Source organism: Azoarcus indigens (genome assembly GCF_004361735.1).
Taxonomy (GTDB): Bacteria; Pseudomonadota; Gammaproteobacteria; order Burkholderiales; family Rhodocyclaceae; genus Azoarcus; species Azoarcus indigens.
Map to the genome: position 1 here is coordinate 1 of NZ_SNVV01000017.1, position 105,273 is coordinate 105,273.

Annotated in this window: 80 protein-coding genes; 43 read left to right on the forward strand and 37 right to left on the reverse strand. The window is 68.8% G+C overall.

Features of this window, described 5'->3' with window-relative positions; translation table 11 throughout:
• Positions 1-354: 354 nt before the first annotated feature.
• The 14 genes from C7389_RS17350 to def form a co-directional block, all read right to left on the reverse strand.
• Complete coding sequence (locus tag C7389_RS17350) at positions 355-1,527, reverse strand: ferritin-like domain-containing protein (RefSeq protein WP_133593815.1); 1,173 nt, start codon at positions 1,525-1,527, stop codon at positions 355-357.
• On the reverse strand, positions 1,511-2,371 hold the full coding sequence (locus C7389_RS17355) for a phosphate/phosphite/phosphonate ABC transporter substrate-binding protein (protein ID WP_211168316.1): 861 nt from the start codon (positions 2,369-2,371) through the stop codon (positions 1,511-1,513). The genes C7389_RS17350 and C7389_RS17355 overlap by 17 nt, the downstream gene beginning before the upstream one ends.
• A gap of 118 nt (positions 2,372-2,489) precedes the next feature.
• Positions 2,490-3,602, reverse strand: a complete 1,113-nt coding sequence (locus tag C7389_RS17360; RefSeq protein WP_133593817.1) for an acyl-CoA dehydrogenase family protein — start codon at positions 3,600-3,602, stop codon at positions 2,490-2,492.
• A gap of 19 nt (positions 3,603-3,621) precedes the next feature.
• Positions 3,622-4,734: a transglutaminase-like domain-containing protein gene (locus C7389_RS17365; protein WP_133593819.1), complete on the reverse strand. Its 1,113-nt coding sequence runs from the start codon at positions 4,732-4,734 to the stop codon at positions 3,622-3,624.
• An 11-nt stretch (positions 4,735-4,745) separates the two neighbouring features.
• Positions 4,746-5,267, reverse strand: a complete 522-nt coding sequence (locus tag C7389_RS17370) for a TlpA family protein disulfide reductase (protein WP_246034856.1) — start codon at positions 5,265-5,267, stop codon at positions 4,746-4,748.
• Positions 5,264-6,628, reverse strand: a complete 1,365-nt coding sequence (locus tag C7389_RS17375) for an NAD(P)/FAD-dependent oxidoreductase (protein ID WP_133593822.1) — start codon at positions 6,626-6,628, stop codon at positions 5,264-5,266. Before C7389_RS17375 ends, C7389_RS17370 begins: the two co-directional genes overlap by 4 nt.
• Positions 6,629-6,830: 202 nt before the next feature.
• Positions 6,831-8,285: an L-seryl-tRNA(Sec) selenium transferase gene (gene selA / locus C7389_RS17380; RefSeq protein ID WP_133593824.1), complete on the reverse strand. Its 1,455-nt coding sequence runs from the start codon at positions 8,283-8,285 to the stop codon at positions 6,831-6,833.
• Positions 8,286-8,411: 126 nt separating this feature from the next.
• Positions 8,412-9,344: a formate dehydrogenase accessory protein FdhE gene (fdhE, locus tag C7389_RS17385; protein ID WP_133593826.1), complete on the reverse strand. Its 933-nt coding sequence runs from the start codon at positions 9,342-9,344 to the stop codon at positions 8,412-8,414.
• Positions 9,345-9,490: 146 nt separating this feature from the next.
• On the reverse strand, positions 9,491-10,117 hold the full coding sequence (locus tag C7389_RS17390; protein ID WP_133593828.1) for a formate dehydrogenase subunit gamma: 627 nt from the start codon (positions 10,115-10,117) through the stop codon (positions 9,491-9,493).
• Complete coding sequence (gene fdxH, locus C7389_RS17395) at positions 10,114-11,034, reverse strand: formate dehydrogenase subunit beta (protein WP_133593830.1); 921 nt, start codon at positions 11,032-11,034, stop codon at positions 10,114-10,116. Before fdxH ends, C7389_RS17390 begins: the two co-directional genes overlap by 4 nt.
• Positions 11,035-11,044: 10 nt before the next feature.
• Complete coding sequence (fdnG, locus tag C7389_RS17400; protein ID WP_162851773.1) at positions 11,045-14,107, reverse strand: formate dehydrogenase-N subunit alpha; 3,063 nt, start codon at positions 14,105-14,107, stop codon at positions 11,045-11,047.
• A gap of 182 nt (positions 14,108-14,289) precedes the next feature.
• Entirely contained in the window at positions 14,290-15,132 is an 843-nt protein-coding gene (gene htpX, locus C7389_RS17410) for a zinc metalloprotease HtpX (protein ID WP_133593837.1), read from the reverse strand.
• Positions 15,133-15,211: 79 nt separating this feature from the next.
• Positions 15,212-16,180, reverse strand: a complete 969-nt coding sequence (gene fmt / locus C7389_RS17415) for a methionyl-tRNA formyltransferase (RefSeq protein ID WP_133593839.1) — start codon at positions 16,178-16,180, stop codon at positions 15,212-15,214.
• 58 nt (positions 16,181-16,238) lie between these two features.
• Positions 16,239-16,742 carry a peptide deformylase gene (def, locus tag C7389_RS17420; RefSeq protein WP_133593841.1) on the reverse strand — a complete coding sequence of 168 codons (504 nt, stop codon included), beginning with the start codon at positions 16,740-16,742 and terminating at the stop codon, positions 16,239-16,241.
• 174 nt (positions 16,743-16,916) lie between these two features.
• Here def and C7389_RS17425 point away from each other — a divergent pair, with 174 nt between their 5' ends.
• The 4 genes from C7389_RS17425 to C7389_RS17440 all read left to right on the forward strand — a co-directional run bounded on the left by C7389_RS17425 (position 16,917) and on the right by C7389_RS17440 (position 22,309).
• Positions 16,917-17,948, forward strand: coding sequence for a LysM peptidoglycan-binding domain-containing protein (locus C7389_RS17425; protein WP_133593843.1), 1,032 nt, complete (start codon positions 16,917-16,919; stop codon positions 17,946-17,948).
• 4 nt (positions 17,949-17,952) lie between these two features.
• Complete coding sequence (gene dprA, locus C7389_RS17430) at positions 17,953-19,074, forward strand: DNA-processing protein DprA (protein ID WP_246034857.1); 1,122 nt, start codon at positions 17,953-17,955, stop codon at positions 19,072-19,074.
• An 87-nt stretch (positions 19,075-19,161) separates the two neighbouring features.
• Positions 19,162-19,629, forward strand: a complete 468-nt coding sequence (locus tag C7389_RS17435; RefSeq protein ID WP_133593847.1) for a Smg family protein — start codon at positions 19,162-19,164, stop codon at positions 19,627-19,629.
• Positions 19,630-19,744: 115 nt separating this feature from the next.
• Positions 19,745-22,309, forward strand: coding sequence for a DNA topoisomerase III (locus tag C7389_RS17440; protein ID WP_133593849.1), 2,565 nt, complete (start codon positions 19,745-19,747; stop codon positions 22,307-22,309).
• Between the two features lie 85 nt (positions 22,310-22,394).
• Here C7389_RS17440 and C7389_RS17445 read toward each other — a convergent pair whose 3' ends face one another.
• A complete protein-coding gene (locus C7389_RS17445) occupies positions 22,395-22,865 on the reverse strand; it encodes a Dps family protein (RefSeq protein ID WP_133593851.1) in 471 nt (156 codons plus the stop codon).
• A gap of 134 nt (positions 22,866-22,999) precedes the next feature.
• Positions 23,000-23,938 carry a hydrogen peroxide-inducible genes activator gene (locus C7389_RS17450; RefSeq protein WP_133593854.1) on the reverse strand — a complete coding sequence of 313 codons (939 nt, stop codon included), beginning with the start codon at positions 23,936-23,938 and terminating at the stop codon, positions 23,000-23,002.
• 189 nt (positions 23,939-24,127) lie between these two features.
• On the opposite strand from C7389_RS17450, the gene C7389_RS17455 reads away from it, so the two are divergent.
• Complete coding sequence (locus tag C7389_RS17455; protein WP_133593856.1) at positions 24,128-25,588, forward strand: DegQ family serine endoprotease; 1,461 nt, start codon at positions 24,128-24,130, stop codon at positions 25,586-25,588.
• A 48-nt stretch (positions 25,589-25,636) separates the two neighbouring features.
• On the opposite strand, the gene C7389_RS17460 is transcribed toward C7389_RS17455, so the two are convergent.
• Positions 25,637-27,247, reverse strand: a complete 1,611-nt coding sequence (locus tag C7389_RS17460; protein WP_133593968.1) for a methyl-accepting chemotaxis protein — start codon at positions 27,245-27,247, stop codon at positions 25,637-25,639.
• 285 nt (positions 27,248-27,532) lie between these two features.
• On the opposite strand from C7389_RS17460, the gene C7389_RS17465 reads away from it, so the two are divergent.
• Positions 27,533-27,994, forward strand: a complete 462-nt coding sequence (locus C7389_RS17465; RefSeq protein WP_133593858.1) for a c-type cytochrome — start codon at positions 27,533-27,535, stop codon at positions 27,992-27,994.
• A 154-nt stretch (positions 27,995-28,148) separates the two neighbouring features.
• On the opposite strand, the gene C7389_RS17470 is transcribed toward C7389_RS17465, so the two are convergent.
• The 6 genes from C7389_RS17470 to C7389_RS17495 all read right to left on the reverse strand — a co-directional run bounded on the left by C7389_RS17470 (position 28,149) and on the right by C7389_RS17495 (position 38,375).
• Positions 28,149-28,847, reverse strand: coding sequence for a cytochrome b/b6 domain-containing protein (locus C7389_RS17470; protein WP_133593860.1), 699 nt, complete (start codon positions 28,845-28,847; stop codon positions 28,149-28,151).
• A gap of 406 nt (positions 28,848-29,253) precedes the next feature.
• On the reverse strand, positions 29,254-34,863 hold the full coding sequence (uvrA, locus tag C7389_RS17475; RefSeq protein ID WP_133593862.1) for an excinuclease ABC subunit UvrA: 5,610 nt from the start codon (positions 34,861-34,863) through the stop codon (positions 29,254-29,256).
• Between the two features lie 123 nt (positions 34,864-34,986).
• Positions 34,987-35,397: a hypothetical protein gene (locus C7389_RS17480; protein ID WP_211168315.1), complete on the reverse strand. Its 411-nt coding sequence runs from the start codon at positions 35,395-35,397 to the stop codon at positions 34,987-34,989.
• 155 nt (positions 35,398-35,552) lie between these two features.
• Positions 35,553-36,110 carry an elongation factor P gene (gene efp / locus C7389_RS17485; RefSeq protein WP_133593864.1) on the reverse strand — a complete coding sequence of 186 codons (558 nt, stop codon included), beginning with the start codon at positions 36,108-36,110 and terminating at the stop codon, positions 35,553-35,555.
• A 52-nt stretch (positions 36,111-36,162) separates the two neighbouring features.
• Positions 36,163-37,329 (reverse strand): elongation factor P maturation arginine rhamnosyltransferase EarP, encoded by a 1,167-nt coding sequence (earP, locus tag C7389_RS17490; protein ID WP_133593867.1) that lies wholly within the window; start codon positions 37,327-37,329, stop codon positions 36,163-36,165.
• A gap of 308 nt (positions 37,330-37,637) precedes the next feature.
• Complete coding sequence (locus C7389_RS17495; RefSeq protein ID WP_133593869.1) at positions 37,638-38,375, reverse strand: pseudouridine synthase; 738 nt, start codon at positions 38,373-38,375, stop codon at positions 37,638-37,640.
• Between the two features lie 127 nt (positions 38,376-38,502).
• Between C7389_RS17495 and C7389_RS17500 the strand changes: the two genes are divergently transcribed.
• The 4 genes from C7389_RS17500 to C7389_RS17515 all read left to right on the forward strand — a co-directional run bounded on the left by C7389_RS17500 (position 38,503) and on the right by C7389_RS17515 (position 42,241).
• Positions 38,503-38,973, forward strand: a complete 471-nt coding sequence (locus C7389_RS17500; RefSeq protein WP_133593871.1) for an SRPBCC family protein — start codon at positions 38,503-38,505, stop codon at positions 38,971-38,973.
• A gap of 69 nt (positions 38,974-39,042) precedes the next feature.
• A complete protein-coding gene (locus C7389_RS17505; protein ID WP_133593873.1) occupies positions 39,043-39,996 on the forward strand; it encodes a recombination-associated protein RdgC in 954 nt (317 codons plus the stop codon).
• A 288-nt stretch (positions 39,997-40,284) separates the two neighbouring features.
• Positions 40,285-40,791 (forward strand): metallophosphoesterase family protein, encoded by a 507-nt coding sequence (locus tag C7389_RS17510; protein WP_133593875.1) that lies wholly within the window; start codon positions 40,285-40,287, stop codon positions 40,789-40,791.
• Positions 40,792-41,083: 292 nt separating this feature from the next.
• Positions 41,084-42,241 carry a 50S ribosomal protein L11 methyltransferase gene (locus C7389_RS17515; RefSeq protein ID WP_133593877.1) on the forward strand — a complete coding sequence of 386 codons (1,158 nt, stop codon included), beginning with the start codon at positions 41,084-41,086 and terminating at the stop codon, positions 42,239-42,241.
• A 124-nt stretch (positions 42,242-42,365) separates the two neighbouring features.
• Here the strand turns inward: C7389_RS17515 and C7389_RS17520 are convergent, their stop codons facing one another.
• From C7389_RS17520 to C7389_RS17530, 3 genes are all read right to left on the reverse strand, one after another.
• Positions 42,366-42,887 carry a retropepsin-like aspartic protease family protein gene (locus tag C7389_RS17520; RefSeq protein WP_133593879.1) on the reverse strand — a complete coding sequence of 174 codons (522 nt, stop codon included), beginning with the start codon at positions 42,885-42,887 and terminating at the stop codon, positions 42,366-42,368.
• Between the two features lie 119 nt (positions 42,888-43,006).
• Positions 43,007-44,629: a peptide chain release factor 3 gene (locus C7389_RS17525; RefSeq protein ID WP_133593881.1), complete on the reverse strand. Its 1,623-nt coding sequence runs from the start codon at positions 44,627-44,629 to the stop codon at positions 43,007-43,009.
• Between the two features lie 220 nt (positions 44,630-44,849).
• Positions 44,850-46,502 carry a vWA domain-containing protein gene (locus tag C7389_RS17530; RefSeq protein ID WP_133593883.1) on the reverse strand — a complete coding sequence of 551 codons (1,653 nt, stop codon included), beginning with the start codon at positions 46,500-46,502 and terminating at the stop codon, positions 44,850-44,852.
• A 290-nt stretch (positions 46,503-46,792) separates the two neighbouring features.
• Here C7389_RS17530 and C7389_RS17535 point away from each other — a divergent pair, with 290 nt between their 5' ends.
• The 8 genes from C7389_RS17535 (at position 46,793) to C7389_RS17570 (ending at position 59,352) form a co-directional block, all read left to right on the forward strand.
• Positions 46,793-48,457, forward strand: a complete 1,665-nt coding sequence (locus C7389_RS17535) for a DUF2138 family protein (RefSeq protein WP_133593885.1) — start codon at positions 46,793-46,795, stop codon at positions 48,455-48,457.
• A gap of 14 nt (positions 48,458-48,471) precedes the next feature.
• Positions 48,472-49,149, forward strand: a complete 678-nt coding sequence (locus C7389_RS17540; RefSeq protein WP_246034858.1) for a DUF1175 family protein — start codon at positions 48,472-48,474, stop codon at positions 49,147-49,149.
• A 22-nt stretch (positions 49,150-49,171) separates the two neighbouring features.
• On the forward strand, positions 49,172-53,824 hold the full coding sequence (locus tag C7389_RS17545) for an MG2 domain-containing protein (protein ID WP_246034860.1): 4,653 nt from the start codon (positions 49,172-49,174) through the stop codon (positions 53,822-53,824).
• Positions 53,825-54,262: 438 nt separating this feature from the next.
• On the forward strand, positions 54,263-55,048 hold the full coding sequence (locus C7389_RS17550) for a sterol desaturase family protein (RefSeq protein ID WP_211168312.1): 786 nt from the start codon (positions 54,263-54,265) through the stop codon (positions 55,046-55,048).
• The gene (locus C7389_RS17555; protein ID WP_133593887.1) at positions 55,038-55,895 is read left to right on the forward strand and encodes a fatty acid desaturase; all 858 of its coding nucleotides are present in this window, start codon (positions 55,038-55,040) and stop codon (positions 55,893-55,895) included. The genes C7389_RS17550 and C7389_RS17555 overlap by 11 nt, the downstream gene beginning before the upstream one ends.
• Positions 55,895-57,790: an iron-containing redox enzyme family protein gene (locus C7389_RS17560; RefSeq protein WP_133593889.1), complete on the forward strand. Its 1,896-nt coding sequence runs from the start codon at positions 55,895-55,897 to the stop codon at positions 57,788-57,790. The genes C7389_RS17555 and C7389_RS17560 overlap by 1 nt, the downstream gene beginning before the upstream one ends.
• Positions 57,787-58,701 carry a DUF6999 family protein gene (locus C7389_RS17565; RefSeq protein WP_133593891.1) on the forward strand — a complete coding sequence of 305 codons (915 nt, stop codon included), beginning with the start codon at positions 57,787-57,789 and terminating at the stop codon, positions 58,699-58,701. The genes C7389_RS17560 and C7389_RS17565 overlap by 4 nt, the downstream gene beginning before the upstream one ends.
• 93 nt (positions 58,702-58,794) lie before the next feature.
• Positions 58,795-59,352 (forward strand): mechanosensitive ion channel family protein, encoded by a 558-nt coding sequence (locus C7389_RS17570; protein ID WP_133593893.1) that lies wholly within the window; start codon positions 58,795-58,797, stop codon positions 59,350-59,352.
• Between the two features lie 40 nt (positions 59,353-59,392).
• Here C7389_RS17570 and C7389_RS17575 read toward each other — a convergent pair whose 3' ends face one another.
• Complete coding sequence (locus tag C7389_RS17575) at positions 59,393-60,817, reverse strand: nicotinate phosphoribosyltransferase (RefSeq protein WP_133593895.1); 1,425 nt, start codon at positions 60,815-60,817, stop codon at positions 59,393-59,395.
• A gap of 198 nt (positions 60,818-61,015) precedes the next feature.
• Here C7389_RS17575 and C7389_RS17580 point away from each other — a divergent pair, with 198 nt between their 5' ends.
• From C7389_RS17580 to C7389_RS17605, 6 genes are all read left to right on the forward strand, one after another.
• Positions 61,016-62,725 carry a DUF2300 domain-containing protein gene (locus C7389_RS17580; protein WP_133593897.1) on the forward strand — a complete coding sequence of 570 codons (1,710 nt, stop codon included), beginning with the start codon at positions 61,016-61,018 and terminating at the stop codon, positions 62,723-62,725.
• Positions 62,726-63,016: 291 nt separating this feature from the next.
• On the forward strand, positions 63,017-63,934 hold the full coding sequence (locus tag C7389_RS17585; RefSeq protein ID WP_133593899.1) for a transporter: 918 nt from the start codon (positions 63,017-63,019) through the stop codon (positions 63,932-63,934).
• A gap of 140 nt (positions 63,935-64,074) precedes the next feature.
• Positions 64,075-64,701 carry a gluconate 2-dehydrogenase subunit 3 family protein gene (locus C7389_RS17590; protein ID WP_133593901.1) on the forward strand — a complete coding sequence of 209 codons (627 nt, stop codon included), beginning with the start codon at positions 64,075-64,077 and terminating at the stop codon, positions 64,699-64,701.
• 16 nt (positions 64,702-64,717) lie between these two features.
• Complete coding sequence (locus C7389_RS17595; protein WP_133593903.1) at positions 64,718-66,295, forward strand: FAD-dependent oxidoreductase; 1,578 nt, start codon at positions 64,718-64,720, stop codon at positions 66,293-66,295.
• Between the two features lie 26 nt (positions 66,296-66,321).
• The gene (locus C7389_RS17600) at positions 66,322-67,782 is read left to right on the forward strand and encodes a benzaldehyde dehydrogenase (RefSeq protein WP_133593906.1); all 1,461 of its coding nucleotides are present in this window, start codon (positions 66,322-66,324) and stop codon (positions 67,780-67,782) included.
• Positions 67,783-67,991: 209 nt separating this feature from the next.
• Positions 67,992-69,881 (forward strand): sigma-54-dependent Fis family transcriptional regulator, encoded by a 1,890-nt coding sequence (locus C7389_RS17605; protein WP_133593908.1) that lies wholly within the window; start codon positions 67,992-67,994, stop codon positions 69,879-69,881.
• A gap of 13 nt (positions 69,882-69,894) precedes the next feature.
• On the opposite strand, the gene bkdR is transcribed toward C7389_RS17605, so the two are convergent.
• The gene (gene bkdR, locus C7389_RS17610; protein WP_133593910.1) at positions 69,895-70,392 is read right to left on the reverse strand and encodes a Bkd operon transcriptional regulator BkdR; all 498 of its coding nucleotides are present in this window, start codon (positions 70,390-70,392) and stop codon (positions 69,895-69,897) included.
• A gap of 158 nt (positions 70,393-70,550) precedes the next feature.
• On the opposite strand from bkdR, the gene C7389_RS17615 reads away from it, so the two are divergent.
• Positions 70,551-71,513, forward strand: a complete 963-nt coding sequence (locus C7389_RS17615; RefSeq protein ID WP_211168311.1) for a DMT family transporter — start codon at positions 70,551-70,553, stop codon at positions 71,511-71,513.
• 42 nt (positions 71,514-71,555) lie between these two features.
• Here C7389_RS17615 and C7389_RS17620 read toward each other — a convergent pair whose 3' ends face one another.
• From C7389_RS17620 to C7389_RS17630, 3 genes are all read right to left on the reverse strand, one after another.
• Entirely contained in the window at positions 71,556-73,217 is a 1,662-nt protein-coding gene (locus C7389_RS17620; protein WP_133593912.1) for an MFS transporter, read from the reverse strand.
• 5 nt (positions 73,218-73,222) lie between these two features.
• The gene (locus C7389_RS17625) at positions 73,223-75,112 is read right to left on the reverse strand and encodes an amidohydrolase (protein WP_133593914.1); all 1,890 of its coding nucleotides are present in this window, start codon (positions 75,110-75,112) and stop codon (positions 73,223-73,225) included.
• 100 nt (positions 75,113-75,212) lie between these two features.
• Entirely contained in the window at positions 75,213-75,899 is a 687-nt protein-coding gene (locus C7389_RS17630; protein WP_133593916.1) for a hydrolase, read from the reverse strand.
• Positions 75,900-76,247: 348 nt separating this feature from the next.
• Between C7389_RS17630 and C7389_RS17635 the strand changes: the two genes are divergently transcribed.
• The 3 genes from C7389_RS17635 to C7389_RS25740 all read left to right on the forward strand — a co-directional run bounded on the left by C7389_RS17635 (position 76,248) and on the right by C7389_RS25740 (position 78,842).
• A complete protein-coding gene (locus tag C7389_RS17635) occupies positions 76,248-77,075 on the forward strand; it encodes a YfaP family protein (RefSeq protein WP_133593918.1) in 828 nt (275 codons plus the stop codon).
• Positions 77,053-77,811: a YfaP family protein gene (locus C7389_RS17640; RefSeq protein ID WP_133593920.1), complete on the forward strand. Its 759-nt coding sequence runs from the start codon at positions 77,053-77,055 to the stop codon at positions 77,809-77,811. Before C7389_RS17635 ends, C7389_RS17640 begins: the two co-directional genes overlap by 23 nt.
• A 95-nt stretch (positions 77,812-77,906) precedes the next feature.
• Positions 77,907-78,842 carry an alpha/beta fold hydrolase gene (locus C7389_RS25740; RefSeq protein ID WP_133593922.1) on the forward strand — a complete coding sequence of 312 codons (936 nt, stop codon included), beginning with the start codon at positions 77,907-77,909 and terminating at the stop codon, positions 78,840-78,842.
• Here C7389_RS25740 and C7389_RS17650 read toward each other — a convergent pair.
• On the reverse strand, positions 78,839-79,378 hold the full coding sequence (locus C7389_RS17650; protein WP_133593924.1) for a hypothetical protein: 540 nt from the start codon (positions 79,376-79,378) through the stop codon (positions 78,839-78,841). The two genes, C7389_RS25740 and C7389_RS17650, sit on opposite strands and share 4 nt — an antisense overlap.
• Before the next feature lie 146 nt (positions 79,379-79,524).
• Here C7389_RS17650 and C7389_RS17655 point away from each other — a divergent pair, with 146 nt between their 5' ends.
• The 12 genes from C7389_RS17655 to C7389_RS17710 all read left to right on the forward strand — a co-directional run bounded on the left by C7389_RS17655 (position 79,525) and on the right by C7389_RS17710 (position 90,619).
• Entirely contained in the window at positions 79,525-80,076 is a 552-nt protein-coding gene (locus C7389_RS17655; protein ID WP_133593926.1) for a winged helix DNA-binding protein, read from the forward strand.
• Complete coding sequence (pxpB, locus tag C7389_RS17660) at positions 80,073-80,834, forward strand: 5-oxoprolinase subunit PxpB (protein WP_133593928.1); 762 nt, start codon at positions 80,073-80,075, stop codon at positions 80,832-80,834. The genes C7389_RS17655 and pxpB overlap by 4 nt, the downstream gene beginning before the upstream one ends.
• Positions 80,831-81,931, forward strand: coding sequence for a 5-oxoprolinase subunit C family protein (locus C7389_RS17665; protein WP_133593930.1), 1,101 nt, complete (start codon positions 80,831-80,833; stop codon positions 81,929-81,931). The genes pxpB and C7389_RS17665 overlap by 4 nt, the downstream gene beginning before the upstream one ends.
• Complete coding sequence (locus C7389_RS17670; RefSeq protein WP_133593932.1) at positions 81,928-82,707, forward strand: LamB/YcsF family protein; 780 nt, start codon at positions 81,928-81,930, stop codon at positions 82,705-82,707. Before C7389_RS17665 ends, C7389_RS17670 begins: the two co-directional genes overlap by 4 nt.
• A 165-nt stretch (positions 82,708-82,872) precedes the next feature.
• Positions 82,873-83,796, forward strand: a complete 924-nt coding sequence (locus C7389_RS17675; protein ID WP_133593934.1) for a LysR family transcriptional regulator — start codon at positions 82,873-82,875, stop codon at positions 83,794-83,796.
• An 83-nt stretch (positions 83,797-83,879) separates the two neighbouring features.
• Positions 83,880-84,674 (forward strand): putative hydro-lyase, encoded by a 795-nt coding sequence (locus C7389_RS17680; RefSeq protein WP_133593936.1) that lies wholly within the window; start codon positions 83,880-83,882, stop codon positions 84,672-84,674.
• Positions 84,675-84,760: 86 nt separating this feature from the next.
• Entirely contained in the window at positions 84,761-85,798 is a 1,038-nt protein-coding gene (locus tag C7389_RS17685) for a TRAP transporter substrate-binding protein (RefSeq protein WP_133593938.1), read from the forward strand.
• An 88-nt stretch (positions 85,799-85,886) separates the two neighbouring features.
• Entirely contained in the window at positions 85,887-86,504 is a 618-nt protein-coding gene (locus tag C7389_RS17690; protein WP_133593940.1) for a TRAP transporter small permease subunit, read from the forward strand.
• A complete protein-coding gene (locus tag C7389_RS17695) occupies positions 86,501-87,784 on the forward strand; it encodes a TRAP transporter large permease (RefSeq protein ID WP_133593942.1) in 1,284 nt (427 codons plus the stop codon). The genes C7389_RS17690 and C7389_RS17695 overlap by 4 nt, the downstream gene beginning before the upstream one ends.
• Positions 87,785-87,823: 39 nt before the next feature.
• On the forward strand, positions 87,824-88,507 hold the full coding sequence (locus tag C7389_RS17700; RefSeq protein WP_133593944.1) for a DUF2848 domain-containing protein: 684 nt from the start codon (positions 87,824-87,826) through the stop codon (positions 88,505-88,507).
• A gap of 217 nt (positions 88,508-88,724) precedes the next feature.
• Positions 88,725-90,071, forward strand: a complete 1,347-nt coding sequence (locus C7389_RS17705) for an amidase (protein WP_133593946.1) — start codon at positions 88,725-88,727, stop codon at positions 90,069-90,071.
• Complete coding sequence (locus tag C7389_RS17710; protein WP_133593948.1) at positions 90,071-90,619, forward strand: ureidoglycolate lyase; 549 nt, start codon at positions 90,071-90,073, stop codon at positions 90,617-90,619. Before C7389_RS17705 ends, C7389_RS17710 begins: the two co-directional genes overlap by 1 nt.
• Before the next feature lie 494 nt (positions 90,620-91,113).
• On the opposite strand, the gene C7389_RS17715 is transcribed toward C7389_RS17710, so the two are convergent.
• On the reverse strand, positions 91,114-91,620 hold the full coding sequence (locus C7389_RS17715) for a winged helix-turn-helix transcriptional regulator (protein WP_211168310.1): 507 nt from the start codon (positions 91,618-91,620) through the stop codon (positions 91,114-91,116).
• A 37-nt stretch (positions 91,621-91,657) separates the two neighbouring features.
• Between C7389_RS17715 and C7389_RS17720 the strand changes: the two genes are divergently transcribed.
• From C7389_RS17720 to C7389_RS17730, 3 genes are all read left to right on the forward strand, one after another.
• A complete protein-coding gene (locus tag C7389_RS17720; RefSeq protein WP_133593950.1) occupies positions 91,658-92,275 on the forward strand; it encodes an FMN-dependent NADH-azoreductase in 618 nt (205 codons plus the stop codon).
• Between the two features lie 94 nt (positions 92,276-92,369).
• Complete coding sequence (locus C7389_RS17725) at positions 92,370-93,149, forward strand: NAD-dependent protein deacylase (protein WP_133593952.1); 780 nt, start codon at positions 92,370-92,372, stop codon at positions 93,147-93,149.
• A gap of 70 nt (positions 93,150-93,219) precedes the next feature.
• Positions 93,220-93,447: a DUF2798 domain-containing protein gene (locus C7389_RS17730; RefSeq protein ID WP_133593954.1), complete on the forward strand. Its 228-nt coding sequence runs from the start codon at positions 93,220-93,222 to the stop codon at positions 93,445-93,447.
• Positions 93,448-93,632: 185 nt separating this feature from the next.
• Here C7389_RS17730 and C7389_RS17735 read toward each other — a convergent pair whose 3' ends face one another.
• The 4 genes from C7389_RS17735 to C7389_RS17750 form a co-directional block, all read right to left on the reverse strand.
• Positions 93,633-100,448, reverse strand: a complete 6,816-nt coding sequence (locus tag C7389_RS17735) for a hemagglutinin repeat-containing protein (protein ID WP_133593956.1) — start codon at positions 100,446-100,448, stop codon at positions 93,633-93,635.
• Between the two features lie 16 nt (positions 100,449-100,464).
• A complete protein-coding gene (locus C7389_RS17740; RefSeq protein ID WP_133593958.1) occupies positions 100,465-102,189 on the reverse strand; it encodes a ShlB/FhaC/HecB family hemolysin secretion/activation protein in 1,725 nt (574 codons plus the stop codon).
• A 181-nt stretch (positions 102,190-102,370) separates the two neighbouring features.
• Complete coding sequence (locus C7389_RS17745) at positions 102,371-103,069, reverse strand: response regulator transcription factor (protein ID WP_133593960.1); 699 nt, start codon at positions 103,067-103,069, stop codon at positions 102,371-102,373.
• Positions 103,066-104,985: a sensor histidine kinase gene (locus C7389_RS17750; RefSeq protein WP_162851774.1), complete on the reverse strand. Its 1,920-nt coding sequence runs from the start codon at positions 104,983-104,985 to the stop codon at positions 103,066-103,068. The genes C7389_RS17745 and C7389_RS17750 overlap by 4 nt, the downstream gene beginning before the upstream one ends.
• Positions 104,986-105,273: the final 288 nt, after the last annotated feature.

Genomic DNA, 105,273 nt, shown 5'->3' on the forward strand with positions numbered 1-105,273 from the left:
GAGAACCGGCAAGGGGTGAGCGCCCAGGGCGCCGGGACAAGACAACGCGGCGGCGAGGCTCTCACCACCGCGTCAGCGGTTTAGTTCAACGTGTTGTAGACGTCAAAACTGACGTGTATTCCAGACTGTGGCGAATAACCCTGTGCATACGCCACCCGAAAACCCAGAGGCCATCAAGGATCGGCTGCGGGCGTGAACTTATGCATAGTGATATGTAACGGAGAAACACTTCAAACGTGTCAGAGCACATGCGGGTATGCGCATGCCCTCATGCCTCCTCCAGGTTGAGTCCGCGCTAAACAACCGCAGCCACCGCCCGGCATTCATCCCTATGCCAAACGCTGCCCGCCTGGATTACATGAAATTCCGCGTATGCCGTTCCGCCATCGCCTGCGCTTCCGGCAGGCTGAAGCCCAGCTTCATCAGGCGGGCGCGGCGGCCGTCGCTCATTTCGCGGACGAGGTCTTGCACGCGCTGGTAGCCGGTGGCGATGGCTGCCGGTTCGAAGGCGCCGGCGGCGAGGAGGATGAGGGCGTCGAAGACTTCTTCGTTGAGGCCGTCGGTGTCGGCGAGGGCGTCGTAGCGGGCTTCGACGGCGGTTTCCAGGCGGTGGCGCAGGCTGGGGTCTTCGGCCATGTGCCAGGCGAGGTGGGACATGCCGAAGGCGACGTGGCGGGCTTCGTCGCGGGCGGCGAGGCGGCAGATCTGGCGGGTGACGGGGTCGGGGGCGTAGAGGTTGAGGAAGTTGAGCAGGTTGACGAAGCTGCCTTCGCCGAGCACCGCCAGCAGCAGGGAGGAGACGGAGAAGTCGGCGGTGTCGAACAGGGTCTTGAGCGAGGCCTGACCGCCGACGCTGGAGAGGCCGGGCTTGCGGCCGCGCAGGGCGATGCGGCGGCTGAAGACTTCCACATGGCGGGCTTCGTCCGCCACGGTGATGGCGAGGCACTGCATGACTTCGCGGAAGTGCGGATGCAACTGGCCGAGGAAGCGCGCCGGCACGAGCAGGGCGGCGTTCTCGTTCTCGACCAGGTAGGTCATGACCTGCACCACCGCGTCTTCCACGTCATCCGGCAACTCGAAGGGGGCGTTCCAGTCGATGGCGCTGTCCGGGTCCCATTGGCCAGCGACGGCCTGGGCGTAGAGGCGGCCAGCTTCCTCCGCCCAGACTTCGGCCTTGGTGGCGAGGGGGAAGTGGTAGGCGGGCGCGCCCAGTTCCACGTCCGCGCCGCGGGCGGCCATGCCCCAGGTGGCGGGCGCGGATTCGGCCGGCCTGGCCGGGGTGCCGCTCTGCTCGGTGCGCGCCAGCGCGGCGCAGGGGCCGAGCAGCAGCGCGCCTTCGGTGGCTTCCAGCGCGACGCCGCGGCCGCGGCACCAGCCGGCGAGGTGCAGCGCCAGCTCGCGGTGGCTGCCGCGCACCTGCAGGCGCTGGCCGGGAGCGAGCCGGGCCAGCGCGCGGCGGATGAGCAAGTGGGCGCCGCGGTCGAAGCCGAGGTCGCCCAGGTCCAGCGTTTCAGTAGCGATAGCCATCTGCCTTCACCGCGCCTGCTGCGTCGTAGAAGCCGCTGGCGGTCACCGCGCGGTCGAGCAGCGGATAGCCGCTGACGCGGCCCGGACGCCAGGCGCGCAGGCCTTCGAGGTCCAGCAGCGGGCGGACCTGGGGATCGTCGTAGGACATGCCGAGCAGCAGGGTGACGAAGCGGTCGATCAGCGCGGCCGGCGCGCCGGGACTGGTGGTGAAGTTGCAGTGGTCGTAGGGCGCGGTGCGCGCCAGCACTTCGACGCGGCCCGGCGGCAGGGTGCCTTCCTTGGTGAACAGCAGGTGGTTGCCGTCGATGATGCAAGCGGCATCGACTTCGCCGGCGGCGAGCGCGCGGGCGGCGTCGCGCTCGCCGCCGATGTGGTCGCCATGTTTGCCGGCGAGCACTTCGTTGCGCACGATCTGCAGGCTGGCGGTATCCACGCCCTGTTCGCGCAGCCACTGCAGCGGGATCAGCGTGGCCTGGGGCGAGTCGATGGCGCCAACGCCGATGCGCTTGCCGGCGAGGTCGGCGACGCTGCGGATGCCGCTGTCGGCGCGCACCAGGATCACCGAGCTGAGGTTCTGGTCGGTATCGCGCATGGCGACCGCCTTCACCTGGTCGGACACGCCGCGGGCGGCGGCCATGCGCTCGGCGCGCAGCCAGGCCAGCGGGGAGTTCCAGGCGATCTGCACTTCGCCCGAAAACTGGGCTTCCACCTGGCGTTCGTAGTTGGAGTACAGGACGTAGTCGAAATCCAGGCCGTTCGCGGCGAAGTAGCCCTTGAAGCCTTCCCAGATGGTGACCACCTTGGAGGCGTAGGCGACCGCGCCCATCGTCAGTTTTTCGCTCATTTCAATTCCTCAAAGTCTTTCGTGCCAGGCCGGTATTTGAACCGGAGATGCGGTTCGCCCCGAGCCTGCGGAAGGCGGCCCGGGGCGAGCGGTGATATGTATCGAGCAGCCGGATCGCTCAGAAGATCGGCAGACCGAGCATGATCTTGCCGATGAAATCGTAAAGCACGTCCGAAGTCGGCCCCATGACGGAGGCGGCGCGGGCATCGCGGAACAGGCGCTCCACGCCGGCTTCCTTGCGGAAGGCGGCGCCGCCGCAGACGCGCATGGCGGTGTCGGTGACGTAGAGCGCGGCTTCGGCGCTGGCGGCCTTGGTCTGGAACACGCGCAGCACCGCATCCTCACGGCCGGCGGCGAGGGCGGCGATGGTGTCGTCCAGCAGCGTGGCGGCCTGGTCGGTGCGGATGCGGGCCTTAGCCAGGTAGGCGCGGATGGTGGGCAGATCGGCCAGGCTGCTGCCGAGGTGGGCGTAGCGGGTGGCGCCGACGTGGGCGCAGGCGCGGGCCAGCGCGCCATTCATGAGGCCGACCGAACTGGAGGCGTTGAGGCTGGCGAACCAGGGCAGCACCGCGTTCATCAGGTCGGAGCCGCGGCCGTCCTCACCCAGCAGCGCGCTGCGCGGAATGCGGGCGCCGTTGGCGCGCACCGGCAGCGAGGCGTTGCCGCGCAGGCCGAGGCCATCGAAGCCGCCGGAGAATTCCAGCCCGGCGGTGGCGGCCGGCACCAGCCACAGCGAGCACGGCCGCTCGCCGGTGGTCGGCCGGCTGGACCAGACATAGGAGTCGGCCTCGCCGGCGGAGGTGATCCAGCTCTTGGCGGCGTCCAGCACCACTTCGTCGCCGTCGGCGGTGGCGCTGCTCATCGGCGCCCAGAAGTGGCTGCGCGAGCCGGCCTCGGAGAAGGCCAGGGTGCTGAGGTGGCGGCCGGCGGCGATGTCGCGGCGCACCGCTTCGCTGCCGTGCTTCTCGATCAGCGAGGTGGCGCAGTAGTGCATGCACACCACCATGGCGGTGGAGGGGCAGTCCTGCGCGATGCGGCGGATCACCGCGCTGGCTTCGGCCAGGCCGCCGCCCAGCCCGCCGACCTCCTTGGCGCTGATGAGGCCGAGCAGGCCGCTCTCGCCCAGGGCCTTGATGGCGGCGCGCGGGAAGCGGGATTCGCGGTCGGTGTCCAGCGCCGACGGAGCAACGATGTCGGTGACGATCTTTTCCAGGGTTTCCATCGGATTCATCTGCGGTGTCCTCGGTGGATCAGGCAGCGGTGATTTCGCGGGAAGTCAGGGTGTAGCGGAAGGCGGCCGGGTCCAGGCTGTCGAAGCGGCCGGCGGCGCTTTCCCCCTGCGGGTACATCAGGAAGGGCACCGTGGGGCCGGCGCTGCCGTAGAGCTTGAGGTCGTGGGCGTCGTTGTAGGCCAGCCAGTTGGTTTCCCAAGCGCCGAACAGCTGCTTGCGCACCGGGACGACCTTGGGATCGTTCAGCGCCAGATTGGCCGGCGGTTCTTCCAGCACCACCTTGCGCACGTCGGCCGGGTCCACCGGCACCCAGCCGAAGCGGCTGAGGAAGACTTCGGCGCGGCAGTGCTGGGCCTTGGAGATGTCGCCGCTCTTGCCCAGGCTCTTGTAGCCGAAGCGGGAGTCGGCCACGCGCACGCCGTAGATGTCGCGCGCCGGCAGGCCGGCGGCACGGGCGAGGCCGACGTAGAGGGCGTTCAGATCGGCGCATTTGCCGGAGAGGGTGTCCGTCTCTAGCATGGTCTTGATGTCGCCCAGGCCGCAGCCGCGGGTGCCGGGATTGCGGCTGGTGTTGTCCACCACCCATTCGTAGATGGCGCGGGCCTTCGCTTCGTCGCCCTGGGTGCCCTTGGTGATCTGCAGCGCGGTCTCGCGCACGATGCCGTCGGTGGGCAGCAGCTCGGTGGCGCGGGTGAACAGGGCGTGTTCAGCGGCCGGCAGCGCCAGCGGGGTGGCGGAGGGGCGGGAGAAGTCAATGGCGCGGTCGCGGGTGGCGAAGCGGCTCAGCACTTCCAGCGCCGGGCTGGCGGTGCCGGGCGCCCATTCGGCGTAGAGCATGCGGGCGCCGTACACCGGGTCGCGCACTTCGCGCATCAGGCTGGCGTTGCCGCTCCACAGATTGCCCATGGGCTTGAACCACTCGGCTTCTTCCATGGAGGGCAGCGGCACCCAGGCGCGCACCAGGCCGCCGCTCTGCTGCGGTTCGACACGGCTGGTGACTTCGAACAGGCGCCAGCCGGCGCCCGGGCTGGGGGCGAAGGTGGAGGCAGGCGCGGCTGCGCGGGCGGCCCAGGCGGGCACGGCAAGGCTGGCGGCGAGGGCGGAGGTCTTGAGGAAGTGGCGGCGGTCCATGGTGGATATCCTTATTTGCGGTTCTGTGTGGGGGCGGCCGGAGCAAAAGCGCGGACACGCTCGCGCAGCGCGGCGTCGTGCCAGTCGGCCTCGCCACGGATGCGCAGGCGGGGCCGGTGGGCGGCGTCGAGCACGACCGAGGTGGGAATCATCTTGACGCCCCAGTTGCGGGCGATGGACTGGTCGGGATCGGCGATGAGCACCACCTGCTCCAGCAGGTAGTCGTCGAGGAAGCGGCGGCTGTCGGCGGCGCGGTCGGCCACGGCGACGGTGATCAGGGCGATGCCCGGCTCGGATTCGTCGAACTGCACCAGCCCGGGCATTTCCTCGCGGCAGGGCTCGCACCAGCTGGCCCAGAAGTTCACCACCACCGCCTTGCCGCGGGCGGCTTCCAGCGCGGCGGCCAGGGCGGGCGACGGCGGCGGCAGCTGCTCCAGCGCTTCGATCTGCAGGGCGGCGGCCGGCGCCGTCAGGGCCAGGCCCAGCAGCCCGGCGGCGAGGCCGCGCAACATGGTTTGCAGCGGCCGGATCATGTGAACATGTCCTCGTAGATCAGCCGTGCCCAGTTGAAGTCTTCCGGGATGGTGGCCGGCGAGCGCTCGTTGAAGTCCATCTGCCGCTGCTCGATGACGCCCTGGTCGTTCACGTGGTAGTCGAACTGCACCGAGATGCCTTCCTGCGGCGCGGTGTTCACCATCATGAAGCAGAGGTTGTCCGGCAGCGCGTAGTTGGGCTCGCGGCCGGCCTCGCGCGCGGCGATGTACCTGGCGACGATGCGGGCGTGGCGGTTGGCGACGTGGCCGGCCTTGGGGTAGTAGGCGAAGTGCGAGGAGACGAAGCCCACCGCGTCGCCGATCACGTAGACGTCCTTGTCGTCGCGCGCATGCAGGAACAGGGGATCGACGTCGGCCCAGCCGCCCGGCTTGCCCTGCCCGGGTGCCGGCACCAGCCCGGCCTTCCAGGCAAGGTCGCCGGCCTGGTGGGGCGCCATCAGGATGGCGTGGTCGAAGTCGAAATCGCCGGCGGCGGTCTTGATGTGCTTCTTGAAGGGATCCACCTCTTCCACATGGGCGTTGGGGACGTAGGTGATGATGTCCTTGTACAGCTCCTCGAAGGCGGCCTTGAAGCCGGGGCCGATGGGGCGCAGGCCGTCCTTGTGGTCGAGGATGAGGATGCGGCCGGGAATCTTCTTCTGCTTGAACAGGGAGGCGATGAGGCAGGCGCGCTCGTAGGGGCTGGGCGGGCAGCGCTGGGGCGGCGGCGGCAGCGTCATCACCAGGGTGCCGCCCTTGAAGTCGCGCAGGGAATCCTTGAGGCGGAAGTGCTCGGCGCTGGGGATGTAGGCCGCCGGGAAACGCGCCCGGGTGGCCTCGGCCATGCGTCTGTCGTTGGCGAACCAGGCTTCGTAGTTGTAGCGGATGCCGGGGGCGACGATGAGGTAGTCGTAATCCACCGCGCCCAGCGCGGTGACGACGCGCTTGGTGTCGCGCTCTATCTCCAGGATCTCGGTCTGGATGAAGCGGTAGCCGTATTTCTCCGACACGCTGAGGTAGTCATGGGTGAGGAACTGGGTGTCCACCACGTCCACCAGCCACTTGTTGCTCATCGGGCAGGAGAAGAACACCGGGTTGCGCTCCAGCAGCACCACTTCCATGTGCGGCGCGAGCTGGCGCAGGTACTTGGCGGCGGTGACACCGCCCCAGCCGCCACCGCAGATCACCACGCGGCGGGCCTTGCCGCGCGGCAGCAGGTTCTGGGTGGCGCGCCCCACCAAGGGCGGCAGGCCGGCGGGCGCCGCGGCCTGGGCGAGCACCGGTGCCGCGGCGGCGGAAGCGGCAAGCCCCCCGGTCGCGGCAAGGAAGCGCCTGCGCGAGGCGCTGTGACTGTCGGACATTCATGTCTCCCGTTTTTTTCAGCCACCCCGCCGCGGAAGTCGACAGGGTTTAATCCGGCCCCGCGCTAACGGGGCCGTGCGTGCAATGGCGGTACGCAGACCGCCGACCGGGCAGCCGATGCACAGATCGGCCGGAATGTGCCCGGCGCCCCGGTAGCCACGAGGGCGACCGGAAGCGTTGGTGTTGGCGGCGTGCCGGACTTCAGCCCGGGCGCGCCAGCCGGCCGCACTGGGCGGCGAATTCGTTGTCGTCGGCCGGGCGCAGGCAGCGCAGGTCCAGCCACAGCGCATTGTCGGCGATGCGGCCGACCACCGGCACCGGTAGTTCCCGCAGCGCTTTTTCCAGGCGGTTGAGCACGCCGCCCTTGCGTTGTGGCCGGCATACCAGGCCGGCGGAAGGCAGGCGATCCACCGGCAGGCTGCCGGAGCCGATCTGGGAGCGCATGGATTCGACGGTGACATCCACCGGCCAGCCGGCCAGCGCGGCGGCAAGGGCCGGCCGCAGGTGCTCGGCCTGGGCGTGGATCTCGGCCTCGCTGCGGCTGAGCAGGCGCAGGCTTTCCAGACGCTCGGGCAGGCGCTCCGGGTCACGGTACAGGCGCAGCACGGCTTCCAGCGCGGCGAGGGTGATCTTGCCGACGCGCAGCGCCCGCTTCAGCGGGTTCTTCTTGATCCTGGCGATCAACGCCTTGCGACCGACCAGGATGCCCGCCTGCGGGCCGCCGAGCAACTTGTCGCCGGAAAAGGTGACGAGGTCGGCACCGGCGGCGATGGCCTCGGCCGGCGTGGGCTCGTGCGGCAGGCCCCAGGCCTCCAGCGCGGTGAGCGTGCCGGAGCCGAGATCCTCGACGAAGGGCAGGCCGCGGGCGTGGGCGATGGCGGCGATCTCCGCCTGCGGCACCGCCTTGGTGAAGCCTTCGACCGCATAGTTGCTGGTGTGCACCTTCATCAGCAGCGCGGTGCGCGGACCGATGGCTTCCTCGAAGTCGCGGGCGTGGGTGCGGTTGGTGCAGCCGACCTCGACCAGCTTGGCGCCGGCGCGCTTCATGATGTCCGGCACGCGGAAGGCGCCGCCGATCTCGACCAGTTCGCCGCGGGAAACGATCACTTCCTTGCGCTGTGCCAGGGTGTTCAGCAGCAGGAAGACGGCGGCGGCGTTGTTGTTCACCACGGTGGCGGCCTCGGCGCCGGTGAGCTCGCACAACAGCTCGTTCACCAGGTCGTCGCGGTCGCCACGGCCGCCGGAGGCGAGGTCGTACTCCAGCGCGCAGGGGTGGCGGGCGGCATCCACCATGGCGGCGATGGCCTCTTCCGGCAGCGTGGCGCGGCCCAGGTTGGTGTGCAGCACGGTGCCGGTGAGGTTGAAGACGCGGCGCAGATTGGGCCGGGCGGCGATCTCCAGCGCGGCGAGGGTGTCGGCGATCAGCGTATCCCCGGCGGCGACTCCACTGCCGGCCAGGATGGCGCTGCGGGCGGCGGCAAGCGTGGCGCGCAGGGCTTGCACGACCTGGCTGCGGCCATGCACGGCGATAGCCTGTTGCAGCGCTGCCTCGCCCAGCAGGCGATCCACCGCGGGCAGGGAAGCCAGCAGGGCGGGCGGCTTGGTTTCGGCGGCCGCAGCGTTTGCGGCAGGAAGTGCGGAGGATTGCGCTTTCATTGGCCTTCGCCCGTACCGGGCAGAGAGGTCGAAAAGGAAGATGGGCCGGAGACGACTTACCAGTCTAGCCGCGACGCGGCCCACATCAAGCACCGCCGCGCGCGAGGCGCGGCGGTCTGCTGCACGTCACTCGGCGTTGCCGGGAATGAACAAGGGATTGGGGCCGGCGCGTTCGAAGCCGGCTTCGTCCACCAGAATGTCCAGCGCCAGGGTGGCGAGATCGTCCGCCACCGGGTCCACCAGCGGGTCCTTGTCCTGCTGGGCGATCTTCAGATAGCTGTGGCAGGACTCGCAGCACTCGGCGCGGACCGCCTCAGAACCGCCTTCGATGTGGCGGTAGGAGACCTTTTCCAGGCCGCCGCAGCTCACGCACTTGGCGCGCACCATGTTCCATTCGGTGTTGCACACCGAGCAATGCAGGTAGCGCAGGTTGGCGACTTCGCCGCCAATACGCAGCACGCTGGCCACCGCCAGGCTGCCGCAGCAGGGGCAGACGTTGGGCACGTCCAGCCGCTTGAGGCCGCTCAGCGCCGGGGCGGCGGCCATGTGGGTCCAGTAGACCTGCAGCGCGGCGGCCACCAGCGGCAGGCCACCGGCGTTGTCGACCGTATAGTCGTTGGCCAGCACCGCGTCGGCGAGCTTTTCCAGCTCGTCATCAGCGGCCTTGGCCAGGGCGTCCAGCACCGCGATCACTTCCGGGCTGGCGCCTTCGCGCAGGCCGGTAAGGATGCGCCGCAGGTGCGCACGCCAAGCGGGATCGCGCGGCCAGTCGCCAACCGGCAGCGGCGGCATGCCGTAGCCGGCGGCGCGGGCAAGCGCGTCCGCATCCGGCAGCGGCACTTCGGGATGGTCCTGCAGGCATTCGTGCTGCAGGCGGGTGACGCGGCCGAGGAAACGCAGGTACTCGCCGAGGCTGTGATCGGCGGCCAGCGTGTCGAAGCGGCGGGCGCGGTCGGCGAAGACAGCGGCCTTCTGCGGCTGGCACACCTCGATCGGATCGCTGCTCGGCGGAATCACGCCGTCGGTGGCGGAGATGTTCTGGTTGGGATTGAGACTCATGGTGTATCCATAGGACAGCCCGCCCTCACGGGCGGGCTGTCATTCGGCTCAGGAGGCGGCAATGGCACCCGGGCGAAAGGCCTTGCGGCGACTTGCGATGCCGCCCGCCCCCCGCCCGCGGCGCTATCCGCGCCCTGGAGCCACGGTCAGCGCTTGTCGCCGGTGACCTGGCGATACCAGGCGCGGTGGTGCTGCTTGGCCCAGGCGCGGGTCACCGTGCCGTAGAGCATGGCGCGGATGGTGCCCTTGGTCCAGATGGCGGCGTACACATGCATGATGATGAGGCCGATCATGAACACCGCGGCGGCGGCATGCACCACCGAGGCAACACGGATCACCCCCACCGGCACGGTGACCCAGCTGCGCCACATCAGCACGCCGGTGATGGTGATCAGGCTCATGCCGAGCACCAGTCCCCAGAACAGCATCTTCTGGCCGCCGTTGTACTTCCCCTGCTCCGGCATGTTGTGGTCGTCGCCGTTGACCATCTCGCCGACACGCTTGAGCCACTCGATGTCGCGCTGGGCGATGTAGTTCAGGCGGGCGAAGCGCAAGGTCATGATGAGGAAGAACACCGCCATCACCACACCGATGTACGGGTGCAGGATGCGCGTCCACGTCGGACTGCCGAACAGCTGCGTCAGCGGGAAGAAGGCCGGGTGGAAGAAGGCCAGCCCGGACAGCGCCAGCAGGATGAAGCAGATGCCCACCACCCAGTGGTTGGCACGCTCCGACGCGTTGTAACGCTGAATGTCGCGAGGATTGCGGATCATTTTGCGTTCTCCTTCTCCAACGCCCGCAGACGTTCGTCTTCACGTTCCATTTCGTCCTCGAGCTCCTTCGATACTTCGTTGGGGCCCTTCATGACGTAGTGGAACAGGCTGCCCAGCGCCGCCGCACCCAGCGCCGCCATCGCCAACGGCTTGGTGATGCCCTTCCACAGGCTCACCGTCGGGCTGATGGTCGGATCCTTCGGCAGGTTGTGATACAGCGCCGGCTTGTCGGCGTGATGCAGCACGTACATGACGTGGGTGCCGCCGACACCCGCCGGATCATAGAGACCGGCGTTGTCGTAGCCGCGTTCCTTGAGGTCGGTGATGCGCGTCTCGGCGTACTCCTTCATCTTCTCTTTCGAGCCGAACTGGATGGCGCCGGTCGGACAGACCTTGGCGCACGCCGGCGCCTGGCCAACCGCGACGCGGTCGGAGCACAGGGTGCACTTGTAGGCCTTGCCATCCTGCTTGGAGATGCGCGGCACGTTGAACGGGCAGCCGGTGATGCAGTAGCCGCAGCCGATGCAGTTCTCCTCGTGGAAATCCACGATGCCGTTGCTGTACTGGATGATGGCGCCGGGCGAGGGACAGGCCTTGAGGCAGCCCGGATCCTCGCAGTGCATGCAGCCATCCTTGCGGATGAGCCACTCCAGGCCGCCGTCGTCGGTCTCCACCTCGTCGAAGCGCATGACCGTCCACTGGTGGGCGGTGAGGTCGTTGGGGTTGTCATACACCCCGACGTTGGTTCCCACCTCCTCGCGGATGTCGTTCCACTCCATGCACGCCGCCTGGCAGGCCTTGCAGCCTATGCAGGCGGAGACGTCGATGAGCTTGGCGACCTCCAGGGTTTCACGGGCCTGCGGAGAAGGCGTGGTGGTCGCCGAGCGCCGCTTGATATCTAGCGATTGCAATGCCATGGCGATCTCCTCAAATCTTCTCGACGTTCACGAGGAAGGATTTGGATTCCGGGGTCTGGGTGTTGGCGTCGCCAACGAAGGGCACCAGCGTGTTGGCGATGTAGCCTGCCTTGGCCTGGCCCAGGAAACCCCAGTGGATCGGAATGCCGACCTGGTGCACGGTCTTGCCGTTGACCTTGAGCGCACGGATGCGCTTGGTCACCACGGCCACGGCACGGATGTAGCCGCGCTTGCTGCTGACCTGCACCTGATCGCCGTTGGCGATGCCCTTCTCATGCGCCAGCCCCTCGCCGATCTCCACGAACTGCTGCGGCTGCAGCACGGCGTTGATATGCACGTGCTTGGTCCAGTAGTGGAAATGCTCGGTGAGCCGGTAGGTGGTTGCCGCGTACGGGAACTCCTTCGACGTGCCGAAGTTCGGCAGATCGCCCTTGAAGATCCGCGCGGCCGGGTTGTAGATGGCCTGCGGATTGTTGTTCATCGGGTTCACGTCGATCGGCGTCTCGGTCGGCTCGTAGTGCTCGGGGAACGGCCCTTCGACCATCATGTCCCGGGCGAAGAAGCGCGACACGCCCTCCGGGTTCATGATGAACGGCCCCATGCCGACTTCCGGCGCGGACGCCGGGGCGAAGTCGGGCACGTCGTCGCCGGCCCACTTCTTGCCATCCCACCACACCAGCCTGCGCTTGCTGTCCCACGGCTTGCCCGACGGGTCGGCCGAGGCACGGTTGTACAGGATGCGGCGGTTGGCCGGCCACGACCATGCCCAGTTCTGGGTCTGACCATCACCGTAGGGGTCGGCGTTGTCCCGGCGCGCCATCTGGTTGCCGGCCTGCGTCCAGCTGCCGGCGAAGATCCAGCAGCCGCAGGCAGTGGAACCGTCGGCACGCAGCTGGGCGAAGCCGTCGAGCTGCTCGCCAGCCTTGCGAATGATCTTGGTCGGGTCTGCCGGATCCGCCAGGTCTTCCAGCGCCTTGCCGTTGAATTCCTTCGCCAATTCTTCGGACGAAGGCTCGTGCGGTATTTTGTACGGCCAGTCGAGATTCAGGATGGGGTCGGGGAACGCACCGCCTTCCTTCTTGTACAGCTCCCGCAGATGCAGGTGCAGGCCAGCCATGATCTCAGTATCCGGCTTGGCTTCGCCCGGGGGCTCGGCGCCCTTCCAGTGCCACTGCAGCCAGCGCGCGGAGTTCACCAGCGAGCCGCTTTCCTCGGCGAAGCAGGTGGTGGGCAGGCGGAACACCGTGGTCTGGATGCTGGCGGTATCGACGTCATTGAGATCGCCGTAGTTCTTCCAGAACTCGGAGGTCTCGGTCGCCAGCGGGTCCATGATGACCAGGTACTTCAGCTTGGCCAGCGCGGTGTTCAGCTTGTGCTTGTTCGGGAACGCGGCCAGCGGGTTGAAGCCCTGGCAGAAGTAGCCATTGACCTCGCCGTGGGACATGTCCTCGAACACCTGCAGCACGTCGTGCGGCTTGTCGAGCTTGGGCAGCCAGTCGAAGCACCAGTTGTTGTCGGCGGTGGCGGCCTTGCCGTACCAGGCCTTCATCAGGCTGACGTGGAACTTCTCGTAGTTCTGCCAGTACGACATCTGGTTCGGGCGCATGGGCTTGGGCGCACGCTTGTCGATGTAGGCGCGGTAGTCCGCCTCCTTCTCGCTCGGCAGCGTCATGTAGCCCGGCAGCAGGTTGGTCATCAACCCGAGGTCGGTCAGGCCCTGGATGTTGGAGTGACCGCGCAGCGCGTTCATGCCGCCGCCCTTGACGCCGATGTTGCCCAGCAGCAACTGCACCATCGCGCCGGTGCGGATGATCTGCGAGCCCTGCGAGTGCTGCGTCCAGCCCAGCGCGTACATGATGGTCATCACCCGGCCGGTGCCCGAGGTCGAGGCGATGTACTCGCAGACCTTGAGGAACTGCTTCTCGGGCGTGCCACAGATGTTGGACACCACGTCCGGCGTGTAGCGGCTGTAGTGCTTCTTCATCAGCTGGTACACGCAGCGCGGGTTTTCCAGCGTCGGGTCGGTGAGGACGTAGCCGTCCGCGCCACGCTGGTATTGCCAGGTGGACTTGTCGTAGCTGCGCTTCTCGGCGTTGTAGCCGGAGTACAGCCCGTTCTCGAAGCTGAAGTTGTCGTCGACCAGGAACGTGAAGTCGGTGTACGCCTTGACGTACTCGTGCTGGATCTTGTCGTTGGTCAACAGGTAGTTGATGACACCGCCGAGGAAGGCGATATCGGTGCCGGTACGGATGGGGGCGTAGTAGTCGGCAACCGAAGCGGAGCGGGTGAAGCGCGGGTCGACCACGACCAGCTTCGCCTTGTTCAGCTTCTTCGCTTCGATGACCCACTTGAACCCGCACGGGTGCGCTTCGGCGGCATTTCCGCCCATGATCAACACGACGTCGGCATTCTTGATGTCCGACCAGGTGTTGGTCATCGCGCCGCGGCCAAACGTCGGAGCCAGACTGGCTACCGTCGGGCCGTGTCAGACACGTGCCTGGTTGTCGAATGCAAGCATGCCAAGGTTGCGGACAACCTTGTGCGTAATGTATCCAGCTTCGCTAGGGGAGGCGGAGGCGGCAAGGAAGCCGGTGCTCAGCCAGCGATTGACGGTGACGCCATCGGCGTTCTTTTCGATGAAGTTGGCGTCGCGGTCATCCTTCATCAGGCGCGTGATGCGGGAATAGGCTTCTTCCCACGAAATACGCTTCCATTCGTTGGTGCCGGCTTCGCGCACTTCCGGGTACTTCAGGCGGGCGGGGCTGCTGACGAAATCCAGCAGGCCGGCGCCCTTGGGGCACAGCGTGCCGCGGTTCACCGGATGGTCCGGGTCGCCCTCGATGTGGATGACCTTCGCCTTGGTGTTCTTGGCGCCATCGCCGATCGAATAGACCAGCAGGCCACAGGCCACGGAACAGTACGGACAGGTGTTACGGGTTTCGGTAGTGTGCGCGAGCTTGAACTGCCTGACCTCCGCCAGCGCCGCAGTCGGGGCGAACCCCATTGCGACCAGGCTGGATCCCGACATGCCCGCGGCACAGACTTTGAAAAAGCCTCGCCTCGAGACGTGCATGATTCCCCCTCTTCGGGTAGTGGTTGTGTTGAAAACCAACCGCTTTCTCTGCAAGTTCCGTTCCTCCTCCTTTAGTGCAGGCGGAAAGCGGGTTCTACGGCCGGCCCCTGAAAGCAAACCGGGACATTCTGTCCGTGATACGGACAGAATGTCCCGGCAGAATACTCCTTCCGGCGTGGTGCTCAGTGCACCATCGCACGAAGCTTGGCGATTCGCTCTTCCGTGGAAGGGTGGGTGGAAAACAGGCCGCGCAGCCCGCCGCCGGACAGCGGATTCATGATCATCATCTGCGCAGTCTCAGGGTGGGCTTCCGCGGTATGCATCGGGATGCCGCGGGCGTAGGCGTCGATCTTCGCCAGCGCGCTGGCGAGCGCTTCCGGATCGCCGGAGATCTCCGCGCCGCCGCGGTCGGCACCGAACTCGCGGGTACGACTGATGGCCATCTGGATCAGCATGCCGGCGATGGGCGCCATGATCATCACGATGATGGCGACGATGGGGTTGGGCCGGTTCTCGCCGTCGCGCCCGCCGAAGAACATGCCGAACTGGGCGAGCGAGGAAATCGCGCCAGCCACGGTGGCGGAGATGGTCGAGATCAGGATGTCGCGGTTCTTCACGTGCGCCAGCTCGTGCGCCATCACGCCACGCAGCTCGCGCTCGGAGAGCATACGCATGATGCCGGTGGTGGCGGCCACTGCCGCGTTCTCCGGGTTGCGGCCGGTGGCGAAGGCGTTGGGCTGGTCCTCGTCGATGATGTACACCTTGGGCATCGGCAGGCCGGCACGGCCGGCGAGGCCCTTCACCATGTTGTAGAGGTAGGGCGAGGTGGTCTCGTCCACCTCGCGGGCCCGGTACATCTTCAGCACCATCTTGTCCGAGAACCAATAGGCCCACAGGTTCATGGCCCCACCGAACACCAGCGCCAGCAGCATGCCCTGCTGCCCGCCGATGACCCCGCCGACCACGCCGAACAGGGCGACGATACCGGCCATGAGGATGGAGGTCTTGATCCAGTTTCCGAACATTTCGCGTTTCCTCTCTTAGAGTCTTGCGCTTGGCGGCAAGCCGCCGACGCTGCGATAGATGGGGACGAAGGCGCCGCTTTCAATCGCCCTGGACGGCGGGCGGCACGAATCTCTCGCCGGCAGAGACATTGAATCCACGCAGGAATTCCCCCGCCGGCAAGCGCTTGCTGCCAGGGCGCTGCAACTGCAGCAGGCGCAACGCGCCCTCGCCGCAGGCGACGACGATGCCTTCCTCGCCGGCAGCGAGCACCGTGCCGGCTTCGCTTCCGGCCAGTTCCCCCCCCGCCACCCTCTCGGCGGCCCAGATCTTGATGGTCGTGTCCCTCAGCGAACCGACTGCGCCCGGAAAGGGGTTGAAGGCGCGGATCGCACAGTGCAACTCCGCCGCGGGCCGGCTCCAGTCCAGGGCGGATTCGGCGCGGCCGATCTTGGCCGCGTAGGTCACGCCCGTCTCCGGCTGGGGTTCCGCTGTCAGACTGCCATCCGGCAGCGCAGCCAGCGCTTCGACGATGCACTGCGCGCCGAGTGCGGCAAGGCGGTCGTGCAGGCTGCCGGTGGTGTCGTTCGGCAGGATGGGCAACCGGCGGCGCAGCAGCATCGGGCCAGTGTCCAGGCCTTCGTCCATCTGCATGATGGTGATGCCGGTCTCCGCATCGCCCGCTTCTATCGCACGATGGATGGGCGCGGCACCGCGCCAGCGCGGCAGCAGCGAGGCGTGGATGTTGAGACAGCCGTAGCGCGGCAATTCCAGCACCGCCTTCGGCAGGATGAGGCCGTAGGCCGCCACTACCAGCACGTCGGGCGCGCAGGCGACGAGCGCGGCGCGCTGCTCCTCGGTACGCAGGCGCTCCGGTTGATCCACCGGGAAGCCGCGGTCGAGCGCAAGTTGCTTCACCGGGCTGGGCATCAGCTTCATGCCGCGGCCGGCAGGGCGATCGGGCTGGGTCAGCACCAGCGGGATTTCGTAACCGGCAGCGGCAATTGCATCCAGCGCGCAGGCGGCGAATTCAGGCGTGCCCGCGAAGGCGACGCGAAGAGGGCGAGTCATGGGATTCAAGGCCTGCAGAACGCAGCCGGCCTCGCGCCGGCTGCCGGGATGGGGCGCTTCAGGCGGTGATTCGTGCCTTCTTCGCCAGCTTGGTCTTGATGCGGCCGAGCTTGAGGGGCGACAAGTACTCGACGAAGACCTTGCCATCCAGGTGATCGATCTCGTGCTGGATGCACACCGCGAGCAGGCCCTCGGCTTCCAGTTCGAAGGGCTCGCCCTTGTCGTTGAGCGCCTTCACCTTCACCCGCTCGGCGCGGGTCACCTTCTCATAGACGCCCGGCACCGACAGGCAGCCTTCTTCGCATACCTGCTCGCCGGAACGCTCGAGAATCTCCGGGTTGATGAGGGCGATCAGGCCGCTCTTGTCCTCGCTCACATCGATCACCACCACGCGGCGGTGAACATCGACCTGGGTGGCTGCCAGGCCAATGCCCGGCGCTTCGTACATCGTCTCCGCCATGTCCTTGACGAGACGGCGGATGGAATCATCCACCTCGGTCACCGGGCGGGCCACGGTATGAAGGCGGGAATCGGGATATCGGAGGATGGGTAACAGAGCCATAAATGCTTGCCGGGTTAAGCCATTACGTGCAGAATTTCAAGCGGTTTGACATGCATGCCTACGTGCTGAGACGGCCTGCGGGCCGACCGCACACACCGCGAACAGAAGTCGTGGACCCGGCGGAACAGAGGGCGTTCCGAGCGGGCCGCCGCCCGTACCTACCGGAAGCGAGCAATGATCCGAATTATATTCCCTCTCGTCCTCTGCATCGCAGGCCTGTTGAGCGGCCCGGCGGCGGCACAGGGCGTAGCGCTGGCGGATGACGCGCCCGACACCTACACGGTGGTTCGCGGCGACACGCTGTGGGGCATCTCGGGCCGCTTCCTCAAGCAGCCGTGGCGCTGGCCGGAAGTCTGGCGTCTGAATCGCGACCAGGTGCGCAACCCGCACCTGATCTACCCCGGCCAGGTCATCATGTTGGACCGCAGCGGACCCTGGCTCACCGTCGGCCGGCGCGTCGGTGGCGCCCAGGACGAAAAGCTCTTCCCCCAGGTCTATAGCGAAGCACTCGGCCAGGCGGTGCCCAGCATTCCGCTGCACGTCATCGACCCCTTCCTGGTCCAGCCGCTGGTGGTCGACCAGGCGCGGGTTGAGGGCTCTGCCACCATCGTCGCCACCGAAACCAGCCGGGTCTACATGGGCGCTGGCGACACGGTGTTCGCCAAGAACGTGCGCGACGGCGTGGACGTCTGGCAGATCTACCGCCCTGCCCGCCCGCTGGAGCGCCCGGGTACCAAGGAAGTCATCGGCTACGAAGTCGTCCATCTCGGCTCCGCGCGGGTAAGCGAGCGCGGTAACCCGGCCACGCTGGAGATCATCAATGCCAACGAGGAGATCGGCGTCGGCGACCTGATGCTGCCGAGCGAGCGGCCGACGGTGTTCTCCTATGCACCGCATGCGCCGGAGCAGGAGGTGAACGGCCAGCTCGTCTCCATCCACCGCGGCGTCGCAGAAACGGGCAGCCTCAACGTTGTCGCCCTGGACATCGGCGACAACGAAGGTCTGGAGCGTGGCCATGTGCTGGCGCTATACCGCAACCGCGGCACTGCGGAATACACCAACGACGGCGCCCGCGAAGTCTACGTGCTGCCGGAGAAGCGCTACGGCCTGGCGGTGGTGTTCCGCGTGTTCGACCACATCGCCTATGCGCTGGTGATGGAGTCGGATGGCCCGGTTGCCATCGGCGACCGCGTCCGCAAACCCTGAGCCATTGACCGCAGACGCCGACCTCAGCGATCTCGCCGCCTGGCTGCGGCTGACTCTCGTGCCCGGCATCGGGCCAGCGCAGCAGCGCAAACTGCTTTCCGCCTTCGGCCTGCCCAGGCAGATCTTCGACGCCAGCCGCAGCAGCCTTGCCAGCGTCGTCGGCAGCGAGGCAGCCGACCTGCTATCGGCCTCGCCCGACCAGGCGGCCATCGACACCGCACTCGCCTGGTCCAGCGAAGACGGCAACCACATCCTGACGCTGGCCGACGCCGCCTACCCCAGGGCTCTGCTGGATATCACCGATCCCCCGCCGCTGCTGTACGCCAAGGGCAACCTGGATCTCCTCGACCGGCCCGCGCTGGCTATCGTCGGCGCCCGCTCGGCCACGCCTCAGGGCGAGGAAAATGCCCATGCCTTCGCCCGCCACCTGTGCTCGGCTGGCCTCACCATCGTCAGCGGACTTGCGCTGGGCATAGACGCCGCTGCCCACCGCGGCGCACTGGCGGACGAATCCGCGGCCACCATCGCGGTAATCGGCACCGGCGCGGATCGCATCTACCCGGCCCGGAACGCCTCGCTGGCCAGGGAGATCGCGGCGCGCGGCCTCATCCTCAGCGAATTCCCCTTGGGCAGTGCTGCACAACGCCACCACTTCCCCCGGCGCAACCGGCTCATCGCCGGCCTCTCGCTCGGCGTGCTGGTGGTGGAGGCGGCCGTCGGCAGCGGCTCGCTGATCACCGCACGGCTGGCGACCGAAGACGGGCTCGAAGTCTTCGCCATTCCAGGCTCCATCCATTCGCCGCTGTCCCGCGGCTGCCACCGCCTGATCCGCGACGGCGCCAAGCTGGTCGAGACCGCGGAGGACATCCTGGAGGAGTTGCGCCCCCGGCTCGGCTCGCCGCTTCCGGCATCGGCACCCGCTGCCCCAAGCCCGACCCATTCCACCAACGAAGGTGACGAGCCCACCAAACGCCTGCTCTCCGCCCTCGGTCACGACCCCGTGGACATCGACACATTGGCGCTCCGCTGCGGCTTGACGGTCGATTCGCTCTACGCCATGCTCCTCGCCATGGAACTGGACGGACGAATCGCCCGCCTGCCGGGCAACCGGTTCCAGCGCCTGTAAGCTGCCGCCTCCGCGGCTATGCCAGGCGGTTCAGGCAATAACGCGCGCGGTCGTCGAGACCCGCCGCGGCGATTCCGGGAGGTGACCTTGTTCGACATTCTTGTATACCTCTTCGAAAGCTACATCCACGCCGATGCCTGCCCCGAGTCGGAGCAACTTGCCCGCAAACTGTCGGCGGCGGGCTTCGAGGACGAAGAAATTACCGAAGCGCTGGAATGGCTGTCCGGCCTGCGCCGGGTAGCGGAGACCGCGCTTCCCTGTGTCGCGCCCTCGGCCGGCGCAATCCGTCTCTATGCCGAAGAGGAAACCGTCAGGCTGAATCCCGAATGCCGCGGCTTCCTGGCCTTTCTCGAAAGCGCCGGCGTGCTCGACGCCCTCAGCCGCGAGATGATCATCGAGCGGGCCATGGCGCTCGACAAGCTCAGCATCAATCTGAACCGGCTCAAGGTCATCGTGCTGATGGTGCTGTGGCAGCAGGAACAGCCCATGGACAGCCTGATCGTAGACGAGCTGCTTTCCAGCGAGGACGAGGAACAAGGCCCGGTTCTGCACTGAGCCTTACCGCCCAACTGCCCGGCTTGCACGCCGGGCGGACGCCTCTTTATCATCCGCCGCTTCACAACCTCCGGGGCCACGGCCGGTAACGGCTTCCTGCCCCCGCCCAACAGGCATGAGCAAGCAACTGATCATCGCGGAAAAGCCTTCCGTCGCGCAGGACATCGCCCGTGCGCTGGGCGGCTTCACCAAGGAGAAGGACTACTACGAGTCCGACGACTATGTGTTGTCGTCCGCCGTGGGCCACCTTCTCGAGCTGGCCGTGCCCGAGGAATACGAGGTCAAGCGGGGCAAATGGACCTTCGCCCACCTGCCGGTCATCCCGCCGCACTTCGCCCTCAAGCCGATCGAAAAGACGGATGACCGCCTGAAGCTGCTGACGCGGCTGATCAAGCGCAAGGACGTCACCGGCCTGATCAACGCCTGTGACGCGGGACGCGAGGGTGAGCTCATCTTCAACTTCATTGTCCAGCACGCCGGCACTAGCAAACCGGTGCAGCGGCTGTGGCTGCAGTCGATGACTGCCACCGCGATCCGCGACGGCTTCGCCCACCTGCGTACCGCGCGGGACGTGGAAGGCCTGCGCAACGCCGCCGTCTGCCGCGCAGAGTCCGACTGGCTGATCGGCATCAACGGCACACGGGCAATGACCGCGTTCAACTCCAAGACGGGCGGTTTCCACCTCACCACCGTCGGCCGGGTGCAGACACCCACGCTGGCCATCGTGGTCGAGCGCGAAGACAAGATCCGCAAGTTCAAGCCGCGCGACTACTGGGAGCTGGAAGCCAGCTTCGGTTGCCAGGCGGGCAGCTATGCCGGGCGCTGGTTCGACGAGCAGTTCAAGAAGCCGGAAGGCGACGAGCACGCCAATGCCCATCGCCTGTGGGACAAGGCCAAGGCCGAAGCCATCCGCGCCAAGTGCGAGGGCAAGCCGGGCAAGGTCAGCGAGGAAGCCAAGCCTTCCACGCAGCTGTCGCCGCTGCTGTTCGACCTTACCAGCCTGCAGCGCGAAGCCAATGGCCGCTTCGGCTTCTCCGCCCGCGTCACCCTGCAGCTGGCCCAGGCGCTGTACGAGAAGCACAAGGTGCTCACCTACCCGCGTACCGATGCCCGCGCGCTGCCCGAGGACTACCTTGGCACGGTGAAGGACGTGATGCGCGGCCTGCCGGACGAGTACGCGCCCTTCGCCAACGAGATCGCCAAGCAAGGCTGGGTGCGGCCGAACAAGCGCATCTTCAACAACACCAAGATCTCCGACCACTTCGCCATCATTCCCACCGGCACGCTGCCCAAGAGCCTGTCGGAAGCCGAGCAGAAGATCTACGACCTGGTCACCCGGCGCTTCCTCGCGGTGTTCTACCCGGCCGCCGAGTACCAGATCACCACCCGCATCACCCGCGTCGAAGGCGAGGCCTTCAAGACCGAAGGCAAGGTGCTGGTGAATGCCGGCTGGCTCGCCGTCTACGGCAAGGAAGCGGCGAACGAGAAGGACGACAAGGAGGGCGGCGGCCCGCAGCTGGTGCCGGTGCAGCCGAACGAAACCGTCGCCACCGAGGACATCCTGCTCAAGTCGCTGCAGACCAAGCCGCCGGCGCGCTTCAACGAAGCCACGCTGCTGTCGGCCATGGAAGGTGCCGGCAAGATGGTGGACGACGAGGAACTGCGCGCCGCCATGGCCGAGCGCGGCCTCGGCACGCCAGCCACCCGAGCGCAGATCATCGAAGGCCTGATCGCCGAGCAGTACATCCACCGCGAGGGCCGCGAGCTGATTCCCAGCGCCAAGGCCTTCTCGCTGATCACGCTGTTGAAGGGCCTGGGCGTGAATGCGCTGACCTCGCCGGAGCTCACCGGCGGCTGGGAGTACAAGCTGTCGCGCATGGAGCGTGGCGAGTTGTCGCGCGACGCCTTCATGCACGAAATCGCCGAGATGGCACGCGAGGTGGTCGAGCGCGCCAAGCGCTACGAGTCCGACACCGTGCCGGGCGACTTCGTCACCTTGCAAACGCCCTGCCCCAAGTGCGGCGGCACGGTGAAGGAGAACTACAAGAAGTTCGCCTGCCAGTCTTGCGACTGGAGCACCTGGAAGATCGTCGCCGGCCGTCAGTTCGAGATCGGCGAGATCGAGACCCTGCTGCGCGAGGGCAAGGTCGGTCCGCTGCTGGGCTTCCGCAACAAGATGGGCCGGCTGTTCAACGCCGAGATCAAGCTCAACGACGACAAGCAGCCGGAGTTCGATTTCGGCCAGCCGAAGGAAGGCGAGGAAGGCGCCGAGGCGGTCGATTTTTCCGATCAGCAACCCCTCGGGCCGTGCCCCAAGTGCAGCAGCGCGGTATACGAACACGGCCTTGCCTACGTCTGCGAGAAGTCGGTGGGCCCGGGCAAGAGCTGCGACTTCCGCTCCGGCAAGATCATCCTGCAACAGCCCATAGACCGGGAACAGATGAGCAAGCTGCTGGCCGAGGGCAAGACGGATCTGCTGAAGGGCTTCGTTTCCGCCCGTACCCGGCGCAAGTTCTCCGCCTTCCTGGTGCGGGGGAAGGACGGCAAGGTCGGCTTCGAGTTCGAACCCCGCGCTCCCAAGGCGGCCACTGCCAAGGCAGGTGCCGGCAAGGCCGAGAAGAGCGGCGAAGCGGCGGAAGCCAAGCCGGCCCCGCGCAAGCGCGCCAGTAAATCCGCCTGAGTACTGCTGAGGCGGCAAAAAACAACGGGCCCTGTCGGGCCCGTTCGTTTTTCTGCCCGCGGCGCCGGCTGCGGCCGACGATCCCTCAGCCTTCCAGCAGGCTGCGCAGCATCCAGGCGTTCTTTTCGTGCACCTGCATGCGCTGGGTCAGCAGGTCCGTGGTCGGCTCGTCGCTGTTCTTGTCCGTCAGCGGCAGGATGCTGCGGGCGGTTCTGACCACGGCCTCCTGGCCCTGTACCAGGATGCGGATCATGTCGTTCGCCGCCGGTACGCCATCCGGCTCGCCTATGCTGGCCAGTTGCTGGAACTGCTTGTAGGTGCCCGGCGCCGGGAAACCCAGGGCGCGGATGCGTTCCGCCACCAGATCCACCGCCAGCGCCAGTTCGTTGTACTGCTGCTCGAACATCAGGTGCAGCGTGTTGAACATGGGGCCAGTGACGTTCCAGTGGAAATTGTGGGTAGTGAGGTAGAGGGTATAGGTGTCCGCAAGCAGCCGGGAAAGGCCGTCCGCGATCTTGGCCCTTTCTTCCTTGTTGATGCCGATGTCGATGTCCATGGTATTTCTCCTTGTCTGTCGAACGGATGGCCTTGCTGCAGCCGATGGGTGAATCCTATTCCCCTGCCTTTAATAGTGCTAATTGATCCTCGAAATCCTCTTCATCGGGTTTACCTATCGCCCCACCCACCCGCTCAGGCGGCCTCGGTCACCGGCGCCCGGCCCAGCGGGCGTACACCGGGCAATTCGCTTTCCAGAATAGCTGTGCGCAGGATGTCGATCGCGCCGCTGCGCGGATAGGTTACCCGCCAGGCCAGCGCCACCCGGCGCACCGGCTGAGGCTCGGCGAAAGGCCTCACCGCCACCAGCTGGTTCTGCAGCGTCATTTCGTCGGCAGCGGAACTGGGCAATACGGTAACGCCCAGTCCGGTGGCGACCATATGGCGTATGGTCTCCAGCGAGCTGCCCTCCAGCGTGCGCTGCAGGCCGCCGACGTTGCGGCAGTGCGGACAGACTTCCAGCACCTGGTCGCGGAAACAGTTGCCGGCGCCCAGCAGCAGCAGCTGGTCGTTGGCGAGCTGGTCGGGATCGATACTCTCGCTGTTCTTCCACGGATGCTCGGCCGGGATGAGCACCCGGAAGGGTTCGTCGTACACCGGCTGGGCGACGATGCCGGCCTCCTCGAAGGGCAGGCTGATGATGATGACGTCCAGTTCGCCGCGCTTGAGCGCCTCCGCCAGCCGGGTGGTGTAGTTCTCCTGGATGATCAGCGGCATGCGCGGCGCCAGCTGATGTACCCGCGGAATCAGCCGCGGCAGCAGGTAGGGGCCGATGGTGTAGATGACGCCGACGCGCAGCGGCCCCGCCAGCGGATCCTTGCCAGCGGCGGCGATCTCCTGGATCTGGCCCGCCTCCATCAGCACCTTTTCCGCCTGGGCGACGATGCGGCGACCCGTCTCGGTGATCTTGACCTCGGCGGCGCTGCGCTCGAAGAGCTGTATGCCCAGTTCGTCCTCCACCTTCTTGATGGCGACCGACAAGGTGGGCTGGCTGACGTGGCATTTCTCCGCGGCCCGGCCGAAATGGCGTTCGTGTGCCAGGGCAACGAGATAACGTAGATCGGTAAGCGTCATAAACTAGCGTCCTGCCGCGGCAGGTCCTCGGTACCGGAGAGGGCCGATGTTACCCCGCACAGCCGCGGACCGGGAGCGCAAAGCCCAGGATGGGCAGGGCTGCCGCCCGCGCGAGACGGGAACACCCCGCACATGCCGGCGTCCACGCTGACAGTCAGAACAGGAAATCGCTCCAGGGAGTTCAACCCGATGAAGAAACTCGTACTCGCGACTGCTTTCGCCCTCGCTTTTGGTAGCCTGCCGGCCACGCCGCTGCTGGCCCAGGTTCAGCCTCAGGCCGGCCCCGCCGCCAACTCGCCGGCGGCCAACCCCAGCCGCTTCGGCCTGCCCGACTTCGGCGATCTGGTCGAACAGGTCGGCCCGGCGGTGGTGAATATCAGCGTCGTGCAGCAGCAGTCGCAAGCTCAGGCCGATCCGGACAATCCCTTTGCCAACGATCCCTTCTACGACTTCCTGCGCCGCTTCGGCGTGCCGGTGCCGGGCATGCCCGGCGCGCCGGGCGGATCGCCGCGCATCAGCCGCGGCATAGGCTCCGGCTTCATCGTCAGCAAGGACGGCTATGTGCTCACCAACGCCCACGTGGTGGGCGAGGAGGGCGCGGAAGTCACCGTCACCCTGATCGACAAGCGCGAATTCAAGGCCAAGGTCATCGGCGCCGACAAGCGCACCGACATCGCGGTGATCAAGATCGAGGCCGACAACCTGCCCACGGTGCGCATCGGCGATGCCGAGCGCGCCCGCGTGGGTGAATGGGTGATTGCGGTCGGCTCGCCCTTCGGCTTCGACCATACCGTCACCGCCGGCATCATCTCGGCCAAGGCACGCCGCCTGCCCGACGAGAACTACGTGCCCTTCCTGCAGACCGACGTCGCCATCAACCCCGGCAACTCCGGCGGCCCGCTGTTCAACCTCAATGGCGAGGTGGTGGGCATCAACTCGCAGATCTATTCCCGCTCCGGCGGCTTCATGGGCATCTCCTTCGCCATTCCGATGGACGTGGCGATGAACGTGAAGGACCAGCTGATCGCCCATGGCCGGGTACAGCGCGGGCGGCTGGGTGTCGCCATCCAGGGCGTGAACAAGGAGCTGGCGCAGTCCTTCGGCCTGCCGGACGCACGCGGCGCACTGATCGCCAGCGTCGAGCCGGGCAGCGCGGCGGAGAAGGCCGGGCTCAGGTCCGGCGACGTTGTGCTGGCGGTGGATGGCACCACGGTGGAGGACTCCGCCGACTTGCCGCGGGTGATAGGCGACAAGCGCCCCGGCACCCGCATCCGCTTGGACGTGTGGCGCGAAGGCAAGCGACGGGAAGTGAGCGCCACGCTGGACGAACTGAATCCGGAAGCCAGCGCCTCCGCCCAGCGGCCGGGCCGCGGCGACAGCACCGGCGGCAAGCTGGGTCTGAACGCGCGCCCGCTGAGCGGCCAGGAAGCAAGCCAGCTCGGCATCGGCGGCGGCCTGTTGGTGGAGAATGTCACCGGCCCGGCTGCCCGCGCCGGCTTGCAGCGCGGCGACATCATCCTGTCGCTGAACAACCAGCCGGTGGTGACGGTGGAGCAACTTCGCCAGCAGCTGGAACGGGTGGGCAACCGCTTCGCGCTGCTGATCCAGCGCGGCGGCGCCCGCATTTTCGTGCCGGTACGGCTGGACTAAGCCCGGCCGCATGAATCGCGGGGCAGCCGGCGCTGCCCCGCTCCGCGATCACACCCGGAAGCGCGACACCGAATCCTGCAGGCTCGCGGCCAGCCGCTCCAGTTCCTGTGCCGCCTCCACCGTCTGCTCGATGGCCCGGTTGTTGTCGCTTGCCATGTGGGCGATCTCGTCGATGCTGCCGGTAACCTTCTCGCTGGAACGGCGTTGCTCGCCGGTGGCGCCGGCGATGCGGTCCAGCCCTTCGCCGACCTCGCCGACCGAGGTATTCGCCGCGTCGAACACCTCGGACACCGTATCCGCCGCCTCCCGGCTGGACGCCAGGTGCTCCAGGCCGCGGGCGATGGATTCCTGAACCGAGGCCGACTGCCGGGTAATGTCCTGCGTGATGGCGTCGATCTCGCCCGCCGATCGCGCCGACTTCTCCGCCAGCTTGCGCACCTCGTCCGCCACTACCGCGAAGCCGCGGCCCTGCTCGCCCGCCCGCGCTGCCTCGATGGCGGCATTGAGTGCCAGCAGGTTGGTCTGCTCGGCAATCTCCCTCACCTCGCGCGTCATGTCGGTGATGGAGGCGGTCGATTGCACGAAGGCACCGGCGGCTTCCGCCATGTGCCTCACCGCCTCCTCCACCTGGCCGACCTCGCCGATCAGCTGCGCCAGCGTCTGCTGGCCTTCGCGGGAGCGGGTGAGGCTGTCGCGCGAACGCTCGCGCACCTCCTCCGCGCTGCCGGCGATATGGGCGATGTTGCTGGTGAGGGCATCCACTGCGGCGGCGGCTTCCACCGAGCTGTCGTTCTGCCGGTGGGAGCTTTCCGCCAGCCGGGCGGCGCCGGTCGCCAGGCTGCGCGCCGAGGCGGTCACCGCCGAAGCCGAGCCGCCGACCTGGCGCACCAGCTCGGCAATGGTGGCGAGCATGCGGTTGAAGCTGGCGGCGGTGCGGCCGATCTCGTCGTCGCCGGCAATCTCCAGCCTGCGGGTCAGGTCGCCGCCGCCCTGGGCGATCTGACCCAGGCTGTCGCCCAGGTGAGCGAGGGGACCGCTGACGAAACGGCGGATGAACAGATAGACGAAGCCCAGCAGCGGGACGGATACCAGCAGCGCGAACAGGATGCTCTTGTTGCGGAAGTCATTCACCGCGCTGTTCACCTGGTCCAGCGAGATGCGCATGCTCACCGCTCCCAGCGGCGTGCCTTCCGTTACCTGGTGGCACATCACACAGTCCTTGCCCAGGTAGTTGCGCGAGGCCAGCGCGGGAATGACGACGCGCAGGTGGCCATCCTCATCGACGCGCATCACTGGCGCACCCCCCCCCATCACCTCGCGCTCCACCGCATCAAGGGTGACCTCGCCGGCGGTGCCGGGGCCGAACAGCTTGCTTACCTGCTCGCCGCGGATGACCTTCAAGTCACGCACGGCGGAGAGCTCCTTGATCTGGTCGAGAAAGACGTCCCGCTGTGCCACCGTGCCGGTGATCATCATGCCGGTCAGCCCGGCCATGGTCATTTCATTGACGGTGGCGGCGAAATCCTTGGCCTGCTCGATGGCAATATCCCGGTTCACCCGGGTTTCCCATGCGATCATGCTGCCCCAGGCGACCACCAGCATCAGCCAGATGGCGCCAGTCAGTCTTACCCAGATCGGCGTATCTGCCAGGCGACGCATATTCATACCCTCCCTGCCTCCTCTGCCACCCTGTTGCCTTACCGCGTTGTTGTCTTTCTTATGGCTGTCTACGACCATACGACGAAGAGCTTAAGTCCATCACCATCCGCAACCTTGCGCGAATACCCATTACGGGTTTCTACTGCAAGCACCTGCCATCCAGCATCGCAATGCAACATCCGTGCAAATCGGCACCGAACCTTTTGATGGCCCGGGCTGTCTAGCCCGTCCGGGGTTCATCGCCCTTGTCATACGCTTTCATCAACCACGTCCCACGAGGAACACATGAAAAAAAGCATCGCCCTCGCCGCTTTCGGCATCGCCGCCTTCAGCTTCGCCGCCACCGCTTCCGCCCAGGCCAAGCCCGAAGACCAGATCAAGTACCGCAAGGCGGGTTACAGCTTCATGAGCTGGAACATGGGCAAAATCAAGAGCAACCTGGAAGGCACCTACAACAAGGATCAGGTGATCGCCGCCGCCAATGCCATTGCCGGCATCGCCAACTCCGGCATGGGTGCGCTGTACGGCCCGGGTACCGAAAAGGACGTCGGCGACCAGAAGACCCGCGCGAAGCCGGAACTGTTCCAGAACATGCAGGAAGTCGGCCGCATCGCCACCGATTTCAACGCCGCCACCGCCAAGCTCGCTTCTGCCGCCGCCACTGGCGACAAGGCCGCGGTGCAGGCTGCCTTCGGCGAAGTCGGCAAGAACTGCAAAGCCTGTCACGACAAGTTCCGCGCCGACTGAACCAACCGGACGCCGTCCGCCACACCTCAACATGGTGCACCGGCGGACGCCCGCCCGCCGTGCCGGACCACACGAAGCGGTGCCGGCATCAAAAGGGAAACGCCCTGGGCAGCCGGGGCGTTTCCCTTTCTGCAGCCCTGATTTCAGCGCGGCCCTACCAGGCCGGCGCCTCCTGCGTCGGCGGGGGCGGAGGCGGCGGCGCCAGCAGCCCGCCGGCACTGGCCCAGGTGACACAGCCGGCCACCGCGGCCGCGACCACGAAGGCGAGCGCGCCGCCGCCGCTGGCCGGCCGTGCCGCGCCTTCGCTCACTTCCTTCACCCCGGTGATCATTGGCTTCACCAGGTTGTCCTTCTTCACCCGGGCGTAGAACAGGATGGCCGCCACATGCACCAGCACCAGCGCGACGATCACCCACATGTTCTGGCGATGCAGGCCGGTGAACCAGTCGCTGCTGTCCTTGGATACCAGCGAATACAGTGGCGCGGTGAAGGCGATGTCGTCGTTGGACACCAGGCCGCTGACCACCTGGAACAGCAACACCAGCAGCAACGCCAGCACCGACAGCGCCCCCAGCGGGTTGTGGCCCACGCCTTGCCACTGGCCGCGCAGGTAGGCGGAAATGCGTGCGGGACCGGGCACGAAGGTGGTAAAGCGGGCATAGGTGGAACCGGCTACGCCCCACACCAGGCGGAAAGCCAGCAGGCCGGTGATGGCAATGCCGAGGCGGCCGTGCCAGACGATGAGGTTGCCGCCGAGCAGGCCGGTGACGAAGGCACCGACCACCAGCGCCAGCAGCAGCCAGTGGAACAGCCGGGTGGGGAGGTCCCATACCCGGATCAGCTTTTTGTTCATTCGGAATGATCCTGTTGAAAAAGGGACGCCTGCACGGACCCGGCAAGCCCGGATTTGGTTTCCGCGCTGCGGCAAGTACAGCCGCCCTGGCGGCCGCAAGATGCAACAGCGGGCACTCCTTGTCCACCGGGTTTTCCGCAACTGTGGACAAGTTGCCCCGGCCTGCGTCTTGATCCCGCACAACGGCTGAGCAGTACTCCCGGCAAGGAGCGCAGCACCGGCCTGGAACTGGAGATCAAGACCCACCTCCCCTCAAGGGTGGCCCCGGATGCCTCTTGCGTCCAAGCCGATGCCCACCTTATCGAGGACAACGATCCTGCGGTCGGAAGCGCGCAACCTCACCGACCAGCGCTGCCTCTGCTGCGCCAACTCCTGCCCCTATGGCGACGAACGCAGCCTGCCTCTGTCAGCTAGCGCGGGTAGGCGCAGTCGCCACGCCCTGGCGACTGGCGAGGAATTCCACCAGGTGGCGGCCGGTGTGGGAGCGCTGCTGCGACATCGCCACTTCCGGCGGCCCCTCGGCAACAATCTCGCCGCCGCCCTCGCCGCCCTCCGGGCCGAGGTCGATCAGCCAGTCGGCCTCGGCCATCACGTCCAGGTCGTGCTCGATGACCAGCACGGTGTGGCCGGCGTCCGCCAGGCGGTGCAGCACCCGGATCAGCTTGTCCACATCCGCCATGTGCAGGCCCACCGTAGGCTCGTCCAGCACGTAGAGCGTGTGCTTGTCCGCTGGCAGCGGCTCGCCGCCGGTATCCACCGGATCGCCGGCGCGCTTGCGCACCTTGGCCAGCTCGGTGACCAGCTTGATGCGCTGGGCCTCGCCGCCGGACAGCGTCGGGCTGGGCTGGCCGAGGGTGAGGTAGCCGAGGCCGACGTCCTGCAGCAGTTGCAGCGGATGCGCCACCGCGGGATGGGCGGCGAAGAAGCCCACCGCCTCGTCCACCGGCATCGCCAGGACCTCGGCCACCGTCTTCTCGCGCCAGCGCACCGACAGCGTTTCCGGGTTGAAGCGGGCGCCGCCGCAAGCTTCGCAGGGTGTCTTCACGTCCGGCAGGAAGTTCATCTCCACCGTGGTCTGGCCGGCGCCGTCGCATACCGGGCAGCGGCCGGCGCCGGTATTGAAGGAGAAGCGCGAGGCGTTCCAGCCGCGGGTACGGGCGTCGAAGGTATCGGCGAAGAGCTTGCGGATGGCGTCCCAGAAGCCGACGTAGGTGGCGGGGCAGGAGCGCGGCGTCTTGCCGATGGGGGTCTGGTCCACCTCCAGCACGCGGCCGACCTGCTGCCAGCCGTCGATGGCGCGGCAGCCCACCAGGGTGTGATTGCTCTCTTCCGGCTGCGCCTTGCCGCGACGGCGGGCGCGCACCGCTTCCGGATCGCCGAGCAGGGCGCGCAGGTTGGCGTGGATGACGTCCCGCGCCAGCGAGGATTTGCCAGAGCCGGAGACGCCGGTGACCACGGTGAGACGGGCTAGCGGCACTTTCGCATCGACATTGCGCAGATTGTGCAGATTGGCGCCGCGCACCTCGATGGCGGGATGGCGCGCCGCCACCGCGCGGCGCGGCCGCAGCGGATGCTGCAGCGGCGCGCGGAAGCAGGCGCCGGTGGCGGATTCCGGTGCGGCGACCAGCGCCGGCAGCGTGCCTTCGGCCACCACCCGGCCACCGCGCACACCGGCACCAGGACCGAGGTCGATGACGTGGTCGGCGCGGCGTATGGTGTCCTCGTCGTGCTCCACCACCAGCAGGGTGTTGCCGCGGTCGCGCAGCGCTTCCAGGGTGTCCAGCAGCAGACGGTTGTCGCGCGGGTGCAGGCCTATGGTGGGTTCGTCCAGGATGTAGCAGACGCCGCGCAGGTTGGAGCCGAGCTGGGCCGCCAGGCGGATGCGCTGGGCCTCGCCGCCGGACAGCGTGGGCGCGGCGCGATCCAGCGCGAGGTAGCCGAGGCCGACGTGCTGGAGGAAATCCAGCCGGCCGCGGATCTCGCTGACCAGGTCGCGGGCGATGTCGGCCTCGCGCGGCGCCAGTTCCAGCGCGGCGAAAAAGTTAGCCGCCCTGTCCACCGGCAGTTCGGCGAGTTGGTGCAGGCCCTGGTCGCGGAAGCGCACCGCCCGCGCCACCGGGTTCAGCCGGGCGCCCTGGCAGGCGGGGCAGGCTTCGTCGCCCTGCACGGTTTCCTCCGCATCGCCTAGATCCAGCGCATCCGGGTCTTCCACCTTGCCAGCCACCTTCAGGCCGGTGCCGTAGCAGCTGGGGCACCAGCCGTGCTTGGCGTTGTAGGAGAACAGGCGCGGGTCCGGCTCGGGGAAGCCGGTGCCGCAGCTGGGGCAGGCGCGCTGGGTGGAAAAGGTGACCGGCGCGGCGCCCAGCTTGCCCAGTTCCACCACCTTGAGCACGCCCTTGCCGTGTTCCAGCGCCTCATGCACCCGCTCGCGCAGCAGCGTTTCCTTGTTGGCGGCGAGCTTGACCATGCCCACCGGCAGTTCGATGTTGTGTTCCTTGTAGCGGTCCAGCCGCGGCCACTTGGCGGTGGGCAGGTATTCGCCATCCACCCGCAGCTGCTCGTAGCCCTTGCCGCGCGCCCATTTGGCGAGGTCGGTGTACAGGCCCTTGCGGTTCACCACCAGCGGCGCCAGCAGTTCGATGGACTGGCCGCGGTAGTCGCGCATCAGCTGGGCGACGATGGCTTCGAAGCTCTGCGGCGTCACCGGCACGTCGCAGGTCGGGCAGTACTGGGTGCCGAGCTTGACGTAGAGCAGGCGCAGGAAGGGGTGGATTTCGGTGAGCGTAGCCACCGTGCTCTTGCGCCCGCCACGGCTGGTGCGCTGTTCGATGGCCACCGTGGGCGGAATGCCGAACAGGCCGTCCACGTCAGGCCGGCTGGCCGGCTGCACGAACTGGCGGGCGTAGGCGTTGAGCGACTCCAGGTAGCGGCGCTGGCCCTCGCCGAAGACGATGTCGAAGGCCAGGGTGGACTTGCCAGAGCCGGACAGGCCGGTGATCACGGTGAACTTGTCGCGCGGAATCTGCAGCGAGACGTTCTTGAGGTTGTGCTCGCGGGCGTGGCGGATTTCGATCGCCGGCGCCGCCACCGGCCGGTAGCTGGCGCGCTTTTCCGCCGCCTTGGGCAGGGCCTTGCGCCGGGTGCGGGCGAGTTCGGCGGCGTAGTCGCGCAGCGCGGCGCCGGTGTGGGAGGCCGGGTGCTCGCGCACCACTTCAGGCGGGCCATCCACCACGATGCCGCCGCCGGCGTCGCCGCCTTCGGGGCCGAGGTCGATGATCCAGTCGGCGGCGGCGATCACGTCCAGGTTGTGCTCGATGACGATGAGCGAGTTGCCCGCCTCCAGCAGCTTGCCGAAGGCGCCCAGCAGGGTGGCGACGTCCTCGAAGTGCAGGCCGGTGGTGGGCTCGTCGAGCAGGAACAGCAGGCCGCCTTGCGGGTCCTTGCCGCTGCTCTTCTTGCCCTTTTTCTGCGCCGCTTCGGCGAGGTGGCCGGCGAGCTTGAGGCGCTGGGCTTCGCCGCCGGACAGCGTGGGCACCGGCTGGCCCAGGCGCAGGTAGTCCAGGCCGACGTCCGCCAGCGGCGCCAGCGCGGCCAGCACCTTGGGCTGGTCGGCGAAGAAATCCAGCGCCTCGCGCACCGTCATCTCCAGCACGTCGGCCACCGAGCGCTCGCGCCATTGCAGCTCCAGCACTTCCGGCCGGTAGCGCTTGCCTTCGCAGTCCGGGCAGCGCAGCCAGACGTCGGACAGGAACTGCATCTCCACATGCTCGAAACCGGAGCCGGTGCAGGTGGGGCAGCGGCCGTCGCCGGAGTTGAAGCTGAAGGTGCCGGGGGTGTAGCCGCGCTCCCTGGCTTCGGCCAGGCCGGCGAACAGGTTGCGGATCGGGTCCCAGGCGCCGACGTAGCTCACCGGGTTGGAGCGGGAGCTCTTGCCGATGGGCGACTGATCCACCATGACCACGCCGCGCAAGTCATCCACGCCTTCCAGCCGCTCGAAGGCGCCCGGCGCCTCGGCACTTTCGCCGAAGTGCTTGGCCAGCGCCGGGTAGAGCACGTCCTGTATCAGCGTGGATTTGCCGGAACCGGACACGCCGGTGAGGCAGACCAAGCGCTGCAGCGGGAAAGCGACGGTGAGCGCCTTGAGGTTGTGCTCCGAGGCGCCGGCCAGGATCAGCCGCGGGGTGTCGTCCGTCACCGGCTGCGGCGGGCGGGCAACATCTATCTTCTTGCGCCCGGCCAGCCAGGGGCCGGTGACCGAGGCGGGATCGGCGGCGATCTCCGCCGGTGTGCCGCGGGCGACGATGTTGCCGCCGCGCTCGCCGGGGCCGGGGCCGATCTCCAGCAGTTCGTCGGCGGCCACCATCAGCTGCGGGTCGTGTTCCACCACCACCAGGGTGTTGCCGGCGTCGCGCAGCCGGGTCATCACGCCGAGGATGCGGCCGATGTCGCGCGGATGCAGGCCGATGGAAGGCTCGTCGAGCACGAACAGGGTGTTCACCAGCGAGGTGCCGAGCGCGGTGGTGAGGTTGATGCGCTGCACCTCGCCGCCGGACAGGGTGCGCGACTGGCGGTCCAGCGTGAGGTAGCCGAGGCCGACGTCGGCCAGGTAGTCGATGCGGCTGCGGATCTCGCCCAGCACCAGCTCGGTGGCTTCGTCGGCACCGGCTTCAGGCAGCGCCAGCGCCGCCACCGCGGCACGCACCTTGTCCACCGGCAGGCCGAACAGCTCATGGATGGCGAGGCCGCGACCGCCTTCGCCGCCGGGCACCGGCAGACGCCACAGCAGGGCTTCCGGCTTCAGCCGGGCGCCGTGGCAGGCGGGGCATTCGGTGTAGCTGCGGTAGCGCGACAGCAGCACCCGGATGTGCATCTTGTAGGCCTTGGTCTCCAGCCAGTCGAAGAAGTGGCGCACGCCGTACCAGCGCCGCGGCCAGGAGGATTCCCAGCTCTTCCATTCCGGGTCGCCCTCCAGCACCCACTGGCGGTGCTCCGGCGGCAGGTCGCGGAAGGGCACGTCCATGGCGACGCCGTACTTCCTGGCCATCTTCGCCATGTCGTCCTGGCATTCGCGGTAGCTCTGCGTCTGCCAGGGTTTGACCGCGCCTTCGGCCAGGGTCTTGGATTCGTCCGGGATCACCAGGCCGAAATCGACGCCGATGACGCGGCCGAAGCCGCGGCAGGTGTCGCAGGCGCCTATGGGCGAGTTGAAGGAGAACAGCGCTGGCGTGGGATCGCCGTAGTGGATGTCGCAGGGCGCGCAGTGCAGGTCGGTGGAGTAGCGCCAGCTGGCCTCGCCGCCGGCCACGCCGTCGCCGCTGGCGAACACCGCCAGCCGGCCGTGGCCGCGCTGCAGCGCCGTCTCCAACGCCTCGCCGAGGCGGGCGGGATCGGCGCCGGAGAGGCGGAAGCGGTCCTGCACCACTTGCAGCACGTCGCCGTCGGAGCCGGATTCGCGGCTGTGGATGCGGGTATAGCCCTGGGCGTTGAGCAAGGCGGTGACTTCGTCCTCGCTGAAGCTCTTCGGCACCGTCACCGGGAAACACACCGCCAGCCGCGGATCGCCCGCCGCTTCGCAACGCTGCGCCAGATCGGCGGCGATGCTGGCCGGGGTGTCGCGCCGCACCGGCTCGCCGCAGCGGCGGCAGTGCAGATGGGCGCTGCGGGCGTAGAGCAGCTTGAAGTGGTCCGCCAGCTCGGTCATGGTGCCAACGGTGGAGCGCGAGGTGCGCACCGGGTTGGTCTGGTCGATGGCAATGGCCGGCGGCACGCCCTCGATGCGGTCCACCTGGGGCTTGTCCATGCGGTCCAGGAACTGGCGCGCGTAGGGCGAGAAGGTTTCGACATAGCGGCGCTGACCCTCGGCATAGAGGGTGTCGAACACCAGCGAGGACTTGCCCGAGCCGGACACGCCGGTGACCACCGTCAGGCGGTTCAGCGACAAGTCCAGGGAAAGGTTGCGGAGGTTGTTCTGGCGCGCTCCGCGAATGCGGATGCTGTCTTTGGCGTCGGCGGACATGAAAGGCGAAGGGCGGACGAAATCGGAATAGCGGATTCTATTCGCCTGCCAGCCTTTCTGCTGTTCAAATATTCAGTTACCCGCGGAAATCCACATCGCCGGGGCGCCTCGGCGTCCGGAGGCTTACTGCTTGCCGGCGCTGCTGTCCTCGCCACGCACCGTTTCCACCGCCTCGCGCCCCACTGCCTTCAGCTTCTGCGCCGCCTCGCGGGTTGCATCGGCAATGCGACGGGTGGCCTGTTCGGTGGCCTGCTTGGCGTCGCGGGCGGAATCGCCGGCGGCCTCGGTGGCGCGTTCCACCTTCTCGCCGCTGGTTTCGGCGGTTTCCTTCAGCGTCTCGCCGGCGGCTTCCACCGCGGCTTCGCCGGCCTCGCCAGCCTTGCGCGCGGCCTCACCGGCCTTGTCGGCTGCCTCCTTGATCGCTTCAACCGCTTCTCCCATCTTGTCGCTCGCTTTCCCGGCTGGCCCCTGCCCTTCGCAGGCGGTCAGCAAAAGGAGGGAAGCAAGGGCCGTGGCGGCCAGCAGCGGTTTCATGGACAACGTTCCTCGGAGGATAAGAAAGGCGCGAAGCTTACATTAAGCTGAATGACTCAGCCCAAAGTAAAGGGTTGCCGTACGTAAGCAGCCGGAAAGAAAAGAGGAAATAAAAAAGGGGCCCAGGCGGCCCCTTTCTTCTCACACCGATGCAGTTACTTCACGCGGGCGCGGTACTCATCGGTGCGGGTGTCGATTTCGATCTTGTCGCCGATTTCCACGAAGGCGGGAACGGGCAGTTCGAAACCGGTGGCGATCTTGGCCGGCTTCATGACCTTGCCGGAGGTGTCGCCCTTGACGGCGGGTTCGGTGTAGGTGACTTCGCGCACCACGCTGTTCGGCAGTTCCACCGAGATGGCCTTGCCGTTGTAGAACACGACTTCGCAGGCGAGGCCGTCTTCCAGGTACTTCAGCGCGTCGGTCATGTTCTCGGCTTCGACTTCGTACTGTTCGTACTCGGCGTCCATGAACACGTACATCGGATCGGCGAAGTAGGAGTAGGTCACTTCCTTGCGATCCAGCTGCACGACCTCGAACTTGTCGTCGGCCTTGTAAACCGCTTCCGACGGCGCGCCGGTCAGCAGGTTCTTGAGCTTCATCTTGACGACCGCGGCATTGCGGCCGGACTTGTTGTATTCGGCCTTCTGGACCACCAGCGGGTCGCTGCCCACCATGATGACGTTGCCGGAGCGGAGTTCCTGAGCGGTTTTCATGCGTCTTCCCGTGCGGCAACGGCCGCAAGCGAATCATTAAAAACCCAGCATCTTACCCGTTTGCTTTGACACTGTGTGTGCACAATTCGAGCAAGCGCTCAACGAGGTCCGGCAGCCGCGCCTGGCGGGCCGACCATTGCCGTGCATGCCGCGCCAGTTCTGGCAGTGCGGCGGCAAAGATGGGCCAAGCGGCAGCCGTGTCGCCGCGGCCGTTCCAGGCCAACCAGAAATCCGTCAGCGCCTGCAGGGCCGGTGTTTGCAGGTCCGCGCCGTAGAGGTCGAGGAAGGCCTGCAGCTTGTGGAAATGGGCCTCTTCTTCCTGGGCATAGATGTGCCACGCCAGCGGCCGCGCCGCCCATTGCGCGCGGACGAAGGAGTCCTCGCCGCGCACCAGGTTGAGATCACAGGCCCACAGCAGGCGGTCGTAGCCAGCCTGGTCGGTGAAGGGCAGCACCCGCGCCGACAACGCCCCCCGCCGCGCCGTTTCCCCGACTTCCAGCCGCGGACGGCCGAAAGCCGCAGCGACATCCGCCAGCACCCGGCCCTCCGGCACCAGCAGGCAGACCGGCCTGTCGCCCTGCGCCCAGTGCTCGGCCAACGCCGCCAGCCCCGGCTGTTCGTAGGCGAACAGGGAGATCCACAAGGTGTCGTCGGGTTGGCCGGCCGGGCCGGTGGCAGCGAGCCAGGCCGCGCGCTCCGCCGCCTGGAAGACATCCCGCGCCGCCAGCAGCCCGCTTTCCCGCAGCAGGCCGCCGGTGTCGGCAGTGAAGCCGGGGAAGAAGAAGCGCTTCGCCAGCCCCAGCCGCGGATGGGGGGAGCCCAGGCCGTGGCAGCCGGCCACCCAGTCTTCCGCCGACAGGTATTCGAGGTTGATCCACTGCGGCGGCTGCGGCCGGGCCGCCATGGCCTGCAGGTGGCTGGGTGGGAGCTCGCAGGCGAAGGCTTCGATCACGACCTCCGCAGGTTCGACCGCCGGGAAGGGCGAACGCCAGCGGCGCAGCTCCACGCCTTCCACTTTTCCGCCCTCCGCCGGCAGGCCGGCAGCGCCCGGGCAGAGCCGCGACAGCGCCTGCCAGTCATCGACCCAAAGGCGTACCTCGCGGGCCGGATCGGTAGCCAGGGCACGGGCGAGGCGCAGGCACACGCCAATATCCCCAAAGTTATCCACAACCTGGCAGAAGATCTCCCAGGAACGCGGCAAAGCATGGAAGTCAGCCATTGTCAACGTGCACAAATGACGGGGTAAGGATGGGAAAGGTTGTGGACAAAGGGCTTACAGCGCATAGGGCGAAAATTCATGGACATTCCATCCACAAGCGACGAGCGGGGTTATCAAGTGTTTGTTCCGGCGCGCCCCCGCTTGAGCCTGTTGGGCAAAGCAGACTTATCCACAGATTTTCGCTCACTGTTAACATCTTTGTTTTCTATATATAAAAGAAAACACTACAACCAAACCTTGCTTCCATCCTTGCCTGAGGGCGTAAAAAAACCCGCGATAGCGGGTTCCTGGAAATCAGGAAGAGGGCTTCAGCCGAAGTCGGCCAGTTGCTGCAGGTCCGCCGGTGTCAGCCAGCGCCATTGGCCCTCGGGCAGTGCCGCCACATCCAGTACCAGACCGCCCACGCTTTCCCGCTGCAGGGCTTCGACCCGGTTGCCGGCCGCAGCCACCATGCGCTTCACCTGGTGGTACTTGCCTTCACAGATGGTCAGCGCCAGCGTATGGCTGCCCGTGACCTCACAGGCGGCTGCGGCGATGGGGGCAGGTTCGTCGTGCAGTTGCACCCCATCCAGCAAGGCCTGCACCAGGCTGTCTTCCACCGCATGCTTCAGGGTGACCCGGTAGCGCTTGGGAATGCGCTTCTTGCCCGAACTCCATTGGTGGATGAACTGACCGTCGTCGGACAGCAGCAGCAGGCCGGTGGTGTCCTGATCCAGCCGGCCTATGCACTGCACGCCGCGCTCCTTCAGTTCGGGCGGCAGGAGGGAGAAGACCGAAGGGTGATGGGTCGGCAGATGGGAGCATTCGTAGCCGGCGGGCTTGTGCAGCATCAGGCAGGCGCGCTGGCGGTAGTGCCAGGCCTGGCCGTCGACGCTGAACGCCAGGCCGGGCAGATCCTGACCGCCGCCGGGTTCGACTTCCTGGAAGGGGTTTTCGCAAGGTTCGCCGGCGACGCTGACCAGGCCGGCACGGATCAGGGCGCGGCATTGCTTGCGGCTGCCGAAGCCCTGGGAATGGAGGAGACGTTCGAGTTGCATGGGCGGCATGGTATCCCGGCCGTCTCGCCGAGTAGAAGAAACGGACGGCAGCCTGCGCCCGGTGGCGGCGAGCAGGTCGGCTTGCCGGTGGCGGGCTGGGGGTAAACTAGCCGGCCGACCGGACAGGAGTTTCACCTTGAAGTTTGAACATCTGGTCGAGGTCAATGACCTCGCCGACCCCGCCGCGACCGCGCTGAGCCGCGAGGAACTGTGGTTCGGCCTGCTGTGCCGGGCGGAGGACGCCCGCCCCTTCCTGCCCGGTCTGGAGGCCTGCGAGATCATGGAGCGCGGCGAAGGCATGCTGCTGCGCGAGCTGCGCTTCGGCAGCGCGGTGATACGCGACCGCGTCACCTTCAGCGAGCTGGAGTGGATACGGTTCGAGTCCGAGGCCACGCCGGAGCATGCCGGCGGCTGGCTCACCATCAGCATCGAGGAACCCCAGCCGGGTGCCCTTTTCCTGCGTTTCGAGTACCGCACCGGGCTGCAGGAAGACGGCGGCAGCGAGGATGGCCGCTATGCCGACTTCGTGCGTTCTGCCTATCACCAGTCTGACCTGGACACGCTCAAGGTCATCCGCATGATCGCGGAATCAGGCCGTCTCCAGTAAGGCCCCACAGCCGGCGCCTGCCCTGCGCGGCGGGCGCCGTTTTCATGTTTACCGAGGAAAGAAAAGACGATGTGGTTCAAGAATCTGCAGCTCTACCGCCTGCCCGCCAAGTGGGACATGTCCATCGAAAAGCTGGAAGAGCAGCTGGCGAAGAAGACCTTCCAGCCCTGCGGCAGCCAGGACATGGAGAGCCGCGGCTGGATGTCGCCGCTGGGCAACGAAGTGCTGGTGCATGCGGTGGGCGACCAGTGGCTGATCGCCCTGGGCGCGGAAGGCAAGCTGCTGCCCTCCTCCGTGGTCAAGCAGGTGGCCGATGAGCGGGCGGAGGAAATCGCCGAGCAGCAGGGCTACAAGCTGGGCCGCAAGCAGCTGAAGGACCTGCGCGAGCAGATCACCCAGGAGCTGCTGCCGCGCGCCTTCACCCGCCGCCGCAAGGTCTACGCCTGGATCGACCCGGTCAATGGCTGGCTGGCGGTGGACGCTTCCAGCCCGGCGCGGGCGGAGGACGTGCTGGAGATGCTGCGCCAGAGCCTGGACAGCTTCCCGCTGGCCCTGCTGCGCACCGAGCTGTCACCGGTCTCGGCGATGGCCGACTGGCTGGCGGGCGACGAGGCACCGGGCGGCTTCACCATCGACCAGGACTGCGAACTGCGCTCGGTGACCGAGGACAAGGCCGCGGTGCGCTACGTGCGCCACTCGCTGGAGGGCGACGAGGTGAAGGGCCATCTGGCGGCCGGCAAGCTGCCCACGCGCCTCGCCCTGACCTTCGACGACCGCATCAGCTTCGTCCTCACCGAGAAGCTGGAGATCAAGCGCCTGGACTTCCTGGACGTGGTGCGCGACCAGATCGAGGGCAGCGCGGAGGATGCCGAGGCCCTGTTCAATGCCGAGTTCGCCCTGATGACTGGCGAACTGGCCCGCCTGCTGCCGGCGGTGGTAGAGGCGCTGGGCGGCGAGGTCAAGGCGGCGGAAGCCAGCCCGGTGGTTTCCGGCAGCGTGACTGCCAGTGATGCGCCTTTCTGAGTTTCCTGCGGAGATTTCGCCCAGGTTTCCCCGCAGCCGAGCAGCCTCAATGGGTGTACACAGTTTTTTAAAGATGTAAACAAAGATAAAGATTAGTGTACCGGCCCTTTCTGTGGATAAAGCCGGAAAGCCCAGCAAAACCGGGCTTTCCGGGCGCGGAGAAAGGCGTGGAGAAGCGCTGGAGGAAAAGCGGGACGGATTGTTGATGAAAAATCCACTGCCCGGCGCCACGCAACTTATCCACATTCCGCTCCTCCCTACTTGCACAGCTTTTCAACGGAGGGAACCGTGCGGCGCATCGGCCTGATTTCCGACACCCACAGCCTGCTCCGGCCGGAAGCGGAGGCCTTCCTGCAGGGCGCGGACGCTATCGTGCACGCCGGCGACATCGGCGACCGCAACATCCTCGATACCCTGGCGCGCATCGCGCCGCTGACCGCTGTCTATGGCAACAACGACCACGGCCCGGCTCCGGAACCCTTGCCGGAGCTGGATTGGCTGGACCTGGGCGGCGGCCGCCAGCTGTGCGTGATCCATGAGCTGCCCCGCCTGCCCCCGGGAGCGGCCGGCGCCGACTGCCGGGTGGTGGTGGCTGGCCATTCCCACAAGCCGGCGGCGGTGGTGCGCGACGGCGTGCTGCTGGTGAATCCTGGCAGTGCTGGTCCGCGCAGGTTCAAGCTGCCGGTCTCGGCCGGCGAGCTGCTCGTGGCGGAGGACCGCATTTCGGTACGGGTGGTGGACCTCCTCAGCGGCGAGCTCTGTGCCGAGGCGCTGCTGCCGACGCCGCCGGCTTGACGCGGCTGCATGCGGGGCCCGCCGGCGTTACCATGCGCGCCCCGCGATGCGGATTTCGTTTGGTTGGGCAATACCGCGCGGCGGTCGGCCTGCGGATTCCGCTGTCTGCTGGATTCGCTTGATCGGAGTCCGGCGCGCGCTGCGGATGGCAGGCGGGGTTTGATGGCTCGTCCACCCTTACGCCTTTTCCAGGCTCTTGCTGGCTTTTCCCCTCTTTTCCACAGGCTTTCCCCGTGAGCTTCTTCCGCCGCTTGCCGCCCTGCCCGTCTCCCGCTGTCGCCGGAGGTCGCCGATGAACGCTCCGGCCGAAGTGCAGTGGGAGGAGAACGGCGCCACTCACAGCGCCCGCTGGCGCTCGGAGAGCGGCGCGCCGGTGCCGCGGCGCATCGTCGTCGCCGATGACAGCCTGAACGCGGATGCAGCCTTCCGGCTGGCCTGCGAGGGCACCGCCATCCTGTGGCGGGGCGATTTCCACAACGCCCGCCAGCTGCTGCAGGCGATGAATCGCCGCATCGGCCGCAAGGCCGTGCGCAAGGGCGGAAAAGGCGGCAAGGATGACAAGCCCGCGGCAACGCCGGCGCAGGCCTTCCATCTGCATCGCCAGGCCCAGGCCCAGCGCGCCCGCACCCTGGGCATGCTGCTGCTGCCGCTGGAGGGCGACTACCGCATTCTGCTGCGGCGCGCGCCGGACGTGGCCGAGGCCTGCGGTGCCGCCTGGGGCGCGGCCGACGGCCAGCCAGCGCTGGTTTCGCTGCGCGAGCTGCTGGGCGTGATAGGCGCCCACGAGTGGCGGCGCAAGGGGGTGGAAGTGCCGGCGCTGGGCGGGCGGCTGCATGTGCATTACGGCGTGTTCTCGCCCTTGCGCGGCGAATACGTGGATCTGGTGGCCGGGGCGAGCCTGCCGGCCGGCCTGCATACTGCCTTCGATATCGGCACCGGCAGCGGCGTGCTGGCGGCGGTGCTGGCGCGGCGTGGGGCGGGCCGGGTGGTGGCCACCGACCAGGACGAACGCGCGCTGGCCTGCGCGGCGGACAACCTGGCGCGGTTGGGGCTGGCGCAGAAGGTGGAGTTGCAGCAGGCGGATCTCTTCCCCGAAGGCCGCGCCGAGTTGGTGGTGTGCAATCCGCCCTGGCTGCCGGCCAAGCCCAGCGCGCCGCTGGAATACGCCATCTACGACCCGGACAGCCGCATGCTGCGCGGCTTCCTCGCCGGGCTGGCGGCGCATCTGGCGCCCGGCGGCGAGGGATGGCTGCTGATCTCGGACCTGGCGGAGCACCTGGGCCTGCGCAGCCGCGAATCCCTGCTGGGCTGGATCGCCGATGCCGGCCTGGTGGTGCGTGAGCGCCTGGACATCCGTCCACGCCATCCCAAGGCGGCCGACGAGGACGATCCGCTGCATGCGGCGCGCGCGGCGGAAGTGACTTCGCTGTGGCGGCTGGTGGCGGCCTGAGAGGGATCAGGCGGAATCAGGGGGAGTTGCGGGCTTCAGGCGGCGGGCTGCGAGCCTGATGGACGGCAGCCACGCACGTGAAGCCGGGGCGGTTTGAGCTGCAATGCCAGCTTCCACAGGAAGCTCAGAGCCCTGGCGCCCGCAGCACCAGCGTGTCGCCGCGCTGGGTGAATTCCAGGTTGCCGAGCACGCTCATGCCCAGCAGCACCTGGTCGTCTTTCATGCCGGGGTTGAGGTGGGCGCGCACGTCCTGGGCGAGGAAGGGGCCGAAGCCGAGTTCGGCGATGCGGGTGGTGCGCACGGTGACGCCGCCGTTGGCGGTCATCACCTGGGCGGTGCCGCCGGGTTTCAGGCCCAGCTCCGCGCCCAGGTGGGCGGGCACCGACACCAGGGTGGCGCCGGTATCCAGCAGGAAGGTGACTGGCTGGCCGTTGATGGTGCCGGGTGCCACGTAATGGCCCATGCGGTTGCGCCGCAGCGTGAGTTCGCCGCTGCCGCCGGGTTGGGCGACCAGGCCGTGGTTGGGGTTGTCGCGCTTCTGCAGGGCATTCTCGAAGTACAGCCACAGCAGGCCGAGCAGGGCCAGCGCGGCCAGCCAGCTCATGATGCGGCCGGCGCGGCGGGTGGTGTGCTCGGATGCGCTCATGGGCAACTCACCGGTCAGCAAGGGGAAGGGAAAGGCCCGCCATCACGGCCGCGCTCACCCCTCCACCAGCGGTGGGCGGGCAGCGGACGAGGGTGGGCCGGCATGGCGTGGCGTACGGATCAGGACAAAACCTGGCCGTGCTCGCGGGTGGCGTGGAAGCCGACCTTGGGCCACTTCTCCATCGTCACTTCCAGGTTGTAGCGGCTGCTGGCCAGATATACGGGGTTGCCGTCCACATCCTTGCCCAGGCGCAGCGCCTGTTCGCGCTCGAAGTTGCGGCGGGTGGCTTCGTCCGGGAAGGTGAGCCAGCGGGCAGTGTGGATGTCGGCGGATTCGAAGATCGCATCCACCTTGTATTCGTCCTTCAGGCGCTGGGCGACCACTTCGAACTGCAGCTGGCCGACCGCGCCCAGCAGCATCTGCCCGCCGATCTGTTCGAACACCTGGATGGCGCCTTCTTCGCCCAATTCCTGCAAACCCTTCTGCAATTGCTTGGATTTGAGCGGATCGCGCAGGCGCGCGGCGCGGAACATTTCCGGCGAGAAATAGGGGATGCCCTTGAAGCCAAGCACTTCGCCTTCGGTGAGGGTGTCGCCGATCTGCAGCTGCCCGTGGTTGTGGATGCCGATGATGTCGCCGGCCACGCCGTCTTCCTTCAGCACCCGTTCGTTGGCCATGAAGGTGAGGGCGTTGGCGAGCTTCATGTCGCGGCCGGCGCGCACATGCTTGACCTTCATGCCGGAGCTGTAACGGCCGGAGCAGATGCGGAAGAAGGCGATGCGGTCGCGGTGCTTCGGGTCCATGTTGGCCTGGATCTTGAACACGAAGCCGGTGAAGGCCGGTTCGGCCGGCTGCACCATGCGGGTGTCGCTGCCCTTGGTGCCGGCGACGCGCGGCTGCGGCGGTGGCGCCCAGTCGATCAGCGCCTGCAGGATTTCCTGCACGCCGAAGTTGTTGATACCGGAGCCGAAGAACACCGGGCTCTGCTTGCCTGCGAGGAATTCTTCGAGGTCGAAGGGCGGCGAGGCATCGTTGAGCAGGTCGACGTTTTCGCGCACCTGGCCGATTTCCATGGGGTAGCGGGCGTCCAGCTCGGGGTTGGCGATGCCGGACAGCACCTCGGCGTCGCTGCGGCGTTCCTCGCCGGGGGTGAAGGTGAGCACGTTGTCCTGCAGCAGGTGATAGACGCCGCGGAAGGCCTTGCCCATGCCGATCGGCCAGGTCACCGGCGCGCAGCTGATCTTGAGCACGTCCTCGATCTCGGCCAGCAGCTCGAAGGGCTCGCGCACCTCGCGGTCCATCTTGTTCACGAAGGTGATGATGGGCGTGTTGCGCAGGCGGCAGACCTCCAGCAGCTTGATGGTCTGCGCTTCCACGCCCTTGGCGGCATCGATCACCATCACCGCGGCGTCCACCGCGGTGAGCACGCGGTAGGTGTCTTCGGAGAAGTCCTCGTGGCCCGGGGTGTCCAGCAGGTTGATGGTGTGGTCCTGATACTCGAACTGCATCACCGAGCTGGTCACCGAGATGCCGCGCTGCTTTTCCACCTCCATCCAGTCGGAGGTGGCATGGCGGGCGGACTTGCGCGCCTTCACCGTGCCGGCGAGCTGGATGGCGCCGCCGAACAGCAGCAGCTTTTCCGTCAGCGTGGTCTTGCCCGCGTCGGGGTGGGAGATGATGGCGAAGGTGCGGCGCTTGGCGACATCGCGCAGCAGGTCGGGGGGAAACGGTGTGGAAGACACGGTAGCAGGCCAGCCAGAAGTTGCGGGGGCGCGGCCGGAAGGGGCTGCGCTGCGGGATGGCGGATTCTACCAAGCTATCAGGCGCTGCCGGCGGTGGCGGGGCGAATGGCCGGGCGGGTATGCAGCCTGGCCCAATCGGGGCCGGGGATGGCGAAGGCGGTGGGAAAGGCGGTGGCGCAAATGACAGCGGCACCACCGCCTGCGGCTTGGCGGCGGGGCTTCAGTCGCGCCCGGTTTCCGGCTGCGGCGCGGTGACGGCCAGCCCTTCCGCCAGCCGCACCAGGCCGAGGAATTCGCCGCGGTAGCCGTAGGGGTCCTCGCCGCGGCTGGCGCGGGCCAGGCTGGCGATGTCGTTGAAGCCGAAGTCGTTCAGGTACCTGCCGCCATCGCTCAGGCGCTGGCCGAAGGCGGCGACCGCGGCGGCGAAGCGGAAGTCCTCGCTGCCCTTGTCCTGGCGGATGTCGGCCTTGCGCAACGGCACTTCCAGCAGGCGGCTGTCTTCGCCATGCGCCGGCTTGTAGCGCAGGCGCAGGAAGGCGAGTTCGCCGGCCTTGCCCCTGGCGGTTTCCGGCGTGGCGTAGCGCAGCGGCTCCAGCCGGCCCGGCGTGCCGGCCAGGGTGATCTCGTACAGCGCGGTAACGCGGTGGCCGGCGCCGATCTCGCCGGCATCCACCTTGTCGTTGCTGAAATCCTCGCGGCGCAGGGCGCGGTTCTCGAAGCCGATCTGGCGGTATTCGCTGACGACGGCCGGGTTGAATTCCAGCTGGATCTTCACGTCGTGCGCCACCGTGGCCAGGGTGGAGGTGAATTCGTCCACCAGCACCTTTTGCGCTTCGTTGAGGTTGTCGATGTAGCGGTAGGCACCGTCGCCGGCGTCGGCCAGCTGTTCCATCAGCTGGTCGTTGTAGTTGCCGGTGCCTAAGCCCAGCGTGGTGAGGGAGATGCCCAGCTTGCGCCGCTCGGCGACCATGTCCCTGAGCGTTTCGAAGCGGGTGACGCCGACGTTGAAGTCGCCGTCGGTGGCGAGCAGCACGCGGTTGATGCCGTCCTTGAGGAAGCCGTGTTGCGCCAGGGTGTAGGCGAGCTCGATGCCGGCGCCGCCGGCGGTTGCGCCGGCCGCCTGCAGGCTGTCGATGGCGGCGATCATCTGTGCCTTGTGGTCGCCGGCGGTGGGCTCCAGCACCACCTGGGTTCTGCCTGAGTAGGTGACCAGCGACAGCCGGTCCTGCGGCCGCAGCTCGGCGACGAAGCGCTTCATCGCCTGCTTCAGCAGCGGCAGCTTGTCGGCGGTGGACATGGAGCCGGACACATCCACCAGGAACACCAGGTTGGCCGGCGGCAGCGTTTCCTTGGCCGGGTCGGCCGCCTGGACGCCGATGCGCAGCAACAGGCTGTTGCGATTCCACGGCGTGGGCGCGACCTCGGTGCTGACGGCGAAGGGCGTGTTGTCCTTCGGCAGCGGGTAGGCGTAGGGGAAGTAATTCACCAGCTCTTCCACCCGGATCGCATCCCGCGGCGGCAGCTGCCCGGCGCGCAGCAGGCGGCGCAGGTTGGTGTAGCTGCCGGTATCGACGTCGATGGAGAAGGTGGAGACCGGCGTTTCCGCCACCCGCAGCACGCCGTGGCGCTCTATCGGCTGGTATTGCTCACGGTCGCTGGCGGGCGGCTGCATGGCGGGCGCTGGCTGCGCAATTCTCGCCAGGGCCGCGGAAGGCATGGCGGCGGGCTGCGGAGAAGGCATTGCGATCGAAGGCAGGGAGGCGGATTCCGCCTTGCGGGACGGGGGGGCGCCGGCGGAGTCCGGATGGCCGGTGGTGCCGCAGGCGATGGGCAGGGTGGCGAGCAGGAGCAGAGGCAGGGTGCGGGCGCGCATGGCGTGTTCCATTCGATGGAATTGGGAGGGCCGGAAGAAGCCGGAAAAGAACCGGTGTGCTTGAAGCCCGGGCAGCCTAAGCGAAGGGCGGCGGTGTGCTCATCGGCATATGCAAGACTTCTTTTCCTTGCCCGCGGAAAGGTTATGTGTTGTGGATGGCCGGCCGCGCCGCAGCCGGGAGGCGGCGAAACCGCTTTTGGGCGCGATGGCGTCATGTGCTTGGGGCATAATCCGCCTCTTGCCGCGATTGCCGTATCGCGCCTTTTTCCGTACTACCGGTGCCCACCTCCATGTCCGCCGCGCCCAAGAAAAGCCGACGCTGGATGCTGCTGCTGCTCGCAGCCATCCTGGTTCTCGCCCCCGGGGCATACTTCCTGCTCAAGCCGTCGCCCTTCGATGGCAAGGTCAATGCCCTCGGCCTGGATCTCGCCCAGCCGGACGCGCTGATCCGCAGCCAGAGCTTGTCACGCCTGCCGCCTGACCTGATGCGGGTGCCGCTGGCGCGCGACGTGCTCACCGAGGATTTCGTCGATTACTACGAGCAGCACGAACAGCGCCTCGCCCTGTCCGGCACGCTGCGCCGCCTTGCCTACGAACATCGGCTGAGCCTGCCGGAACGGGTGCTGGAGTCGGTGTTCGACGAGCCGGCCGAAGTCGCCCTGTGGCGTGGCGGCGATGGTGCCCTCAAGCACTTCGCGGTGGCGATGACGCGCAACGGCCTCGCCCGCACGCTGCAGATGCTGCTGCCGCTGGCGCCCGAGGTGCAGCTGTCCACCGTCGGCGAATTGCGTGGCGGCAAGGCCAGGCTGCTGGTGCTGGAGTACGGCTACGGCCATCGCCTGCTGCTGGCCGCGCGCGGCGACCGGGTGGTGGCGCTGTCCGACCCCGGCATGCTGCTGCAGAGCGCCGAGGACGCAGCCGAAGGCGAGGAGCCGGTGCAGGACGGTGCGGCGGCGGCGGTCATCGCCCGTCTGCTGGACATGGACGCGGACGAGGTTTCGCCCTTCGCCGAACACTTCGCCCTGGCCGCGCCCAGCGGCAAGGGCCACCAGTTGGTGGTGGGCGCCAGCTTCTACGCCATGGGCTACCAGGCTTTCGCGCCCGGCGTCGCCGCGCTGGATTTTTCCTTCGACGACCAGGGCGGCTGGCGTACCGCGATGCTGGTGGATGGGGCCGCGCTGCCCGCCGGCGGGCTGGACGGCAGCGCGCTGTGGTCCGCCCTGCCGCATGGGGCCAGCCTGTGCGCGCTGGCGCCGGTGGCCTGGGATCGCCTGTCGCCGCTGGCGGAAAAGCTGGGCGTGCCGGCGGAGAAGAACAAAGCGGCCGGCGGCCTGGGCGATCTCTTCACCGGCCCGGCGACGGTGTGCTGGTACGGCGATTCCCGGCTGTATACCCCGCTGTTCGCCGCCACGTTGAAAGCGGACGTGGATGCCGCCACCGCAGCCCGCTTTACCACCGTGTTCGGTGCGGCCACCGGCATCGGCGGCGAAGTGGAAGCCGAGGCCGAAGGCAGTGGCGCGGATGGTCTGCGGCTGTGGCGCAAGCAGGTGCCCAGCGTGTTCGGCAGCGGCCCGGCCGAGGAACGCCAGATGGTGCCCAGCCTGGCGAGCAGCGGCCGCCTGGTGCTGTTCTCGCCGGATGCGGCGCTGGTGGACAAGGCGGTGGATGTGGCCGCCAAGCGCTACCCGGCCCTGGCCGACAGCCTGCCCGCCGCCAGCAAGACCATTGCCCTGCTGGACCCGGCGCCGATGGCCGCGCTGCTGCGCAAGGAAGTGTTCGCCGCCCTGCCGCGCAGCGAGGAAACCCTGCTGCGCAACGCCGCCGACGCTCACTTGCTGCCGCGCCTGCAGCAGCTCTCCAGCTACCCGGCGTTGCGGCTGGTGCGCGGCGGCGAGGCTGGCCAGGGCCGGCAGTGGCAGCCGCTGCAGTGGGAAAGCGCGGCGCCGCGGCGGTGAAGCCGGCGGATCACATGATGGACAGCGCACTGCGCCGCCGCCTGCTGCTGGGCGGCCTCGCTGCCCTGCTGGCCGCGCCCGCGCAGGCGCTGATGCCGGTGGCGCCGGGCCGCGCCGCGCCGCCCGGCCCGCGGCTGGACGCCGACCAGAGCCGCGCCTTTCGCGCCTGGGTGGTGCTGATCGCCGAAGAACAGGTCCGCCGCGGCCCGACGCCGCGCTGGACCCACCGCGACTGCGCTGGCCTGGTGCGTTTCGCGGTGGCCGAGGCGCTGGCCGAGCATGACGCCCGCTGGCGCAAATCCATGGGCCTCAACGGCCGCCTGCCGCCGGAAACCGTGCCCGCCCAGTTGCGCGACGAACTCCGCCACCAGTGGCGCCGGCCGGACGGCAGCAGCGGCGCCTATGTCAATGCCATCGGCCTGGTGCAGGAAAACAGCCGCGCCATCGGCCGCGACCTGCGCCTGGCGCGGCCGGCCGACCTGCTGTTCTTCGACCAGGGCGACGCCCAGCACCTGATGCTGTGGACCGGCCGCCGCATCGTCTATCACAACGGCGCCGAACCGCGGCCGGGCGACGATGGCCTGCGCGCGGTCGTGCCGCAGGAACTGCTGGCCTGGAACGACACCCGCTGGCGGCCGGACGCAGCCAACCCCAATTTCGCCGGCATCTTCACGCTGGCTTTTCTCACCTGAACCGTAGAACGACGACGGCGCCATGACGATTCCCTTCCGCCCGGTCATTTCCTCCATGCCCGCCCGCAGCCGGCTCTCCCGCCTTTTCGTGGCCGCCGCCCTCATGGCCGCCTGCCTGGCCGGTGCCCTGCCGCAGCCGGCGCGAGCCCAGTCCGATGTCGGCCTCTCCAGCGGCTACCAGCCCTTCCAGAGCACGCCCTTCTTCATCCTCGCCGACAAGCAGTTCGGCAGCGGCGACGAAGCCCTGCTGCGGGTGGAAGTGCCGGGCGGCAGCGGCGGCCGCGCGATGCTGGAAGCCTACGGCGGCGTCGACATCCGCCTGTACCGGGTGCCGAAGCCGCTGGATTTCCTGAAGGCGCAGAAGAACCTGCACCGGGTGGATGTGCGGCCGCGCCCGCGCGACGAGGGCGTGGCCAACACCCTGTCCTACCTGTGGGACAACGCCTGGAAGAAATCCCGCATGGCCTGGCGCGACCTGTTCTCGCCGCAGGCCCGCAGCACCGTCACCGCCGCCGCGCCCGCGCTGCATAGCAAGCCGGCGTTGCTGGAGCCCACCGAGTTCCGTGCGCCGCAGCGCTTCAAGCCGCTGGAAGGCTACGAGCTGGCGGACAGCTTCCGTTACCCGCTGTGGCAGGCGCAGCCGATCAAGCCGCCGGAGGTGAAGCTGCAAGGCTCCAGCAGCGACTTCATTCCCGCCAGCGAGGGCAACGTCCACGTGCCGCTGGGCAAGCTCAAGCCCGGCCTCTACCTGGCGGAAGCCATCATCGGCACCCACCGCGCGCTGACGCTGGTGTTCGTCTCCGACACGGTGGCGGTCACCAAGATCGCCGCCGGCGCGCTCACCGTGTGGACCGCCAACCGCAACGACGGCCGCCCGGTGGCGGACAGCCGCCTGCTGTGGACCGACGGCGTCGGCACGCTGAAGTCCGCCAGCACTAGCGCCGACGGCCTCGCCACCCTGGCCCACGCCAGCCCGGAGCGCACCTACCTGCTGGGCGAGGATGCCGGCGGCGGCGTGTTCGTCTCCGAGAATTTCTACTACGACAGCGAGATCCACGACACCAAGCTCTACGCGGTGACCGACCGGCCGCTGTACCGCCCGGGCGACCTGGTGCGCATCAAGTTCCTCGGCCGCGACTTCCAGTCCGCCAGCCGCTCCCGCCCGGCGCGCGCCGGCGAGCTGCGCATCGAGGTGAGCGACCCCAACGGCACGCCGGTGCTGACTACCGGCGTGCCGTTGACGCCGGACACCGGCGCCGACACCGCCTTCCGCCTGCCGGACAACGCGGTGGCCGGCGGCTACGACATCCGCATCGCCTACGAGGACAAGCGCTACGGTGCCGCCTTCCGCGTCGCCGAGTACGTCAAGCCGCACTTCGAGATCGAACTGCTGCCGGACCACCCTGCCTTCAAGACCGGCGAGCCGGTGAGCGGCAAGGTGCGCCTCGCCTATCCCGACGGCAAGCCGGTGAAGAACGCCGCGGTGGAACTCACGCTGCGGGCGCAGACGCTCACCATGGTGCAGGGCGAACTGCGCTACAGCGGCCTGTTCCCGGTGCAGCTGTCCACCGCCAGCCTCACCACCGACGGCGGCGGCGAAGCCAGGTTCACCCTGCCGGCGGCCAAGGAGCCCTCCCGCCTCATCCTCACCCTGCTCGCTACCGACGGCGCCGCCTACCGGGTGCGCAGCGCGCGCGAACTGCTGGTGGAGCGCGCCGCCTCGAGCTGGAAGCTGGTGGCGGCGCGCAACTTCAGCATGGCCGGTGACAAGCCTGGCTTCCGCCTGGAAGCCGAGGGCGAGAACGCCGCCGCGCCGGTCAAGTGGGAAATCGTGCGGCTGGAGGACCAGTCCCGCAGCAGCGGCGATTTCGACCCGGCGGCGCGCGAATGGAAGCCGGCGCTGGAGCGCCCCGGTTCCTACTCGCTGATGCTGCGCGACGCCGCCGGCAACATCGTCGCCGCCACCGCGCACTGGGTGGGCGGCGGCAAGGACAAGGACAGCCTGCAGGTGGCCGCCGGCTCCATCGAGATGGTCACCGACAAGGCCGGCTACCAGCCGGGCGATACCGCCGAGGTGCTGATCTCCTTCCCCGAGCCGGTAGACGAAGCCCTGCTGACGCTGGAGCGCGACGGCGTGGACGCCACCGCCCTGCTCAGCCGCGGCGCCGGCTGGCTGCGTACCGAACGCCTGGCGCCCAACCAGTGGCGCGCGCGGGTGCCGGTCACCGAGGCCCATGCGCCCAACATCACCTTCTCCGCGGTGTACGTGAAGCATGGCGACTACGTGTTCCAGAACGCCGGCCTGGTGGTGGAACCGCCGCGCATCGCGCTGGACATCCGCAGCGACCATGAAACCGTGCAGCCGGGCGAGCTGGTGACGGTGGACATCCAGGCCACGCTGCGCGGCAAGCCGGCGCCGGCGCTGCTCACCGTCTCGGTGGTGGACGAGATGGTCTATGCGCTGCAGCCGGAGATTGCCCCCAGCCTGCCGGAATTCCTCCAGCACATCCGCCGCAACAACGTGCGCACCAACGCCAGCCTGAACTTCATCGCCTACGACGAAGCCGCCGACTGGTCCGCCGCCGCCGCGCGCCAGCCGCCGGCCCGCCATCAGTACAACGAGCGTGGCGTGAAGGTGCTGGAGCGCCCGCGCCGAGACGACACCGACACCGCCGCCTGGCTGCCGGCACTGAAGACCGACGCCCAGGGCCACGCCCGCTTCAGTTTCCGCATGCCTGACGCGCTGTCGCGCTGGCGCATCACCGTGCGCGCGGTCGGCCAGGACAGCGCCGACGGCGTGCCTGGCCAGCGCACCGCCTACGTCCGCTCGGACAAATCCTTCTATGCCAAATGGACCTCACCCGACTGGTTGCGCGAAGGCGACAAGCCGCAGGCGGCGCTGGCGGTGTTCAACAACGCCGGCGAGGAGCGCAAGGCCGAGGTGGTGCTGACCCTGGCCGGCAAGGAAATCAGGCAGGAGGCCAGCCTGCGCCGCGGGGTGAATTACCTCCAGTTCGCGCTGCCGGAGTTCAAGGGCCGCGAGCAGGCCCGCGTCGAAGTGCGCGAAGGCGGCAAGACGGTGGATGCGCTGGAGACGCTGCTCACCGCCCAGCTGGCCGGCTGGCGCGGTCCGCGCGAGCAGCTCGTGAGCGTGCACGGCGATACGCCGGCCGCCCTCGGCCTGCCGGCGGATGCCCGCGACCTCAGCGTGCGGCTGGTGGCCGGCGGCGGTGAGCACTTCCTGCGCATCGCCGACGATCTGGTCGAATACCCCTGGGGCTGCACCGAGCAGACCGCCAGCCGGCTGCTGCCGCTGGCCCTGGTCACCCCGCTGCTGGCGCCCAACCGCAACGCCGAGGGCGAAGGCGGCCGGCTGTGGCAGACGCTGTACAGCCAGCGCCTGCGGCTGGCGGCGCTGGCCGGGCCGCAGGCGGTGTTCGGCTGGTGGGGCGACGGCAGCGAGCAGAGCGCGCTGATGACCGCCTACGCCTATTACGCCGACTGGTACGCCGCCCGCACGCTGGGCATCGAACTGCCTGCCTCCCACTGGGAGCGGGTGCTGCTCGCCTACCGCAACCACGCCAGCCGCGAGCCGCTGCTGCACCGTGCGCTGGCGCTGTGGTTCGCCCAGGAAATCGGCCTGCCGGTGCGCACCCAGGCGGAAGGCCTGCTGCGCGAGCTCGGCCAGGCCAAGCCGGCCGGCGAGGAAAGCGGCGGCGCCAGCTGGAGCCCCTTCCTCGCGGCGCCGGATAGCGCCCTGGGCCAGGCCCATGCCCGCGTGCTGGCGGCGGTGGTGGCACAGCGCGCCCAGCTGTCTCCGCCCGCCGGCTTCGACACCGCGCTGGCCGAATCCCAGGCCCAGCTCGCCGCCAGCGGCCGTCCGGCGGCGCGCGCCCTGCTGCTGCTCGCCGGCAAGGAACAGCGCGCCGCCGCGCCCGACATCCTCGCCAGCGTCGGCGCCGCCATGCCTACGCTGGACCGCGCGCTGACCCTGGTATGGACGCGCAAGGCCCTGGGCGAGATCGCCCCCGGCACGCCCGCCGGCAAACCGCTGGGCGCCTGGCAGCAGGCCAGGGCCGCCTTCGGCCAGCAGGAATGGCGCTGGCCCGCTTCCAGCCCGCTGCCGGATGCACTGCAGCTGGAAGGACGCGCCGCCGACGCTCAGCCGCTGACCGCGCTGGTGCGCTACGAGGCCACCGAAGACGCCGGCCCCGGCAAGCTGCCGGTCACCGTCGAACGCCATCTCTACCGCCTCACTCGCGACGAGGACGGCAAGGGCTACAGCCGCACGTTGGTGAAGCCGGAGGAGGGCCTGTCGGTGCAGGAGCTCTACCTGGACGAGATCACGCTGAAATCGGAGGCCACCCACCGCCACGGCCTGGTCGAAGCCCCGCTGCCGCCGGGCGCCAACGTGGAGCGCGGCACCTGGGGCATCGCTCTGACCGACGAGGGTCCCGAGCCCCAGCCGCTGGCGCGCGCCCGCGCCGAGGAGCGGCGCGATCGCTACGGCGTGCCGGTGGACCGCCTGGAAGGCACCGTCACCGTCCGCCACCTGCTGCGCGTCGCCCAAGCCGGCCGCTTCACCCTGCCGCCGGCGCGCTACTACCGCATGTACCAGCCGGAACAGAAAGCGCTGGCGAACGCCGGCGAGGCGGTGGTGTGGGTGGTGAAGTAAGGAACCGGGCCGCAAGGCCCGGTTCTTCGCTGGCGCGAAGGGACTGATTCAGAGCCCTCCCGCTTCCGACAAGGCTGCGCTGCTCGTTCTCAATTCCCTCAGCCCGCGTAAAAGAGCGGGACTGATAGCGGCCTGATCGGCTTAGGCCGGTATAGTCCGATTGGACTATCGGACACCGACACCGTGCAGAACGCGTGACGGTGTCGGTACGCTTGGCAACGCATCGAGCTGATCAAGCTGCCTGGCCTGAACATCGCCTGCAACAAGCGGTGGGGAACGCGTGGCAGCTGTTCCCGCCGCATCGTGGTTCCAGCGCCGCCGCCGGGGCGTTTCTCCTTTCGCTCCGCTGCCGGGTATTCCACCGGCTTCCTGTCTTTCGCCTGTTTGGAATAAAGTGGGCGCCCCGAAGTGCTTGCCGGCGTTCTGCCGCATACCGTCTTGTCGACGATCCAGAACTTTGTCCTCACTGCCCGCTGGCACGAAATCATCCTGGCGGGGTGGTGCTTCTTCGGTGGCATCTATTTCCTCTTCGGTGCCGCCACCACCGTGCTGACGCGTTGGCTGATGCCGGCGCTGGGCCATGGCGGGCGGCTGGACCCGCGGCCAGTGGCGGCGGGGCAGTTGAAGCGGGAGATCGGGCTGTCGATCTGTTCGGCGCTGCTGTTCGGTGCCGGCATGGTGTTTCCGTGGGGGCTGCTGCAGCTGGGCTGGGCGCGGTTGGCGGTGGATCCGTCCTGGTGGCGGGTGGGGCTGGAGATCCTGGTACTGGTGGTATGGAACGAGGTGCATTTCTATGCCAACCACTGGTTGCTGCACACCCGCTGGCTGCGCCGCTTCCACAACCCGCATCACCGTTCGGTGGTGACCACGCCCTGGGCCACCTATGCCTTCCATCCGGTGGAGGCGGTGATGCTGGGCAATGTGATCCTGCTGCCCATGGTGGTGCACGATTTCAGCTTCGCCGCGCTGTTTTCGGTGCCGCTGTTCAGCCTGCTGTTCAACTGCATCGGCCATTCCAATTACGACTTCCTGCCGGATTTCCACCGCGACCGCTGGTGGCTCAACGGCGCCCGCCGCCATCATCTGCACCACGCCTGCTTCACCGGCAATTACGGCTTCATGTTCCCCTTCATGGATCGCCTGTGCGGCACCGCGCTGCCGCCTGAGGCGGCCGAGGGCCGCATCGCCCGCGATCTGAACCGCCGCCTAGCCGATGCTGGTTAACCGGCGGGACGTGCACAGCCTGGCCTACCTGGCCGCGCTGCCGGCGCTGGCGGCCTGGCAGTGGGTGCATGGCTTCTCGCTGCCGCTGTACGCGGCGATGCTGTTCCTGACGCTGGGCATCGGGGTGATCCACCACAACCACACCCACCGGCGGATGTGGCGCAACAAGCATCTGAACCGGGCGACCGACCTGTGGCTGAGCCTGCTGCAGGGCCATCCCACCTATGTGTTCTACCCGGCCCATGTCGCCAATCACCACCGCTACCGGCACGGCGTCAAGGATGTGGCGCGCACCTACCGCTTCGGCGGCGACACCAACCACCTGTGGGGCTACCTGATCCATCCGCTGCAGGCGGTGGCGGTGCTTTACCCGCTGTTCTGGCGCTGGCTGCTGCGCCAGTATCGGCGCGGCTCCGGCGCCTGGCGGCATGCGCTTTGCCAATACCTGGCGGTATTGGCGCTGTGGGGCGGGCTGGCCTGGGTGGACCTGGAGAAGTGGTTGCTGCTGGTGCTGCTGCCGCAGTTGCATGGCCTGCACTGGCTGCTGGCCACCAACTACCTGCAGCACGCCCATGCCGATGGCGCTTCCCGCATCGACTACGCGCGCAACTTCGAGGGCTGGGTGAATCCGCTGCTGTTCAACATCGGCCTGCACACCGCGCACCACGAACATCCGCGCGCGCACTGGTCCGAACTGACGAAGCTGCATCCGCATTACCGCGACAAGGTGCATCCGCGCCTCAACGCCGGCGGGCTGCTGCCCTACATGTTCCGCACCTTCCTGCTTGGCCCCTTCTTTCCGCGCTGGCGCAGCCGGCCGCTGATGGACCCCACGGAGATCCGCTGATGCCCACCCGTTTCGACCACGTCTATATCGAGGCCGCCGGCTACCACCTGCCCGGACCGCCTGTGGACAACGAGCAGATGGACGCCTACATCGCGCCGCTCAACCGCATGTCCGAGCGCATCAAGGATCGCATCCTGGCGGACAACGGCATCCGCAGCCGGCACTACGCCATCGACGCCGAGGGCCGCACCACGCTGTCCCACGCCGAACTTGCCGCCGCCGCCATCCGCGACTGCCTGGCGCGCGGCAAGCACGCCATCGCCGATGCCGGCCTGCTCGCCGTTGGCGCCTGCGGCGGCGATGCGCTGATGCCCGGCTTCGCCAACATGATCCACGGCGAGCTGGGCGCGCCGCCGATGGAAACCCTCTCCAGCCAGGGCATCTGCGCCTCCGGCGTGCTGGCGCTCAAGCATGCCGCCCAGGCGGTGGAGCTGGGCGAGCACGGCATGGCGCTGGCCGCCGCCGCCGACATGCCCTCGCGCATGTTCAAGCGCAGCCGCTTCGCCCCGCGCGGCTACGACGCCGACTTCGATGCCCACTTCCTGCGCTGGATGCTGTCCGACGGCGCCGGCGCCATGCTGCTCACCCGCCGCCCCAGCGGCCGCGGCGGCCTGCGGCTGAAGCTGAAGTGGATACACCAGCGCAGCTTCGCCGGCGACTACCCGGTATGCATGCAGCTCGGCCTGTCGCAGGACCGCAGCACCTCCTTCCTCGATTACCCCTCTTCCTCCGCGGCCGAGGCCGAGGGCGCGCTCTCCCTGCGCCAGGATATCCGCCTGCTGCCGCACCTGTTCGACGTTTCCATCCATGAATACGTGAAGCTGGTGCGCGAGGGCTGGGTGAAATCGGAAGAGGTGGATCACTTCCTCTGCCACTATTCCTCCGAGCGCTTCGTACCGGTGGTGGAAGAACTGCTGGACAAGGCCGGGCTGACGATTCCGCGCGAGCGCTGGTTCAGCAACCTCGCCACCCGCGGCAACACCGGCGCCGCCTCCATCTTCGTGATGCTGGCGGAATTCCTGGACACCCACACGCTGCGGCCGGGGCAGAAGATCCTCTGCTTCATCCCGGAATCCGGCCGCATCAGCGCCGCCTACATGTTGATCGAGGTGGAGGACGCCGAGATTCCGCGCCAGCGCCTGGTGCCGCTGGCGCAGACCCAGCTTCAGGCCCAGCCCGCGGCAGATCCCCTGCCGGCCGCGCCGCACGACCCGGATTCCGCACCCGCGCACCTGCGCGACCTGCTCACCGCGCTGGCCGGCATCTGGCACGACTACCGCTCCGAGGTGTGGCGCTCGCCGGTGGTGCACAAGCTGGTCGCCGGCCGCTTCACGGTGGCGGACTACCGCAGCTGGACCGCCCAGTGGGTGCCGCAGGTGCGCGAAGGCAGCAAGTGGATGCGCGAGGCGGTGGCCTCGCTCAGCGCGCCCTTCGCCGCGCTGGGCGAGCTGGTGGAACTGCACGCCGGCGAGGAGCAGGAGGATTTCCGCATCCTCTACCAGGACTACCTGGCCGCCGGTGGCGGCGAGCCGCTGGAGGCGCTGCGCCGCAACCCTGGCGGCGAGGCGCTCAACGCCTACCTGCATGCGCTCGCCGGCAGCGAGAACCCGCTGGGGCTGCTGGGCGCCATCTACATCATCGAGGGCACCGGCCAGCGCATCGTGCCGGCGCTGCTGCCCTTGCTGCGCCAGCAGCTGGACCTGCCGCCGGCCGCCTTCCGCTTCCTCGAATACCACGGCCACAACGACCACAACCACCTGCAGCGCTGGCTGGCGGCGGTGGAACTGGCGCTGGCGGTGGAGCCGGCCGCCGGCGCGCGCATGGTCGCCACCGCGCGCCGCACCGCCCAGCTCTACCTCATGCAGTTCCAGCACATCCTGGAGGACGCGCAATGAGCCCGCCGCCCGACTTCCTCGCCGCCGGCCACGACCCCAAGGACCCCGACCCCTGGCTGGCGCTCTACCTGGACCGCAGCACGCCGCTGCCGGACGCGGTGAAGGAAGCCTGGCTGGTAGATTCCAGCTCCGCCTCGCGCCAGTACCTGCTGCCCATCATCCGGCCGCTGGCGCGCGCCTTCATCGTGCTGATCCAGCTGGTGAAGATGGTGATGCCCAAGCGCTGGTCGGCCTCGCGCACCCTGCACTGGATACTGGCCGAGGGCATGAAGCGGCTGGTGGCGCCGGAGGCCAACTGGCTGGTGATGCGCCATTTCCACCTCGGCGCGCAGATCCTCGCCTTCATCGCCCGCAACTCGCCGGTGCCGGTGGAAACCACGCCGCTGACGCCAGTCGCGCTGGACGAGCTGAAGGACGATCTCTTCGTCAAGCACGACATCAACCTGTTCAACCTGGTGATCCGCCTCAACCAGGCGCTGCGCGAGCACGGCGAGGTGCTGGCGCCGGTGGCCGAGCCTGACTTCAGCATGATCCAGGAGCCGGCGGTGCGGCTGGAGGACATGCCGCGCGGCCCGCTCAACGTCATCGACCTGCAGACCGCCATCGAGTGCTTCACCCCCATCTTCCAGTTCTTCCTCACCGACAACGACTTCTGGCGCGCCGCCAACTCGCTGCAGCTGGACGAGACCATAGGCCTCTACGCCGCCACCATCCTGGGCGCGCCGCAGCACCTCATCCTGCTCAACAACAAGCATCCGCTGGTGCCGATGAGCACCCTGCGCGCCGGCTACCGGCTGGTGCTGCATGGCCTGTCGTCCGAGATGCTGCATGCGCTGCTGACGCGGCTGAAGGAGGCGCAGCATGGCGACAGTCCGCAGGCCCGCGCCCAGGCCGAAGCGGCGGCGCTGTGAGGTCGGCGGCGTGAGCCGGATGGCGGCTGTTCTACAATGCCGGCGCCGTTTTCCAGATGAAGCGCCGCCGAGTCCGGCGTCGCCCCCCTGCCGATGAAAGAAATCATCCCCCTGTGGGCTCAGCCCTGGCTGGACGTGATCGAGCTGGCCACCCAGATCGCCTTGATCGTGCTCGCCGCCTGGCTGCTGCGCCTGGTGCTGCGCCGGCTGGTGCGGCGCATCGGCGAGCGCTACAACCTGCCGCCGGAGCTGGTGATGGGCTCGCGCCGGCTGACCAGCTTCGTCATCTACTCCAGTGCGCTGCTGCTGATCCTGGACCGCTTCGGCGTTTCCGGCACCGTGCTGTGGACCGCCTTCACCGGCTTCGCCGCAGTGGCGGCGGTGGCCTTCTTCGCCGCCTGGAGCGTGCTCTCCAACATCTTCTGCACGCTGCTCATCTTCACCATCCGCCCCTTCCGCCTGTACGACCAGGTGGAGCTGCTGGAGAACGGCGAGAAGCCGGGGCTGAAGGGCCAGGTAGTGGACATCAACCTCATCTACACCACGCTGCAGGAGAGCCTGCCCGACGGCCAGGACACGGTGCTGCAGGTGCCCAACAGCCTGTTCTTCCAGCGCAGCATCCGCCGCTGGCGCAGCGGCGTGCAGGGCTGAGGCGCGGCCGCAACGCAGGACCGCCGCACGGTGGCGGGATTCAGGCCGTGGAGGGGCGCCTGTGCGCCAGGCTGGCCGCCAGCCCCTCCGCCGCGCGGGCGCGGATGTCGGCGAAGCGGTCGTCCACCAGCAACTCGCCGTCGCGGAACACCGGGCGCAGCAGGTTGGCGCGGCCGGCCAGGGCTTCCACCCTCACTGCCTCGCAGCCGTCCGCGCCGGCCACCACTGCCCAGCGGCCGGACTTGCTGCGCTTGCCGGGGTCGGTCACCGGGTCCTTGTAGATCTCCCGTGGCCGGCCGTTGATCACCGCCTCGCTGGCTTTCATCGCCCAGCGCATGGTGTCGCGGTTCACCCGCTGCAGCAGGCCGCCGCCCATGCCGAAGGCGCTGTTCTCGGTGGACAGCCCGCGCGCCTTCAGTGCGGCCAGGATGCCGGGCAGGCTGCCCAGATGCACGCCATCGCCCTGGATCACCCGGAGGAAGTCCGGCAGCACCCGGTAGCCCTTGGCGTTGGTGTGGAAGCCGAAGTGCGCCATCAGCCGCTCTATCAACTCCGGCAGCACCTGCACCGGATCGCCGCTGTCCGGGCGGATGACGATGCGGCCGCCGCTATGCGCTATCAGCGGCTGCAGCTCGGCGCCGACGATGTTGTCCACCGCGTTCCACAGGTCGTAGCTGTCCACCACGAAGGCGACGATCTTGCCCGGGCCGGCGAAGCGCTGGATGACGTTGCGGTAGGCATCGGTCTCGCCGGCGCGGCCCCAGGCGGTCATGGTGCTGTGCTCGCTGGCGGGGATGCTGAAGCCGGCCATGGCTTCGCCGTAATAGCGGCGGGCGACCCGCAGCGCGGACATGGTGTCGGTGCCGAGGAAGTTCAGCAGGTGGGCGGCGCCGCCCAGGCCGGCGGCTTCCTCGGTGGAGGCGCCGCGGGCGCCGAAGTCGTGCAGCTGGAAGGGCAGCACCGCGTCCGGGTCGTCGGCGGTCTCCTCCAGGTAGGCGCGCAGGATGCGCTTGCAGGCAAAGCTCAGGCTGGCCACCGTGGTCGGATACCACACCGCGCGCAGCAGCGCGGTTTCCAGGTAGCTGGGCAGCCAGAAGAACTCGGCGTCGGTATTGCGCAGCTGCAGCAGCGGAATGTGGGTGCCCAGCACCGTGCCTTCGGCCACCGCCTCGATTTCCAGCGGCAGTCGGCCGCCGTGTTTCTGCAGCAGGCGATCCCAGCCCGCGCGGTTGAAGAGGCCGACGTGGGCCTGCGCCACCGCTTCCGCCTCGTCCACATCGGCGCTGGTGAGCGGCCGGGAGAGGTAGGCCTTGAGGAAGGCCTGCAGGCCGAAGAACAGCACGTCCTCGAACTCGCCGCCGCGGGATTCGATGTAGCTGCTGACGAACTCGGTGCCCGGCGGGTACTGCAGGTAGTGGCTGAGTTTGTAGCTATCGGTGTTGAGAATCAGGTTCTGGGTGCTCATCGGCGGGGGAGGAGAAGGGAAGCGGAGGGCGCGAAATGCGCTGCGGAGCGGTGGCGCCTGGGGGGCAGACATCGCGCCGATTGGACGCCTCGCTGATGGCAGCGTCAAGCCGCTGGGGGAGGAGGGGGCCGCGATCGGTGGACAAGCGTCGCGGTCGGCGGACATCATGCTTCGGCTCAATCTGCCTCGTACCTTTCCATGATCCCGCTTCGCCTTGCCCGCTTTTTCAGCGCTTTGGCCCTGATGGCCGCCGCCGCGGCCAGCGCCGCCGCGCCGGCGCTGGAGCTGGCTTACCGCGATCCGCTGTCCGGCGAGCTGGTGACGCGCGCCTATGCGGCCGACGGCCAGCCGCTGCAGGAACAGGTGGTGGCGGCCAGGGTGCCGTTGGGCAGCCTGTGGAAGCTCTTCGTGTTCGCCTGGCTGGCGGAGAGCGGCGGTGCGGCGCCGGATTACGTCTGCCGTGCCGGTGCCGGCACCGATGCGGCCAGCCGGCGGCTGCGCGAGGAAGAGAGCTATTGCTGCGAGCGCGGCGGCGCCATCGGCCGGGACGCGGCGCTGGTCTCCTCCTGCGGACTGTTCTTCGAACCGGCGCGGCTGGGGCTGCAGGCCGCCTCCTGGCGCGATTTCTGGACCTCCCGCGCACCCGGCGCGCCCTGGCTGGCTGAGCTGGCGGCGATGCGGCCGGAGACGCTGGTGAGCCCGGCGGAACTCATCCTCGCGCTGGAGGCGGTGCCGGCGCGGGCACGCGAGCAGGCGGCGCAGATGCTGCTGGCGCGCGCCTTCGGCCCAGGTGGCGAGGCCGGCGCGGTGCGCGAGCTCGGCGGGCGGCTGCGCATCAAGACCTTCTCCTGGTTCCGCCCCGGCACGCGGGAGCGCTATGGCGGCGGCGCCGGCTGGCTGGTGGACGGCACGCCGCTGTGGTTCGCCGGCAGCGGCACCGGCCAGCAGGTGCTGGCACGCCACGGCGCCACGCTGGCGGCAGTCTTGCCGCAGGGCGAGGCGGCGCTGGCGCCCGGCTGCGTGGAGGTGGCGTTCTTCAGCCGCTATCCGCTGGCGCGGGTGGAACTGCCCGGCGGCAAGGCTGCGCGGCCGGGCCCGCTGCGTGGCCGCCATGTGGCGGTGTTCGACAACGGCGTCGCCCTGCCCTTCCTCGCCAGCGGCCAGATGCGGCTGGCGCAGCAGGACGGCCGGCCGGCGGTGTCCGGCCGTTTCGGCGTGGATGAATATGTCGCCCGCGTGCTGGACCGCGAGGCCGACGCCAGCGAGACCGAGGCGGCGCGCGCGCTGGCGGTGGTGATACGCAGCTATCTGTTCAACGAGGCGCGGCGCGAGGGCAACTGCCTGGCCATCGCCGACAGCAGCCGCAGCCAGCGGGTGTCGGCCAATCCGCCGTCGGCGGCGGCGCTGGCGGTGGCGGCCTTCACCACCGACCTGGTGCTGCGCGGCGCGCCGGTGGGCTACCACCTGGACACGCCGGGGCCGGACCGCCTGGTGTGGCGCGAGGCCCAGGTCGCCGCCCGCGCCGGCACGCCGTGGGATGCCATCCTGCGGCGGGCTTTCCCCGCCGCCGACCTCGCCGCCAGCCGCGATCCCGCCGGCCTGCCCTGCGAGCGCCTGGAGCAGGCGGAGCGCTGGCTGCAGGCGCAGGCGCCGCGCTGGCACCGCCAGCTCTCCGCCCTGCCCGGCTTCCAGCCGCCGGCCTCGCCGCCGCTGGTGTGCCGGTTGGCCTGGGGCACGCCCTTCTCCGAGCTGGACCGCGGCCGCATCCATGTGCGCGAGCTGCAGACGATGGAAGACCGCATCACCCTCGCCCACGAGTACTTGCACCTCGGCCTGCGCCACCACCCGGCGAGCCAGGACGAGGAACTGGTGGAGCGCTGGGCGCGGCAGCTGGCGGGCGGCGGCTAGCGCTGAGGCGTGGAGCGGCCGGGCGTCGCGGGCTGCGCCGGCGCGAGCGCAAGCGGCGGCCCTGCCGGCGGCCTGCGCGGTCTCAAACTGAGAACGATCGTCTCAGCCGGAGACGACTGAGACGACCCTGCGTCCGGCGGGCGGCCGCCGCCTTCACCGCAAGCCGCTGTTAAAAAAGGGAAACCGCCTCTACGCGCAGCGGAGAATACGGCTGGAACACTCCTTGCCATGCATGGCACGGGGCCGCGCAGACGGTACCCGCAAAGCCAAAACAACGAGGAGACTCCACCCATGCACAGGTCATCCTGCTGCGTCCGGGGGCGTTCGCGCCCCGCATCCCTGCCCCTCGCCCTGCTCGCCAGCCTGGGCCTGCTTGCCGGCGGCGCCGGCGCGGCGGAAATCGCCACCGACCCTGGCGACTACGCAGCGCTGCCGCCGGGCACCGACCTCGGCATCCTCTACCTGCAGCACACCGAGCGCGACACCTACTACGCCGGCGGCGACAAGCTGCCCGGCCGCTTCCGCCTGGAGACCGACATCGGCCTGCTGCGTTGGGTGCATTACGCCAGGCTGGGCGACTACGTGATCGACCCGCAGGTCATCCTGCCCTTCGGCACCGTGCGGCTGAAGACGCCCTTCGCCGGCCTCTCTTCCACCTCCGCCAGCGGCGTCGGCGATCCGCTGGTCGGCGGCACGCTGTGGCTGGTGAACCAGGCCGAGGAGAAGCGCTGGCTGGGCCTGTCGGCTTTCGTCTCCATCCCGGTCGGCAGCTATGACGGCGACAAGGGCCCGGTGAACGTCGGCGAGAACCGCTGGAAGGGCATCTTGCAGGCCGGCTACGTCACCGCGCTGCCGGCCAGCTTCATGCTGGACCTGATCGGCGAGTACGCGGTGTATGGCGAGAACGACGACTTCCTCGGCATGAAGCGCAAGCAGGACCCCAGCTACGGCCTGCAGGCCCACCTGCGCTATCTCTTCTCTCCCACCACCCACGCCGCCGTCTCCTACTACCGCGACTACGGCGGTGAGACGAAGCTGGACGGCGTGCGCCAGGACGACCGCCTGCGCAATGACCGCTGGCTGCTCACCTTCGCCACCTTCGTCGCCCCCTCCGTGCAGCTGCAGGCGCAGTACGGCCAGGCGCTGCGGGTGGAGAACGGCGCGCGTGAATCCAGCCGCTTCAACCTGCGGCTGCTGAAGGTGTTCTGAGGCGCGGCCCGTGAGGGCCGCATCCAGGCGCGGGGAGCGGGCGGCCGCTCCCGCGCGGCCGTTCCCCAAGAGACGGCCGGCAGACGGCGAGGGCGTTGCCCCCGCCGCCGACCAGACCGACCACAACAGGAGACAAGACAATGCCCGAACCCACTTCCACCAGCCTGCATCCGCACACCTTGCAGGCGCTGGCGCAGATACAGCGCATGGACAGGCGCGCCTTCCTGCGCTTCGGCCTCGCCGCGGCCGGCGTTGCCGCCGGTGCCGGCCTGCTCGCCCCCGGCGCTGCCCAGGCCGCGCTGCCGGAGGGCATCAAGGTGATGAGCGCGGGCGAACACGCGGTATTCCAGCGCCTGCTGGCGGTGATGTTGCCCACCGACGGCAGCGCTCTGGTGCCCGCCGCGCAGATCCCGGTGATGCAGACGCTGGACGCCGCCCTGCTGGCGACCATGGAGCCGCACATCCTGCAGGGCCTGAAGGGCGGCGTGCGCTACTTCGACGACGGCCCGCAGGCGCGCTACGGCAAGCGCTTCACCGCGCTGGGCGACGCCGAGGCGGCGCGCTTCTGCGACGAATGGGCGGATTCGCCCGAGCTGCCGCAACGGGCGTTGGCGATGGGGCTGAAGAAGCTGGTCGGCCTCGCCTACTGGGCCCACCCGCCGACCTGGGCGCCGCTGGGCTACGACGGCCCGGTGACGCGCAAATGGGGCCTGCAGTCGCTGGGCAACGCGCCCCTGCCGCAGGTCTCCCAGGCCCAGCCCCAATGACCGCCGGAGTATGCAGATGACCCAGAAGAAGATCGCAATCGTGCCGCCCCACGGCCTCAAGCTCACCCAGGCGGCGGACATCAAGCAGCGCAAGCTGCACCTCAAGGCCGACGCGGTGATCGTCGGCTCTGGCGCAGGCGGCGCCATCGCCGCCTACGAACTGGCGGCCAAGGGCAAGTCGGTGGTGGTGCTGGAAGCCGGCCCCTACGTGCCGTCGGAGAAATTCACCGAGATGATGGCCATCGCGATGGGCACGCTGTACCAGGACCACGGCGGCCAATCCAATGCCGACGGCGACATCAGCATCCTGCAAGGCGCCTGCGTGGGTGGCTCCACCGTGGTGAACGCGGCGCTCTGTTTCCGCACGCCGGACTACTACCTGAAGCTGTGGGCGCAGGAGTTCGGCCTCTCCAACCTCAGCCCGGCGGTGATGGCGCCCTACTTCGACAAAGTGGAAGCCAACCTCAAGATCCGCCAGAACGGCCCTCACGAAACCAGCATAGGCGCGGAAATGATCAACGCCGGGTTGCAGAAGCTGGGCATCCCCGCCGGCGTCGCCCGGCGCAACGTGAAGGACTGCGGCCTCACCGGCTTCTGCTTCGCCGGCTGCGTGTCCGACCGCAAGCAATCCATGCTGGTCACCTACCTGCCCTGGGCGGCGGCCCACGGCGCCCGCATCTACGCCGACACCCGCGCCACCCGGGTGCTGGCCGAAGGCGGCGTCGCCCGCGGCATCGAGGCGGAGGTGGTGGACCCGGCGAGCGGCCGCAAGAAGGCCGACCTGCGGGTGGATGCGCCCATCGTCGTCCTCGCCGCCGGGCCGGTGCAGACGCCGCTGCTGCTGCAGAAGAGCCAGCTCGCCAACAGCAGCGGCCAGGTCGGCAAGAACTTCGCCTGCCACCCCACGCTGTCGCTCACCGCCGAGTTCGACGACAAGGTGGATGATTTCCACGGCGCCGCCCACTCGCTCTATGTGGACAAGTACACCCTGCCGGAAGAGGGCGGCTACCTGCTGCTCAACGCGGTGCAGGACCCGGTGGAGGCCAGCTTCCAGGTCGAGCCCGGCACCGGCAAGCCCTACGTCTCCTACATGAGCCGCTACCGCAACACCCTGCGCCTCATCACCCTGATCCACGACAAGAACGTCGGCGAGGTGAGCTGGAAGGACGGCGCCAAGCACATCCGCTACACGGTGGACGACGCCGACTTCGAGGCGATGAAGGCTGGCCTCAAGACCAACGCCAGGGTGCTGTTCGCCGCGGGCGCGCGGCGGGTGCACCTGCCGAGCTCGCAGGCGCTGGTGATGGAAAGCCCGGCCGACATCGACCGCGTCATCGACGGCCTGAAGAACCAGCCGGCGCGCTACCGCTACACCTCTTTCCACCCGCAGGGCACCTGCCGCATGGGCGCCGATCCGGCGAAGACGGTGGTGAATCCGCACGGCGAAACCCATGACGTACGCAATCTCTACATCGCCGACGCCAGCCTGCTGCCCACCTCCATCGGCTACAACCCGTCGGAAACGGTGTATGCGCTGGCCAGCTACATCGCCGACCACATCAACGCCGCCCACCCCGCCGCCGCTCAAGGCTGAACGCCGCCCAACCAGGAGAACCGACCATGACCGACACCCCCGCAGCGCGCTGGGAACAGCGCATCTTCCTCGGCGACTGGCAGCCCGGCCGGGGCGACAGCGTCGCCGTCACCGAGCCCGCCACCGGCCAGCGCCTGGGCCTGCTCGCCACCGCCGATGCCGACGATGTGGACGCCGCCGCCCGCCTCGCCGCCGAAGCCCAGCCGGCCTGGGCGGCGCTGCCCTTCGACCGCCGCGCCGCCGTCCTGCGTGAGTTCGCCCGCCTGCTGCAGGCCGATGCCGAACGCATCAACCACTGGAACGTGCGCGAATGCGGCTCCATTCCGGCCAAGGCCGAGTGGGAGCTGAACGCCAGCGTGGAGCAGGCGCACATGGCGGCAGCCATGCCGATGCACGCGGTCGGCGAGATCTTTCCCTCCTCCATGCCTGCCCGGCGCAACTACTGGCAGCGGGTGCCCATCGGCGTGGTCGGCGTGATCGCACCGTGGAACTTCCCCATCCTGCTCGGCCTGCGCTCGGTGCTGCCGGCGCTGGCCCTGGGCAACGCGGTGATACTCAAGCCGGATGTGCAGAGCGCGGTATGCGGCGGTCTGCTGCTGGCCGAACTGTTCGAGTCCGCCGGCCTGCCGCGCGGTGTGCTGCACGTGCTGCCCGGCGGCCCGGCCACCGGCGAGGCGCTGGTGCGCCACCCGGCGGTGAAGATGATCTCCTTCACCGGCTCCACCGCCGTCGGCCGCCAGATCGGCGAAACCTGCGGCCGCATGCTGAAGAAGGTGTCGCTGGAACTGGGCGGCAACAACGCGATGGTGATCCTGGACGACGCCGACCTGGAATCCGCCGCCTCCTGCGCCGCCTGGGGCGCCTTCCTGCACCAGGGCCAGATCTGCATGCAGGCCGGCCGCCACCTCGTCCAGCGCAAGGTCGCCGGCCGCTACGCCGAGCTGCTGGCGGCGCGGGCGGCCAGGCTGGTGGCGGGCGACCCGGCCGCCGGGCCGGTGCATCTGGGCCCGCTGATCAACGACCGCCAGGCCGGCAAGGTGGAGGAGGTGGTGGCGCGCTCGGTGGCGCAGGGCGCGCGGCTGCTGGCGGGCGGCAAGCGCGATGGCCGCTTCTACCCGGCCACCGTGCTGGCGGACGTCACCCCGGCGATGCCGGCATGGACGGAGGAAATCTTCGGCCCGGTGGCGCCCATCACCGTGTTCGACAGCGACGACGAGGCGGTCGCGCTGGTGAATGGCTCCGACTACGGTCTGGCCGCCGCGGTGCACAGCGCCTCGGTGCCGCGCGCGCTGGCGCTGGCCTCGCGGCTGAAGGCGGGCATGGTGCACATCAACGACCAGACGGTGAACAACGAATTCCAGGTGCCCTTCGGCGGCATGGGCGCCTCCGGCAACGGCAGCCGCTTCGGCGGCCCGGCCAGCTTCGAGGCTTTCAGCCAGACGCAGTGGGTCAGCGTGATGGACAGCGGCATCCAGTACCCCTTTTGAGCGGCTCGCCGCCGGCCCCTGGCCATGCCGCCGGCTTCGATCGACGCGTTTCCCCGCGGCAGCCGCCTTCCCCGGTGCTGTCGCGGGGCTTTTCCCTCGCGGCGTGGCGGCTGACTTTAGGCCGGCTATACCGTAAGTCAGTTAATGGATGTATAAAAACGACTTCTGGATTCGGGTGCTACCCTGCGCCCCGCCGCGAGGTCACCGAGATGAACCCGCCTGCCCCCAGCCCGCTAGAGAGAGCCATCGTCGCCCGTCAGGCCTATTTCGAACACGGCTTGAAGCCGGACGACCTGATAGACGAAGCGATTTTCCGCTCCTGGACGCGCTGCACCGCCGCCGACCGCCGCGAGCGCGATCCGGTGGAGTTCGAGCCGGTCGGCCGCGCCATGCTGCGCGGCCTGCTGGAGCGCGGCCAGCCGCTGCTGCAGGCCGCCGCCGGGCCGCTGGACAAGCTGGCGCGGGCGGTGAGCGGCGCCGGCTATGCGGTACTGATGACCGATGGCGCCGGCTATGCGCTGTCGGTCGGTGGCGCGCTGAACGACCGTCCCCACCCGATGCGGCTGGCTTTCCGCCAGGGGGTGGATCTGTCAGAAGGCGCCATCGGCACGTCGGCCATGTCCTGTGCGCTGAGCGAGCGCCGCGCCATCCGGGTGTTCGGCCCGGAGCACTTCTTCTCCGCCACCCGCATGTTCCACTGCGCCGCCGCCCCCATTCTGGCGCCGGACGGCAGCCTGGCCGGCGTGGTGGACATCACCCGCGATTCGCCGCGGCCGGATTTCGGCGCCCTCGCCCTGGTGAGCCAGTGCGCGCGGGCGATAGAGCGCGAGTTGTTCCGCGCCCGGCCTGCGGCCCACACCCTCACGCTGTCCTGGGACGACAGCCGCCCGGAAGACGCCCAGGACCTGCTGGTGGCGCTGGGCGCGGATGGCGAGATCCTCGGCATGAACGAGCAGGCGCGGCGCTTCCTCGGCGAGCGCGGCGAAGGCGGCGACCATGGCCGGGGCGCCGCGCTGCACTTCGGCGATCTCTTCGAAGGCCGCTTCCAGGCCTGTATGGATGCGCTGCGTCAAGCCCGCGGCCCGGTGCCGCTGCGCCTGCATTCCGGCCTCTGCCTGTTTGCCTCCGCCGGCGGCCCGGTGCAGCCGGCGCTTGCCGCACCACCGCCTGCACGTCCCCCGGCCGCACCACCGCAAACGGTGCTGCCGGAGTTCGGCGATGCCGGCATCCCGCGCCAGCTAGAAACCGCGCTGCGCGCCCTCGCCAACCACCTGCCAGTGCTCCTGCTGGGCGAAACCGGCAGCGGCAAGGAGGTGGCGGCGGACTGCCTGCACCGCCGCAGCCCCCGCGCCGCCGGCCCGCTGGTGGCGCTGAACTGCGCGGCGATACCGGAAACGCTGATCGAGAGCGAGCTGTTCGGCCATGTCGAAGGCGCCTACACCGGCGCCCGGCGCGGCGGCATGCCGGGCAAGATCGAGCTGGCCGATGGCGGCAGCCTGTTCCTGGACGAAATCGGCGACATGCCGATGGCATTGCAGGCGCGGCTGCTGCGGGTGCTGGAGACGCGCGAACTCAGCCGCCTGGGCAGTACCGCCAGCCGGCGGGTGGACTTCCAGCTGATCTGCGCTACCCACCGGGACCTGCAGCAGGCGATGGGCGAGGGCCGCTTCCGCGCCGACCTCTACTACCGCATCGCCGGCTTCACCGTGACGCTGCCGCCGCTGCGCGAGCGCTGCGGGCTGGCGGCGCTGATGGAGGCGCTGCTGGCGGAGGTCTCCGCCGGCCACCGCAGCCTGGCGCCGGCTGCGCTTGCCCGCTTGCTGGCCCATCCCTGGCCGGGCAATGCCCGCGAGCTGCGCCATGCGCTGACCTACGCCCATACCGTGGCCGAGCCGGGCCGCCCGCTGCAGCCGGACGATTTCCCTGCCCTGGCGCCGCCTCAGGCCGCGCCGGCGGCGGCCAGTGGACTGCTCGCCACGCTGGAGGAGGAAGCCATCCAGCGCGCGCTGAAGGAAACCAGCGGCAAGGTGGCCGCCGCCGCCCGCCTGTTGGGCATGAGCCGCGCCACCCTGTACCGCCGGCTGCGCGGGCGGCGCTAGGGCTGCCCGCCGCTCAGCGCGCCGGTGGCCGCAGTGTCAGGCCCTGGTCCGGCAGCGGCAGCGCGGTCTTGTAGCGCACCTGCTTGAGGGCGAAGCTGGAGCGGATGTTGGCGACGCCGGGAACCTTGGTCAGATGGTCCAGGATGAAGCGCTCCAGCGCCTGGATGTCGGGCACCACCACCCGCAGCAGGTAATCCTCGTCGCCGGTCATCAGGTAGCACTCCATCACCTCCGGCCGCTCGTCCATCGCCGCTTCGAAGCGCTTGAGCATGTCCTCCGCCTGCTTCTCCAGCCGCACATGGATGAAGACGTTCACCAGCAGGCCCAGCATCTCCGGCGCCAGCAGCGTGACCTGGCGACGGATCAGCCCCAGTTCCTCCATTGCCTTCACCCGGTTGAAGCAGGGCGTGGGCGAGAGGTTCACCGAGCGGGCCAGTTCGGCGTTGGTGATGCGGGCGTTGTCCTGCAGCCTGTTGAGAATGGCGATGTCGGTGCGGTCGAGTTGTCGCATCGGATAATTTATCCATGAATGGATGAACGGACAGACGAATCGTCTGAAATCAGCGCCAAGCATAGCCAAGGTAAGACAAAAATTCTGCCCGTCGAGGGATAGGATCTTCTCCATGCCGCGCCGCGTGCGCGGCCGCTATCCGTCGATGGAGAACGTCCGTGGCCAGTCCGCTTTCCCCCTGCTCCCTGACTCCGCCGGCCGCCTTCCCCGGGCGCCCGGGCTGGCTGCGTCGGCGGCCATTCGCCGGCCTGCAAGGTGCTGCCCTGCTTGGTCTCGCCATCGTGATCTGGGGTGCGAACTGGCCGGTGATGAAGGCCGGCCTGGAGCACATCACGCCGATCTGGTTCGCCGCCACCCGCTTCGCCCTCGGCGGCCTCTGCCTGTTCGCGCTGCAGCTGGCGACCGGCAGCCTGCGCCTGCCGCGGCGCGGCGACCTGCCGCTGGTGGCCAGCGTCGGCCTGCTGCAGATGCTCGCCTTCACCGTGCTGGGCACGCTGGCGCTGACCGAGATCCCCGCCGGCCGCTCGGCGGTGCTGGCCTACACCACGCCGCTGTGGGTGACGCCGGCCGCCATCCTGCTGTTCGGCGAGCGCCTAGGCCCCCGCCAGGCCGGCGGCACCGTGCTGGGCCTGGCCGGCGTGGCCCTGCTGTTCAATCCGCTGGCGCTGGACTGGCGGGATGCGGCGGTGCTGAAGGCCCACCTGATGCTGCTCGCCGCCTCCCTGTGCTGGGCGGTGTGCATCCTCCATCTGCGCCGCCGGCGCGGCGCCAGCAGCGCATATCACCTCGCGCCCTGGCAGATGCTGGTGGCGACGCTGCTGCTGCTGGTGCTGGCCCGGGTGGTGGAGGGGCCCTACAGCGGCGATGGTTCGCCGGCTTTCTGGCAGGTGGCGCTGTTCGTCGGCCCGTTGGCCACCGCTTTCTGTTTCTGCGCGGTCAACGCCGCCAGCATGCGCCTGCCGGCCACCGCCATGGCCAGCGCGATGCTGGGCGTGCCGGTGGTGGGGCTGGCCCTGTCGGTGCTGCTGCTGGGCGAGGCGCTGACGCCCGCGCTGCTGGCCGGCGTGTGCGCCATCCTCGGCGGCATTGCGCTGGTGAGCCTGCCGGCAAGGCGGGGATGAGGCCGGGGCAGTGCACTGGCGCCGCCCCCCCGGATTGCCGTTTCAGTGCGGCCCGGCGGGCTCACTCCCTTGGCGCGTGGGCTGGCGCGGCGGCAGGCCGATGCCGAGCAGGTGGCGCACCCTGGGCGGGGCCTCGCCGGCATGGAAGCGCACCACCTCGCGCTGCAGGTCGGCATCCGCGCTGTGCACCCGGCGGTGCTGGCGCAGGTGTTCGGCCCAGGACTCGACCAGGAACCACTCGGTGAGCAGCCCGGCGTCGGCCGGGTCTTCCATCACGCCCCAGCTGAAGGCGCCGTCGCGCAGGCGTTCCTCGGAGAGCTGGTGGACGGCGTGGAGGAAGGCGTCGCGGTCGGCGGTGGGAATGCGGTACTCGATCAGGATCATCACCGGGCCGCGGTCGTGGGCGACGGCTTCCGCCATCTCCGGGTCGGGCCAGTGGCGGGCGGGGCCGAGGTCGTCCTCGCCCAGCGGCAGGCGCAGCCGGTGCATGCCCAGCGCCGCCAGCACCAGGCCGACGGCGGCGATCAGCAGCGCCTGCGGCGTGCCCAGGCCCTGGGCGACGAAACCCCACAGCAGGCTGCCGGCGGCGAGCGCGCCGTTGAACACCATCTGGTACACCGCCAGCGCGCGGCCGCGCACCCAGTTCGGCAGGATGGCCTGGGCGGCGCCGGCCATGGTGGTGAGCGCCAGGATCCAGGCCGCGCCCAGCAACAGCAGCAGCGGCAGCGCCAGCCACACCGGCGGCGCGGCGGAGAGGGCGGCCATCACCAGCGCGGTGGCCAGGGCCGAGGCCAGCATCACGCCGTCGCCATCCAGCCGGCGCTGCAGCCGCGGCATCAGCAGCGCGCCGAGGATGGCGCCGGCGCCGACCGCGCCCAGCAGCACGCCGTACAGGCTGGCGCCGCCCTGCAGCAGCTGGCGCGCCACCAGCGGCAACAGCGCCCAGATGCTGCTGCCGAAGGCGAAGTGCACCGCAGTGCGGATGAGCACCACATGCAGCTTGCTGTGGGCGCGGGTATAGCGCAGGCCGGCGCGCAGGGCGCTGAAGAAGTGCTCGCGCAGCGGGTCTTCCGCCTGCGGCGGGCGGCGCCACCACAGCAGGGCGGCGATCACGAACAGGTAGCTGAACAGGTCGGCGCCATAGGTGGCGGCGGCGCCGAAGGCGGCCAGCAGCAGGCCGCCGGCGGCCGGGCCGATGGCGCGGGCGATGTTCACCCCCAGCGAGTTCAGCGCCACCGCCCGCCGCAGCATGGGCTGGGGCACCAGCTCCGGCACGATGGACTGCCAGGTCGGCCCCATCATCGCGGTGCCGACGCCGCCGAGGAAAACCATGGCGATCAGCAGTTCGATGGTGAGCGCCTGGCGCCAGGCCAGCAGCATCAGCGTGCCGCTGACCAGCGCCAGGCCGATCTGCACCGCGACGAGGAAGCGGCGGCGGTCGAGGATGTCGGCCAGCACGCCGGCGGGGATGGCGAGCAGGAACACCGGCAGCGTGGCCGCGGCCTGGATCATGGCTACCGCTGCCGGCGAGGCCGACAGGTCGGTGGCCAGCCAGGCGCTGGCGACGTCGCGCATGAAGCTGCCGATGTTGCCCATCACCGTCGCCACCCACAGTACGGCGAAGGTGGGCAAGGCGAGCGGGGCGAAGGCGCCGGTGGCGGCGCTGGTGGTGGAGTCGGCCGTGGAGGCCGCGGTCTTGGTCATGATGATCAGAATGCCCAGCAGGCGCAGCCGAGCGCGCCCCAGAAGCTGCGCGCATCGCCGGCCGGCACCTGGGCCGCCCAGGCCTGCGCATGGGCGTGGCCGTGCACACCGCAGGCGCTGGCGCAGCCGCAGGCGGCGTCCGGTTGCAGGCGGGCCGTGGTGTAGCCCTGGGCGGGCTGGATGGCGCGCGGGCGGTAGCCGCCGTCGTGGCGCACCGGCGACCAGTCCGGCATGGCCGGCGGAAGCTCCGGCGCCAGCGGGCCGAATTCCTGGTCGCCATGCACCACCTGGCCGCCGAGCACGGTGAGCACCGAGGTGATGTCCTGGATCTCGTCGCCGGGCACGGCGAAGTAGTCGGCGGAGAGCACCGCCAGGTCGGCGAGCTGGCCGGCCTTGATCTGGCCTTTCTTGCCGACTTCGGAGGAGAACCAGGTGTTGGCCTCGGTCCACAGCCGCAGCGCGGTGTCGCGGTCCAGCAGCTTGGCCTGGGGATAGAGGCCGAGGCCGCCCACCGTTTTGCCGGTGGTGAGCCAGGACAGCGACACCCAGGGGTTGTAGGAGGCGACGCGGGTGGCGTCGGTGCCGGCGCCCACCTTCACCCCGCGCTCCAGCATCTTCTTCACCGGCGGCGTGGCTTCGGCGGCGCGGGCGCCGTAGCGCTCGACGAAGTACTCGCCCTGGTAGGCCATGCGGTGTTGCACGGCGATGCCGCCGCCGAGCGCGGCGATGCGGTCGATGTTGCGTTCGGAGATGGTCTCGGCGTGGTCGAAGAACCAGTTGAGGCCGTCGAAGGGCACGTCGCGGGCGACCTTCTCGTACACGTCCAGCGCGCGCGAGATGGTTTCGTCGTAGGTGGCGTGCAGCCGCCACGGCCAGCGCTTTTCGGCGAGCAGGCGGATCACCGGCTCCAGGTCGGCTTCCATGGAGGGCGGCATGTCCGGGCGTTCGACGCGGAAATCCTCGAAGTCGGCGGCGGTATAGACCAGCATCTCGCCGGCGCCGTTGTGGCGGTAGAGGTCGTCGCCCTGGCCGGGCTGCACCTGGGCGCTCCAGCTCTTGAAGTCGGCCAGTTCTTCCTTGGGCTTCTGGGTGAACAGGTTGTAGGCCAGGCGCACGGTGAGCTGGCCCTCGCGGTGCAGCTCCTCGATGATCCGGTAGTCGTCCGGGTAGTTCTGGAAGCCGCCGCCGGCATCGATGACGCCGGTGACGCCGAGGCGGTTCACCTCGCGCATGAAGTGGCGGGTGGAGTTCTTCTGGTACTCCGGCGGCAGCTTGGGGCCCTTGGCGAGCGTGGCGTAGAGGATGGTGGCGTTGGGCTGGGCCAGCAGCAGGCCGGTGGGGTTGCCGTGGGCGTCGCGCACGATCTCGCCGCCCGGCGGGTTGGGGGTGTCCTTGGTGTAGCCCACCGCGCGCAGGGCGGCGCCGTTGAGCAGGGCGCGGTCGTAGAGGTGGAGGATGAACACCGGCGTGTCCGGCGCGGCGGCGTTGAGTTCTTCCAGCGTGGGCAGGCGCTTTTCGGCGAACTGATGTTCGGTGAAGCCGCCCACCACCCGCAGCCACTGCGGCGCCGGGGTGCGCGCGGCCTGTTCCTTCAGCATGCGCATGGCCTCGGCCAGGGAGCGCACGCCATCCCAGCGCAGTTCGAGGTTGTAGTTGAGGCCGCCGCGGATGATGTGCATGTGGCTGTCGATCAGGCCGGGGATGGCGCGGCGGCCGTGGAGGTCGATGACGCGGGTGTGGCCGCCGGCCAGCGGCATGACGTCCTGCCGGCTGCCGACGGCGATGAAGCGGCCATCGCGGATGGCGACGGCTTCGGCTTCCGGGTTCTGCTTGTCCAGGGTGGCGAACTTGCCGTTGGTGAGGATGAGGTCGGGGGTGCTGGCGTTGGCGGGCATGGGATGTCCTCGGCGAGGGGGCGGTCGCAATCGGAAAGCGGGCGGCGCAGGCAATGCAGCCCGCCGCCGGCGGGGGCGGCGGGTTGTCATCAGGTGGCGGTCAGCGTGCCGGAACGGCAGGAATGGCCTTGTGTGGCGTGCTGGTGCGCTGGGCCGCCTTGTGCACCATGGTGTAGGCGTAATCCACGCCCATGCCGTAGGCGCCGGAGTGCTCCTTCACCAGCTTCATCACCGCATCGTAGGTGTCGCGGTGGGCCCAGTCGCGCTGCCATTCGAGCAGCACCTGCTGCCAGGTCACCGGCACCACGCCGGCCTGCACCATGCGCTGCATGGCGTAGTCGTGCGCTTCCTTGCTGGTGCCGCCGGAGGCGTCGGCCACCATGTAGATCTCGTAGCCGCCTTCGAGCATGGCGCACAGGGCGAAGGTGGTGTTGCACACCTCGGTCCACAGGCCGGAGACGATGATCTTGTTGCGGCCGTTGGCGGCCAGGGCGTCGCGCACCTTCTGGTCGTCCCAGGAGTTCATCGAGGTCCGCTCCAGCAGCGGCTGCTCGGGGAAGACATCGAGCAGTTCGGGGTAGGTGTAGCCGGAGAAGGAGTCGGTTTCCACCGTGGTGATGGTGGTGGGGATGTTGAAGATCTTCGCCGCCTTGGCCAGGCCGACGGTGTTGTTCTTCAGCACCTGGCGGTCGATGGACTGCACGCCGAAGGCCATCTGCGGCTGGTGGTCGATGAAGATGAGCTGGCTGTTTTGCGGGGTCAGGACTTCGAGCTTGGGGTTGGACATCTTCTGCTCCTTTTGTTGTCGATTGCACTGCTGGGGGGTTGTTGCTGGGGCGATTGCCGCGCCGGGCTGTCGCATCGCCCATAAGCAGACTAGGCGCTAAAGTGGAGTACGACCATCGGCTGTTCGTATCAGCGGGATGCAATGGTGGAGAGTGCCGCGCCGCTGTGCGTGCGGGAGCGGGGGCGATCTTCCGGTCGCCCCCGCCCGGAAGGCGACCGCGCCGGCGGCGGCGAAGGCTCAGGCGGCCGCCGTTGCGCCCCGCCGGCGATGGTCGTAGCATGCGCGGCGCGTCATGCCATTGCGCTGGCGCCGCCCGCGCGACACGCGCCCCACCTTCCCGGCTCACCGATGCGTCTCTGCTTCCGCCCCGATTTCCTGCTCGCCGCGGCCCTGTCATGTGCTTCGCTGCCCGTGCTGGCGCTGCAGCCGCTGACGCTGGACGCGCCCGCCGGCGGCTGGAACCGCGGCGGCTTCACCGACCGCAGCGAGGACAGCGGCGTCGCCTACCCCTACTCGCCGATAGACCGCGGCGCCCAGGCCGGCCGCACGCTGATCCGCGGCCGCCTCGCCGCCGAGCACCGCGCCCGCGACGCCAACGGCAAGGTGCGCACGCCGCCCACGCTGGTGGTCAACGGCAACCCGATGCCGTTGTACAGCGATACCGACGGCCGCTTCGCCCGCCCCTATGCCTTCGCCCCCGGCTCCAACAGCGTGGAGATCCGCAGCGCCGGGGGCGAGTCCCTGGGCCGGCTGCAGTTCTACGAAGCCAATCCGGCGCGGCCGCGCGCCCAACTGCGCGCCATCCTGGCCTGGGACGACGACCAGGCGGAGGTGGATCTGCATGTGCTGACGCCGGACGGCCAGCACGCCTTCTGGGCGCATCCGCAGCTCAGCAACGGCGGCGGCATGGATGTGGACAGCGTGGATGGCGCCGGCCCGGAGATGTTCTCCATGACCGCGCCGCTGCGCGGCCCCTACCAGCTCTATGTGAACTACTGGGGCAACTTCGGCAGCGCCGGCTACCATTTCGACGACAGCACCCGGCAGCGCAAGATCATCACCTGCCGCATCACCCTCGTCTTCCATGAAAACACCCCGCAGGAGCGGCGCGAGAGCTTCGTCGTGCCGCTGCGCAAGATCGGCGATCTCACCCATGTCAAAACCGTCATCTTCTGAGCACGCCGCGCTTTTTCTCGCCCTCGCCCTGCCGGCGGCGGCAGCCTGGGCGCAGGCCGAGATGCCCCTAGGCGGCTGGCGCACCGGCAGCGCCGACGCGCCCTACACCCAGGAGGTGAACTACCCCGCCTCCCGCGCCGGCATGCCCGCCGGCACGCCGGACGCGGCGCAGATCCGCGGCCGCATCGCCCGCCAGGGCAAGGGCCCGGCCACCCTGGTGGTCAACGGCAACGCCATGCCGCTGGAAGTGGACGAGCAGGGCCGCTACGGCCGCGCCTACAGCTTCGCCACCGGCTCCAACAGCGTCGAGATCCGCGACGGCGAAGGCCGCAGCGTGCAGCGCACCCAGTTCTACCAGACCGCCGCCGGCCAGCCGCAGGCGCGGCTGCGGGTGGTGCTGAGCTGGGATACCGACGGCACCGACCTCGACCTCCATGTGCTGACACCGGACGGCGAGCACGCCTGGTACGGCAACCGGGTGGTGCGCAGCGGCGCCATCGATGTGGACGTCACCACCGGCTACGGCCCGGAGATCTTCGCCTCGCCGTCGCCGTCCAAGGGCCCCTACCTGGTCTATGTGAATTACTACGGCAGCGGCCGGAGCCATCTGCTCACCACCGCCCGCGTCAGCGTGATCTCCAACGAAGGCACGCCGGACGAGCGCCGCCAGGAGTTCGACGTGCCGATGCGCGCCGCCGGGGAGCTGACGCTGGTGCGGCAGTTCGTCTATCCCTGAGCGGTCGTCTCCCCCTGGGCGGGCGCGGCCGGCGGCTTTCCGCGAGCGGTGGCGAGGGGCGATACTGCCCCTCCCCCAGCACGAAGAGGACAGCCATGTTCCCCGCCAACACCGCCGCGATCCCGGCGGATAGCGAGCTTTTCCCCGGCTTCTCCAGCCTGAAGGTGGAGGTCGAGCCCGGCCTCTCCCTCGCCTGCGTCACCGATGCCGTCGCGGGCGACACGCGGCCGCCGCTGCTGCTGCACGGTCATCCGCAGACCCACGCCATCTGGCACAAGGTGGCGCCGGAGCTGGCGCGCCACTTCACCCTGGTGGCCGCCGACCTGCGCGGCTACGGCGACTCCGCCAAGCCGGCCGGCGCGCCGGATCACGCCAACTACGCCAAGCGCCGCATGGCCGCCGACATGGCGACGCTGATGCGCCTGCTCGGCCATGAGCGCTTTGCCGTGCTCGCCCACGACCGTGGCGCCCGCGTCGCCCACCGCCTCGCCGCCGACCATGCGCAGGCGGTGAGCCGCCTGGTGCTGCTGGACATCGCGCCGACGCTGGCGATGTATGAGCAGACCAGCGAGGCCTTCGCCCGCGCCTATTGGCACTGGTTCTTCCTGATCCAGCGCGCGCCGCTGCCGGAACGCCTGATCGAGGCCGACCCGGCCGCCTACCTGCGCGACGTCATGGGCAGTCGGCATGCCGGCCTCGCCCCCTTCGACCCGCGCGCCTTCGCCGAGTACGGCCGCTGCCTCGCCCAGCCCGGCAGCGCCCACGGCCTGTGCGAGGACTACCGCGCCGCCGCCGGCATCGACCTGGAACACGACCGCGCCGACCGCGACGCCGGCCGCAAGCTGCCCATGCCGCTGCTGGCGTTGTGGGGCGCCCAGGGCGTGGTGCAGCGCTGCTTCGACCCGCTGGCCGAGTGGCGCCGGGTGGCGGAGCAGGTGGACGGCGGTGCCCTGCCCTGCGGCCACTACGTGCCGGAGGAAGCGCCGGCGGCGCTGCTGGAGCGGGCGCTGCCCTTTCTGCTGGCGGCTTAGGCGGCGCCCTTGCGCAGCCAGCCCAGCACTGGCTGCAGGCCCGCCAGCGCCGGTGCTTCCCTCAGCACCGTGGCGGCATCCGTCCACGGATAGGGCAGCGACAGCAGCCACTGGAACACCGTGGGCGCCTGCGCCGCGGGCAGCACCTCCATCGCGGCGATGACGATCTTCAGCTTCTCGGCGCAGCGCGGCTCGGCGGTTTCGAAGTACCAGTCGTAGCTGCCGCAGCCCACGCGCACCTCGCCCTTTTCCTTGTCGGTCATGCCGACCAGCCAGTCGCAGCGGAAGTGGGCGGTCTCGACCGCCGGACGGCCGAGGTAGAAGGTGTAGACATTGTCGTAGCGCTCGCCGAAGCGGCGCACCAGCACGTCGGTGATGGCGCCCAGGCCCTCGCTGCGGGCGGGAAAGGCGATGTTGTCGCTGGCGACCTGCATCTCCAGTACCGCGTCCGGAGCGAAGGCGTGCTGCATGTGGAGGGGGCGGTTTTCGTCCTTGGCGTGGAGGTAGGCGCGCAGGACGCGTTCGGCGCTGTTCATGGGTTCTCGGGGTGGGTTGGGAACAGGGAGGTGCCCGGCCGGCCATGCCGGCATGGAGCTACGCAGGGAGGCGCCGGGCGGTGATTGTTCGATTTGTTGATTTCATCTATAACTTGTCGATAAATCGTATACGAAAAGAGAAAACCATGAGCAAACCGCCAGCCGCCCTGCCCTGCATGGTTCCGGAAGCCGGCCGCATCGTCTCCTCCCAGCACCTGGTGTCGCCGCGTTCGCCGGAGTTGTCGGAACTGGAGTACGGCATGATCCTGGCCTGGAACGCCTTCTCGCGCTGGATGATCCGTGCCAGCGCAGCAACCGGGGTGCCCGACATGACGGCGCTGGACGTGCTGGTGCTGCACCACGTCGCCCACCGCGAGCGCGGCAAGCGCCTGGCCGACATTTGCTTCGTGCTCAACGTGGAGGACACCCACGTGGTGTCCTACTCGCTGCGCAAGCTGGCCGGGCTGGGCCTGGTGCGCAGCGAGCGCCGCGGCAAGGAAGCCTTCTTCTTCCTCACCGACAAGGGCTGCGAGGTCTGCCTCGCCTACCGCGACGTGCGCGAATCCTGCCTGATGGAGGGCTTCTCCGGCAGCGAGGAAGACAATGCCCGCATCGGCGAGCTGGCGGCGCTGCTGCGCATGCTCTCCGGCCGCTACGACCAGGCGGCGCGGGCGGCGGCCACGGCGGTGCCGGGATGAGCCCGCAGATCCGCTTGCTGGATGCCGGCGACGCCGCGCTGACGGTGGAGTTCGGCGACGCCATAGACCCCGGCCTGCTGGCGGCGGTGAACGCGCTGGACGCGGCGGTGGAGCGGCTCGCCCGCGCCGGCGGCCTGCCCGGGCTGATCGAGGCGGTGCCCACCTTCCGCTCCCTCACCCTGCTCTACGACCCGCTGCTCACCTGTCGCGCCGACGTCGAGGCCGCGCTGGCGCCGCTGCTGGCCGGCGCGGGCGAAACGCAGGCCGCCAGCGGGCGGCACTGGCGGCTGCCGGTGTGCTACGGCGGCGAGGCCGGCCCCGACCTGGAGGCGACTGCCACCGCCATCGGCGCCACCGCCGACGAGGTGGTGGCGCTGCACGCCGGCACCGAATACCGGGTGTACATGCTGGGCTTCATGCCCGGCTTCCCCTTCATGGGCGACCTGCCGGAGCGGCTGCGCCTGCCGCGCCGCGCCGAACCGCGGCTGCGGGTGGCGCCGGGCAGCGTCGCCATCGCCACCGGGCTGAGCGCGATCTATCCCTGGGAAAGCCCCGGCGGCTGGCACTTGCTGGGGCGTTGCCCGGTACGCCTGTTCGACCCGGCGGCGGCCGAGCCTTCGCTGTTGGCGGCGGGCGATTGCGTGCGTTTCGAGCCGGTGTCCGCCGCCGAGTACGCGCGGCTGGCGGCGGCGGTGGCGGCGGGAGAATTGCCGCCGGCGCACTGGCGCCCCGAGGCGGCGGCTGGAGGCGGGCGATGAGCGCGGCCAGGCCCATCGGTGTCGAAGTGCTGTCGCCCGGCGCCTTCGCCACGCTGCAGGATGGCGGCCGCCGGGGTTTCCGCCGCATCGGCGTGCCCTGGGCCGGGGTGCTGGATCGCCGGCTGATGCGCCTTGCCAATGCGCTGGCCGGCAATGCGGAAGACTGCGCGGTGATCGAGTGCTTCGACGGCGGCCTGCAGCTGGCTGCCCGCGGCGGCGCGGTCCGCATCGCGGTGGCCGGCCATGCCGCGCTGGAGATCGGCAGCGGCGAGGCGCGGCGGGCGCTGCCGGCCTGGCGCTCGCTGACGCTGGCCGAAGGCGAGGTGCTGCGCATCCGCCGCATGGAGCGCGGCCGGCTGGCGATGGTGGCGGTGGCCGGGCTGGCGCCGCCGGCGGTCATGGGCAGCGCCGCCACCTATGCGCGTGCCGGCCTGGGCGGCATCGACGGCCAGGGCCGGACGCTGACCGCCGGCGACCTGCTGCCGGCCGCCGCCGCGGCGGAGGGTCCGGAGCGGGTGCTGCCGCAGCCGCCCGGCGGCGATGCCGCGCCCATCCGGGTGATTCCCGGGCCACAGGCGGATCACTTTTCCGCCGAGGCGCTGGCGGCCCTGGTGGCGGGCGAATACCGCGTCACCGCCGAGGCCGACCGCATGGGCGTGCGCCTGGAGGGGGCGACGCTGGCGCATGCCGGCGCGGCGGAAATCGTCTCCGATGCCACCGTGCCCGGCTCCATCCAGGTGCCGGGCAAGGGCCAGCCCATCGTGCTGCTGGCCGATGCCCAGACCGCCGGCGGCTATCCCAAGATCGCCACCGTGATCAGCGCCGACATTCCCCGCCTGGCGGCGCTGCGGCCGGGGGAGCCCCTGTGTTTCGCCGCGGTGGATGTGGCCGAGGGCGAGCGTCTGGCGCGGGTGGCGGAGGCCTGCACCCGCGAGCTGCTGGCGGCCATCCGCCCGCTCTACGCCGACGGCGTGGATCTGGCCGCGCTCTATGCCTGCAACCTGGTGGGCGGCGTGGTGCATGCGCTGGGCCCGGATTACCGCCCGCTGCTGGACCCGCGGCCTCAGCCGGCCGACCCGAAGAGGAGCACGCTGTGAAGATCAACCTCAACGCCGACCTCGGCGAATCCTTCGGCGCCTGGAAGATGGGCGAGGACGAAGCCCTGCTGCAGGTGGTGAACTCCGCCAACATCGCCTGCGGCTTCCACGCCGGCGACCCGATGGTGATGCGCCGCACGGTGCGCGCCGCGCTGGCCGCCGGCGTCAGCCTGGGCGCCCACCCCGCCTACCCGGACCTGCAGGGCTTCGGCCGCCGGCCGATGGCGCTGTCGCCGGCCGAGGTGGAAGCGGCGGTGATCTACCAGGTGGGCGCGCTGGCCGCCTTCGCCGCCGCCGAGGGCGGCCGCCTCAGCCATGTGAAGCCGCACGGCGCGCTGAGCAACCAGGCCTGCGAGGACGCCGCGCTGGCGGACGCGGTGGCGCGGGCGGTGCGCGCGGTGGACCGCGAACTCATCTTGCTGGCGCCGGCGCTGTCGCAGCTCTACTTCGCCGGCGAGCGCGCCGGCCTGCGGGTGGCCGCCGAGATCTTCGCCGACCGCGCCTACACCGACGAGGGCATGCTGATGCCGCGCAGCCGAGCCGGCGCGGTGCTGCACGACCACGCCGAAGTCGCCGCCCATGTGCTGCGCATGCTGGCGGCAGGCGGCATCGTCGCCCACTCCGGCAAGGTGCTGCCGGCACCGATGCAGAGCATCTGCGTGCATGGCGATACGCCAGGGGCGGTGGAGAGCGCGCGCCATCTCGCCGCCGCGCTGAGCGCCGCGGGCTGGACGCTGGCGCCGCTACCGGCGCTGGTGGATGGGCAGGCCGGCTGAACGGCCTGCTCGTGGTGAGCTACCTGAGGTGAGCTACCTGAACTGGGCCACTTCAGGTGGGCCACGGCAGGGCTGATTCCGGCCTCCCGTCGTGCCGCTGCGCTGCCGATGCGCCGTGCCTGCTGATAAGCTCGGATGATCGCCCTTTTCACTCAAGCAGCTAACGTGATCGAACTCCGCGGCATCGAAACCTTCTACTGGGTCGCCACACTGGGCGGTTTCCGCTGCGCGGCGGAGAAGCTGCACACCAGCCAGCCGGCGGTATCGCAGCGGGTCGCACAGCTGGAGCAGGCGCTGGGCGCGCGCTTGTTCGACCGCGACACCCGCGGCGTGCGGCTTACCGCCAAGGGGCAGGAATTGCTGCCCCACGCCGAGCGCATGCTGCAGATGCGCCATGACATGCTGCTGGTGGCGCGCTCGCAGAACGCCATCAGCGGCCGGGTCTGCATCGGCGTGGCGGAGACCATCGTGCAGACCTGGCTGCCGGCGCTGCTGGAGCGGGTGCACAGCACCTTCCCTGAGGTGGTGTTGGAGATCGAGGTGGATACCACGCCGGTGCTGCGTTCCCACCTGGTCGGCCGGCAGATAGACCTCGCCTTCCTGATGGGCCCGCTGGCCGACGCCAACGTCGAGAACCTGCCGCTGTGCCGCTATCCGCTGGCCTGGGTCGCCAGCCCGCAGCTGGACCTGGGGCCGGAGCCGCTGACGCTGCAGCGGGTGGCGCAGCTGCCCATCATCACCTACCCCTCCGGCAGCCGGCCTTACCAGGTGGTGCGCGAGATGTTGCTGCGCGCCGGCGTGGCGGCGCCGCGCATGTACGGCCTCGCCTCGCTGGCGATGGCGGTGCGCATGGCGCGGGATGGCATAGGCACCAGCGTGATCGCGCCGGTCTTCCTCGGCAAGGAACTCGCGGAGGGCCGGCTGCGGCTGCTGCAGGTGGCGGCCGAACCCTTGCCGGAGCTGGCCTTTACCGCCAGCTGGCTGCATGGCAGCGACAGCCATGTGGCGGAGGCCATCGCCCGGCTGGCGGCGCAGGTGGCGGCCAGCGCGGAGGGTGGAGAGGCGGCGGCTGATTCGTTTTTCTTATAAGTCTCAATCCGAACATACGATTAGACAGTGCGGTACTTCTGGGCTGAAATGGATTTGCAACAACCCGTTACCCCGGAGTCCGCATGTCCGCATCCGCCGCCGTACCCGCCAGTGTCGCCGCCCGCCTGCAGGCGCGCAGCGGCGCTTTCACCGGCCCCACGGCCAACCTGGCGCCCGGCCATGTGCAGGCCAATCTCGCCATCCTGCCGCGCGAGCTGGCCAACGACTTCCTGCTGTTCTGCCAGCGCAATCCCAAGCCCTGTCCGCTGGTGGGCGTGTCGGAGGCGGGCAACCCGCGCCTGCCGTCCATAGGCGAAGACCTGGACATCCGCAGCGACGTGCCGCGCTACCGGGTGTGGCGCGACGGCGAGGTGGTGGAGGAATGCACCGATGTGTCCCACGTCTGGAGGGATGACCTGGTGAGCTTCGCCATCGGCTGCTCCTTCTCCTTCGAGGAGGCGCTGCTGGCCGCCGGCATCGACATCCGCCACATCAGCGCCGGCAGCAATGTGCCGATGTTCCGCACCAGCATTCCCACCGTGCCGGCTGGCCGCTTCTCCGGCCCGCTGGTGGTGTCGATGCGGCCGATGAAGGCGGCCGACGCCATCCGCGCCATCCAGATCACCTCCCGTTTTCCATCGGTGCATGGCGCGCCGGTGCACCTGGGCGACCCGGCGCAGATCGGCATCCGCGACGTGATGGCGCCCGACTACGGCGACGCGGTGGAGATCCGCGCCGGCGAGATTCCGGTGTTCTGGGCCTGCGGGGTGACGCCGCAGTCGGTGGTGGCGGCGGCGCGGCCGTCGTTCTGCATCACCCATGCGCCGGGCCACATGCTGGTGACCGATCTGAAGAACGCAGACCTGGCCTTGTTCTGATTTCCCTGCCCACCGGCGGCGGGGGCCGCCGGTGGGTAAGCAGCCTTTCCCGTGAATCACCCCTCACCCCATCGGAGGAGCGTCCCATGAAAAAAACCCTAGCCGTTATCGCCGGTACCCTGCTTGCCGGTTCCGCACTGGCCCAGGACCTGCCCAAGACCCAGCTCAAGATCGTCGGCGGCCTGAGCAACCTGACCGCCTATACCGACTACGAGCGGCCGTTCTGGACCAAGACCATCCCCGAGAAGTCCGGCGGCCAGGTCACCGCCGAGATTAAGGGCTTCAACGAGATGGGCCTGAAGGGGCCTGAGCTGCTGCGCCTGATGTCCCAGGGCGTGGTCGAGTTCGGCACCGCCACCCTGTCCTACTTCGCCAGCGACAACCCGATCAACGAGGCCATCGACCTCGCCGGCCTGGCACCGGACGTGACCACTGCGCGCAAGGTCACCGAAGCCTTCGAGCCGGTGTATGCCAAGTTCTACGGCGAGGGCTCCAAGGTGAAGCTGCTGGGCATCTCCACCTATCCGGCGCAGGTGCTGTTCTGCAACGCCGAGGTGAAGGGCCTGGCCGACCTGAAGGGCAAGAAGGTGCGCACCAGCAGCCGCAACCAGGCCGAGTTCGTCGAGGCGGTGGGCGGCTCCAGCGTGACCCTGGCCTTCGGCGAGGTGGTGCCGGCGCTGCAGAACAAGGTGGTGGATTGCGCCATCACCGGTTCGCTGTCGGGCTACTCCGCCAAGTGGTTTGAAGTCTCCACCCATCTGTACGCGCTGCCCATCAACTGGAACCAGCAGATCCACGCGGTGAACCAGAAGGCCTGGGACAAGCTGGATCCCAAGGTGCAGGCTTTCCTGCAGGCCGAGGTGAAGACCCTGGTGAACGACATCTGGGACGCCGCCGCGCGCCAGACCCAGGAAGGCTATGACTGCAACACCGGCGCCGCCGCGTGTCCCAACCCGGTGAAGGGCAAGATGGTGCTGGTGCAGCCCAGCGCGGCCGACATGGCGGAGCTGAAGAAGATCCGCGAAACGGTGCTCTCCAAGTGGGCGGCGCGCTGCTCGGCCCAGTGCGTGAGCGACTTCAACGCCACCGTCGGCAAGGCCATAGGCGTGACCGCCAGCAAGTAAGCCTTGCACCTTCCGGCCAGGGCGCGCCTGCCCGCGCGCCCTGGCCTCGTCCCTGCAGTCGGGTCGTCCGGCCTCTGGAGTTTTCCTCATGACCAAGACGAATTGCGCCGCGCTTTCCCGCCTGCTGGGAATGGCGCGAACGATGTCGCGGCTGGCGGTATGGGTGGGTGGCGCGCTCACCCTCGCCAGCGTGTTCCTCATTGCGGTGGACGTGCTCGCCCGCCGCTTTCTCGGCGTCACCACCGGCGGGGCGGACGAGCTGTCCAGTTACGCCTTCGCCATCAGCACCACCTGGGCGCTGGCCTTCACCGCGCTGGAGCGCGCCAACGTGCGGGTGGACGTGATCTACCAGCACCTGCCGGTGCGCCTGTGCGCGGTGCTGGACTGGCTGGCGCTGGTTTCCCTCGGCGTGTTCTCGGTGTACCTGAGCTACTACGCCTATGACGTCGCGGTGACCTCCTGGGACGGCAAGGCCGCCGCCAACACGCCGCTGGCGACGCCGCTGTGGATTCCGCAGGCGCTGTGGGTGCTGGGCCTGGTCTGGTTCTCGATGGTGCTGGCGCTGATGTTGGTGCGCGCCTCGGTGGCGCTGGTGACCGGCGACCTGGAGACCGTGCGCGAGATCGCCGGGGTGAAGTCCGCCCAGGAAGAGGCGGAGGAAGAAGCCGCCGCCGGCGAGCGCATCGTCAAGGGAGAAGCCGCATGATCGCCGTCGCCCTCATCCTGCTGCTGGTGCTGATCGGCCTCAGCCTGCCGGTGGCCGCCGCGCTCGGCGTGCTCGGCCTCATCCTGGACCCGATCTACTCCATCCTGCCGCTCACCCGCGCGATGGGCGAGATGGCCTGGAGTTCGAACAACGAGTTCCTGCTCGTCGCCATTCCGATGTTCATCCTGCTGGGCGAGGTGCTGCTGCGCGCCGGCTTCGCCGAGCGCATGTACGGGGCGATGAGCCTGTGGCTGTCGTGGCTGCCGGGCGGGCTGATGCACGCCAACATCGGCGCCTCCACCGTGTTCTCTGCCACCTCCGGCTCCAGCGTGGCCACCGCCGCCACCGTGGGCACGGTGGCGCTGCCGCAGATCAAGCGCTTCGGCTACAACGAGCCGCTGTTCCTCGGCTCCATCGCCGCCGGCGGCACGCTGGGCATCCTGATTCCGCCGTCGATCAACCTGGTGATCTATGGCGTGCTCACCAACACCTCGGTGCCCAAGCTCTACCTCGCCGGCATCCTCCCCGGCTTCCTGATGGCGCTGATGTTCATGGCGGTGATCGTGACCGCCTGCGTGCTCAAGCCGGAATGGGGGGGCCAGCGGGTGCGGGCGAGCTGGGGCGAGCGCTTCGCCTCCCTGGTGCACCTGCTGCCGCCGCTGGGCATCTTCCTGCTGGTGGTGGGCTCCATTTACGCCGGCATCGCCACGCCGACCGAGGCCGCCGCGCTGGGCGTGGTGGGGGCGCTGATCCTGGCGGCCTGCTTCCGCCGCCTCGGCTTCGCCATGCTGCGCGAGGCGCTGGAGAACACCATGCGCGCCACCGCGATGATCATGATCATCGTCATCGCCGCCGCCTTCCTCAACTTCATCATGTCGGCCATCGGCCTCACCGACGCCATCACCCAGACCCTGTCCGGCCTGGGCCTGTCGCCGGGCTGGATGCTGCTGGCGGTGGTGGTGTTCTACGTCATCCTCGGCTGCTTCATGGAAACGCTGTCGATGATGATCACCACCATTCCCATCATCGCCCCGGTGATGATCGCGCTGGGCTTCGATCCGGTGTGGTTCGGCATCGTCGTCATCATGCTGGTGGAAACCGCGCTGATCACCCCGCCGGTAGGCCTCAACCTCTTCGTCGTGCAGAGCCTGCGCAAGAGCGGCTCCATGCAGGCGGTCATCGCTGGCAGCCTGCCCTTCGTGGCGGCGCTGTTCGCCATGGTCGCAATGCTTGCCTTCGTTCCCGGGCTGGCCCTGTGGCTGCCCTCGGTGTTCGGCTGAACGCCCCCATCCCCAACATCCCAAGGAAAGAACAAGACCATGAAACTGCACTTCACGCTTGAGATCGACGGCGGTAGCCGTCCGCTGGAAGCCGACATCCGCCAGCTGGTCATCGCCGGCTGGGCCGGCCGCGACCGCGCCGCCATCGAGCACCACATCGAGGAGCTGGCAGAGATCGGCGTGCCGCGCCCCAGCAGCGTGCCGCTGTACTACCGCGTGGCTGCCAACCAGGTGACGCAGGACGCCACCATCCAGGTCGTCGGCGGCGACAGCTCCGGCGAGGTGGAAGCCTTCGTCTTCAAGGTGGATGGCGAGCTCTACCTCTCCATCGCCTCCGACCACACCGACCGCAAGCTGGAAGCCCACAGCGTGGCGCTGTCCAAGCAGATCTGCGTGAAGCCGGTGGCCACCACCGCCTGGCGCCTGGCCGACGTCGCCGGCCACTGGGACGAGCTGCAGGTGCGCTCCCGCATCATCGAGAACGGCGCCGAGGTGCTCTACCAGGACGGCACCCTGGCCAGCCTGCGCACCGCCGAGGACCTGATCGCCGGCTACACCGGCGGCAAGGGCCTGGAAGAAGGCACCGGCATGACCTGCGGCACCGTCGCCGTCATCGGCGGCATCCGGCCGGCAGCCACCTTCGAGATGGAGCTGCACGACCCGCGCAGCGGCCGCAGCATCCGCCACCGCTACACCGCCACCGTGTTGCCCGAAGTCGCCTGAGTGGCAGGCGGCGCCGCCGGGCGGCGGTCCCTCCCCGCCCGGCGGCATTCCACCGTGCCGGCTGCCACGCCTGCGGCCGGCATGCTTGCCTTACCATGCGCTGGCGCGCCGCCCAGGGCCTGAGAGTCTTGCCCGGCGCGCCATCCTGATGCCGCAGCGACGCCGGCGCCCTCGCGGCCCGGCGCCTCCTTCATCGCCGATAACGAGACTCCGCCCCATGCTCCCCACCATCGAACTCCTGGCCGCCGAGCTGGCCGCAGGCCGCCGCAGCGCCGTCGAACTCACCACCGCCGCGCTGGGCCGCGCCACCGACCTCGCCGGCGAAGGCGCGCGGGTGTTCACCCGCATCGACGCCGAGCGCGCCATGGCCGCCGCCAGTGCCTCCGACACCCTGCGCGCCGCCGGCATCGTGCGCTCGCCGCTGGAAGGCCTGCCGGTGTCGGTGAAGGACCTGTTCGACATCGCCGGCCAGCCCACCACCGCCGGCTCGGTGCTGCTGAAGGATGCGCCGCCGGCCGCCCGCAACGCGGTGGTCATCGACCGCCTGATCGCCGCCGGCGCGGTCATCGTCGGCCGTACCAACATGACCGAGTTCGCCTACTCCGGCCTCGGCCTCAACCCCCACTACGGCACTCCGCGCAACCCCTGGGACCGCGCCACCGGCCGCATCCCCGGCGGTTCCTCCTCCGGTGCGGCGGTGTCGGTCAGCGACGGCATGGCGGTGGCGGCGGTGGGCTCGGACACCGGCGGCTCGGTGCGCATCCCCTCCGCCCTGTGCGGCCTCACCGGCTTCAAGCCCACCGCCCGCCGCGTCAGCATGGAAGGCGTGCTGCCGCTGTCCACCGCGCTGGACTCCATCGGCCCGCTGGCCGCCTCGGTGCGCTGCTGCGCCATCATGGACGCGGTGCTGGCCGGCGAGCCGGTGGACATCCCCGCCGCCGCCGAACTCGCCGACGCCAGCTTCGCTGTGCCCACCGACGTGGCGCTGAACGACATGGACGAGACCGTGGCCACCGCCTTCGAGATCGCCCTCGCCCGCCTGCAGGCCGAAGGCGCCCGGGTGCGCCGCATTGCGCTGCCGGAGTTCTCCCAGCTCGCCCAGCTGCACGCCCGCGGCACCTTCACCGCCGCCGAAGCCTGGGCCTGGCACCGCGGCTACCTGGAAAACCGCGGCGCCGAGTACGACCCCCGCGTCGGCAGCCGCATCGCCGTCGGCGCCAAGATGAGCGCCGCCGACCTGCTGGACCTGATGGCTGCCCGCCGGCGCTGGATCGCCGCGGTCGAAGCCCGCATCGCCGGCTTCGACGCCCTGCTGATGCCCACCGTGCCGCGCATCGCGCCGGAGATCGACCTGCTGGTGCGCGACGAGCAGGCCTACTTCGCCGCCAACGGCCTGATGCTGCGCAACCCGACGCTGATCAACTTCCTCGATGGCTGCGCCCTGTCGGTGCCCTGCCACGACACCGGCAATGCCCCCGTAGGCCTGATGATCGCCGCCGCCGGTGGCAGCGACCGCCGCGTGCTGGCGCTGGGCCAGGCCATCGAAAGCGTGCTGGCGGCGTGATGAGCACGCCCGTGGTGACGATAGAGGCGTTGAGCGCGGAGGCTTTCGCCCCCTTCGGCTGGGCGCTGGGCGGCGAGCGCTACGACGCCGCCGCCACCGGCTTCAGCAACCCAGGCAGCGACTTCTGGCATGTGCACGACTTCGACGCCGGCGCCGCCGGCCAGCCGGAAGTGCTGTGGGTGAATTACCGCAACGACAGCCTGCGGGTGCGCCTGCTCGAAGCCCACTGGCTGACCCAGCAGGCCATCGTGCCGCTGGGCGGCGAGATCGTGCAGGTGGTCTGCCCCGGCCGTGAGGACGACCCGCGCACGCCGGACCTGCAGCGCCTGCGCGCCTTCCGCGTCCCCAACGGCCGGGGCGTATGCATGAAGCCGGGTTGCTGGCACACCAGCTTCGTCTTCGCCGGCCAGACCACCTGCCTGATGCTGACCCGCCATTCGACCACCGCCGATCTTGCTGCCGCGCTGCAAGGCGGCAGCGCGGCGAGCGAGAGCAGCATCGTCGAGCTGGCGGCGCTGGGGGAGCCCGAGCCGCTGCTGCAGCTGTAACCGGCCCCGCTGGTGGCGAGGGCCGGCCCGTCTCCGGGTACAACGCATCCAAGTCCCCGGATCGCGCCTGGCGCCCGATCGGCCAGTTCTTCACCTCGCACGGCGGATGCCCGGCCGGCACACACCAGGCTGGCGAAGCGATGAAACATCGGGGGAGCTCGGGTGGAGCGGGCTGCGCATTGCTGTCAGGACGGCAGATCCGGGAATGGATCCAGAGCGTCCGATTTTCCAGTTCGGTTACTGGGTTCTGCATCACCCTGCCGGCGCGTCGCGCAGGGGCAGACCACGGCCGGTCGCGGCCCGCGCGAAGTGGCGGCTGCCCACGTGCGCCGACTCGAAGCTCCACGCTGCGCCGGCATCGTGAGCGTGAAGCCGGAGGCTTACGGCGTCTGCCCGACATCCGTGCTGGGCGGGGCGTTCAGCACGATGCGCAAGGCCTCGGGGGCAGCGCGACACTTCAATCGGCCGAGAAAGCAGCCGTCCGATCAGGGAACTTACCGCCGTTGGTAGATAACGCCCTGAACGGAGATCCGCTCCGGTTCGGACTCTTCATCAAAGCGCCGATGCGCTTCGGATATGGCTGACTTGTTGGCATTCGCCCAGTTGACCAGCGACATCACGGGTCCTAGCAGCGTCATTCCCAATGCGGTGAGTTCGTAGTCGACGCGCGGCGGAATTGTCGGATACATCGTCCGGGTAAGCAGCCCATCACGCTCCAGACCGCGCAGCGTCAGCGTCAGCATGCGCTGCGAAATGCCGTCTATTCCCCGCTTCAGCTCATTGAAACGCCGCGCTCCGTTTGCCAGCGTGGCGATGATGTAAAGGCTCCACTTGTCACCGATGCGATCCAGAATTTCGCGGGTGGCCTGGCAGCCTTCGGCATCGGGCTGCGGCATGTCCTTAGGCAGATCAATGTGACTCAGTGACATACATGTGCCTTCTTGTGGATCGATCATGGGAACCATACCATCCTTCGTATGGTTTGGTAATTCAGGAATCATTGATTACCTAGTTCCTCTTTTATCCCTAGGAGCCCTCATGAGCCACATCCTACTGGTCACCTCAAGTCCCCGCGGGGCTGAAAGCCTTTCCACACGCTTCGCAACCGAGATCGCCGAAGGCCTCAAGGCTCGCTCTGGCGGTACGCTGACGGTGCGTGATCTCGCAGCAGACCCGCTTCCCCACATCACTTCTGCCTACGTTAATGGCCGCATCACGGCGCCAGATGCCCGGACGCCTGAGCAGGTTGAGGCAGTGCGGATCGCCCAAGAGCTGGTTGATGAGCTAAAGGCCGCTGACGTAGTTGTGCTTGGCTCGGGAATGATCAACTTCGGACCGTCCTCCCAACTCAAGGCCTGGTTTGATCACATCATTTGGCCAGCTGTCACTTTCGGCTACGGCGACACCGGGCCAAAAGGCTTGCTGACCGGCAAGAAGGTTTATCTTGTCGCCGCCGCCGGCGGCGTGTTCTCGGAAGGCGCCTGGGCACCGTTCGATTTCCAAAGCAACTACCTCTTGCACCTGCTCGGTTTCATTGGCCTCACTGATGTTGAACTGGTGCGCGTCGAAGGTACCGTGTTTGGCCCGGACGCGGCAAAGGCCGCCATTGCCAATACCGAGATGGCGGTGCAAACCCTGTTGGCGAAGGCGGCATGACCACGGGTGCGGAGAAGAGCGCTGTCCTGTTCGATGCGGGCATGGCTACTTGCACCCAGCGATGTCCTCACGCGCTACGCGGAGGCGATTCTTGATGGATACAAGGCCCCCTCTCGCCGCTGCCCGCGATGCCATAGCCGCTGCCCGCCGCATCGTCATCTTCACCGGTGCCGGCATGTCGGCGGAGAGCGGGGTGCCGACCTTCCGGGATGCGCTCACCGGCCTGTGGGCGCGTTTCTCGGCGGAGGCGCTGGCGACGCCGGAGGCTTTCGCGCGTGATCCCGAGCTGGTGTGGGGCTGGTACGAGTGGCGGCGGGCGCGGGTGAGGGCGGCGCAGCCGAATGCGGGGCATGGGGCGATTGCGGAATTCGCCGCCCGGCGGGCGGCGGAGGGCAGCGGCGGGGTGACGGTGGTGACGCAGAACGTGGACGACCTGCATGAGCGCGCCGGCGGCCCGGCGGCGGTGCATCTGCACGGCAGCTTGTTCGCGCCGCGCTGCAGCGCCTGCGGCGCGCCGGGGGAATTCGCGCTGGCCGATCCGGTGGAGCCGGAGGGCGGGCGCAGGCTGGCGCCGCCGCGGTGCGAGCAGTGCGGCGGCGCGCTGCGACCGGGCGTGGTGTGGTTCGGCGAGGGCTTGTCGGAGGCGGCGTGGCGCGCGGCCTCGCAGGCGATGGATGCCTGCGACCTGGTGCTGTGCGTGGGCACCTCGGCCCTGGTTCATCCGGCGGCAGCCCTGCCGGAGCAGGCGCTGCGGGCGGGGGCGACGCTGCTGCAGGTGAATCCGGGGCATACCGCCTTCGATGCGCTGGCCCGCTTCAATCTCAAGGGTTCCGCAGCGACCGTGCTGCCGGCCCTGCTTTGCGGTAAACACTGATGGTGCAGTGCACACACATGGCGGCGCGCATGGCAATATCGAGCGATACCGATATAAGAGCCCTGCCCCGATGAGACTCAAGCCCCATCACGTCATGCCGGTCATGATGTCGGCCATCATGGCGTTCGTGATGACCGCGGTCATTACCCTCCTCAACCTCGGCCTCACGCCGGATTTCCTCACGCGGTGGATGCACGCCTTCCTGCTGGCCTGGCCGATTGCCGCGGTGGCGGCCTTCTTCGCCATTCCGCTGGCGCAGCGGGCGACGCGCTTCATCACCGCCTTCGGTTCGGACTGAGCTTTTCCCCGCCGCTAAGCGGGAGGCAAACGGCGCGGCGCGGGATGGGCCGCGCCGTTTGCCTACGGGTGGGAGGGCGCGCCGCCTCCGCCGCAGGAATGAAAGAAGGCCGCTGACGGAGGATTTCCGTCAGCGGCCTTTTGCTTGCGCCCCGACCTCGCGGCCGGGGGCGCCGTCGGCGGGGCTTACTTGCCGATGTTGATGTTCACCCCCTGGCTGGAGCGGGAGCTGCTGCTGCCCACCGCCGTGCCCGCACCGAAGCCGCCGGAGCCGCTGTCTTCGCTGGTGCCGGTCTTCTCGTTGCTCTTGTTGCCGCTGGAGGCGCTGGCGGCGACGCCGACTTCCACCGAGGTGCTGGAGCTGCTGCTGTTGGCCGACTGGGTGACCAGCTTGCCGCCGGTTTCCAGGCCGCCGCTGGCGGCATTGATCTGGGTGCCCTGCAGCGTGGTGTCGCCACCGCTCTTGATCGTCAGGTTGCTGCCGGCGTTGATGTTGGCGCCGGTCTGCGTCACCGACTTCTCCTTGGCCACGCCCACGCCCAGTTCCGCCGAGGCGGACTTCTCGCTCGACTTCTCGCCGGTCTTCTCGTCGCTCCCGGACTTGCTGGAGCCGGCGACGCCGACGCTGACGTCGGTGGAGGAGGAGGAATAGGTGTCGGTGGTGGCCGTGATGGAGACGTTGCGGGCCGCATCCAGGGTGACGTTCTCGGCCGCATCCACGTTGGTGCCTTCCAGCTTGACGTCGCCGCTGCGCGCCTTGACGGTGACGCTGCCGCCGGAGGAGCCGACCGAGCCGGCGGTGGAGGTGCTGGAGTTCATGCTGGAGGTGCCGACGCCAACGTTGGCCTCGCCTTCGCCGCCGCCGCTTTCCACCTTGGCGGAGACGCCGACATCGACCTTGGTGGAGGACTCGGAGGCGGTGCTCTTGGCCGCGCTGATGGTGACGTTCTCGCCTTCCAGCGAAACGTCGCCGCCGGCCTGCAGCGCGGTGCCCTCGAAGCTGGCGTTCTTGCCGGCGCTCACGGTGAGCTTGCCGCCGCTGTTGATGCCGCCGGTGACCGCTTCGCTGGAATTGGCGCTGCTCTTTTCCACGCCCACGCCCACCGAGGCTTCGGCCGACTTGCCCTCGGCGGTCTTGCCGCCGCCGACGCCGACTTCCACCGAGGTGCTGCTGCTGCTCTCGGAGGAGGTGTTGCGGGCGGCGTCGAAGGTGACGTTGCCACCGGCGGCCACCGTGGTGTCGCCGGCCGATTCGATGTTGGTGCCTTCGAAGCGGGTGTCGCCGCTGGTCTTCACCGTGACGTTGCCGCCGGAGCTGATGCTGCCGGTGACCGCGGTGGAGGAGGAGGACTTGCTGTTGCTGTTGCCGACGCCGACATTGACGCTGCCGCTGGCTTCGTCGCCCACCACCGCCACCGAGGCGGAGACGCCCACCGACACGTCGGAGGATTTCTCGCTGCTGGAGCTGGTGTTGCGGGCGGCCTGGAAGTCCACATCCGAGGCTTCCAGGCTGACGTCGCCGCCGGCCTGGATGTTGGTGCCCTGCAGCGTGGTCTTGCCGCTGGAGCTGCTGCTGACGTTGCCGCCGGCCTTGATGTTGGAAGTCACCGCCTCGCTGCTGCTGGAGGTGGAGGACGAACTGCTCTTGGAGGCAGACGCCTCGAAGCCGACCGTGACCGCCGCCCCGGTTTCCGTTTCGCCGCTGCTGTTGGCGCTGGCACCGGCGTTGGCACCGGCGGTGAGGCCGATCTTCAGGCTGCTGCTGTCGCTGCTGGTGGACGAGTAGCTGGTGTTCTCCGCCGCCAGGCTCTTGATCTCGCTGGCGCTCTGCGTGAAGTTGCCGCCAGCTTCGATCTGCGTGCCCTGGTCGGTGATGGTGCCGCTGGCGGTGCGCGTCATGTTGCCGCCGGAGCTCAGGCTGGAGGTCACCGCGGTAGTGGTCTGGTCAACACCCGAGGTTTTGGAGTTGCTGGCGGTGAGGCCCACACCCACGCCGACTTCGGCCTTGGCTTCGGCGCTGCCCTCGGCGCCGCCCGCCTGGCTGGCCGAGCCCTTGGCACCGGCGCTGGCGCTGGCGCTGCCTTCCACGTAGAGGCCGGCGGTGGTGGTGTTACTGCTGTAGGTGCTGGTGTGCACATCCTGCGCGGCGGTCACCGAGATGTCCTTGGCATCGACGTTCATGTCGCCGCCGGAGGCCACGTTGGAGCCCTGCACATTCACCTGGTTGGTGGCGGTGATGTTCATGTTGCCGCCGGACTTCAGCACCGAGCCCTGGTTGACGATGTCCAGCTCGCTGCTCTTCTCGGTCTGGGTGCGCAGGCCGATGGTGGTGGTGGAGGAGGCGTTGGCCGAGGCTTCCGCGCTGGCATCGGCGCTGCCGCCGGTGAGGCCGACGCCGGCATTGGCGCCCGCCTTCGCCCCGGCGTTGGCCTGGCTGTCGGTGAAGAAGCCCAGCGAGGTGGTTTCGGTGGTGGTGGTGCTGGTGTGGATGTCTTGCGTGGCGAGGATGTTCACATTCTCGGCCTTCACATCCAGGTTGCCGCCGGCCGACACTTCCGCGCCCTTCAGGGTGACGTCCTGCTCGGCCTTGATGGTGGCGTTGCCGCCGATGTTCAGCGTGGCGGCGCGGTTGGTCACGTCCAGGGTGTTGGTCTGGGTGACCTGGGTCTGCATCAGGTTGACCTGGCTGCTGCTGCTGGCCGAGGCCGCCGCGCTGGCGCTGGCCGAGGCTTCGGTGCCGCCGGCGCTGGCGCCCGCCTTGGCCGCCGCTTCCGAGTTGCCGGAGGAGCTGGTCGACAGGAAGGTGGTGGTCTCGGTGCGGGTGCTGCTGGTGTGCACATCCTGGCCGGCCAGCACCTGCACGTTCTTGGCTTCGATGTTGCCATCGCCGGCCACGTTCACATCCGAACCCTGGATGGTCATGGTCTCGCCCGCCTTCAGGTTGGCGTTGCCGCCGACGTTGAGGGTGGAGGCGACGTTGGTGCCGTCGAAGGTGTCGGTGGTGGTCTTGGTGCTGCCATACACGCCCCCGCCCACGCCTACGCCGGACTTGGAGGTGGAGGTGCTGGAGGTGACGCTGTCCTGGCGGGAGACGATGTTGAGGTTGCCGCCGGCGTCGATGTCGGCATCGCCGCCGATGTTGGCGGTGCTGCCGGCCAGCGTGGTGTCGCCGCCGCTCTTGATCTTCAGGTTGCCGCCGGTCTCCAGGTTGGAGCCAATGTTGGTGACGGTGGTGGTGGTGTTGCTGGAGCTGGAGCTGCTCAGGAAGCCGCCGGACTTGCTCGCGCTGGAGGTGGTGGTCTTGTCCTGCACGGTGTCGAAGGTGACGTCGCCACCGGCCGCCAGCGAGGCATCGCCGCCGGCCTTCACGTCGGCGCCGAGCACGGTGATGTTCTTGGCCGCGTCCAGCGACAGGTCGCCGGTGGCCTCGATGCCGCCGGTCTTGCCGATCACCGTGTTGTAGGAGAGGTTGTTGCCGCTGCCTTCGGCGTAGGTCTGGTTGACGATGTTGCCTTCGGTGGAGGTCACCGAGACGTTGCCGCCCTTGATCGTGCCGCTGGTGTTGGTGATGTCGCCGGTGGCCTCGATGTTCAGGTTGCCGCTGCCGGCGATGGTGCCGCCGGTGTTGCTGACGGTATCGGCCTTGATCGTGGTGTTGGTGGCGGCGATGACCGCGCCGGTCTCGATGCTGTCGCGGGTGTTCTGCGCCAGGTACACCACCGGTGCCAGCACCTTGACGCCGTTCACCTCGGTTTCGACCATCCACACGATGTCTTCGGTGAGGTTGGCGAGCTGGGCGGCGGTGGGTGCCACGCCGTACTTCAGGCCCAGCGCGGTGCCTTGGTCATAGGCGTTGTCGTACAGCGCCTGCAACTGGGCGGCTTCGCTTTCCTGCCCCTTCAGCAGGTTGTTGCCGGTGGCGGCGATCAGCTGCTGGCGGACGAGGTAGGCCTCGTAGTTGGCGTCGCCCAGCTTCTTGGTGGTGACGTCCGGGTTGTAGCCGTAGCGCACCGACAGGTAGTCGGAGGCGACGAAGTTGGAGCCGACCGCGAACAGCGGGTTGGTCTCGATCAGGTAGTTGGAGTCCGGGTTCTGGTTCGGGACGAAATAGCCGTTCGGATTGGTCGGCAGGCTGACCGGCAGGCCGCCGAGGGTGGCGGTGCCAGGCGCGTTGGCCGAGGTGACCGTCGGCGCGGTGGGGGCGCCGCGCACGGTATCGCTGACCGAGGTCGGGAAGGGCGAGCCTTCGTTGTTCAGCGCGCCGCCGGTGAAGGTGAGATTGGTGGCGTGGATGCCGGCGCCGTAGTTGGCGATGACGGTGTAGGAAACCGGTTGGCGGCCGGCGTTGGCGGCCACCTTGGCCTGGGCCACGCTGCCGGTTTGAACCCAACCGTAACCCGGGTTGTAGGTATCCCAGTTTTCGCCACCGGCGTCATTCGGGTGGGGCGCAGAGATGTTGGCATTCACCCGGCCCCAGTAGGCGTAGTCCGTCGACGAGCAGAAGATGCCGCCGCAGTCGGCGATTCGGATCCACTGGCGCTTGTAGTCGTACTCGTAGAGCGAGAAATCCTGGTTGGTGAAGGTGCCGGTGCCGGTGATGGCGATGGTCGGCGCCGACATCAGCGCCATGACGTTGGAGCCGCTGTTGGCGTAATTCAGGTCGATGCGGGTGCCGGAGATGATCTGCGCCTTCTGCGTGGGCACGGTGCCGACCAGGGATTCGACCACATGCACCGAGTCTTCCCAGACGGCGATGTCAGCGCCGTCATAGCCGGGGCTGCTTTCCGTCCACAGGTAGCCGAGAACGTGGTCGTCGCCGTTGTCCGTCAGCGTCTCGCTCTTGGTCGGCAGCGCGCCGCCGGTGATGTTCTGGAAGCTGTTGGTGACGCCGATGTCCACGTTGCCCAGGGCGACGATGGCGTTGGCGTTGATGAAGTCCTTGCTGCGCGCGGTGAAGCTGCCGTTGCTGTCTATGGTGCCGCTGGCGGTGTTGTTGATGGTGCCGTTGTTGGCGGTCAGGTTCAGCGCCTGGCCGGCGTAGAAGGCACCGTCGTTGATGATGTTGAGGCCGCTGGTGACGCTCAGGGTGCTCAGCGAGGAAATGCCGCCGGTGCCGGTGTTGGCCAGGCTGCCGGCGTTGAGGGTGAAGTTGCCGGCGTTGTGGATGGCGCCGCGGTTGATCAGCGCGCCGCTCACGGTGATGGTGGAGGCGGCGTTGGCGGCACTGCCGAGCAGCATCACCGCGCTGGCGACGTCGTTGGTCAGCGAGGCCAGCTGCAGGGTGGAGCCGTTGGTGGCCTGGATGCGGCCGGCGTTGGTCAGCGTGGTGCCGCCGTTCAGGACCAGGGTGTCGCCATTGATGCTGGCGCTGGCTTCGTTGTTCAGCGTGGTGGAGGTGAGCGCCAGCTCGGCATCCGAGGAGATCAGGCCGCCGCTGCGGTTGGTGACGGTGACCAGGTCGAGGTCGGCATTGCCCTGGGCATAGACGGTGCCGTAGTTGTTCAGGCTGTTGCCGTCGAAGTCCAGGGTGTTGGCGCTGCTGATCTTGCTGCCGGCGTCGATGCGGGTGCCGCCGGTGACGGCGATCTGCGCCGCGTTGCTGGCGCTGACTTCGCTGTTGCCGGTGAGCACCAGGGCTTCGCTGCCGGCGCTGGAGACGGTGAGCGTCAGCTTGCGGGTGGCCGCGCTGCTGTCGCTGCCGGCATAGAGCTTGGCGCCGTCGGCGCGCACGGTGGTGGCTTCGGCGCTCAGGTTGTTGCCGGCGCCCCAGCTGGAACCGGTGATGTCGGCGGCGTTGGCGATGTCGATGGTCGCATCGCGCTTGGTGAAGCGGCTGCCGCCGCTGGAGATGTCGCTGAGGCTGGCGGCGACGAGGTCGAGGTCGCGGCCGGCATAGAGCTCGGCGGAGGCGAGCTTGACGCCGCCGGTGATGGCCAGCGTGAGGTCGCGGTCGGCGCTCAGCTTGGCGTTGTCGCCGTTCAGGAACAGCGCGTCGGCGTTGGCGGCGGTGGTGGTGACGGCGAGGTCGCGCGCCGCACTGATGGACGACTGGATCTCGATCTTGCCGGCGGCGGTCAGGGTGAAGTCGTCGCCGGTGGCGGCGACGTCGCCGCGCATGTTCACGCCGATGCCGTCTTCGGTGGCGATCAGGCGGATGCGGTTGGCGTACATGCCGCCCAGCGCGGTGGAGTCGATGGCGTAGCTGGGCGCGTCATCGGTGGCGGCGACGCGGCCGGTCACCTGGCGGTTCACATAGCTCCAGCGGTTGTTGCCGGTGTAGATGCCGACGTCCTGGCCGTTGAGCTTGCCGTCGAGCACCACGTTGCGGGTCACCAGGTCCAGCACCTGCTGGGCGGTGGCGTCCAGGCCGTTGCCGGAGACGAGGATGTCGCCACGGCTGACGGCGAAGCCGGCGACGCTGCCGTCGGCATTGAAGCCCGGCGTGCCGGTGGTCAGGGTGACGCGGTCGGTGTTGATGAAGCCGCAGCCGGAGCAGGTGATGCCGTAGGGGTTGGCGACGATGACGTCGGCCTTGCCGCCCACCACTTCGGTGTAGCCGGCCAGCGTGCTGCGGCGGGTGGACACCACCTCGTTCAGGATGACGGTGGCTTCCTTGGCGAGGTTGAGGTTGGCCATGACCTGGCCGGCGAGCTGGGACTGGCGGGCAACCTGGTCGGAGTTGCCGTTGTTCAGCACCAGGCCGTTGGTTTCGACGTCGTAGCGGGTGTACTGGTTGTGCGACACGCCGGCGGCGTTGGCGGTGTTGATGTTCACCACCGGCACGCCGTTGGGCGAGATGAAGGCGTTGGTGTTGCCGCCGGTGGGCACCACCGTGGTGGCGGGGTTTACCTGGGCGAGCACGGTGCCGGCGCTGCCCAGCAGCACGGCGGCGGCGAGCAGCTTCTTGGCGCTCTTGCCCTTGCCGCGGCCGCGGGCGGTTTCGGCGGCGACGACGAAGCAGCGGTGGAGCTCGCTCCAGATCAGGCGGTAGGCGTGGTTCATGGCGAGTTCTCCGGTATCAGATGGCGTAGGTGAGGCGGAACCAGGTCTGGTAACCCTCGCTATGGAATTGGTGGGGCGCGGAAATCGGGTGGGTGGTGAACAGTTCCCAGTTCAGGCCCTTCCACGCCACCGAGGCGCCGACGGCGGCGCCGGTCATGCTGCCTTCGGGGATTTCGGCGGTGCGGTTCCACACCCGGCCGGTGTCGAGGCCGACGAAGAAGCGGGTGTTGAAGCTCTGGTTGCCGACGGCGACGGGCTTGCGCATCGACAGTTCGTTGCGCCAGTAGTAGCCGTGGTCGCCGGACAGGTTGTTGTCGGTGAAGCCGCGCACCGAGTAGAGGCCGCCGATGGTGATCTGCTCGGAGCCGTACAGAGTGTGCATGGCCACCTGGCCGGTCACCGAGCTGGTGAACAGGAAGTTCTCCTCCAGCGCGCGGAAGGGGCGGGTGTAGTCCAGGCTGTAGCGCCACTTGTCGAACTGGGCGCGCGGCGCCCAGTCGGGCAGGTTGTCGGCGTCCTGCAGCGCGCTGAGCTGGTGCAGGCCCTTGGAGTAGCCGATGGTGATGGCGAACACGCCGCCGGCCAGGGCGGTGGAGAAATTGGTGTCCAGGTCGAGGATGGTGAGCTTGCGTGAGCTCACGCCCAGCAGCTGGCCGGCGAGGTAGCTGCGGGTTTCCTTGGCGGTGAGGGCGGCGCCGACGCCGAAGCGGCTCACCTGGTCGCGGTAGGCGACGTGGTCCAGCCGCAGCGAGGTGTTGTCGCTGATGCCGTTGGCCTTGAGTATCTGGCCGCCGGCGGTGTAGAGCCGCGAGGTGTATTCGGACTGGCTGGTGGTGAAGGTCAGCAGGCTGTAGCCGAAGGGGATGGAGGCGAAGAAGCTGTCGCTGATCGACTTGGTGCGGGCATCCGGGTCCGGCACCGCCTCGCGGTGGGTGGCCATGATGAATTCGTTGAGGCCGAACAGGCTGTCGGCGCTCACGGTGAAGCCGTACTGGTGGCGGCCGGTGGAGCGCGAGCCCTGGTTGTCCACCGTGAAGCTGGCGTGCAGCGGGTAGCTGGAGGCGTTGCGGATCACCACCGTGCTGGCGCCGCTCTCGCTGCCGGGGCGGATGTCCATGCTGGCGTTGTTGGACTGCAGGCGGTTCAGCTGGTCTATGCCCTGCTCCAGGTCGCGCAGGTCGAGGATGTCGCCTTCGACGCCGGGAAAGGCGGTGACCAGCGAGGCGCGGCCGTTCTCGTCCTCGAACATGATCTTCTCGACCTTGCCTTCCACCACCAGGATCTCGAGGCGGCCCTTGGTCAGGTCCTGCGGCGGCAGGTAGGCGCGGGTGGTGACGTAGCCGCGGTCGATGTAGTCCTTGGTGATCTCCGCCAGCAGGCGCTCGATCTCGACCACGCCCAGGCACTGGCCGACGAACTGGCTGATGATCTCGTCGCGCTTCATCGCCCACATCTTGTCGGCGCCGGTGATGACGATCTCGTTGATGTCGCGGCATTTGGCGCCCAGCGCCGGCACCTTGATCTCCGGCGTCAGCTGGCGGGTGTCGGTGCCGCCCGGCGGCAGCTGGCGCAAGGCGTCCTCACGGTCGCGCTGAATGCGTTCCTGCTCCTGGCGCTGCAGTTGCTCCGCCTGGCGGCGGGCGTTCTCAAGGTCGGCGGCCGACTGGGCGTGGGCAGCGGTGCTGCCGAAGGCGCAGCAGATGGCTGCGGCGATGGTGATGCGCTTGGCGGTGAGTTGCATTGCCCCTTGCTTCCTCGTGGCGAATTCGAGCGGCTCCCGGAAATGGAAGCCTGCGGTCTGCGGGCAATGCTAAGGAGTCAGAATTTGTCAAAGCTGACCAAATCTGACGAATTGCGTGAATTATTGTCACCGTCGCCGGAAAGGCGACGGATGGAGCTCGTCGGGGGCGGGAAGCCTCTCCTCAGACGCGTTGCAGCGGCGCGGCGAAGATGTAGCCCTGGCCGCGCAGTGCGCGCAGCGGGTTGTCGCCCCCGCTGCCGGCCTCGGCGCCGGTGGCGAGGCAGTCGGCCAGCTTGCGGCGGAGGCGGCTGATGAGGGTTTCCAGCCGGCGTTCGTCGTAGGCGAGGTAGTCCGCCCCCAGCGCTTCGATGAGGCTGCGGCGGCTGGCCTTGTGGTCCTCGGCGTCGGCCAGGGTGCCGAGGATGGCGCACTCCAGGCCGGACAGCGCGATCTCGCCGGCCGGCCCGTGCAGGCGCAGCTGGCGGGTGTTGAGGCGCCAGCCGGGGTTGCGCTCCAGGCCGAGGCGGCGGGCCAGGCTCTTGATCGCCGCCGCCAGCTCGCGCATGTCCACCGGCTTGCCCAGATACACGTCCGCGCCGCCTTCGAGGCCGCTGATGCGCTCTTCCGTGCCGCTGCGGGCGGTGAGCATCAGGATGCCCATCGCCGGGCGGCTGTGGCGCAGGCGGCGGGCGATGGAAAGGCCGTCTTCGCCGGGCAGGCCGAGGTCCAGCACCAGCACGTCGCAGCCGCGGCTGGCGAGGCTGGCGTCCAGCTCGACGCCGTTGCCGACGCCAGCGACGTCGAAGCCTTCGCGTTCGAGATTGAAGATGACATCGTCGAGCAGGTCGGCGTTGTCCTCGACCACGGTGATGCGGATCATGCGTTCTCCAGGGTGGGATGCAGGGGCAGGCAGATGCGGAACAGGGCGCCGCCGCCGGGCCGCGTCTCCACCGCGGCGCTGCCGCCATGCACGTTGGCGATGCGGCGCACGAGGTAGAGGCCGAGGCCGGCGCCGGGAATGTCGCCGAGGCCGGTGCCGCGCACATAGCGCTCGAACACCTCCTCCCGCAGGTTCTCGGCGATGCCGGGGCCGCGGTCCATCACCTCGATGGCCGCCATGGCGCCGGCACCGGTGCCGGACAGCCCGGTGGCGATCACCACCGGGCTGCCGGGCGGGCCGTATTTGAAGGCATTGTCGATCAGGTTGACCAGGGCTACCCGCAGCAGCGCCGGGTCGCACTGCAGCGGCGGCAGCGCACCGCTGCGCAACTGCACCCGGCCGTCGGCGGCGCCGTACTCGGCGGCGATGCGCTCCACCAGGGCGTTGAGGTCCACCGCCTCGCGGCGCGGGGCGAGGCGGTCGTCGTCCACCCGGTCGTGGGTCAGGAACTGCTCCACCAGGCCGTTGATGCGGCGCACCGCGCGGCGGATGCGGTCGTGGCGGCGGGCGACGTCCGGCGGGGCGCCGCCCAGCAGGTGGGCGAGGGACTGCACCGCGCCGTCTATCATCGCCAGCGGCGTCTTCAGCTCGTGCGACAGCATGGCGAGGAACTTGCCCTGCTCCTGGCGGGCGTGGCGCTCGCTCTCCAGCTCGCGCTGGGTCAGCGCCACCCGCTGCAGGGCCTCGCGGCGTTCCTCGTCGATGGCGCGGGCGCGGGCGGCCACCGCCAGGTGCATCACCAGCACGCTGCACATGATGCCCATCTGGTTGCCATAGACGATCCACAGATTGCCCGGCAACACGCCCAGCATGGTCAGGGTGGCGGCGAACACGCCGAACATGCCGGCGCAGTAGGCGAGGAAGACGAGCACGCCGCCCACCTGGCCGCGCCGCCACATCCGCGCCGCCAGCCAGGTGCACAGCAGGCTCATCGCCGTCACGTACCACAGCAGCTTGCCGGCGAGCTGGGTGTAGTGGCCGGTGAACACCGCCGGGATCACCAGCAGCGGCAGCAGGCACAGGCCGTGGAACAGCCAGTTCAGCACCGGCCGGCTGCGGTCCACCAGCAGCAGGCGGCGGAAAAAGGGCGCGCCGGAGGCGATCACCAGTGGTCCGCCGGCGCTCACCCAGGCGTCGGTCACCGCCGGTTGGCCGGGCAGGAAATACTCCGCCGCCAGGCCGTTGGAGCCGTAGAAGAACAAGCCGGTGACGGCGAGGTAGAGCAGGTAGTGGCCGGTGAGGCGGTCGCGCACGGTCGCCCACTGCAGCAGGTTGAGCAGCAACACGGCGAACAGCAGACCGTAGTAGATGCCGAGGGCACCGTACTCGCTGCGCTTGGCGAGCTGGAACTCATCCGGCTGCCACAGCTCCAGCGCCACCAGCGAGGTGCTGGTGGTCTGCAGCCGCAGGTAGTGGATCTGGCGTCCGGCCTCCGGCGGGTGAAGGCGGAAGACGAAGCCGCGGTAGGCCACCTCGCGGGCGGCGAAGGGCTGGCGGTCGCCGGCGTGGCGCTCGCCATAGCCGCCGCCGGGCAGGGCTTCGTACAGGCGCAGGTCGTCCAGGTAGGGCGGCTGCACTTCCAGCCATTGCTCGCCGCCGGCGGTGGTATCCACCGTGATGCGCAGCCAGCGCACCTCCATGCTGTAGCCGGCCGACAGGCTGGTGCCGCGCAGGGGCTGGAAGCGGCCGGCGGCGGCCGGAGCGCTCACCGTGTCTATGGTCTCGCTGCCGGCGCTGTCCACCAGCACCGCCACTTCCGCGATGCGCCCCGCCGCCTGCGCCTGCGCGCCGCCGAGCAGCAGCAACGCGAGCAGACAGGCAGCGAGCCAGGGGCGGAAGTCGAGGACGGAGCGCACGGGAGGGGCGGCGGGGCAGGGTGGAGGGAGGGCAAAAGCGGGGCGTAATTTACCCGAGCGTGTAAGGATTTCCATCCAACTCCGACACGCAGGATGCGCTGTGCTAGCGGCGGAAATCGCCCGGCCCGCCGTGGAGCTTGGGCCCCACAACCGCCCAGCTCCGCGGACTTACCTCCCCTCTCCCCTCGCGGGAGAGCAACCGTGTTGGCCGTCAAGCGGGCGATGGGCTCCATGGGGTGTTGTTCTTGATCATGGCGTTCATGATGGTCAGGAGCTTGCGCATGCAGG

Bases quoted from the DNA above. Each gene is read 5' to 3' on its own strand.
- C7389_RS17350 (WP_133593815.1), bottom strand. From the start codon at position 1,527: ATGGCTATCGCTACTGAAACGCTGGACCTGGGCGACCTCGGCTTCGAC.
- C7389_RS17355 (WP_211168316.1), bottom strand. From the start codon at position 2,371: ATGAGCGAAAAACTGACGATGGGCGCGGTCGCCTACGCCTCCAAGGTG.
- C7389_RS17360 (WP_133593817.1), bottom strand. From the start codon at position 3,602: ATGAATCCGATGGAAACCCTGGAAAAGATCGTCACCGACATCGTTGCT.
- C7389_RS17365 (WP_133593819.1), bottom strand. From the start codon at position 4,734: ATGGACCGCCGCCACTTCCTCAAGACCTCCGCCCTCGCCGCCAGCCTT.
- C7389_RS17370 (WP_246034856.1), bottom strand. From the start codon at position 5,267: ATGATCCGGCCGCTGCAAACCATGTTGCGCGGCCTCGCCGCCGGGCTG.
- C7389_RS17375 (WP_133593822.1), bottom strand. From the start codon at position 6,628: ATGTCCGACAGTCACAGCGCCTCGCGCAGGCGCTTCCTTGCCGCGACC.
- selA (WP_133593824.1), bottom strand. From the start codon at position 8,285: ATGAAAGCGCAATCCTCCGCACTTCCTGCCGCAAACGCTGCGGCCGCC.
- fdhE (WP_133593826.1), bottom strand. From the start codon at position 9,344: ATGAGTCTCAATCCCAACCAGAACATCTCCGCCACCGACGGCGTGATT.
- C7389_RS17390 (WP_133593828.1), bottom strand. From the start codon at position 10,117: ATGATCCGCAATCCTCGCGACATTCAGCGTTACAACGCGTCGGAGCGT.
- fdxH (WP_133593830.1), bottom strand. From the start codon at position 11,034: ATGGCATTGCAATCGCTAGATATCAAGCGGCGCTCGGCGACCACCACG.
- htpX (WP_133593837.1), bottom strand. From the start codon at position 15,132: ATGTTCGGAAACTGGATCAAGACCTCCATCCTCATGGCCGGTATCGTC.
- fmt (WP_133593839.1), bottom strand. From the start codon at position 16,180: ATGACTCGCCCTCTTCGCGTCGCCTTCGCGGGCACGCCTGAATTCGCC.
- def (WP_133593841.1), bottom strand. From the start codon at position 16,742: ATGGCTCTGTTACCCATCCTCCGATATCCCGATTCCCGCCTTCATACC.
- C7389_RS17425 (WP_133593843.1), top strand. From the start codon at position 16,917: ATGATCCGAATTATATTCCCTCTCGTCCTCTGCATCGCAGGCCTGTTG.
- C7389_RS17440 (WP_133593849.1), top strand. From the start codon at position 19,745: ATGAGCAAGCAACTGATCATCGCGGAAAAGCCTTCCGTCGCGCAGGAC.
- C7389_RS17445 (WP_133593851.1), bottom strand. From the start codon at position 22,865: ATGGACATCGACATCGGCATCAACAAGGAAGAAAGGGCCAAGATCGCG.
- C7389_RS17450 (WP_133593854.1), bottom strand. From the start codon at position 23,938: ATGACGCTTACCGATCTACGTTATCTCGTTGCCCTGGCACACGAACGC.
- C7389_RS17455 (WP_133593856.1), top strand. From the start codon at position 24,128: ATGAAGAAACTCGTACTCGCGACTGCTTTCGCCCTCGCTTTTGGTAGC.
- C7389_RS17460 (WP_133593968.1), bottom strand. From the start codon at position 27,247: ATGCGTCGCCTGGCAGATACGCCGATCTGGGTAAGACTGACTGGCGCC.
- C7389_RS17465 (WP_133593858.1), top strand. From the start codon at position 27,533: ATGAAAAAAAGCATCGCCCTCGCCGCTTTCGGCATCGCCGCCTTCAGC.
- C7389_RS17470 (WP_133593860.1), bottom strand. From the start codon at position 28,847: ATGAACAAAAAGCTGATCCGGGTATGGGACCTCCCCACCCGGCTGTTC.
- uvrA (WP_133593862.1), bottom strand. From the start codon at position 34,863: ATGTCCGCCGACGCCAAAGACAGCATCCGCATTCGCGGAGCGCGCCAG.
- C7389_RS17480 (WP_211168315.1), bottom strand. From the start codon at position 35,397: ATGAAACCGCTGCTGGCCGCCACGGCCCTTGCTTCCCTCCTTTTGCTG.
- efp (WP_133593864.1), bottom strand. From the start codon at position 36,110: ATGAAAACCGCTCAGGAACTCCGCTCCGGCAACGTCATCATGGTGGGC.
- earP (WP_133593867.1), bottom strand. From the start codon at position 37,329: ATGGCTGACTTCCATGCTTTGCCGCGTTCCTGGGAGATCTTCTGCCAG.
- C7389_RS17495 (WP_133593869.1), bottom strand. From the start codon at position 38,375: ATGCCGCCCATGCAACTCGAACGTCTCCTCCATTCCCAGGGCTTCGGC.
- C7389_RS17505 (WP_133593873.1), top strand. From the start codon at position 39,043: ATGTGGTTCAAGAATCTGCAGCTCTACCGCCTGCCCGCCAAGTGGGAC.
- C7389_RS17515 (WP_133593877.1), top strand. From the start codon at position 41,084: ATGAACGCTCCGGCCGAAGTGCAGTGGGAGGAGAACGGCGCCACTCAC.
- C7389_RS17520 (WP_133593879.1), bottom strand. From the start codon at position 42,887: ATGAGCGCATCCGAGCACACCACCCGCCGCGCCGGCCGCATCATGAGC.
- C7389_RS17530 (WP_133593883.1), bottom strand. From the start codon at position 46,502: ATGCGCGCCCGCACCCTGCCTCTGCTCCTGCTCGCCACCCTGCCCATC.
- C7389_RS17535 (WP_133593885.1), top strand. From the start codon at position 46,793: ATGTCCGCCGCGCCCAAGAAAAGCCGACGCTGGATGCTGCTGCTGCTC.
- C7389_RS17540 (WP_246034858.1), top strand. From the start codon at position 48,472: ATGATGGACAGCGCACTGCGCCGCCGCCTGCTGCTGGGCGGCCTCGCT.
- C7389_RS17545 (WP_246034860.1), top strand. From the start codon at position 49,172: ATGACGATTCCCTTCCGCCCGGTCATTTCCTCCATGCCCGCCCGCAGC.
- C7389_RS17555 (WP_133593887.1), top strand. From the start codon at position 55,038: ATGCTGGTTAACCGGCGGGACGTGCACAGCCTGGCCTACCTGGCCGCG.
- C7389_RS17560 (WP_133593889.1), top strand. From the start codon at position 55,895: ATGCCCACCCGTTTCGACCACGTCTATATCGAGGCCGCCGGCTACCAC.
- C7389_RS17565 (WP_133593891.1), top strand. From the start codon at position 57,787: ATGAGCCCGCCGCCCGACTTCCTCGCCGCCGGCCACGACCCCAAGGAC.
- C7389_RS17570 (WP_133593893.1), top strand. From the start codon at position 58,795: ATGAAAGAAATCATCCCCCTGTGGGCTCAGCCCTGGCTGGACGTGATC.
- C7389_RS17575 (WP_133593895.1), bottom strand. From the start codon at position 60,817: ATGAGCACCCAGAACCTGATTCTCAACACCGATAGCTACAAACTCAGC.
- C7389_RS17580 (WP_133593897.1), top strand. From the start codon at position 61,016: ATGATCCCGCTTCGCCTTGCCCGCTTTTTCAGCGCTTTGGCCCTGATG.
- C7389_RS17585 (WP_133593899.1), top strand. From the start codon at position 63,017: ATGCACAGGTCATCCTGCTGCGTCCGGGGGCGTTCGCGCCCCGCATCC.
- C7389_RS17590 (WP_133593901.1), top strand. From the start codon at position 64,075: ATGCCCGAACCCACTTCCACCAGCCTGCATCCGCACACCTTGCAGGCG.
- C7389_RS17595 (WP_133593903.1), top strand. From the start codon at position 64,718: ATGACCCAGAAGAAGATCGCAATCGTGCCGCCCCACGGCCTCAAGCTC.
- C7389_RS17600 (WP_133593906.1), top strand. From the start codon at position 66,322: ATGACCGACACCCCCGCAGCGCGCTGGGAACAGCGCATCTTCCTCGGC.
- C7389_RS17605 (WP_133593908.1), top strand. From the start codon at position 67,992: ATGAACCCGCCTGCCCCCAGCCCGCTAGAGAGAGCCATCGTCGCCCGT.
- bkdR (WP_133593910.1), bottom strand. From the start codon at position 70,392: ATGCGACAACTCGACCGCACCGACATCGCCATTCTCAACAGGCTGCAG.
- C7389_RS17620 (WP_133593912.1), bottom strand. From the start codon at position 73,217: ATGACCAAGACCGCGGCCTCCACGGCCGACTCCACCACCAGCGCCGCC.
- C7389_RS17625 (WP_133593914.1), bottom strand. From the start codon at position 75,112: ATGCCCGCCAACGCCAGCACCCCCGACCTCATCCTCACCAACGGCAAG.
- C7389_RS17630 (WP_133593916.1), bottom strand. From the start codon at position 75,899: ATGTCCAACCCCAAGCTCGAAGTCCTGACCCCGCAAAACAGCCAGCTC.
- C7389_RS17635 (WP_133593918.1), top strand. From the start codon at position 76,248: ATGCGTCTCTGCTTCCGCCCCGATTTCCTGCTCGCCGCGGCCCTGTCA.
- C7389_RS17640 (WP_133593920.1), top strand. From the start codon at position 77,053: ATGTCAAAACCGTCATCTTCTGAGCACGCCGCGCTTTTTCTCGCCCTC.
- C7389_RS25740 (WP_133593922.1), top strand. From the start codon at position 77,907: ATGTTCCCCGCCAACACCGCCGCGATCCCGGCGGATAGCGAGCTTTTC.
- C7389_RS17650 (WP_133593924.1), bottom strand. From the start codon at position 79,378: ATGAACAGCGCCGAACGCGTCCTGCGCGCCTACCTCCACGCCAAGGAC.
- C7389_RS17655 (WP_133593926.1), top strand. From the start codon at position 79,525: ATGAGCAAACCGCCAGCCGCCCTGCCCTGCATGGTTCCGGAAGCCGGC.
- pxpB (WP_133593928.1), top strand. From the start codon at position 80,073: ATGAGCCCGCAGATCCGCTTGCTGGATGCCGGCGACGCCGCGCTGACG.
- C7389_RS17665 (WP_133593930.1), top strand. From the start codon at position 80,831: ATGAGCGCGGCCAGGCCCATCGGTGTCGAAGTGCTGTCGCCCGGCGCC.
- C7389_RS17680 (WP_133593936.1), top strand. From the start codon at position 83,880: ATGTCCGCATCCGCCGCCGTACCCGCCAGTGTCGCCGCCCGCCTGCAG.
- C7389_RS17685 (WP_133593938.1), top strand. From the start codon at position 84,761: ATGAAAAAAACCCTAGCCGTTATCGCCGGTACCCTGCTTGCCGGTTCC.
- C7389_RS17690 (WP_133593940.1), top strand. From the start codon at position 85,887: ATGACCAAGACGAATTGCGCCGCGCTTTCCCGCCTGCTGGGAATGGCG.
- C7389_RS17695 (WP_133593942.1), top strand. From the start codon at position 86,501: ATGATCGCCGTCGCCCTCATCCTGCTGCTGGTGCTGATCGGCCTCAGC.
- C7389_RS17700 (WP_133593944.1), top strand. From the start codon at position 87,824: ATGAAACTGCACTTCACGCTTGAGATCGACGGCGGTAGCCGTCCGCTG.
- C7389_RS17705 (WP_133593946.1), top strand. From the start codon at position 88,725: ATGCTCCCCACCATCGAACTCCTGGCCGCCGAGCTGGCCGCAGGCCGC.
- C7389_RS17710 (WP_133593948.1), top strand. From the start codon at position 90,071: ATGAGCACGCCCGTGGTGACGATAGAGGCGTTGAGCGCGGAGGCTTTC.
- C7389_RS17715 (WP_211168310.1), bottom strand. From the start codon at position 91,620: ATGATTCCTGAATTACCAAACCATACGAAGGATGGTATGGTTCCCATG.
- C7389_RS17720 (WP_133593950.1), top strand. From the start codon at position 91,658: ATGAGCCACATCCTACTGGTCACCTCAAGTCCCCGCGGGGCTGAAAGC.
- C7389_RS17725 (WP_133593952.1), top strand. From the start codon at position 92,370: ATGGATACAAGGCCCCCTCTCGCCGCTGCCCGCGATGCCATAGCCGCT.
- C7389_RS17730 (WP_133593954.1), top strand. From the start codon at position 93,220: ATGAGACTCAAGCCCCATCACGTCATGCCGGTCATGATGTCGGCCATC.
- C7389_RS17735 (WP_133593956.1), bottom strand. From the start codon at position 100,448: ATGAACCACGCCTACCGCCTGATCTGGAGCGAGCTCCACCGCTGCTTC.
- C7389_RS17740 (WP_133593958.1), bottom strand. From the start codon at position 102,189: ATGCAACTCACCGCCAAGCGCATCACCATCGCCGCAGCCATCTGCTGC.
- C7389_RS17745 (WP_133593960.1), bottom strand. From the start codon at position 103,069: ATGATCCGCATCACCGTGGTCGAGGACAACGCCGACCTGCTCGACGAT.